The organism is Pseudomonas sp. PB3P13 (assembly GCF_054897735.1).
Map to the genome: position 1 here is coordinate 453533 of NZ_CM142702.1, position 115343 is coordinate 568875.

Here is a 115343-nt window from a genome sequence, read left to right on the forward strand (position 1 = left end):
CGCCGGCCAGTTTGGAGGCGACCTGGCCCATGCGTTCGTTGTCGAGGCGGCACGCCTTGGCGCCGAGTTCCAGTGGCCCGCGGCAGCGTAGCGGCCATTCGATGCCGACGAATTTCTCGTTAACCTGGCAGGCCGGATCGGGCATGTCGCTTTTGTCGCCCTCGACGATAATGCCCACGCGGTAATCCATGCCCAGCACACGCAGATCGACGTCGCCGTCACCCTTTACGGTCATGCCGGGGATACGAACCCGCAAATCCGGATTGCTGGCGACGCCGTTATGGAAAGTCAGGTTCCCGTTGAGCTCCTGGAACGGTGTGTCCTTGCCGCGTGGCTCGCCGCTCAGGATTTTGCGGTTGAGCGTGGCGATGCCTTTGCAAAGTTGCTGTTCGAGGTTGGCGTTGAGCAGCACGCCGTTGTTGATGACGAAGCTGGCATTGCCATTGAGGCTTTCGATCAGCGCCTTCTGGCTATTACCGCTGCCGGTCAGATTGCTGTTGAGGGTGATCAAACCCTGGACCGGCGGGTTTTTACCCTGGCTTTCGAGGATTTTTTCCACCGGGACTTTGCTGATATTCGTCTGCATGCTCAACGCGGGTACCGGTTGACGCACGTCCAGGGTGCCCTTGGCTTCAAAGTTGCCGTTGTACAGATCGCCGCGCAAATTCTCGAGGGTCAGCAAACCGCCCTGGCCGGTGGCCTTGAGCGCGGCATTCTGAATCGGCAATTTGTCCAGGGTCAGCAGGCCGAAAGTCAGGTCGGCGTCGACGTCGAGCTTGCTCAGGCGCTCCACCGGCAGCAAACGCTCGGTGCTCCAGGCGCCTGTGGTGGGTTTTGCCGGCAGCGGCGTGCTACCCGCACCGGCCATGGCGTCGGCTTCGGTGCTGGCCACTTCGGCCTGACGCACTTGCGTTGCACTGCTGGCTTCGGCGGACTTCGGTGGCAAATAGCGGTCGACGTTAAAGGTGTCGGCTTTGAGGATGGCGCGCAGCGATTGCTTGGCGAAATCCTCAATGGCAATGCGGCCACTGAAGCTGCTGTCGTCGACTGTCAGATTGATGTTGTCCAGCGAGAGGCTTTTCGGGGTGCCTGACACGCGGCTGACCAGTTCGACCTTACTCAGGCTGCCTTCGGCCATTGCTGGAAGCTTCTGGCCGATGCTGTCGACAAATTTCGCCAAATCGAACTGGGCGATCGAAATACCGCCAGTGATCTGCGGCGTTTTGTCGAGGTCGTTGACCTTCAGCTCACCGAGTGCGCGCAATTGGTTGGCGGAGATCTTAATACCGGTCCATTCGGCGACGTTCGCTGCTTTATCCAGCAGGAGCTGACCTTGCGCGGCGAAGGTCAAGGTCTTGCCCTGCAACGGCTCGCCAGACACTTCTGCGGACAATTTCATGTCTTCGAGTTTGTAGCGCTGCAACGCGCGTTCGAAGCGCAACTCGCCGTTAAGCTCGGTACGCACGCGTAGCACGGGCTGGTTGCTGCCCAGGAATGCCGTGAGTTTTACCGGGATATTGGTCGAATCATGTACCGGGCCGGTACTCAGCTGGATGCTTTCAGCACTGAACAGCTTGCCGGTTTTTTCGTCGGTGTATTCAACGCGAGCGTTGTTGACGGTCAGGCTGTCGATGTCGAGCCGGATCGGCTGCGCCGGTTTTTCCGCCTTGGCGGTGGTGTCAGGTGCGGCTTCACCGGCAGTCGGCGCGGTGGCGGGATCGGACGGCGCCTTGCCAATGTCTTCCCAGTTGCCGTGACCATCCTTGTCGCGGTTCAGGCGCAGGTTCAGGCCTTCTACGCGGACATCGCTCATCTGCACTTCGCGGCGCAGCAGTGGCAATACCCGAACCGACAAGCCGAGCATTTGCAGATCGGCGAAGGGCTCGGTGGGCTTGTTCAGGGTTGCGACACTGGCTTCATGCAGCTCCAGGCCCAGCCATGGGAACAGGCTCCAGCCGATATCGCCATTGAGCGTCAGCTCGATGTGAGCCTTATCGCGGGCTATCTGGCGAATCTCGTCTTTATAGTCGTTGGGATCGAAGAGGTGGGTCAGGGCAAAGCCCAGCGCCACAATGATCAGCAACAGCCCGAGAAGTACCAGACCCAGGATTTTGCCGAACGCTTTCATGGGCGAGTCCTTGTAGTTAGTCGAATTCAAATTTAGCCGGGGAGTATAGCGCTCCAAATCACATGACCGGTCAGCGATCACCTCGGCAGTGCATCTGGCGCGACGATGATCGGCCTGGCGGTTCCTTGGGGCAGCTCCAGCACCCGGCCAGTCGCATGGCTTGCAAAAAGTGATATCAGATTGGTTTTTCTGTCACGTTCAGATGGTAACCTCTGCCGGTTCGTCCGTCCTTCTGCGGCATGCTGTCGCACCAAATTGGAGCTTCAACCAATAAAACAGTCATGCGTGTGCATAAGGCTGGGTTGAGCAGTGGCTGGCGAACCCTATTAATAATTGGGGGATACACAATGAGCACGAGTACCACGGCGGACGGCTTCAGCGCCGACCAGCCAGCGTTCCTGTCCAAGGAGCGCATTATCGCCAAGCCCGGTTTCAACCGATGGCTGGTACCACCGGCCGCGCTGGCCATCCACCTTTGCATCGGCATGGCCTACGGCTTTTCGGTGTTCTGGTTGCCACTGTCCAAAGCCTTGGGCGTGACCAAGGCAGTAGCCTGCGCGCCGGAAATGGGTTTCATCGAACAAGTGTTTTCGTCGCAATGTGACTGGCCGATTTCCATGCTCGGCTGGATCTACACCCTGTTCTTCATCTTTCTCGGCTGTTCGGCTGCGATCTGGGGCGGCTGGCTGGAACACGCCGGGCCGCGCAAGGCCGGTGTTGTCTCGGCGTTGTGCTGGTGTGGCGGCCTGCTGATTTCAGCGCTCGGCGTCTACACGCATCAGATCTGGTTGATGTGGATCGGCTCCGGCGTCATTGGCGGTATCGGCCTGGGCCTGGGCTACATCTCGCCGGTCTCGACCCTGATCAAGTGGTTCCCGGACAAACGCGGCATGGCGACCGGCATGGCGATCATGGGGTTCGGCGGTGGTGCGATGGTCGGTGCTCCACTGGCTGCATCCCTGATGAGCCACTTCGCCTCGCCAACCAGCGTCGGCGTATGGCAGAGCTTCCTGGTGATGGCCGCGATCTATTTCGTGTTCATGATCGGCGGCGCGCTGTCCTACCGCGTGCCGCCAACCGGCTGGAAGCCTGAAGGCTGGACCGCCCCGGCGAAAAAAGCCGCGAACGCGATGATCACCCATCGTCACGTGCACGTGAATGTGGCGTGGAAAACACCGCAATTCCGTCTGGTCTGGCTGGTGCTGTGCCTGAACGTATCTGCGGGTATTGGCATCCTCGGCATGGCTTCGCCGCTGTTGCAGGAAGTGTTTGGCGGCAAATTGCTGGGCACTGATCAGGCGTTTGGTCAGCTGGACGCCGGCCAACTTGCATCGATCGCTGCGATTGCTGCCGGCTTCACCGGTTTGCTGAGCCTGTTCAACATCGGCGGGCGGTTCTTCTGGGCATCGTTCTCGGATTACCTGGGCCGAAAAAACACCTATTTTGTGTTCTTCGCATTGGGCTTCGCCCTGTATGCACTGATCCCGAACCTGGGGCACCTGGGCAACGTTGCGCTGTTCGTGGCGGCGTTCTGCATCATTCTGTCGATGTATGGCGGCGGTTTCGCAACCGTTCCGGCTTACCTGGCCGATTTGTTCGGTACGCAAATGGTCGGCGCGATTCACGGTCGTCTGTTGACGGCGTGGGCGGCGGCGGGCGTGTTGGGTCCGGTGCTGGTGAACTACCTGCGTGAATATCAATTGAGCATCGGCGTCGAACGCGCGGCAGCTTACGACATCACCCTGTACATCCTCGCGGGCCTGCTGGTGCTGGGTTTCATCTGCAACCTGCTGGTGCGTCCGGTGGCGGACAAGTACTTCATGACCGACGCTGAACTGGCTGCCGAACAGGCGCTGGGTCACGACAAGGGCGCCGATGCCAGCACCGTGCTGGAGTGGAAAGCGGCGCCGGGCACCAAGCCGCTGGCGATTGCTGCGTGGCTGGTGGTGGGCATTCCGTTGGCCTGGGGTGTCTGGGTGACGCTGCAGAAGACGGCGGTGCTGTTCAACTAAGCTACCTGCTTGACGCATGACCTGTGGGAGCGAGCTTGCTCGCGATAGCGGCCTTACAGTCGACAGAAATGTTGAATGTGATGGCCTCATCGCGAGCAAGCTCGCTCCCACAGTCGTTTTGTAACCCGCCTGATCTGCTTGTATGGACATGTCTACCCGCCACACCCCGGAATTCACTCCGTCAGCGATATCACCTCCCGTGTTTCTGTTTCCCGCCCGCGCCCCTATAATGGCTGCCTTTTTCGCCCAATGATTTGCGGAGCTGGTGATGGCCGAACGTATGGCGTCAGTCGAGCGCGACACTCTGGAAACCCAGATTAAAGCCTCGATCAACCTGGATGGCACCGGAAAGGCCCGGTTTGATATCGGTGTGCCTTTTCTTGAGCACATGCTGGACCAGATCGCCCGTCACGGGCTGATCGACCTTGATATCGTCAGCAAGGGCGACCTGCATATCGACGACCACCACACCGTGGAAGACGTCGGTATCACCCTCGGTCAAGCGTTCACCAAAGCCATCGGCGACAAAAAAGGCATCCGTCGCTACGGTCACGCTTACGTGCCGCTCGATGAAGCGCTGTCGCGCGTGGTGATCGATTTCTCCGGCCGTCCCGGTCTGCAAATGCATGTTCCCTACACCCGCGCCACCGTCGGCGGTTTCGACGTTGACCTGTTCCAGGAGTTCTTCCAGGGCTTCGTCAACCACGCCAACGTGACCCTGCACATCGACAATCTGCGTGGACACAACACCCACCACCAGATCGAAACCGTGTTCAAGGCTTTCGGCCGCGCACTGCGCATGGCCGTCGAGCTGGATGACCGCATGGCCGGTCAGATGCCGTCGACCAAAGGCGTTCTGTAATGCAGACGGTCGCGGTAATCGATTACGGCATGGGCAACCTGCACTCGGTGGCCAAGGCCCTCGAGCACGTCGGTGCCGGGAAGGTCCTGATCACCAGCGATGCCAATGTGATTCGCGAAGCCGACCGGGTAGTGTTTCCCGGCGTCGGCGCGATTCGCGACTGCATGGCGGAGATCCGTCGCCTGGGATTTGATTCTCTGGTGCGTGAAGTCAGCAAGGATCGTCCGTTCCTTGGCATCTGCGTCGGCATGCAAGCCCTGCTCGACAGCAGTGAAGAGAACGATGGCGTCGACTGCATCGGCCTGTTTCCGGGCGCAGTGAAGTTCTTTGGCAAAGACCTGCACGAAGACGGCGAGCATTTGAAAGTCCCGCACATGGGCTGGAACCAGGTGAAGCAGACGGTCAGTCACCCGCTGTGGCACGACATTCCGGACCTGGCGCGTTTCTACTTCGTGCACAGCTATTACATCGCGGCCGGCAACGCGCGGCAGGTGGTGGGCGGCGGTCACTACGGTGTCGATTTCGCCGCAGCGCTGGCTGAGGGCTCGCGTTTCGCCGTGCAGTTTCACCCGGAGAAAAGCCATACCCATGGCCTGCAACTGCTGCAGAACTTCGCCGCGTGGGACGGTCGCTGGTAAATGGCCGTCAAGAAGTCGAAGCCGCCGATCCTGACCCTCACTCCCGAGCAGGAGAGCGACGCCAATCACAAGATCAAGCGCTTCATGGAGGAGCGCTTCGAACTGGATCTGGGTTCGTTCGAAGCGGCCGAAATCCTTGAGCTGTTTACCCGTAAAATTGCTCCGCACTATTACAACAGGGCGATTTTCGATGTGCAGACGCACCTCAAAGAGAGGTTCGAAAGCATTGAAAGCGACCTGTGGGCGCTCGAAAAGAATTAGGGCAGCGGCAAGCTTCAAGCTTCAAGCTGCAAGAAGTATCCACGCGTGCGCGCTTGCAGCTTATGGCTTGCAGCTTGCAGCTCTTTGACGAAGGAAAAGCATGCTAATTATTCCCGCTATCGATCTCAAGGACGGTGCCTGTGTTCGTCTGCGCCAGGGCCGCATGGAAGATTCCACAGTGTTCTCCGATGATCCGGTGAGCATGGCTGCCAAGTGGGTGGAGGGCGGTTGCCGCCGTCTGCATCTGGTCGACCTCAACGGCGCCTTCGAGGGCCAGCCGGTAAACGGCGAAGTGGTCACCGCCATCGCCAAACGCTACCCGCACCTGCCGATTCAGATCGGCGGCGGCATTCGCTCCCTGGAAACCATCGAGCACTATGTGAAAGCGGGCGTGAGCTACGTGATCATCGGCACCAAGGCCGTGAAAGATCCGGCCTTCGTTGCTGAAGCCTGTCGCGCGTTCCCGGGAAAAGTCATCGTCGGTCTGGACGCCAAGGACGGTTTCGTCGCCACCGATGGCTGGGCTGAAATCAGCACGGTTCAGGTCATTGATCTGGCCAGGCAATTCGAGGCTGACGGCGTGTCTGCGATCGTTTATACCGACATCGCCAAAGACGGCATGATGCAGGGCTGCAACGTACCGTTCACCGCCGCCCTGGCCGCTGCCACGAAAATCCCGGTGATCGCCTCCGGTGGCATCCACAACCTCGGCGACATCAAGTCGCTGCTCGATGCGAAGGCGCCGGGCATCATCGGCGCAATTACAGGTCGCGCGATTTATGAAGGCACGCTGGATGTGGCGCAAGCACAGGCTTTTTGTGACAGCTACGCGACCGGCTCCAAGCTGTAAGCTGCAAGTTAGAAGCGCGACCGCGATCCGCTCTTTCTTGCAGCTTGTAGCTTGAAGCTTGCAACTCTTAATCGGAGATTAAGCATGGCTCTGGCCAAACGCATCATCCCTTGCCTGGACGTGGATAACGGCCGGGTTGTCAAAGGTGTGAAGTTCGAGAATATTCGCGACGCCGGTGACCCGGTGGAAATCGCCCGTCGCTATGACGAGCAGGGCGCGGACGAGATTACCTTTCTCGACATCACCGCCAGCGTCGACGGCCGCGATACTACGCTGCACACCGTGGAGCGCATGGCCAGCCAGGTCTTCATCCCGCTGACCGTGGGCGGTGGCGTGCGTACCGTGCAGGACATTCGCAACCTGCTCAATGCCGGCGCGGACAAGGTGTCGATCAACACCGCTGCCGTGTTCAATCCTGAATTCGTCGGGGAAGCGGCGCAGCATTTCGGTTCGCAATGCATCGTCGTCGCCATCGATGCAAAGAAGGTCTCGGGACCTGCCGAAACCCCGCGCTGGGAAATCTTCACCCATGGCGGTCGCAAACCCACCGGTCTCGATGCCGTTGAGTGGGCGAAGAAAATGGAAGCGCTGGGCGCTGGCGAAATCCTCCTGACCAGCATGGATCAGGACGGCATGAAAAACGGCTTCGACCTGGGCGTAACCCGCGCCATCAGCGATGCGCTGGGCATTCCGGTGATTGCTTCGGGCGGCGTTGGCAACCTGCAACATCTCGCCGACGGCATCATCGAAGGCCATGCCAGTGCGGTACTGGCGGCGAGTATTTTCCACTTTGGCGAATACACCGTGCAGGAAGCCAAAGCTTACATGGCTCATCGGGGCATCGTGATGCGCTAAACATTCCGTACAGGCCAGTGGACATCATGGCGGGCTCAAGGCACTCTTGGGTACGCCATGGATTTCGGTAGCCAGACATGCTCAAACGCCTTCTTCTCGCTCTCACCAGTGCTGCTGTGTTGCTCGTCAATGGCGTGCACGCTGCAGAAAACCCCGACACCGACCTGGTGTTGCTGACCGAAAATTTCCCGCCTTACAACATGGCGAAAAACGGCAAGAACTTCGCTCAGGACGAGAACATCAACGGCATCGCCGTGGACGTCGTTCGTGAGATGTTCAAACGTGCCGGCATGACTTACAGCCTGACGCTGCGTTTCCCCTGGGAGCGGATTTACAAACTCGCCCTGGAGAAACCCGGTTACGGCGTGTTCGTGATGGCGCGCTTGCCGGACCGCGAGAAGCTGTTCAAATGGGTCGGCCCGATTGGTCCGGATGACTGGATCATGCTGGCCAACGCGGACAGCAAGATCAGCCTGGCAAGCCTGGATGACGCACGCAAGTTCAAGATCGGCGCGTACAAGGGCGACGCGATTGCCGAAACGCTGACCAAGCAGGGGCTCAAGCCCATCGTCGTCCTGCGCGATCAGGATAATGCGAAGAAACTGGTGAGCGGTCAGATTGATCTGTGGGCCACCGGAGATCCGGCCGGTCGTTACCTTGCGCGCCAGGACGGCGTGACCGGGCTCAAGACCGTACTGCGTTTCAACAGCGCCGAGTTGTACCTGGCCCTGAACAAAGACGTGCCGGACGAAACCGTTGCCAGGTTGCAAGCGGCCCTCGATCAGCTGCGCAAGGAAGGCGTGGTCGAGCAGATCATGGCGCGGTATCTCTGACACCCGGCCATCAAGTGTGGGAGCGAGCTTGCTCGCGATGGGGGCGTGTCAGTCGACATCAATATTGCCTGACATATCGCAATCGCGAGCAAGCTCACTCCCACAGTGTCTTGTGGAGTAGCGAATTACCGGTACACCCCATCCTTCCCATGCCCGGCCATTGCGCGATTGCCACGCACGCTGACCATCATTTTGATGTCGATCCAGTCGATTCCCTGAGCCTTCAACTTCGGCAGTTCACGTTCCAGCACAGCCAATGTCTGCGGATACGGATGCCCGATCATCACCGCTGAACCCTGCCGCCGTGCCAGGCTGATCGCCGTTTGCAGCTGAGTGAAAATGGCTTCTTCCGTGCGCTCGTCATCCAGAAACACATCCCGCGACACACTCGCCAGGCCGATCTTCTGCGCCTCGGCGGCGGCCACGGTTTGCGCACTGGTGCGGCTGTCGACAAAGATCTTGTGTCGGCGCTGCAAGTCCGCCATCAGCCACGCCATGGCCGCCGGTTGCGCGGTCATGCGGCTGCCCATGTGATTATTGATGCCTGCAGTGCAGGGCACGACCTTGAGCGCGGCATTCAGACGCTTCTCAAGTTCCGCGATGGGCAGCTCGGGGTGCCAGGCGAACGGGCCGGTGGCTGGGTCCATCGGCATGTGCAGGATCACAATCTTGCCGGCGCGATGGGCTTCGCGGGCAAATTCGGTGGCGTGGGGTGTGTCGGGCATGACCGCCGCCGTTACCGGGCCGGGCAGGGCCAGCACGCGGCGATCCCGAGGCAGATTTTGCCCCAGGTCGTCGATGATCAAACTCAGATAGGCTTTTTGCGGGGCGGGGGATGCATGCGCAACACCCGCCAGACAGCACAGCAGACCGAGGACTAACCGCCAGCGCATCTCAGCGGCCGGACGTAATGCTCAGCCCTTTGAGCAGGCTCAGGGCCTGGGCCAGCTGGTAATCGTCGTCCTGCGGCATCGCCTTGGCTTTGGCACCGGAACCCGTCGGTTTGTCGGCGCCGCCGTTGCCATTGCCCAGGTGGCCTTGCAGATCGGCTTCCTTGAAGTATTCGCTGTCCTGCTCGCTGGTGATCCTGGCCTTGCGCACTTCGATGTCCGGGACGATGCCCTGCGCCTGAATCGAGCGACCGTTTGGCGTGTAATACAGCGCCGTGGTGATCTTCAATGCGCGTTCGTTGTTCAGCGGCAATACCGTTTGCACAGAGCCTTTGCCGAAACTGTTGGTGCCCATGACCACTGCGCGTTTCTGGTCCTGCAAAGCGCCGGCGACGATCTCCGAAGCCGAAGCGCTGCCACCGTTGATCAACGCCACCATTGGAACGGCTTCGCTTTCATCCTTGCCGGTGGCGGAGAAGCGCAGCTCGGAATTGGCGATACGGCCCTTGGTGTAAACGATCAGGCCTTTGGTGATGAAGTGATCGACCACTTCCACCGCTGCTTGCAGCACGCCGCCCGGGTTGTTGCGCAGGTCGAGGATGATGCCGTTGAGCTTCTTGCCGTTGTCCTTGCGCAATTTCGCCAGCGCCTTGGAGACTTCATCGCCGGTCTTGACCTGAAATTGGGTAATACGGATGTAGCCGTAGCCCGACTCCAGCAACTGCGCCTTGACGCTTTTCACTTGAATGATTGCGCGGGCCAGGGTCACGTCGAACGGTGTGCCGCCGTCGCGCACCAACGTGAGGGTGATTTTCTCACCGATTTTGCCGCGCATCTTGTCCACGGCTTCGGTCATGCTTTGGCCGCGCGTCGGCTGGCCGTTGATCTTGACGATGAAATCACCGGACTGAATGCCAGCCTTGGAGGCGGGGGTGTCATCGATGGGTGAAACCACTTTGATGAACCCGTCTTCGGCGCCGACTTCGATCCCCAAGCCGCCAAACTCACCGCTGGTGCTCTCCTGCAATTCGGCGAAATCTTCCGGGCCCAGGTAAGCGGAGTGCGGATCAAGGTTGCTGAGCATGCCTTTGATCGCGTTCTCCAGCAGCGTCTTGTCGTCGACCGGTTCGACATACGCCGCCTTGATCCGGTCCATGACCTCGGCAAACGTGCGCAACTCTTCCAGCGGCAACGGGGACTTGGTGGTTGCAGCGGTGCCCGCAGGCGCGACTGCCGGAGCCGGCTGGGCAGCGAACGCCAGAGGCGCGCCGATCACCAGGGCGATCGTCAGGGCCAGCGAGGTAAGGCGGGACAAATGCAGCATGTCGAACGAACTCCTAATGTTGGTGACTCAACGCCTATCCTTGCGCGCGGCACCATTGCGCCGGATCACTCGGGTGACCCTGCTGACGAATAGCGAAATACAGTGCTGGCGTGTCCTGCCCGCCACTGCTACCCACAGTGGAGATGGACTCGCCTGCTTTAACCACGTCACCCGCAGACTTGAGCAGCGTCTGGTTGTGGCCGTACAGACTCAAAAAACCGTTGCCATGGTCCAGAATCACCAGCAGCCCGGCACCGCGCAACCAGTCGGCAAACACCACGCGACCGCCATGCACCGCGTGAACCTGGCTGCCCGCGGAGGCGCTGATCATCACACCGTCCCACTTGGTGCGGGTATCGTCGCCACGGGACTCACCGAAACGCGCAAGCAGTCGACCATCAACCGGCCATGGAAGTTTGCCCCGGCTTGACGCAAAAGGGCCGCCAAAGGTTTCGCCGGCGCTGGAAACCAAAACGCCGGGGGTTGATTTGACGGGTTTGCGTGGGGCATCAGTGGCGCCAGCATCTGCTGCAGCCTGAGCCTCACGTAAACGCTTTTTTTCGGCTTCCTGCTGGGCGATCAGCGCTTTTTGCCGCGCCTCTTCTGCCTCACGAGCCTGACGGGCCAGGGTTTCTTCGATGGTTTTAAGGACTTTCGACAGGTCTGCCTGGTCCTGCTCTCGCGCGGCGAGCTTTTGATCGCGAGCCTTTACGTCGACATTGAGCTTGGCCAATACCTGCTGGCGCTCCTTGCGGACTTTATCGAGTTCTTCGCGCTGGCTGTCGAGGCTGCTTTTCTGCACCAGCAACTGCGCCTGTTGCAGGGCGATGTCTTTTTCGACGTTGGCCAGCTGGCGCAAGGTTTCGTTGAAATTCTTCAACTGCTCCAGGCGGGCCTGGCTCAGATAGTCGTAATAGGTAAGGGTGCGGGCGAATTTTTCCGGATTCTGCTGGTTGAGCAGCAACTTCAAGTACTCCTGACGGCCGTTTTGGTAGGCCGCGCGGGCCTGAATGGCGATCAGTCGCTGCTGTTCAATGCGCGCGCTCTGGAGTTTTTTTTTCTCGGTGTCGAGACGGTCCAGCTCGGATTCGCTTTTCTTCAGCTCTTTCTGCAGGGCTTCGACCTGCTTTTCGAGCTTGCCCATCTCGGTCTCGGTGCCCTTGAGGTCTTTCTGCACCCCCGATTTCTCTTCCTGCAACTTGCCCAGCAGTTTTTTCAGCTCGGCAATGTCCTGACGCGTGGCGTCCAACTGTTGTTGGGTTTGCGCACGCTCGTCGGCGAAGGCCGGTTGGAGCAGGCAGGTCAAGGCAAGGGCAATCAGGACGCGGAGCATAGAGGCGGGCGACACCAGGGAAAGGGACGGCCTAGTATGCCCGCCAAGCGCTGCAAAAAAAACGCCCAATTGGGGCTGTGTGATAACTGGCCGGAAAAACACTGAAAACCAATGCGGGACAGAGCTTGTGTGGCGAAGGGGCTTGCGCCCGTTGGGTCGCGAAGCGGACCCAAAATCTGCAATCGCGGTGTATCAGGTACACCGCATGCAATGGTTTTACGACTGCCACGCAGCCGAACGGGGGCAAGCCCCCTCGCCACACAGGCTTCCACAGGGTTTGGCGGTGTCTGAAGAGACTGCTTACACCAGTATCGAAGTCCCGGTCATCTCCGCCGGTTTTTCAAGCCCCAGCAACATCAGCATGGTCGGCGCGACATCCGCCAGCACGCCGCCATCACGCACCTTGAGGTCACGCTTGCCGACATATATGAACGGCACCGGCTCGGTGGTATGCGCGGTGTGGGCCTGACCGGTGGACTCGTCGGACATTTGCTCGACGTTGCCGTGGTCCGCGGTGATCAACGCTTCGCCGCCGACCTTGTCCAGCGCCTCGACAATGCGGCCAACGCACAGGTCCAGGCATTCCACCGCTTTGACGGCAGCGGCGAATACGCCGCTGTGGCCGACCATGTCGCCGTTGGCGTAATTGACGACGATCACGTCGTAGCGCTGGTTTTCAATGGCATCGACGATGCGGTCGGTCACCTGCGGCGCGCTCATTTCCGGCTGCAAATCATAGGTGGCGACTTTCGGCGACGGGATAAGAATGCGTTCTTCGCCTGGAAACGGTTCTTCGCGGCCGCCGGAGAAGAAGAAGGTGACGTGCGCGTACTTTTCGGTTTCGGCGATGCGCAGTTGCGTCTTGCCGTTCTTCGCCAGGTAGTCGCCCAGCACGTTGTCCAGGCTGCCGGCAGCGAATGCCGATGGCGCGGGGATGCTGGCGGCGTATTGAGTGAGCATGACGAAGCCGGCGAGGCTCGGCTGACGCGCGCGCTCGAATTCCTTGAAGTCGTCTTCCACGAATACGCGGGTCAGTTCGCGAGCGCGGTCGGCACGGAAATTCATGAAGACGACGGCATCGCCGTCCTCGACTTTTACCGGCTCACCAATGGAGGTGGCTTTGACGAACTCGTCACTCTCGCCACGGGCATACGCAGCATCAAGGCCTTCCTGCGCGGTGGCGGCATTGAATTGGCCATTGCCGTCAACGATCAGGTTGTACGCCTGGGACACGCGGTCCCAACGGTTGTCGCGGTCCATGGCGAAGTAGCGGCCGATGATGCTGGCGATCCGACCCTTGCCCAGCGCCTGAAACGCTGCGTCGAGCAATTCGATGGACGATTGCGCACTTTTCGGCGGCGTGTCGCGGCCGTCGAGGAAGGCGTGCAGGTAAATTTTTTCGGCACCGCGCTTGTAAGCCAGTTCGGCCATGGCGACCAGGTGGTCCTGGTGGCTGTGAACGCCGCCGTCGGACAGCAGGCCCATGAAGTGCACTGCTTTGCCGGCGGCAACGGCCTTGTCGACGGCAGCGACGATGGTCGGGTTCTCGAAAAACTCGCCGTCGCGGATCGACTTGGTCACCCGCGTAAAGTCCTGATACACAACGCGGCCAGCACCGAGGTTCATGTGGCCCACTTCGGAATTGCCCATCTGGCCATCCGGCAGACCGACATCCATGCCGCTTCCAGAGATCAGGCCGTTCGGAACGGTGGCACACAGGCGGTCCAGCACGGGCTTCCTGGCAGCAAGGACAGCGTTGGATTCCGGGCTCTCACTGTGACCGAAGCCGTCGAGAATAATCAGGACCAAAGGTTTAGGCGTGGTAGTCATGGATTCCACTCGTGGCTGAGTTAAAAGAGGGCAACGGAAAAAGGGAGTCGCAGTTTAAAGCTAAGTTCCGACGCCGTCACCGCCGGACGGGGTTTGGCCCACCATAGTGGCTGTGTATACTGGCCGACATTTTAACGCCCTGGAACCTCCTTCGATGGTTGCTAACCTGATTCAATTCGCCACTAACCACTATCTGCTCGTCGGTATTTTCGTCGTACTGCTGGCGTTGTTGATCGCTTACCAGATGCAAGGCGGCGGTCGCAGCCTCAGCACCGGTGAACTGACCGGGCTGGTCAATAAGGACGCCGGCGTGGTGATCGATATTCGTCCGGTCAAGGATTTCGCCGCGGGTCACATCGTCGGCGCGTTGAACATCCCTCACGACAAGCTGACCGCTCGCGTTGGCGAACTGGAAAAGCACAAGTCCAAGACCATTATTCTGGTCGACGCCATGGGCCAGACCGCTGGCACGCATGCCCGCGAACTGATGAAGTCCGGCTTCACCGCCGCCAAGCTTTCCGGCGGTATTTCCAGCTGGAAAGGCGACAACCTGCCCTTGGTGAAGTGATATGAGCAACGTCGTCGTCTACTCCAGCGATTACTGCCCTTACTGCTCGCGAGCCAAGTACCTGCTCGAGAACAAAGGCGTGGCTTTCGAAGAGATAAAGGTCGATGGCAAGCCGCAGGTGCGCGCTGCGATGGCCCAGAGAGCGGGGCGCACATCCGTGCCGCAAATCTGGATCGGCGAGCGCCACGTCGGCGGCTGTGATGATTTGTTTGCCCTGGAGCGCGCCGGCAAGCTCGACGCGCTGCTCAAGGCCTGAACGCCTTCCCTATAAGACCCCGAGATCAGAAAGGATCCGAGATGACTGACCAACAGAACACTGCAGCCAGCGAAGAAGAAACCGCACCGCAATTTTCCTTGCAGCGCATCTACGTGCGTGACTTGTCCTTCGAAGCCCCGAAAAGCCCGGCGATCTTCCGCCAGCAATGGGAGCCAAGCGTCGGTCTGGATCTGAACACCCGTCAAAAGGCATTGGAAGGTGACTTCCACGAAGTCGTGCTGACCTTGTCGGTTACCGTGAAGAACGGTGAAGAAGTGGCTTTCATTGCTGAAGTGCAACAAGCCGGCATCTTCCTGATCAAGAACCTCGACGACGCATCGATGAGCCACACGCTTGGCGCGTTCTGCCCGAACATCCTGTTCCCGTATGCCCGCGAAACCCTGGACAGCCTGGTCACCCGCGGCTCGTTCCCGGCCCTGATGCTGGCTCCGGTGAACTTCGACGCGCTGTACGCGCAAGAACTGCAGCGCATGCAGGCGGCTGGCGAGACTCCGACCGTTCAATAAGCTGCGCAGCGACACCCGTGTGGGAGTGAGCCTGCTCGCGATTAAGGAGTGTCAGACGACATTTAAGTCAGCTGACACACCGCTATCGCGAGCAGGCTCACTCCCACATTTGTTATGCGGTGTTACTTGAATCCGAGCTGACGCCAACCTTCGTATACCGCAACCGCCACGGTGTTCGACAGGTTCAGGCTGCGGCAGCCTTCACGCATCGGCAGGCGCAAACGTTGCTCGCCGGGCAAGGCATCCAGCACTTCGGCCGGCAGCCCCCGGCTTTCCGGGCCGAACAGAAACGCGTCACCCTCGGCGAAACTGGCATCGTGGAACAGCCTCGAGCCTTTGGTGGTGAAGGCGAACAGCCGAGGATGGCCGAGGCTTTCGAGGCAGCTGGCAAGGTCCGCATGACGTTGCAGGGTGGCATACTCGTGGTAATCGAGACCGGCCCGACGCAGACGCTTGTCGTCCATCTCGAAACCCAGCGGCTCGATCAAATGCAGGTGGCAGCCACTGTTGGCGCACAACCTGATAACGTTGCCGGTATTCGGCGGAATTTCTGGTTGGAAAAGGATGACGTGAAACATGCACGGCTCCGAAGATAAAGATGAGCGGCATTCTACGCCGCCTGTGGGTGATCGATCGAAACTATTGCCACGGGTCATGGGTTCGCTGGTGATTGTCGGCGTGATGACCGGGCTGATGATCGGTCGCCTGACCACACCCGACCCCAGCCAATTGCAGCAGGTCGAGGTGACCAGTGACGGCTTGGTGGTGTGGTTCAACAACGAGCCCAAATCCCACGGCGAATTTGTCGACGGCAGCCTGGCGTTGCTGTTCGAGGCTGAAGGCAAGGCGCAGAAAGGCCAGCTGAAGCTCAACGACAAGAGCGCGAACTGGCGAGTGCGTTTGAGTGATGGAGGGCTGTTGCTGTCGGTCGTGGCCGCCCGGCCGCTGCAGGGCGAATGGTCCGGCAGTGAGGTCGATGACCGTTGGCGGCTGGAGATCCATCTCCGAGAGAAATAAAGAGGGAATCCCCGGCCTGCCTGTACCAAGGTTCCCGAAACGGGAGGGCTCGCGTATTTCGTCGTGAGCCGGTGTAAAGAAGGAACCCCTGACCTGCCTGTATCAAGGGCCCCAAAACGGCAGGACTCGGTGCCATGTGTGGTGCGAGTCCGATGTAAAGAGGGGAATCCCCGGCCTGCCTGTACCAAGGTCCCCGAAACCGGGTAGTGAACCAAATCACTGAATGGACCATTGCAGGGGGCGTGCCAGCTTTTAACAATTCGAAACAGGAACCGCTGCAAAACGGCGAAAACCCCGTATTGCGGGGCTTTCGTGTTTTTTCGATCGGGTTTGATTGTGCATAGGGGCGGGGTGTCGAATCAGTGGTTGTGCGCGATTGCGGTTCACGATGCATTCAGTCGGTGCGCCGTGCCCCAAAAGCATCGCGAGCAAGCTCGCTCCCACAGGGTTCAGGGGCGTTCACGTATGCGCGAAAACACTGAAATCGACTGTAGGAGCGAGCTTGCTCGCGATGGGCTGTAACAGTCAGCGAAGATCTACACGCCGCTTAACCCTCTTCCCCCTCATCCTCATCCCCACCATCGACCTTCATTCCCAGTTCCTTGATCTTGCGCGTCAGGGTATTACGTCCCCAGCCCAACAAAACCGCCGCATCACGACGCCGCCCGGCCGTATGTTTCAATGCTGTCTCGATCATGATCCGCTCGAACGTCGGCACCGCGCTATCGAGCAGACTCGACTGGCCACGCGCCAGTGCCTGATCGGCCCACTGACGCAACGCTTGCTCCCAGTTGGTCACAGGTGCCGAATCTTGCGGCAGGTTCAGCAGCTCCGGCGGCAGGTCGCCGATGTGCACCTCTCGACCCGATGCCATCACCGTGATCCAGCGGCAGGTGTTTTCCAGCTGACGCACGTTGCCGCCCCACGGCAGGTTCTTGAGGTATTCCTCGGTCTCGCTTTTCAGCAGTTTCGGCTCGACCGCCATCTCTTGCGCCGCGCGGCTGAGGAAATGCCTGGCCAGGGTCGGAATATCTTCGCGACGATCCGATAATCGTGGGATATGAATGCGGATAACGTTGAGACGATGAAACAAGTCCTCACGGAATTTGCCGGCCTGCACCAGGGTTTCCAGGTTCTGGTGAGTGGCGGCGATGATCCGTACATCGACTTTAACCGGCATGTGACCGCCAACGCGGTAGAACTCGCCATCGGCCAAAACGCGCAGCAATCGAGTCTGCGTATCCGCTGGCATGTCGCCGATTTCATCGAGAAACAGCGTGCCGCCGTCAGCCTGTTCAAAACGACCGCGACGCAGGTTGGCCGCGCCGGTGAACGCGCCTTTTTCGTGGCCGAACAGCTCGGATTCCATCAAATCTTTCGGAATCGCCGCCATGTTCAAAGCAATGAACGGCGATGCTGCTCGCGGGCTGTGACGGTGCAAAGCGTGGGCCACCAGCTCTTTACCGGTACCGGATTCGCCGTTGATCAGCACGGTGATGTTGGAGTGGCTCAAGCGGCCGATGGCGCGAAACACTTCCTGCATCGCAGGCGCTTCGCCGATGATTTCCGGTGTACGGGTCAGCGCGACAGGTACTTCCAGGCCTTGCTGCTCTTGTGCGTGCTGGTTGGCGCGCTTGACCAGCGACACCGCCTCGTCGACATCGAACGGTTTTGGCAGGTATTCAAAGGCGCCGCCCTGATAGGACGCAACCGCGCTGTCCAGGTCCGAGTGCGCCGTCATGATGATCACAGGCAGCCGAGGGTGTTGCTCGCGAATCCGCGCCAGCAGGTCCAGACCGCTGGCGCCGGGCATGCGGATGTCGGAAATGATCACGTCCGGTTGCTGGCGCGCCAGTCGGCTCATCACGCCATCGGCGCTGTCGAAGCTCTGCGTGGTCATGCCTTCCTGCTGCAAGGCTTTTTCCAGGACCCAACGGATTGATCGGTCGTCATCGACGATCCACACGGTTTCACTACGGCTCATGTCGATGTGGCTCCTTGTTCCAGTGGCAGAAAGATCGAGAACGTGGTCTGGCCTGCGTGGCTGTCGCACTCGATCAGGCCATGGTGCTGGCTGATGATGTTCTGGGTAATGGCCAGGCCCAGCCCGGTACCGTCCGGACGACCGCTTACCATAGGGAAGAAAATGGTTTCCTGCAGCTCGGCAGGGATGCCGGGACCGTTATCGATGATCTCGATCTTGGTGACCAGGCGATGGCGCACGTGGCCGATGGTGAACTGGCGCATGGCGCGGGTGCGCAGAGTGATGCGGCCCAGGCGTAATTCGTTCTGGCTGCTAATGGCCTGCATCGCGTTGCGCACGATGTTCAAGACGGCCTGAATCATTTGTTCGCGGTCGATCGTTACGTCAGGGATGCTCGGGTCGTAGTCGCGGGCCAGAGTGATGCAGCCTTGGCTTTCCGCCTCAACCAGGTGCGAGACCCTTTCCAGCACCTCATGAATGTTGCACATGGCCAGCGACGGCAGTTTGTTCGAGCCGAGCATGCGATCGACCAGATTACGCAGGCGATCGGCTTCTTCAATAATGACGTTGGTGTAGTCGCGCAGGCTCTCTTCCGGTAGTTCGCGGGCCAGCAGTTGTGCGGCGCCGCGAATTCCGCCTAGCGGGTTCTTGATCTCGTGAGCGAGCCCGCGAACCAGCATCTTGCTGGTTTCCTGCTTCGACAACTGCGCCTCTTCCTTGGTGATCCGCAACAAACGATCGCGCGGGTGCACTTCCAGTAACAACTTGGTGGCGGCATTGGCCAGGATCGGCGTTACCGCGTAATCGACCGTCAGTGTCTGACCGGTCAGGGCAGTGAGCATCGCTTCGCGTTTTGTAAAAGGGTGCGCGTGCTCAACGGCCTGACGCAGGGAGTTGAGTGCCTCGGGAGATTCGGTAAACAGTTCGCTGATGAATTGCCCATGACTTCGCTGGCCGCTGATGGCCAAAAGCATTTCCGCCGCCGGGTTCATGTATTCCAGATGCAGCTCGGCATCCAGCAGGATGGTGGCGGTGGTCAGGTTGTCTAGCAACAGTCGGTGCAGTGCGTCGCTTATGGTCATCAGGACCTCTTTTGGAGCAGGGCATGCGCAGGAATAACGCGCCGATGCAGGGAAAATGCAAAAAACAAACCAAGGCTCCGAAAAGAAGCGGTGAAACCCTGAAACGGGTGTTTAACGCTCGTTTGCGTGGCGTTCTGCCAGCTCTCGCGGCTATTTCCGAACCAAAATGGGTGGCGATGAGGTTCCGTCAAACCGTATCGCACCAATATAGTGCGGGAGCTGCATCGAGGTTAGAAGAAACGCAAAAAGGGATTTTTTTCTTCTTCAGGTTTGTCTTTCAGCGGGCATTCTGGCCGTTGGCCGTAATCCGCGAGGGCGCAGGGTTTGACCTGACGTTTCTGCGCGAGGGAAATGCGCAACATGTGGAAGGGTTGATTGGCGGTGCGCTCCACGGTGCGTCCCTGCTCGTCAACAATCTCGACGGACAGGTTGTGCGTGCCACGATCAATATCGGTGAGCGCGAAAACCGGACTGGCGCCGGGCTCGCCGGTGGGTTGGCCGTCCAGTAGCAATCGATAACGATGGCCGCGTTGCAGGCCGGGTTCGCTGGTGGCGCTGACGATGAGTTCGCCGGCAGTACTGCGGACCGTGGCGTCGGGCTCGGGAATCAGCAGCCGGAGCATGTTGTAGTGAAAGGACGGTTTGGCCGTGGGCTTCTGCTCGGCAACCGCTGGCGCGGCGCTGGTCGGGTTGGCTGACATGCGATTGCTCGGCGCCAACGGCACGCGTTTGGCGTTGCCCGACCCCGGCTGATCGGTGAAAACCCGATTGCCCTGGGCGTCGATGTAAGTGAATACCTGCGCCGATGCCGGTAGCGCAATCAGGCAAGCGATCAGCAGCCACAACCTCATGGCGTATGCACTCGTTGAAGGGTGAAGGTCACGGATGGACTCTGTTGGACAACCGCTTCGCCGCTGATGACCTGGACCGCGAGACTGTGTGTGCCGCGATCGATGTTGACCAGTTGCAGAATCGGCACGTTGCTCGGCTGGCCGTAGGGTTGATCGTCCAGCACCAGTCTGAACAGGTGTGGACCTTGCAGGCGCGGCTTTATCAGTACATTCACGGTAAACGTGCCGTTGTTGGCGCGCAGCGCTTCAGTGGTGGGCAGGTTGGTCAGCTCGAGTATCTCGTAGGCACTCCGCGGTTGCTCGCGGCTGTTGGCTTCGGTGGCAGGCACAGGGGCAGTCGGCTGTTGTGACTCAACACTGTTGAGTGGCGGCAATTCGACCGCTTCGGCCCTCACGCCGTCGGGCGGCTGATTGCTGTAGGCGGTGTTGCCGTCGGCGTCGGTGTATTTGTAAATCTGAGCTGCGGCGGGCAGGGCGATCAGCAGCAGGACAAATAGAAAACCACGACCCATAACATTAACCCGATCTCAAAGCGTTGGCTTGCAGCATAGGCCACGGTCGGCAGTTGGCCCAAGCTGTAAACATCCGGGCATGAATTTTTGCTATTCGTCAGACGGCGCAGTTTCCTGTGGGAGCGAGCCTGCTCGCGATTCGGTCGTACATTTTACATGGGTGCTGACTGACACAGCGCTATCGCGAGCAAGCTCGCAGGGGGGTATCGCCGGGCTGTAAAACGCAGCCACAAAAAAGACCTCCCGAAGGAGGCCTCTCTCTTCACGCCGCTCGCGCAGGCGCTACCGGATCAGCAGCTGTAGTACAGCTCATATTCCAGTGGGTGTACGAAGGTGCGGACCTTGATTTCTTCTTCGCTTTTCAGAGCGATGTAAGCGTCGATGAAATCGTCGGAGAACACGCCGCCTTTGGTCAGGAACGCACGACCCTTGTCCAGTTCTTCCAGGGCTTCTTTCAGGCTGCCGCACACTTGTGGGATCTCTTTCGCCTCTTCAGGCGGCAGGTCGTACAGGTTTTTGTCGGCAGCGTCGCCAGGGTGGATCTTGTTCTGGATGCCGTCCAGGCCAGCCATCAGCAGCGCTGCGAAAGCCAGGTACGGGTTGGCAGCCGGATCCGGGAAACGTGCCTCGATACGACGGCCTTTAGGGCTGTTGACGTATGGAATACGGATCGAGGCGGAACGGTTGCGCGCCGAGTAGGCCAGCATTACCGGAGCTTCGAAGCCTGGCACCAGACGCTTGTAGGAGTTGGTAGCCGGGTTGGTGAAGCCGTTCAGGGCCTTGCCGTGCTTGATGATGCCGCCGATGAAGTACAGAGCGGTTTCCGACAGGCCGGCATAGCCTTCGCCAGCGAAGGTGTTCTTGCCATCTTTGGAGATGGACATGTGCACGTGCATACCCGAACCGTTGTCGCCGTACAGCGGCTTGGGCATGAAGGTAGCGGTGCGGCCGTAAGCGTCGGCAACGTTGTGCACAACATATTTCAGCGTCTGAACTTCGTCAGCTTTCTTCACCAGGGTGTTGAACTTGACACCGATTTCGTTCTGACCGGCAGTTGCCACCTCGTGGTGGTGAACTTCAACGACCTGACCCATTTCTTCCAGCGCGTTGCACATCGAGGTGCGGATTTCATGGTCGTGGTCGAACGGCGGAACCGGGAAGTAGCCGCCTTTCACGCCTGGACGGTGGCCACGGTTGCCGCCTTCCACGTCCTGGTCGGACATCCACGAGCCTTGCTCGGAGAAGATTTTGAACATGGAGCCGGAGATGTCGGACTTGAACTTCACTTCGTCGAAGATGAAAAACTCTGGCTCAGGACCGCAGAATACGGTGTCACCGATACCGGTGGTTTTCAGGTATTCCTCGGCGCGGTGGGCGATGGCACGCGGATCGCGATCGTAACCTTGCATGGTCGAAGGTTCGATGATGTCGCAGACCAGGATCAGGGTCGGCTCTTCAGTGAAAGGATCGAGAACGGCAGAATCGTCATCCGGCAGCAGGATCATGTCGGAGGCTTCGATGCCTTTCCAGCCAGCGATGGAGGAACCGTCGAACATCTTGCCAACTTCGAAGAAGTCGTCTTCCAGCGCATCGCGAGCCGGCATGGTCACGTGGTGCTGAGTGCCTTTGGTGTCCGTGAAGCGCAGATCAATCCACTTGACGTCATGATCTTTGATGAGTTGAACCGACTTCGACATAGTGTCCTCCGGGTGAATTAGGGCGGGTAGTGGATGCCCTTAATAGTGGTGATGCCGGCGCGAATACTCTGCCAAGGCAACCTGCCTCACAAGGGAGCAAATTGCATGCCAGTGCCCCAGCATGGGTTTTTTGCCCCAATATCACGCTTATTAAGGCCATTAATGCGTCGAGGCTAAATTAATCGCCCTGTTATGTCGCGCTTTAATCTGCAAACGACCCGTTTTGGTGCACGGAAAACCTTCTGCACATTAACTGGTTAAACCTTGAGCAATTTCCGCTATAATCCGCGCCCCCCTTTTTCGGCTGGCCCAGCGCGCGCTGTTTTCATGAAACTAATCGTAAAAGTCTTCCCCGAGATCACCATCAAAAGCCGCCCGGTACGGATGCGTTTCATCCGCCAGTTGGCCAAAAATATCCGCACCGTGCTCCGTGACCTGGACCCGGCGGTGGTGGTGAACGGTGTGTGGGACAATCTCGAGCTGGAAACCCGTGTCACCGAGGCCAAAGCGCTGAAAGAGATGACCGAGCGGCTGAGCTGCATGCCCGGTATCGCGCATTTCCTGCAGGTTGACGAATACCCGTTGGGTGACTTCGACGACATCGTCGCCAAGTGCAAACTGCACTTCGGTGATGCATTGGCCGGCAAGATTTTTTCGGTGCGCTGCAAGCGTGCCGGCAAGCATGAATTCACTTCGATGGACGTCGAGAAATACGTCGGCAGCCAACTGCGTCGTCAGTGTGGCGCTGCCGGAATTTCGCTGAAAGCGCCGGAAATCGAAGTTCGCATCGAAATTCGCGACAAACGGTTGTTCGTTATCCACAACCAGCACAACAGCATCGGTGGTTACCCGCTGGGTGCCCTGGAACAGACGCTTGTGCTGATGTCCGGCGGGTTCGATTCCACTGTCGCGGCTTACCAGATCATGCGTCGCGGCCTGATGAGTCATTTTTGTTTCTTCAATCTGGGCGGGCGGGCCCATGAACTGGGCGTCATGGAAGTCGCGCACTTCATCTGGAAGAAGTACGGCAGCTCCCAACGCGTGTTATTTGTCAGTGTGCCGTTTGAGGAAGTCCTGGGAGAAATTCTGGGGAAAGTCGATAACAGTCATATGGGTGTAGTTTTGAAGCGTATGATGTTGCGCGCTGCTTCCCGTATTGCCGATCGGCTGGAGATCGAAGCGCTGGTCACCGGTGAAGCGATTTCCCAGGTGTCGAGCCAGACATTGCCAAACCTGTCCGTGATCGACTGCGTGACCGACAAGCTGGTCTTGCGTCCGCTGATCGCCAGTCACAAGCAGGACATCATCGACCTGGCCAACGAAATCGGGACTGCCGATTTCGCCAAGCACATGCCGGAATACTGTGGGGTCATCTCGGTGAACCCCAAGACCCACGCCAAGCGTCCTCGCGTGGAGCATGAAGAGAAAGAATTCGACATGGCAGTCCTTGAGCGGGCGCTCGAGAACGCCAAACTGGTGCCGATCGATCGCGTGATCGACGAATTGGGCCAGGACTTGCAGATCGAAGAAGTCAGCGAAGCACTCGCGGGCCAGATCATCATCGACATCCGCCATCAGGATGCCGCTGAAGACGAGCCGCTGGAGCTCGCTGGCGTTGAGGTACAAGCGATGCCGTTTTATGCATTGAACGCTCGTTTCAAGGAACTGGACCCTACTCGCCAGTACCTGCTGTATTGCGACAAAGGCGTGATGAGTCGCCTGCATGCCCACCATTTGCTCAGTGAGGGGCATGCCAATGTGCGCGTTTATCGACCGAGCTAAGAGCCCGGGGCTGTTTGCCTGTGGCCTGCGTCACCGGCCCCCCGACTCTGCCGTCAAGCTGTAACGGCAAGGCCTGACTCTACTGTTAATCGCTGCCAAGACTTGTCAGCACACCGAATCCTCTGATCGAGATACACAAGTGATCGAAAATCTACGCAACATCGCCATCATTGCTCACGTTGACCACGGTAAAACCACCCTGGTAGACAAACTCTTGCGTCAATCCGGCACCCTGGAGCGCAACGAGCTCAACGACGAGCGCGTGATGGACTCCAACGACCAGGAGAAAGAGCGCGGTATTACCATTCTGGCGAAAAACACCGCCATCAACTGGAACGGCTACCACATCAACATCGTGGACACCCCGGGCCACGCCGACTTCGGCGGCGAAGTTGAACGCGTGATGTCGATGGTTGACTCCGTTCTGCTGCTGGTTGACGCTCAAGACGGCCCTATGCCGCAAACCCGTTTCGTGACCAAGAAGGCTTTCGAAGCCGGCCTGCGTCCAATCGTGGTGATCAACAAGGTTGACCGTCCAGGCGCGCGTCCGGACTGGGTTCTGGACCAGATCTTCGACCTGTTCGACAACCTCGGTGCCACCGAAGAACAGCTGGACTTCAAAGTCGTCTACGCCTCGGCCCTGAACGGCATTGCCGGTCTGGAACACACCGACATGGCTGAAGACATGACCCCGCTGTACCAGTCGATCGTCGACAACGTACCTGCGCCGCAAGTTGACCGTGACGGTCCGTTCCAGATGCAAATCTCGGCTCTGGACTACAACAGCTTCCTGGGTGTTATCGGCGTTGGCCGTATCGCTCGTGGCCGCATCAAGCCGAACACTCCGGTTATCGCCATCGACGCCGACGGCAAGAAGCGTAACGGTCGTATCCTGAAGCTGATGGGGCACCACGGTCTGCACCGTATCGACGTTGACGAAGCAGCTGCCGGCGACATCGTCTGCATCAGCGGTTTCGATCAGCTGTTCATCTCGGACACTCTGTGCGACCCGTTGAACGTTGAAGCGATGAAGCCGCTGACCGTTGACGAGCCGACCGTTTCCATGACCTTCCAGGTAAACGACTCGCCTTTCTGCGGTAAAGAAGGCAAGTTCGTGACGTCCCGTAACATCAAGGAACGTCTGGACAAGGAACTGCTCTACAACGTGGCTCTGCGCGTTGAAGAAGGCGACACCGCCGACAAGTTCAAAGTCTCCGGCCGTGGTGAGCTGCACCTCTCGGTACTGATCGAAACCATGCGTCGCGAAGGCTTCGAAATGGGTGTGGGTCGTCCGGAAGTGATCATCCGTATGGTTGACGGCGTCAAGCACGAACCGTACGAAAACGTGACCATCGACCTGCCGGAAGAATCGCAAGGTTCGATCATGGAACAGATCGGTATCCGAAAGGGCGACCTGACCAACATGGTTCCGGATGGCAAGGGCCGTGTGCGCCTTGAGTACAACATCCCGGCGCGTGGCCTGATCGGTTTCCGTAACGAGTTCCTGACCCTGACCTCCGGTGCAGGCATCCTGACCTCGATCTTCGACCGTTACGACGTGATGAAATCCGGCGACATGTCCGGTCGTCAGAACGGCGTGCTGGTTTCGGTTGCCACCGGTAAGGCTCTGACTTACTCGCTGGAAACCCTGCAGGCTCGCGGCAAACTGTTCCTGGGTCACGGTGAAGACGTGTACGAAGGTCAAATCGTCGGCATCAACAGCCGCGACAACGACCTGGGCGTCAACCCAACCAAAGGCAAGAAGCTCGACAACATGCGTGCTTCGGGTAAAGACGAAACCATCGCACTGGTTCCGCCTATCCGCTTCACCCTGGAGCAGGCTCTGGAATTCGTTCAAGAAGACGAATTGTGCGAAGTCACTCCCAAGTCCATCCGTCTTCGCAAGAAGATCCTGGGCGAAAGCGAGCGTACCCGCGCTGCCAAGAAAAGCGGCAACTGAGTTTCGACTTAGTTAGCGCTTGAAAAAACGCCCCCGATCGCGAGATCGGGGGCGTTTTTGTTTGTCTGGGGTTTGTGTGTTCAATGGGCTGGCCCCATCGCGAGCAGGCTCACTCCTACAGTGAAGTGTGGTGTTCACAAAACCTGTGGACACCGCCGAACTCTGTGGGAGTGAGCCTGCTCGCGATGAGGCCCGGTCAGACGGCGAAATGTTGGATCAAAACTTCTCGAGGGTACGGCGGGAGCTGCTGGTCTCGCGCGCCACTTCTTTGGGCTTGTAAGCGCAATACCCCGGCCGCGGGCCGATCTTCGGGTGATTGCGGCAAGTATCCGGCCGCTTTTCATAAATAGTGCACAGACGGCTTTTACGATCCAGGTACAGGCAATCGTTATTGCTCATGCGCTGCAACGTGAAGATTTCCGATTTCTGGTTGTAGCGCTCGACAATCCCTTCCTTCTGCAAACGCTTGGCGATGTTCTTCGCCGGTTCGCCGCGCTCGAATTCATCGACGATGCCAATGCGGATCAGATCCTTGATCTTGACCTCGACCGGCAGCGTGCAGCAGCTGGATACGCAAGAGCCGCACATCGGCGCAGAATACTTGGCCCAGGTATCGAGGCGATCGATCTCGGCGGCAGCGATCAGGTTGGACTTCATCATCGGTTGTTACCAGCGTGTGCATCAGGGCGCGCGATCATACCGGGACCGGTGGATTTTTGAACAACCTTTCGCCGGATTTTTCCCCGGGCGGTGCGAAAACTCGGGTTTTTCGGCACGCCCCCTGCATTGATTCAGGCACCTGCCAATGTAATGGCGACAGATTTCGCACTATCAGGGAAAACTGCCGAACAAGCGCGTCGGCTGCCTGTCAGAGCGTCTAGGCTCAGAAACTTCACGCTCGCTCGAGGTCCTATCGATGACTCAAGAACCACTTGTTCGCGAAGCAGAGGTGGCCGCATTTCGCGATGCCGTCTTGACCAAACTCACCTACGCGGTGGGCAAAGACCCGGATCACGCCTTCGACCACGACTGGTTCGAAGCCATTGCACTGGCAGCGCGCGACCACATGGTCGAGCACTGGATGGACCACACCCGGCAGATCTACCGCAAAGGTCAGAAACGGGTTTACTACCTTTCCCTCGAATTCCTCATCGGCCGGTTGCTCTACGACAGCTTGAGCAACCTCGGCCTGCTCGACGTTGCCCGCGAAGCCATGACCGAGCTCGGCGTCGACATTGAACGCATCCGCTTGCTCGAACCTGATGCCGCGCTGGGCAACGGCGGCCTCGGGCGTCTGGCCGCGTGCTTCATGGAAAGCATGTCCACCCTCGGCATTGCCGGGCACGGCTATGGCATTCGTTACGAACACGGTTTGTTCCGCCAGGCCATCGTCGATGGCTGGCAGCAGGAGCAGACCGAGCACTGGCTGGATTTCGGCAACCCGTGGGAATTCGAGCGACCAGAAGTGGTGTATCCGATCGGTTTCGGCGGCAGTGTCGAAACGGTCACCGAAGAGTCGGGCAAAACCAAACAAGTCTGGACCCCGGCGGAAACCGTGCGGGCCATCGCGTACGACACGCCGGTGGTCGGCTGGCGCGGTGCGAGCGTGAACACCTTGCGCCTGTGGCGCGCCCGCGCCGTGGAAGACCTGCACCTGGAACGCTTCAACGCCGGTGACCATTTGGGCGCCGTGGCGGAAGTTGCCCGGGCCGAAAGTATTTCCCGCGTGCTTTACCCGGCGGACAGCACCGAGGCTGGCCAGGAACTGCGGCTGCGTCAGGAATATTTCTTTGTCGCAGCGTCGTTGCAAGACTTGCTGCGGCGTCATCGCAACATGCACGCATCCGTCCTGACGTTGGGCGATCACGCAGCGATTCAGCTCAACGACACTCACCCCTCGATTGCGGTGGCCGAGCTGATGCGTCAGCTGGTCGACGTGTATGGCGTGGCGTGGGATGCGGCATGGCAGGTTACGGTGGATACGCTCTCGTACACCAACCACACGCTGTTGCCCGAAGCGCTGGAAACCTGGCCGGTCGGTCTGATGGAACGCATGCTGCCGCGGCACATGCAGATCATTTATCTGATCAACGCTCAGCACATCGATTCGCTGCGCAGCAAAGGCATTCACGACTTTGACGTGCTGCGCGCCGTGTCGTTGATCGAAGAAGACAACGGTCGCCGCGTGCGCATGGGGAACCTGGCGTTCCTCGGCTCGCACAGCGTCAACGGCGTGTCCGGGCTGCACACACAATTGATGCGCAAAACCGTGTTCTCCGAGCTGCACAAACTTTACCCGGAGCGAATCAACAACAAGACCAACGGCATCACCTTCCGCCGCTGGCTGTATCAAGCCAACCCGGAACTGACCTCGATGATGGTCGATGCACTCGGGCCGCAGTTGCTGGATAACCCGGAAGAACGCTTGCTCGATCTGGAGCCGTTCGCCGAGCAACCGGCATTTCGCAAAGCTTTCGCCGAACAGCGTCTGCACAGCAAGAAAGCCCTGGCTTACATTATTCACGAGCGGCTCGGCGTGGCGGTTAACCCGGCGGCGATGTTCGACGTGCAGGTCAAGCGCATCCACGAATACAAACGGCAGTTGCTCAACCTGCTGCACACCGTTGCGCTTTATCAGGCGATTCGTGCCGAGCCGGAAATCGACTGGGTGCCGCGCGTGAAGATCTTCGCCGGCAAGGCCGCCGCCAGTTATCACCAGGCCAAGCTGATCATCAAGCTGACCAACGACATCGCTCGCGTGGTCAACAATGACCCGACCGTGCGCGGCTTGCTCAAAGTGGTGTTCCTGCCCAATTACAACGTCAGCCTGGCCGAAAGCATTATTCCGGCGGCGGATTTGTCGGAGCAGATTTCCACCGCAGGTTTCGAGGCCTCGGGCACCAGCAACATGAAATTCGGCCTGAACGGTGCCTTGACCATCGGCACGCTGGATGGTGCGAACGTGGAAATGTGCGAGCGCATCGGTGCCGAGCACATGTTCATTTTCGGCCTGAGCGCGCAGCAAGTGGAGGCGCGCAAGCAGAATCACGAGTTCAACGCGACGCCGGACATTGCCGCATCGCATCGCTTGAATGACGTGCTGCAAGCGATCCGCGGCGGGGTGTTCTCGCCGGATGATCCGTCGCGTTATGCCGGGCTCATCGATTCGTTGATCGACTACGACCGGTTCTTGGTCTGTGCCGATTTCGATTCCTACTGGGAGGCGCAGATGCGTGTCGAAGCGCATTGGCATGATTCGCAGGCGTGGTGGCGTTCGGCAGTATTGAACACCTCGCGCATGGGCTGGTTCTCGTCCGACCGGACCATCCGCGAGTACGCTACGGATATCTGGAAAGCGTTGGAGTAAACCCGCTACTGCTCAAAATGCTGGCGCGCCGGACAAGATCGCAGCCTTTGGCAGTCATTCTTCACCCTCCAGGGTGAACGTTGACTGTCGCAGGCTGCGATCTGCTGTACGCCTGCGCGGCCAGTGCGCCTGGGGATATCGGCAACACCTGCCCGCGCAGTCGGGCTTCCAGGCGAAGATTCTCTCGAAAAATTGCCATCAATCCTCAGTCCACGGCATCCGTTTCCAACTACGCTAAACCCGACGCATGAACTCTCTTGGGCGGAGCACGTCTGATAGGAGCCAATGCACCCCGACTCGCGCTAAACTGCGCGGGTTTTCAGCCCCCCATTCCACGGAGCCTTCCATGTCCCGCGTTACCCTGAGTCGCTATCTGATTGAGCAGACCCGTAGCAACAACACGCCTGCCGATCTGCGTTTCCTGATCGAAGTGGTGGCGCGCGCCTGTAAAGAAATCAGCCACGCCGTGTCCAAAGGCGCCCTGGGTGGTGTTCTGGGCAGCATGGGCACTGAAAACGTCCAAGGCGAAGTGCAGAAGAAACTCGACGTGATTTCCAACGAGATTCTGCTCGAAGCCAACGAATGGGGCGGTCACCTGGCCGGCATGGCGTCCGAAGAAATGGACAATGCCTACCAGATTCCGGGCAAATACCCGAAAGGCGCGTACCTGTTGGTGTTCGACCCACTGGACGGTTCGTCGAACATCGACATCAACGCCCCGGTCGGCACCATTTTCTCGGTACTGCGTTGCCCGAGCGAGTACCTCAGCCAGAACGAAGCCCTGAATGAAAAAGCGTTCCTGCAACCAGGCACCGAACAAGTAGCGGCCGGCTATGCCATCTACGGCCCGCAGACCATGCTCGTACTCACCCTGGGCGACGGCGTCAAAGGCTTCACGCTGGACCGTGAAATGGGCAGCTTCGTACTGACCCACGAAGACATTACCATTCCTGAGACCACCCAGGAATTCGCCATCAACTCGTCCAACCAGCGTCACTGGGAAGCGCCGGTACAACGTTATGTCGACGAACTGCTGGCGGGTGATGAAGGCCCGTTGAAAAAGAACTACAACATGCGCTGGGTCGCCGCGATGGTTGCCGATGTGCACCGTATCCTGACGCGTGGCGGTCTGTTCATGTACCCACGCGACAGCCGCGAGCCGTCCAAGCCGGGCAAATTGCGCCTGATGTACGAAGCCAACCCTATGTCATTTCTGGTCGAGCAAGCGGGCGGTGCGTCCACCGACGGCCATCAGCGCATCCTCGACATTCAGCCCGAAGGCCTGCACCAGCGCGTAGCGGTGTTCCTCGGATCGAAAGAAGAAGTCGCACGCGTCACGGCTTACCACAAGGAATAAACATGACCGCGCCCTGGCAGCCATTGCTCGAATGGTGGTTCGGTTCCGCCGAATCACCGCAAGAGACAGTGGCTGACAAGGGCAGGTTGTGGTTCGGCAAACGCGACAGCCAGGACCTCGAAGCGCAGACGCGTTTCGGAGGCCGGGTCGAGCAGGCGCTGGCCGGCGAATTGACCGAGTGGGCGCAACGCCCCGAGGGTTGGCTGGCACTGGTGCTGTTGCTCGATCAATTGCCGCGCATGATCTATCGCGATTCTCCTCAATCCTTTTCAGGTGACCACCGGGCTCAAGCACTGGTGGCTCAAGGCATTGCCGCGGATTTTGATAGGCGGTTGCAGCCGATACAGCGTGTGTTCATCTACCTGGTGTTCGAACATTGCGAAAACCTGGCCGTGCAAAACGAAGCCGTCTCGCGCTACATCGATCTGCTCGCGCAGCAGCCGGAGGCCGATCGGGCATTGTTTGCCGATTACCTGGACTTTGCCGAGAAGCATCAAAAGGTCATTGCGCGGTTTGGACGGTTTCCGCACAGGAATGCGGTGCTGGGGCGGGAGTCGACGGCTGAGGAGTTGGCGTTTCTTGCGCAGCCTGGTTCCAGATTCTAATGCTTCGTTGTTGCTGATGCCGCCATCGCCAGCAGGGTGGCTCCCACATTTGGTTTGTGTCGGTCACAAATCCCCTCTGGGAGCCAGCCTGCGGGCGATGAGGCCAGTGAAAGCGCCTTAAATCCTGAAACTACCCACCAACTGCTTCAACCGCGCCGCCTGCTGCTCCAGGTCCGAGCAGGCTCGCAACGTTGAATGCAAATTCTCCACACCTTCCTGATTCAGCATGTTGATCTCGGTGATGTCGACATTGATCGACTCCACCACCGCCGTTTGCTCTTCGGTTGCGGTAGCTACGGACTGGTTCATGCCGTCGATTTCGCCGATACGCTGGGTCACGCTGCCCAGACGCTCGCCCGCCTGATTGGCAATGCCGACACTGCTTTCGCTTTGACGCTGACTGTCGGTCATGGTGATGACCGCTTCGCGGGCGCCGACTTGCAGTTCCTCGATCATCTTCTGCACCTGCTGGGCCGAATCCTGCGTGCGGTGAGCGAGGTTGCGAACTTCATCGGCGACCACCGCAAAACCGCGTCCCGCTTCGCCGGCGCGGGCGGCCTCGATGGCGGCGTTCAAGGCCAGCAGGTTGGTCTGCTGCGAGATGCTGGTGATCACTTCCAGAATCTGCCCGATGTTGACGGTGTTGCTGTTGAGCGTTTCGATATTGCCGCATGAATCGCTGATCTTCGCCGAGAGCTGCTGCATTGCCGTGATGGTTTTATCCACCACGTGTTGGCCGTCTTCAGCCAGTGCGCGCGCGTCGCTGGAATGCTGAGAGGCGAGGGCGGCGTTCTGGGCGATTTCCTGAGCGGCGGCGCCGAGCTGGTTGATCGCGGCGGCGACACTGCTGGTGCGCGAGGCTTGCTGGTCGGAGTTGAACATCGATGAATTCGACGCGGCAACCACGCGCAGGGCGACTTCGTTGACCTGGCCGGTGGCCGAAGACACTTCACGAATCGAGGTATGAATACGTTCCACAAACCGGTTGAACGAGGTGCCCAGCGCGCCGAATTCATCCTGGCCATGAATGGTCAGGCGTTTGGTCAGGTCACCTTCACCTTCGGCAATGTCATGCATCGCGCGGCCCATGGTCAGCAGCGGCTGCATCAGGAAACTGATCAGCATGCCCAGCAGCGCAATGATGATCACCACCGCGATGACCATGGCGATGATCGCCGACGTCCGGAATTCGCTGAGCATTGCGAACGCGGTGTCCTGGTCCAGCACCAGCGCGACATACCAGTCCGCCGACGGCACGCCGTTGACGTGGGTGAAAGAGATGAACTGGCGCTGGCCGTCGATCTCGACTTCTTTCATGCCCGGGCTGACCTGCGGCGCGCCGTTCGGGTAAGCCTCGGCCAGATTCTTCAGCACCAGTTTGCTGTCCGGGTGAATCAGGATCTTGCCGTCGGCGCCGACAATAAAGGCATGACCGTGGCCACCGAAGTTCAGCAAGTTGATGATTGCACTGACGCTGGACAGGTCGATGTCCGCACCGGCGACGCCGATCATCTGGCCTTCACGTTTCACGGGTGTGGCAACCGTGATCACCAGTTTGCCGGAAGACGCCGCTATGTAGGGTTCGGTGACGATGGTCTGCTGTGCACTGTTGGCCGCTTTGTACCAGCCGCGCGCGCGTGGGTCGTAGTCGGCGGCGCGATTACCGGCCGGGATGGAGAACATCACGCCGTCGGTGCCGCCAAAGTAGCTCAACTGAAAATTGCTGGTGTATGCCGGCAGGTCGATGGCGCGTTTGAGATCGGCCGGCGCACTGCCGTCTACGGCGATCTGCTGAGACAACGACTGCAGCAACTGGATGCGGCTTTCAAGCCAGGTTTGAATATTGCTGGTGGTCAGGCTGCCAAGCTCCTGCATCGACGTTTCGGTGCTGCTGCGCAGAGTCTGGCGCTGCCGGTAGTCGTTGAACATTATGAAACAAGCGAATGCAACGGCCACCACGAGGGCGGCAGCCAGCAGGATCTTGTGGCTGAATTTCATGTTTCTGGTCATGGGTTGAGCTACCGCGGAGGGGGCTGGTGTTGGGGCGAATCTGTCTCTACATAATGTGTCGACTGCGAAGCGTCAAAGATTAGGCACCTTTCGGTATTTGCGACGAAATGCTCAATACCCGAGAAAAGTTCCTGATATTTAAGAAATGCCGGACGAGCGGCCTTACAAATAGCCCCACGGTCGGGGAACCAGACAGGGGATTTCTCTTCTAAGGTTTGCCTGGCAGCCTGCCAGCCCCCTTCGCTCCAGGAGTTCACCATGTCGCTGCGATCCATCGCCTTGTTGTCGTTCTGCGTGCTGCTGACCGCTTGCAGCAAGGTCAATCAGGAAAATTATTCCAAGCTGGAGGCCGGTATGCCCAAGTCAGAGGTGGAAACCTTGCTGGGCAAAGCCACGGATTGCTCGGGCGCGCTCGGCATGTCCAGTTGCACCTGGGGCGACAAAAACAGCTTTATCAGCGTGCAGTATGCCGGTGACAAAGTGCTGATGTTTTCCGGCCAAGGTCTGAAGTAAACCGGGGCTGACGCCCACGGGAGAAAAACAATGAAGCGGTTATTGATCCTGTTTTTTGCCGGCCTGGTTTTGGCCGGCTGCGCCACTTCTGGCGAAGATACACTGGCGCCGAAAACCGTCGACAGCGTCAACCTGAAGAAGTACCAAGGGACCTGGTACGAACTGGCCCGGCTACCGATGTATTTCCAGCGCAACTGCGCGCAATCCGAAGCCCATTACACCCTCAAACCGGATGGCAACGTATTGGTATTGAACCGCTGCCTGACTGAAAACTGGCAGTGGGAAGAGGCTAAAGGCACGGCGTACCCGCAGGTGCCGGGCAAGACCGACAAGCTGTGGGTCGAGTTTGATACCTGGTTCTCGCGTTTATTACCCGGCGTGGCGAAGGGGCAATATTGGGTGCTGTACGTCAGTGATGATTACAAGACCGCCATCGTCGGCGACCCCAGTCGCAAGTATCTATGGCTACTGTCGCGGTCACCATCGGTCAGCGGCGTAGTGCGCGAAGACCTGCTGAGCAAGGCGCGCCAGCAGGGTTACGACACCACGCGACTGATCTGGCGCGCGTCGGAGACGCAGATGGCCAAGACGTCGCACTGACGACCGGCAAAGATCCATTGTGGGAGTGAGCCTGCTCGCGATAGCGGACTGTCAGCCAGCATTGATGTTGAGGCTGATGGCGCTATCGCGAGCAGGCTCACTCCCACAATTTTTTGATGTCAGCCCAAAAGTTCGCGCAGGACCTGAGTAAAGGCGCGGGTGCTCTCCTCTTCGCCGGCATGGCGCCCGTCCCGCACGACCCACTGTCCATTGACCACTACGTCCCGCACCTGGCGATCGCCGCCAGCGAACAACCAGCGATTCAGAATCCCGTCGCCTGTGGCTGTCGCCAGGTACGGATCGTTGCCATCGAGCACCAGCCAATCTGCCCGCTTGCCAACTTCCAGCGCCCCAATCGGTTGCCCCAGCGCCTGAGTGCCACCTTCCAGTGCCGCGTCGTATAACGTTCGGCCAACCATCGGCTGGTCCGCGCCGTACAAACGGTTACGCCGCTGATCGCGCAGGCGCTGGCCATATTCCAGCCAACGCAACTCTTCCACCACACTCAATGACACATGGCTGTCGGAGCCGATGCCCATGCGTCCACCTTGGCCGAGAAAGTCCACAGCCGGGAAAATACCGTCGCCCAGATTGGCCTCGGTGGTCAGGCACAAACCGGCGATGGCGCGACTGTTGGCCATCAGCGTCACCTCTTCCGGGTTGGCGTGGGTGGCGTGAACCAGGCACCAGCGCTGATCGACCTCGGCGTTTTCGTAGAGCCATTGCAACGGACGGCGACCACTCCAGCTCAGGCAGTCGTCGACTTCCTTCTGCTGTTCGGCGATGTGAATGTGCACCGGGCACTGCTTGTCGCTGGCCGCCAGGACTTCACTGATTTGTTGTGGCGTGACTGCACGCAATGAGTGGAAACACAAACCCAGCGATTGCGCCGGTTGCTTTGCCAGAATCGGCTGCAAATGCGCTTGCAGCTTCAAATAGTTTTCGGTGCTGTTGATAAACCGGCGCTGACCGTCGTTCGGGGCCTGGCCGCCGAAACCGGAATGGCTGTAGAGCACCGGCAGCAGGGTCAGGCCGATGCCCGCAGACCGCGCGGCCTGGCTGATTTGCAGCGCCAGCTCGGCCGGATCGGTGTAAGGCTGACCGCTGGCGTCGTGATGAACGTAATGGAATTCCGCAACCGAAGTGTAACCGGCCTTGAGCATTTCGATGTACAGCTGACGGGCGATGACACCGAGCTGATCCGGGCTGATTTTTCCGACGAGCCGATACATCAGATCGCGCCAGGTCCAGAAACTGTCGTTCGGGTTGCCCGCCACTTCCGCCAGCCCGGCCATCGCTCGCTGGAACGCGTGTGAGTGCAGATTCGGCATCCCCGGCAGCAGCGGACCGTTCAACCGTTCGGCGCCATGTGCGTGGGAATCGGCCTGGATACGGGTTATAACGCCATCGCCGCTGACCTCAACGCGTACGTTATTGGCCCATCCATCAGGCAGCAGTGCGCGTTCGGCAAAGAAGGCGGACATGTTCAGCACCCCATCGTGTGTTATTTGTATATACATATACAGACGTTTGCCTGCCCGGTAAACTCCGGCAAGCTAGCAACCATTCTCAGATGACCAAGGATTTACCGTGCCGACTCCGCCTCCAGTGTCACCGTTGGCCGCGAACATGGGCGACAGTCCGGCGCCCTTGTACGCGCGCGTAAAACAGATGATCACCCAGCAGATCGACAGTGGAAACTGGCCGCCGCATTACCGCGTTCCGTCGGAAAGCGAGCTGGTCAGTCAGCTGGGTTTCAGCCGCATGACCATCAACCGCGCCCTGCGTGAAATGACTGCCGACGGTCTGCTGGTGCGCATGCAAGGCGTCGGCACTTTCGTCGCCGAGCCGAAAAGTCAGTCGGCCCTGTTTGAAGTGCACAACATCGCCGACGAGATCGCCTCACGCGGTCATCGCCATACCTGCAAAGTCATCACCCTCGAAGAAGAGGCCGCGGGCTCCGAGCGTGCGCTGGCACTGGACATGCGCGAAGGGCAGAAAGTCTTTCACTCGCTGATCGTGCATTTCGAAAACGATATTGCGGTGCAAATCGAAGATCGTTTCGTCAACGCGCTGGTGGCGCCGGATTACCTCAAGCAGGACTTCACCCTGCAAACCCCTTACGCCTACCTGAACCAGGTCGCGCCGCTGACCGAGGGCGAGCATGTGGTCGAGGCGATTCTGGCCGAGGCGTCCGAATGCAAGTTGCTGCAGATTGAAAAGGGCGAGCCCTGCCTGCTGATTCGTCGCCGCACCTGGTCGGGCCGTCAGCCAGTGACCGCCGCCCGTTTGATCCACCCGGGTTCCCGTCATCGTCTGGAAGGGCGGTTCCATAAATAAAGAGCCAGAAATGAGCGAATTGAAGGTTTGGCGCGCGGTCGACTATCCACGTATGCCGTGGAAAAACGGCGGCGGCAGCACAGAAGAAATCACCCGCGATGCGGGAACGGGTCTCGATGGGTTTGGCTGGCGCTTGTCGATTGCCGACATCGGCGAATCGGGCGACTTTTCCACGTTTGCCGGCTACCAGCGGGTGATAACCGTGCTGGAAGGCGAAGGCATGAACTTGCGGGTTGATGGTCACGACACTCGGCCGTTGTTACCGCTGGACCCGTTTGCCTTCGGTGGCGAAAGCCAGGTGTCCTGCACATTGCTCGGCGGGCCTATCCGTGATTTCAACCTGATTTACGCGCCGGAGCGTTACAGCGCGCGTTTGCAGTGGCTGAAAGGTGAGCAGCGGTTTTTCAGTTCGGCGGGGACTGTGTTGGTGTTCAGCGTGACCGATGCGCTGGAAGTCAAAGTTGGTAACAGCGCCTCACAACTGCGTCGCCATGATTGCCTGCAATACGACGGTAACACTGGCCTGCTGGAAGTCTCCAGTACCGGTGCCTGCTGCGTAATCGAGCTGACTGCACGCTGATCAACTGCTGAACAAATCCACTGTGGCGAGGGGATTGACTGTGGCGAGGGGGCTTGGCGACGCTTCGCCAAGCCCCCTCGCCACAAAACCGATTTTTTACCTGTTTCCCATCACGCACCATCTTGTTACCGAACGCCCCAGCGTGGCGCAAAGCTACGGTTGGAAATCAACAGCGACCCCTCTGCTAAATCCCCCTCCAAAAAATTTCATCTTCGCCAGAACCCTTGGTTCAGGCGCTCTCCAGCCCTGCGCCGGTTTTCTCAAAAGATCGTTTCATAAAGTTGGCCGCTCGATTGCATATGCTTGTATGTACAAGTAAAGACGTATGCGTATGAGTCGAACCAGATTCTCCGCAGCGTCCACTGATTCGCTTGCGACGCAACAAGGCGCGCAGGCTGCTTGCCCACTGCCAGGGCTGGTTTGAATTGATCGCTGAGGAGTCTTTTTCGTGACTGACAATAAATCTACGACCGCATCTTTCACCAGGCGCCGTGACGTTGAAATCCGTGCCGCCCGCGGTAACACGCTGACCGCCAAGAGCTGGCTGACCGAAGCGCCGCTGCGCATGTTGATGAACAACCTCGACCCGGAAGTCGCCGAGAACCCTAAAGAACTGGTGGTTTACGGCGGTATCGGGCGTGCGGCGCGTAACTGGGAATGCTACGACAAGATCGTCGAGAGTCTGACCAACCTGAATGACGACGAGACCCTGCTGGTGCAATCGGGCAAACCGGTCGGCGTGTTCAAAACGCACAGCAATGCGCCACGCGTGCTGATTGCCAACTCCAACCTCGTTCCGCATTGGGCGAGCTGGGAGCACTTCAACGAGCTCGATGCCAAAGGCCTGGCCATGTATGGCCAGATGACTGCCGGCAGCTGGATCTATATCGGCAGCCAGGGCATCGTCCAGGGCACTTACGAAACCTTCGTTGAAGCCGGTCGCCAACATTACAACGACGATCTGGAAGGTCGCTGGGTGCTGACCGCAGGCCTTGGCGGCATGGGCGGCGCTCAACCACTGGCCGCGACTTTGGCCGGCGCCTGCTCGCTGACCATCGAATGCCAGCAGGTCAGCATCGATTTCCGTTTGAACAGCCGCTATGTCGACGAGCAAGCCACCGACCTCGACGACGCGCTGGCGCGCATCGACAAGTACACCAAGGAAGGCAAAGCGATTTCCATCGCGCTGCTGGGTAACGCCGCTGAAATTCTGCCGGAGCTGGTCAAACGCGGCGTGCGTCCGGACATGGTCACCGACCAGACCAGCGCCCACGACCCGCTCAACGGTTACCTGCCGGCCGGCTGGACCTGGGAAGAGTATCGCGCTCGCGCCAAGACCGAGCCCGCCGCCGTGGTCAAAGCCGCCAAGCAATCGATGGCCGTGCACGTGAAAGCGATGCTGGAATTCCAGAAGATGGGCATTCCGACCTTCGACTACGGCAACAACATCCGTCAGATGGCGCAGGAAGAAGGGGTGGAAAACGCCTTCGACTTCCCGGGCTTCGTACCGGCTTACATCCGTCCGCTGTTCTGCCGTGGCATTGGCCCGTTCCGTTGGGCGGCACTGTCGGGTAACGCCGAGGACATCTACAAGACCGACGCCAAAGTCAAAGAGCTGATCCCGGACGATGCGCACTTGCATAACTGGCTGGACATGGCCCGCGAGCGCATCAGCTTCCAGGGTTTGCCGGCACGTATCTGCTGGGTGGGTCTGGGCCTGCGCGCCAGGCTCGGCCTGGCGTTCAACGAAATGGTGCGCAGCGGTGAATTGTCCGCACCTATCGTAATCGGTCGCGACCACCTGGACTCCGGTTCGGTGGCCAGCCCGAACCGCGAAACCGAATCGATGCAGGACGGTTCCGATGCCGTGTCTGACTGGCCGTTGCTCAACGCTCTGCTGAATACGGCGAGCGGTGCGACCTGGGTTTCCCTGCATCATGGCGGCGGCGTCGGCATGGGTTTCTCGCAGCACTCGGGCATGGTGATCGTCTGCGACGGTACGGATGAAGCCGCCGAGCGAATTGCGCGCGTGCTGCACAACGATCCGGCGACCGGTGTCATGCGCCACGCCGATGCGGGTTACCAGATCGCGATCGATTGCGCCAAGGAGCAGGGTCTGAACCTGCCGATGATTACCGGCAAGTAATACAAATCTGGAGAAGTGCTTAATGTGGGAGCGAGCCTGCTCGCGAAAGCGGTGGGTCAATCAGCATCAATGTTAGATGTGCTGGCGCCTTCGCGAGCAGGCTCGCTCCCACAGGAAAAGCAAAACGAGTCGAATTCCAGGAACAATCCACAGAGGTTGAATCATGGCTGTTAACAACGATCGTGCAGGCAGTAAATCGTTGATCGAAAGGCGTTCGATCGACTACATCCCGGAGGCGGAAAGACACGGTCGTCTGATGAGTCAGTTCACCCTGTGGCTGGGCGCCAACCTGCAAATCACCGCGATTGTCACCGGTGCCCTGGCCGTGGTGCTGGGCGGCGATGTTTTCTGGTCGTTGATCGGTTTGCTGATCGGCCAACTGATCGGCGGCGGGGTAATGGCCTTGCACGCGGCACAAGGGCCGAAGCTTGGCCTGCCGCAGATGATTTCCAGCCGGGTACAGTTTGGCGTGTATGGCGCGGCCATCCCCATCGTGTTGGTCTGTTTGATGTACCTGGGCTTCACCGCAACGGGCACCGTGCTTTCCGGGCAGGCGCTGGGCCAGTTGTTCGGGGTCAGCGACAGCGTCGGCATCCTCATTTTCGCCAGTGTGATCGTGTTGGTCACGGTGCTCGGCTATCGGGTGATTCACTTCATCGGCCGGGTCGCCAGCGTCATTGGCGTAATTGCCTTTATCTACCTGTTCTACCGTCTGATGAGCCAAACGGACGTGGGCGCACTCCTGCAAATCCGCCATTTCAGCTGGAGCAGCTTTCTGCTGTCCGTGTCGCTCGCGGCGTCCTGGCAGATCGCCTTCGGCCCCTACGTGGCGGACTATTCACGCTACCTGCCGAGCAATATTTCCTCGGTGAAAACCTTTTTCGCCGCCGGTGCCGGCTCGGTCATTGGCGCCCAGGTGGCGATGATCCTCGGTGTATTTGCCGCCGCGTCGGCCAACGGTCAATTCGCCGGGCACGAAGTCGCCTACATCGTTGGTCTGGGCGGCACCGGTGCAACCGCGGCGCTGCTGTACTTCAGCATTGCGTTTGGCAAGGTCACCATTTCCACGCTGAACTCCTACGGCAGCTTCATGTGCATTGCGACGATCATCAGCGGGTTTCGTGGTCACCTGCACGTCACGCGCTTGCAGCGTCTGGTCTTCGTGCTGGTTATCGTGGGCACTGCGACCTTGGTCGCGTTGCTCGGTCAGCATTCGTTCCTGGGCGCGTTCAAGTCTTTCATTCTGTTCCTGCTGGCGTTCTTCACACCCTGGAGCGCAATCAACCTGGTGGACTACTACTGCATCACTCGCGAGCGCTATGACGTGCCGGCGCTGGCCGATCCGAACGGTCGCTATGGCCGCTGGAACGCCCTGGGTATCAGCGTGTATGTCTTCGGTGTATTGGTGCAATTGCCTTTCATTGCGACCAAGTTCTATACCGGTCCGTTGGTCGAAACGCTGGGTGGCGTGGATATCTCCTGGATCATCGGTCTGGTGCTACCCGCAGCCCTGTATTACCTGTGTGCGAAACGATGGCACGGTACGGTGCCCGATCATCTGATTCTGCCGGTCGAGCAGGACAGTGGTGCACAACCTGAAACAAAAGTGGTCGGTCGCGCTGCAGCGCAGGCCTGATTGGGACGTGGACAGGGCTGGATGCCTCTTGACTGCCGTAAGCCAATTCATGATTAGGAGCGTCACGACAATGAAATCCAACAAGACCCTGCTGACCGCATTGCTTGCCATGGGCCTGCTGACCGGTGCCGGCGCCACTCAGGCGGCGGGCTGGTGCGAATCGGGCAAACCGGTGAAGTTCGCCGGCCTGAACTGGGAAAGCGGCATGCTGCTGACCGACGTGCTGCAAATCGTTCTGGAGAAAGGCTACGACTGCAAGACCGACAGTTTGCCGGGCAACTCCATCACCATGGAAAACGCCCTGAGCAGCAATGACATTCAGGTGTTCGCCGAAGAATGGGTCGGCCGCAGCGAAGTGTGGAACAAGGCGGAAAAGGCCGGCAAGGTCGTTGGTGTCGGCGCTCCGGTCACTGGCGCCATCGAAGGCTGGTACGTGCCGCGCTACGTGATCGAAGGCGATGCCAGCCGCAAGCTGGAAGCCAAGGCACCCGACCTGAAAAACATTGCCGACCTGGCCAAATACGCAGCCGTTTTCAAGGATCAGGAAGAACCGTCCAAAGGCCGGTTCTACAACTGCCCGGCCGGCTGGACCTGTGAGCTGGACAACAGCGAAATGCTCAAGAGCTACGGTCTGGAAAGCACCTACACCAACTTCCGCCCCGGTACCGGTCCGGCGCTGGATGCAGCGGTATTGTCGAGCTACAAGCGTGGCGAGCCGATCCTGTTCTACTACTGGTCGCCGACGCCGCTGATGGGCCAGGTCGACCTGGTCAAACTCGAAGAACAACCTGGCGTGGACAAGAGCGTGACCATCAAGGTCGGCCTGTCCAGAACTTTCCACGACGAAGCCCCGGAACTGGTGGCCGTGCTGGAAAAGGTCCACTTGCCGATCGACCTGCTCAACCAGAACTTGGGGCGCATGGCCAAGGAGCGGATCACTTCGCCGAAACTGGCGAAAATCTTCCTCAAGGAACATCCTGAAGTCTGGCATGCATGGGTGAGCGAAGACGCAGCCAAAAAGATCGACGCGGCCTTGTAGGTCGAGCGCTTCGACTGCCGGCAGCGGCAGTCGAATGCTTGATCGCAACCCCTTGATTGAGAGTCTCCTATGTTTCCCGAACGCTTTACCTTTTCCATCGCCGACTGGGTCAACAGTTGGGTCGATTCGCTGGTCACCAATTACGGCGACGTGTTCCGCAGCATCTCTGATACGTTGCTCTGGGCCATCGTCAATCTGGAAGGCCTGCTGCGAGCGGCGCCCTGGTGGCTGATGCTCGCTATTGTTGCCGGTGTTGCCTGGCACGCCACGCGCAAAGTGGTGACCACTGCCGTCATCGTCGGTTTGCTGTTTCTGGTGGGCGCGGTCGGCCTCTGGGACAAGCTGATGCAGACGCTGGCGCTGATGATGGTGGCGACGGTCATTTCGGTGCTGATCGGCATCCCGCTGGGCATTCTCTCGGCGCGCAGCAATCGCCTGCGTTCGGTGCTGATGCCCCTGCTGGACATCATGCAGACCATGCCGAGCTTCGTGTACCTGATCCCGGTGCTGATGCTGTTCGGTCTGGGCAAGGTCCCGGCGATTTTCGCGACGGTGATCTACGCCGCACCGCCGCTGATCCGCCTGACCGATCTGGGTATTCGTCAGGTCGACGGCGAAGTGATGGAAGCGATCAATGCGTTCGGTGCCAACCGTTGGCAGCAGCTGTTTGGTGTGCAATTGCCGCTGGCGCTGCCGAGCATCATGGCGGGGATCAATCAGACCACCATGATGGCCCTGTCGATGGTGGTGATTGCCTCGATGATCGGTGCCCGTGGTTTGGGCGAAGACGTGCTGGTGGGGATTCAGACCCTCAACGTTGGACGCGGTCTTGAAGCCGGTCTGGCGATCGTGATTCTGGCAGTGGTCATCGACCGCATTACTCAGGCGTATGGTCGGCCACGGCATGAGGTGAGCAAATGAGCAGCGAAGCCATCAGCAAGATCGAAGTCAAAAACGTCTTCAAGATTTTCGGCAATCGTTCCAGGGAAGCGCTGGCCATGGTCGGGCAGGGCAAAACCAAGGATCAGGTGCTCGCCGACACCGGGTGCGTAGTCGGCGTGAACGACTTGTCGTTAAGCATCGGCACCGGTGAGATTTTTGTGATCATGGGCCTGTCCGGTTCGGGCAAATCCACTCTGGTGCGCCACTTCAATCGCCTGATCGACCCCACCAGCGGCGCGATCCTGGTGGACGGCGTGGACATCCTGCAATACGACATGGAAGCCCTGCGCGAATTTCGCCGGCACAAGATCAGCATGGTGTTCCAGAGCTTCGGATTGCTGCCGCACAAAACCGTGCTGGATAACGTCGGATACGGCCTGAAAGTGCGCGGCGAGAGCAAGCAGATGTGCAGCGAACGCGCGTTGCACTGGATCAACACAGTGGGACTCAAGGGCTACGAAAACAAATACCCGCATCAGCTCTCCGGTGGCATGCGCCAGCGTGTCGGCCTGGCCCGCGCCCTGGCGGCGGACACCGACATCATTCTGATGGACGAAGCGTTCAGCGCCCTCGACCCGTTGATTCGCGCCGAAATGCAGGACCAGTTGCTGGAACTGCAAAAGACCCTGCACAAGACCATCGTCTTCATCACTCACGACCTCGACGAAGCGGTGCGGATTGGTAACCGCATCGCGATCCTCAAGGATGGGCGCCTGATTCAGGTGGGCACACCGCGCGAGATTCTGCATTCGCCGGCGGATGAGTATGTGGACCGGTTTGTTCAGCGGCGGGCTGCGGTCGTCTGAACCTGGACTGCTTCTGTGGCGAGGGGATTTATCCCCGTTGGGTGGCGAAGCCGCCCCAAAACCAGCCACCACAGGATTTCATGCATCAACAGAATTGGTATGAGGCTTGCGATGTCCCAGGCTGAAAAAATCGTTATCGACAACGCCACGTTGCGTTGGCAGGATGTGGTCGCCGTAGCTCGTCACGGCGCGCCGCTCGATCTGTCCGCAGACGCCTGGGCGCGCATTGAAAACGCTCAGGCCATCGTCCAGCGCATTGTCGCCAGTGGCGAGCGCGCCTACGGGGTCAACACCGGCCTGGGCGCGCTGTGCAATGTCTCGCTCAAGGGCGAACAACTCAGCCAACTGTCGCGCAACACGCTGCTCAGCCACGCCTGCGGTGTAGGCCCTGCGCTGACCGACGAACAGACCCGCGCGATCATGTGCGCGGCGATCATCAACTTCAGCCAGGGCAAATCCGGCCTGCACCGCCAAGTGGTGGAAGCCTTGCTGGCGCTGCTCAATCGCGGCATCACCCCGCAAGTGCCGTCGCAAGGTTCAGTGGGCTACCTGACCCACATGGCCCATATCGGCATCGCGCTGCTGGGTGTCGGCGACGTCAGCTATCGCGGGCAGATTGTGCCGGCGCAACAGGCGTTGGCTGAAGAAGATTTGCAGCCGGTTCCGCTCGGCGCCAAAGACGGTTTGTGCCTGGTCAACGGTACGCCGTGCATGACCGGCCTGAGCTGCCTGGCGATCGCCGATGCGACGCGGCTACTGCAGTGGGCCGACGTGATCGGTGCGATGAGTTTCGAAGCGCAACGCGGGCAGATTGCCGCGTTCGATGCCGAGATCATTGCACTCAAGCCGCATCCGGGCATGCAACAGGTCGGCATCAACCTGCGATCGTTGCTGGCGGGCAGTGAAGTGATCGCCTCGAGCGAGGGCATTCGCACCCAGGATGCGTTGAGCATCCGCTCGATTCCGCAGGTTCACGGCGCTGCCCGCGATCAGCTTGAGCACGCTACAAAACAGATCGAAATCGAGCTCAATGGCTGCACCGACAACCCGCTGTTGCTGGGCACGCCGCAGGCCTATCGGGTGATGTCCCAAGCCAACCCGCATGGCCAATCGGTCGCGCTGGCGGCGGATTTGCTGGCGATTGCGATGGCCGAAACCGGCTCCATCGCCGAACGTCGTCTCGACCGTTTGATCAACCCGCACGTTAGCGGTTTGCCGGCATTTCTGGTCGCTAATCCGGGGGTGAATTCGGGAATGATGATTGTGCAATACGTCGCCGCGTCACTGTGTGCGCAAAACCGCCAATTGGCGCAACCCGCGGTGCTCGACAATTTCGTCACCTCGGGCCTGCAGGAAGATCACCTGAGCATGGGCACCAACGCGGCGCTGAAGCTGCATCGCACCCTGGAGAACTGCACGCAGATCCTCGCCATCGAATACTTGCTGGCAGCCCAGGCCTTCGAATTTCTCAAGGAACAACGCTTCGGCGCCGGCACCGATATCGCGTGGCGACTGCTGCGCGAACAGGTGCCGGCCTACGATCAGGACCGTTGGCTGGCGCCGGATATTGCCGCCGCTGCCAGCGTTCTGAAAGACCCCGACCGGCTACGCAACGCGCTGCCTGGTTTGCACTGACCACATCCATACCAGCGTGCCAAGGCGCGGATCGTCCAAGCGACGGGAGGCGACGGATAACGGAATGCTCCGGAGCGACTGGTCGTTAATAACACACTCTTGAAGGAGCATTTGAATGACTGCGCTTAACCTGATTCCCGGCCAACTGAGCCTTGCCCAACTGCGTGACATTTATCAGCAACCGGTGCGGATCACCCTCGACGACAGCGCCTCGGCGCAAATCGAAGCCAGCGTTGCCTGCGTGGAGCAGATCCTGGCCGAAAACCGCACCGCCTACGGCATCAACACCGGTTTCGGCCTGCTCGCCTCGACGCGCATTGCCAGCGAAGACCTGGAAAACCTCCAGCGCTCACTGGTGTTGTCGCATGCCGCCGGTGTCGGCGAACCGATCAGCGATGCCTTGGTGCGGCTGGTCATGGTGCTCAAGGTCAACAGCCTGAGCCGGGGTTTTTCCGGGATTCGCCGGGTGGTGATCGATGCGCTGATCGCACTGATCAACGCCGAGGTGTACCCGCACATCCCGCTGAAGGGTTCGGTGGGTGCTTCCGGCGACCTCGCACCGTTGGCGCACATGTCGCTGGTGCTGTTGGGCGAGGGCAAGGCGCGCTACCAGGGCGAATGGCTGGACGCGACCGAAGCGCTGAAAGTCGCCGGTCTCACGCCGTTGACATTAGCGGCGAAAGAAGGTCTGGCACTGCTCAATGGCACGCAGGTGTCCACCGCTTATGCATTGCGCGGTTTGTTTGAAGGTGAAGATCTGTTTGCCGGCGCCGTCGCGCTGGGCGCCCTCACGGTTGAAGCGGTGTTGGGCTCACGCTCGCCATTCGATGCACGCATCCATGCCGCCCGTGGCCAGAAAGGCCAGATCGACGCCGCAGCCGCCTATCGAGATTTGCTCGGCGAGCGCAGTGAAGTGTCCGATTCGCACCACAATTGCGACAAGGTTCAGGACCCGTATTCCCTGCGTTGTCAGCCGCAGGTCATGGGCGCCTGCCTGACCCAGTTCCGTCAGGCGGCCGAAGTGCTCGCGGTCGAAGCCAACGCAGTGTCCGACAACCCGTTGGTGTTCGCCGCTGAAGGCGACGTGATCTCTGGCGGTAACTTCCACGCCGAGCCCGTGGCGATGGCAGCGGACAACATGGCGCTGGCGATTGCCGAGATCGCCTCGCTGAGCGAGCGCCGCATTTCGTTGATGATGGACAAGCACATGTCGCAACTGCCGCCGTTTCTGGTGGCCAATGGCGGCGTCAATTCCGGTTTCATGATCGCCCAGGTCACGGCGGCGGCGCTGGCCAGCGAAAACAAGGCGTTGTCGCATCCGCATTCGGTAGACAGCCTGCCGACTTCGGCCAACCAGGAAGACCACGTGTCCATGGCCCCGGCGGCCGGCAAGCGGTTGTGGGAAATGGCGGAAAACACTCGCGGCGTGCTGGCGGTGGAATGGCTGGCGGCGTGTCAGGGTCTGGATTTGCGTGAGGGTCTGAAGACCTCGGCGAAGCTGGAAAAGGCCCGTGCGATTTTGCGGGCAGAAGTGCCGTTTTATGAGAAAGACCGGTTTTTTGCGCCGGATATCAATGCGGCCACCGAGCTGTTGGCGACGCGTTGCCTGAACGAGCTGATCACGACGAACATTTTGCCCAGCCTGTGATGGCCCCATCGCCAGCAGGCTGGCTCCCACAGGGATGTGCGATCACTGAAGTTCCATTCAGGCCGGTGCCCACAGAGATCGGTTGAGCACTGGAGATTCATTGTGGGAGCGAGCTTGCTCGCGATTCGATTTTGAATTTGATGGAGATTTGGGATGAAAACCCTCTGGCACAACTGCCACGTCGCGACCATGGCGCAAGGCGTCTACTCGATCATCGAGGATGCCGCCATCGTGACCTCCGGTGCGCACATCGAGTGGATCGGCCCCCACGCTGAACTGCCGCCGGGTGACTATTCGGCGGTTCGCGATTTGAACGGCGCCTGGGTCACCCCGGGCCTGATCGACTGTCACACGCACACGGTGTTCGGCGGTAACCGCAGCGGTGAATTCGAGCAGCGTCTGCAAGGCGTCAACTATGCCGACATCGCAGCCGCCGGCGGCGGCATTGCCAGCTCCGTGCGCGCTACCCGTGCCGCAACTGAGGACGAACTGTTCGCCAGCGCCGCCAAGCGCTTGAAAAGCCTGATGCGCGACGGCGTGACCACTGTCGAAATGAAATCCGGCTATGGCCTCGACCTGGCCAGTGAGCGAAAAATCCTGCGGGTGATACGTCGTCTCGGCGCGGAACTGCCGGTCAGCGTGCGCAGCACCTGCCTGGCCGCCCACGCCATGCCGCCGGAATACACGGATCGCGCCGACGACTACATCGACCACATCTGCACGCAGATGCTTCCGGCGCTCGCCGCTGAAGGTCTGGTGGATGCCGTCGATGCGTTCTGCGAACACCTGGCGTTTACGCCCGCGCAGGTTGAGCGAGTGTTCATCGCCGCGAAACAGCTGGGCTTGCCGGTGAAGTTGCACGCCGAGCAATTGTCGTCGCTCAACGGCTCAAGTCTGGCGGCGAAATATCACGCCTTGTCGGCCGATCATCTGGAATTCATGACCGAAGCCGACGCCATCGCCATGGCGGCCTCTGGCACGGTCGCCGTGTTGCTCCCCGGCGCGTTCTACTTCCTGCGTGAAACTCAATTGCCGCCCATGGACGCGCTGCGCAAGCACGGGGTGAAAATCGCCATCGCCAGCGACCTCAATCCCGGCACATCGCCGGCACTGTCTTTACGCCTGATGCTGAACATGGCGTGCACCTGTTTGCGCATGACCCCGGAAGAAGCGCTGGCCGGCGCGACGATTCATGCCGCCGCAGCGCTGGGAATGGCCGACACTCACGGCTCGCTGGAAAACGGCAAAGTGGCGGATTTCGTTGCCTGGCAAATCGATCGTCCTGCCGACCTGTCGTACTGGTTGGGCGGCGATCTGGAAAAACGCGTCGTGCGTCACGGCGTCGAAACGAATCTGTAGGAGAGCAGTTGTGGACAAGGTTCTGAACTTCAAACAAGGCCGTGTGCCGCTGCTGATCAGCATGCCCCACGCCGGATTGCGCCTGACGCCGGCGGTAGAGGCCGGGCTGATCGGCGATGCGAAAAGCCTGCCGGACACCGACTGGCATATCCCCACGCTGTATGAATTCGCCGACACATTGGGCGCCAGTACGCTGGCCGCCGAATATTCGCGATTCGTCATCGACCTGAACCGGCCGTCTGACGACAAGCCTTTATATGCCGGCGCCACCACCGGCTTATACCCGGCAACGTTATTCGATGGCATTCCATTGTTTCGCGACGGCTTGGAACCGTCGGCAGCGGAGCGCGCGAGTTATCTGCAGAAGATCTGGACGCCGTACCACAGCACGTTGCACAACGAGCTGGCGCGACTGAAAGCCGAGTTCGGTTATGCGTTGCTGTTCGATGCGCACTCGATCCGCTCGATCATCCCGCACCTGTTCGACGGCAAACTACCGGACTTCAACCTGGGCACCTTCAATGGCGCCAGTTGCGACCCGCAGTTGGCAACGCAATTGGAATCGATCTGCGCGCAGCATGCCGAATACAGCCATGTGCTCAATGGGCGCTTCAAAGGCGGTCACATCACCCGGCATTACGGCAACCCGGCCGAAAATATCCATGCTGTGCAGCTGGAGTTGTGCCAGTCCACCTATATGGAAGAATTCGTACCGTTCCGGTATCGCCCTGATCTGGCAGAGCCAACGCAGGTGGTACTCCGGGAATTGTTGCAAGGGTTATTGGCCTGGGGCGAACAACGCTACAAGCGCTAAATGAAGTGCGCCCCAGAAGTTGGACATCCAATCCAATCTCTGGGGTGTTTTCATGAGTCAGTACACATCGCAATTCAAGTTGTCTGCTATCACCGCTTTTCTCGAGCGAGGCAGAGGTTTTCGCTTCATAGCTGCCCAATTCCAGATGGACCCTACCTTGCTTCGCCGCTGGGTGGAGGCCTACCGGTTGCATGGTGATGCCAGCCTGAAGGTTCGCAGCAGGGTCTACAGCCCTGAGTTCAAACTCGGCGTTCTACAGCGCATGTGGCGAGACAAGCTGTCTTTACGTCGCGTCGCGGCCCTTTTCAATCTTGGCAACTCAAGCCAGGTGGGCAGATGGCAGCAGCGGTATTACAGTGGCGGCTTCGAAGCCCTGTCTGCAGGGAAAGGATTGAACACCGCCATGACCCTGCCACCTGACAAGATTCCTGACCCGACATCGCCAAGTGATGATGACCTTTCGCACGCAGAGTTGCTGATCAAGCTTCGCAAGCTCCAGGTGGAGAATGCCTGGCTAAAAAAGCTCAAAGAGTTCAGGGAGGAGAAGAAAAGGCAGGAGCAGGCGAAAGCCGTCGGCAAAAAACCACGCTAGTTACTGAGTTGCGAGAGCATTTTGCGCTCGATGAGCTGCTTGAAGCCGCCGACCTGCCACGCAGCACTTACTACTATCAAGCCAAGGCAATGGCGAGTGGAGATCGGTTCGCCTCACTGAAAGCCGCTATCCAGAGCATCCAGGCCACTCATAAGGGGCGTTATGGCTATCGTCGGATGACTGCTGCGCTACGTAACATCGGCCAGATGGTTAACAGTAAAACGGTGCGAAGGCTGATGGACGAATTGGGTCTCAAGTGCACGGTGCGCCCGAAGAAATACCGCTCATACCGCGGGCTGATGGGCGAAGCCTCGCCCAACACGCTGGCTCGCGATTTCGAGGCCGGGCAGCCGAATCAGAAATGGGTCACGGATGTCACCGAGTTCAAAGTGGCGGGTGAAAAGTTGTACTTGTCTCCGGTGCTGGATCTCTACAACGGCGAAATTGTCGCTTATCAGACCGCCACCCGGCCTCGCTATACCTTGGTGGGTGACATGCTGGAGAAGGCTCTGGAGCGGCTACCTGAGACTGCCAAGCCCCTGCTGCACTCCGATCAAGGCTGGCACTACCGCTACCCGGATTACCGGGAACGCCTGGAAAAAGCGGGCCTGGAACAAAGCATGTCGCGCAAGGGAAACTGCCTGGACAACGCGACGATGGAGAGCTTTTTTGGCACATTGAAGTCTGAATATTTCTACCGCGAGCGCTTCGACAGCGTGGCCCAGTTGCAAGCCGGGCTGGATGAATACATCCGTTACTACAACCATGATCGAATCAAGATGAAACTGGGCGGACTGAGCCCTGTAGCGTACAGGGCGCAGTTCGCGATAGCTTAGCCAACCGGTGTCCAGGTTTTGGGGCGCACTTCAAAACCCTGTGGGAGCGAGCCTGCTCGCGAAAAATCAGAAGGCGCCATGGGGTGTCGGATTGACGCGTGATCATTTAAGACCATCGCGAGCAGGCTCACTCCCACAGGGATCGTGCTCATTCTCGTAAATCGGGTTTATGATGCCGAACGGCAGAATTCCAGAAGTCCCCCCAGGGATGACCTCGACCCCTTACGGAGCGCGCAATGCAGACTTTGTACCCGCAGATCAAACCCCACGCCCGGCATGATCTGGCTGTCGATGAAACCCACACCCTGTACGTAGACGAAAGCGGCTCACCGGAAGGTTTGCCGGTGGTGTTCATCCACGGCGGCCCCGGTGCCGGATGTGATGCGCAAAGCCGCTGCTATTTCGATCCCAATCTGTATCGCATTGTCACCTTCGACCAGCGCGGCTGCGGTCGTTCGACGCCCCACGCCAGCCTGGAAAACAACACCACCTGGGACCTGGTCGCCGACCTTGAGCGAATTCGCCTGCACCTGGGCATCGACAAATGGGTGCTGTTTGGCGGCTCGTGGGGCTCGACTCTGGCACTGGCCTACGCGCAAACCCATCCGGAGCGTGTGCACGGCCTGATTCTGCGCGGGATTTTTCTCTGCCGCCCGCAGGAAATCGAATGGTTCTACCAAGCGGGCGCCAGTCGCCTGTTCCCCGATTACTGGCAGGACTACATCGCACCGATCCCGCTGGATGAGCGCGATGACTTGCTCTCGGCGTTCCATCGACGTCTGGTCGGCAATGACCAGATCGCCCAGATGCACGCGGCGAAGGCCTGGTCCATGTGGGAAGGTCGCACGGCCACCCTGCGCCCGAACCCGTTGGTGGTTGACCGCTTCTCCGAGCCGCAGCGCGCGTTGTCCATCGCCCGCATCGAATGTCATTACTTCAGCAACAACGCGTTCCTCGAACCGGACCAGCTGATTCGCGACATGGGCAAGATCGCGCATCTGCCGGGTGTGATTGTCCATGGCCGCTACGACGTGATCTGCCCGCTCGACAATGCTTGGGAGCTGCATCAGAACTGGCCGAACAGCGAGCTGCAGGTCATCCGCGATGCTGGCCATGCTGCCTCGGAACCGGGCATTACCGACGCATTGGTGCGTGCTGCCAATCAGATGGCGCGGCGCCTGCTCGACCTGTCTCCCGACGAAGCATGAAAGGCCTCCTGCAACGCGTGAGTGGCGCACGAGTCGAGGTGGCGGGCGAGGTGGTCGGTGCTGTTGGTCAGGGTTTGCTGGTGTTGGTCGCGGTGGAGCCCGATGACACTCGCGCCAGTGCCGACAAACTTTTGCACAAGCTGCTTAACTATCGTGTATTCAGTGACGCCGAGGGCAAGATGAACTTGTCCCTGGCTGATGTCGGTGGCGGTTTGCTGCTGGTTTCTCAGTTCACCCTGGCCGCCGACACCAGAAGCGGGCTGCGTCCGGGTTTTTCGACGGCTGCCCCTCCGGCCTTGGGCGAGGAATTGTTCGACTATTTGTCAGACAGAGCTAAACAGGTGCATGGCACTGTGGCATCAGGTAGATTCGGCGCCGATATGCAGGTCCACCTGGTCAATGATGGCCCGGTGACATTTCTGTTACAGACCTAAAAGCGTTCGAAACAACTTTTTAAGCGTTTTTAGCCTGTAAACCGGGCTTTTTCGCGAAAAATACTTGGTGAGGCCTGATGCGTTGTAACGCGGCCTGCTAGATAATCGCGCGCTGCGGGGATCGGCGTTCGTTGGTCCGTTTTTGACTTGGGTAGAGACTTGTCCTGGGCCCGTTGGGGAATCATTTTGCCCCATGGGAGTCGGAACAATGCTCGCCAACTTGGCAAGAGTCGCTGGCAAGGTCGGTTTTTTTACCGCACTGCGTGCTGGCACTTTAACTGGCCGTTGGTTTTTTGATCTGTTTTCGGCGAGGGTTGCTCGTGATTGTTAGTCCCTGTAATGCACCAAAATTGACTGCCAAACGGTTCCGAAGCGCTCTGGTAGCGGGCTCTGCACTGCTCTGCCTGCTTGGCACCGGCCAGCTTTGGGCATTCAATCTGGAGGATGTGTCGGTCAAGGCGAAAGAGCTGGCCGGGCAGAAGTACGAAGCCCCGCGCAGTAATCTGCCGAACGAATTCCGCGAAATGAAATTCGCGGACTATCAGAAAATTCGTTTCCGCACCGAAAAAGCTGAATGGGCCGAGCAGAAAACCCCGTTCAAGCTGTCGTTCTATCACCAGGGTATGCATTTCGATACGCCGGTGAAGATCAACGAAATCACGGCCAACACCGTCCAGGAAATCAAATACGACCCGACTCGTTTTGATTTCGGCGACGTGCAGTTTGATCCGAAAGCCACCGAGCAACTGGGTTATGCCGGTTTCCGTGTGCTCTACCCGGTCAACAAGGCCGACAAGCAAGACGAAATCATGACCATGCTTGGCGCGAGTTACTTCCGCGTTGTCGGCAAGGGGCACACCTATGGTCTGTCCGCTCGCGGTATGGCGATCGATACCGCTCTGCCGTCCGGCGAAGAATTTCCGCGTTTCACCGAGTTCTGGATTCAACAGCCGAAGCCGGGCGACAAGCATCTGGTGATTTTCGCGCTGCTGGACTCGCCGCGCGCCACCGGTGCCTATCGCCTGACCCTGCGTCCTGGCAGCGACACCGTGGTCGACGTCAAGGCTCGCATGTTCCTGCGTGACAAGGTCACAAAGCTTGGCGTCGCGCCGCTGACCAGCATGTTCCTGTTCGGCGCCAATCAGCCGTCCAAGGTGCTCAACTATCGTCGCGAGCTACACGACTCCAGCGGTCTGTCGATCCATGCCGGCAACGGCGAGTGGATCTGGCGTCCACTGAACAACCCTAAACACCTGTCCGTCAGCAACTTCTCGATCGAGAACCCGCGTGGTTTCGGCTTGCTGCAACGGGGCCGTGAATTCAGTCACTACGAAGACCTCGACGATCGCTACGACAAGCGCCCAAGTGCCTGGATCGAACCGAAAGGCGATTGGGGCAAGGGTTCTGTAGACCTGGTGGAAATCCCGACAGCCGACGAAACCAACGACAACATCGTTGCCTTCTGGAGCCCGGAAAAACTGCCCGAGCCAGGCCAGCCGCTGGACGTTGCCTATCGCATGCACTGGACCATCGACGAAGCCGCGCTGCACGCACCTGACAGCGCCTGGGTCAAACAGACCCTGCGTTCCACCGGCGACGTCAAACAGTCCAACCTGATCCGTCAACCGGATGGCAGCGTTGCTTATCTGGTCGACTTCGAAGGCCCGTCGTTGCTGGCACTGCCGGACGACACCGATGTTCGCAGTCAGGTCAGCGTCGGCGACAATGCCGAACTGGTCGAGAACAGCGTTCGTTACAATCCGGACACCAAAGGCTGGCGCCTGACCCTGCGCATGAAGATCAAGGACCCGAGCAAGGCCACCGAGATGCGTGCTGCACTAGTCAAAAACATTGTCACGGCCGATCTGGCCAAGACACTGCCGACCTCCAATTCCTCCGTTGCCAAGGCCGATAAGGTCGCTGCGAAGCAGCAGGAGAAAGAGGACAAGGAAGCCAAGCTGACCGAGGCCAAGCTAGCCGACGCCAAACAGGCCGAAGCCAAGCCAGTCTCCCCGACCAAGGAACAGGACAACAAAGACGCCAAGCAGCCAGTCGCTGCCGAAGCGGCCCCAGTCACACCGGAATCGGCACCGACTGAAGAAGTCCTGACCGAGACCTGGAGCTACCAGTTGCCTGCCGATGAGTAATTCTCAAGTCCAGCCCGAGACGCTTGCCGAGTATCTGGCGCATCTACCGATGAACGACGAGCAGCGCGCGGAACTCGCGGGCTGCCAGTCGTTCAGTGAACTGCACCAGCGTCTGTCGTCCTCCACCTTCGACGCTCCGGCCGAGGCTGCCCAAGCTTCGGTCGGCAAACGTCTGACTTTGAACAGTGCTGCAGAACTCGAAGAAGCGGAAATGCTGGCGATGGATGCCAGCGGTCGGGTGGTTCTCAAGGCCACACCGCCGATTCGTCGGACCAAAGTCGTGCCGGAGCCGTGGCGTACCAATATTCTGGTGCGCGGCTGGCGCCGCCTGACCGGTCGCACCAATCCGCCGCCGTTACCCAAGGATGCGAACGTGTTGCCGGCGGCCCGCTGGCGCACGGTCGGCTCGATCCGTCGCTATATCCTGCTGGTACTGATGCTGGGCCAGACCATTGTCGCCGGCTGGTACATGAAAGGCATCATGCCGTATCAGGGCTGGTCGTTCGTCAGCCTTGACGAAATCCTGCACCAGCCGTTCCTGCAAACGGTTACCCAGGTCCTGCCGTATGCACTGCAAACCAGCATCCTGATTCTGTTCGGGATTCTGTTTTGCTGGGTATCGGCCGGTTTCTGGACGGCATTGATGGGCTTCCTCGAGTTGCTCACCGGCCATGACAAATACCGTATTTCCGGCAAAAGCGCTGGCAACGAGCCGATTCCCATGGATGCGCGCACCGCTCTGGTGATGCCGATCTGCAACGAAGACGTGCCTCGGGTGTTCGCCGGTTTGCGGGCGACGTTTGAGTCTGTTGCGGCCTCGGGCAACCTGGATCGCTTCGACTTTTTTGTCCTCAGTGACAGTAACGATGCCGACATCTGCGTTGCCGAACAGCAGGCGTGGCTGGATGTCTGCCGCGAGGCCAAAGGCTTCGGCAAGATCTTCTATCGTCGCCGGCGTCGTCGCGTCAAACGCAAAAGCGGTAACCTCGACGACTTCTGCCGCCGCTGGGGCGGCGACTACAAGTACATGGTTGTGCTCGACGCCGACTCGGTGATGAGCGGCGATTGCCTGTCCAGTCTGGTGCGCTTGATGGAAGCCACGCCGGACGCCGGGATTATCCAGACCGCGCCGCGTGCGTCGGGCATGGACACGCTGTACGCGCGCATGCAGCAATTCGCAACCCGTGTATACGGCCCACTCTTTACCGCCGGTCTGCACTTCTGGCAGTTGGGCGAATCGCACTATTGGGGCCACAACGCGATCATCCGCATGAAGCCGTTCATCGAGCACTGCGCCTTGGCGCCGTTGCCGGGTAAAGGTGCGTTTGCCGGTGCGATTCTGTCCCACGACTTCGTCGAAGCTGCGCTGATGCGTCGTGCCGGTTGGGGCGTGTGGATTGCCTACGATTTGCCGGGCAGCTACGAAGAACTGCCGCCCAACCTTCTGGACGAACTCAAGCGTGACCGTCGCTGGTGCCACGGCAACCTGATGAACTTCCGCCTGTTTTTGGTCAAGGGCATGCACCCGGTGCACCGTGCGGTATTCCTGACCGGCGTGATGTCCTACCTGTCGGCACCTTTGTGGTTCTTCTTTCTGGTGCTGTCGACGGCGCTGCTGGCGGTCAACACGCTGATGGAACCGCAGTACTTCCTGGAGCCGCGTCAGCTGTATCCGTTGTGGCCACAATGGCAACCCGACAAAGCCATCGCGCTATTCTCCACGACCATCGTGCTGCTGTTCCTGCCGAAGTTGTTGAGCATCATCCTGATCTGGGCCAAGGGCGCTAAAGAGTTCGGCGGCAAGTTCAAGGTGACGCTGTCGATGCTGCTGGAGATGCTGTTTTCGGTACTGCTGGCACCGGTGCGCATGATCTTCCACACCCGTTTTGTCCTCGCCGCGTTCCTCGGCTGGGCGGCGACCTGGAACTCGCCACAGCGTGATGACGACTCAACGCCATGGAGCGAGGCAGTCAAGCGCCACGGTCCGCAAACGCTGCTGGGTTTCTTCTGGGCGCTGCTGGTGATCTGGCTGAACCCGAGCTTTCTGTGGTGGCTGGTGCCAATCGTCGGTTCGCTGATGTTGTCGATTCCGGTGTCGGTGATCTCCAGCCGGGTTGGCCTGGGCCTCAAGTCCCGGGACGAGAGCCTGTTCCTGATTCCCGAGGAATACAATCCGCCACAGGCGCTGCTCGACACTGACAAGTACACGCACGAAAACCGCTATCACGCTTTGAACGACGGCTTCATCCGCTCGGTTGTCGACCCGCAGCAGAACGCTCTGGCGTGCTCGCTGGCGACCTCCCGTCACGGTCAGGCCGAGCCAATTGAATGGTTGCGTATCGAGCGTGTCCGTCATGCACTGAAGGTGGGTCCTTCAGGATTGACCAACAATGAGCGTGTGCACTTGCTGAGCGATCCGGTAGCGCTGGGTCGTCTGCATGAGCAGGTCTGGAACGAAGGCCACCCGGAATGGCTGCAAGCCTGGCGTCAATCGGTGAAAGCCGACCCTCATGCGCCGCTTCTGCCGCTCAAACCGCTAAGTGCGCAGCCTCAGCTGGCTTGACGCTAATGAAAAACCCCGCGAAAGCGGGGTTTTTTTTGCGCTAAGGCAACTGCCGGATGCGCGTGCTGGAAGCAGGTTGTGTTGCAACCAGCGGTTTATGTCTGAAAGCACCCGCTTCGAATTTACGCCGCATGTCGAACTGTTGCAGATTCGTATTCGAGGCGGAGCGTGGGTTGTTGCTCCCGAAGTCGTGACCAATATCAGGTTGCGACTGTGATCGTGCCAGGCGTGCGCCTGACGGATGTACGGTAGACGGTGCACGAGAAAAAGTACTCGCCGATCGACCAATATTGGGGGCGGACATGGCTCGATCCAATCGTTGCGGAGTCTTTGGCCCCCGTCGTGCGAGTTTGTGCAGGGTATAACCTGCTCCCGAAAGAGTGCCGAATGTGCTGGCGGTCAAAAACGCATAGAACAGAGGGTCGTTCGCCGGGGAGTCGGGAAGGGCAGCCTCAATGCGGTTCATGGCCAGATAAAGTACAGACGCTCCTAACCCTCCTACTGACGCCATGGCTGAAGTAGCACCACCGAAAGCCTTACCCTTGAACCCCGAAACCAGCGATTTTGGGGTGAACCGAACAAGATATTCCCCCGCAAAGCCTACCGCTGAATTCAGAAACCAGGCCCACCCATACCATGACCGTCCCGTGGGGTCGGAGCGATTGACAGGATCTCCCGAGCAATACGCATAGCAATTCAAGCCGCCGTCCCCGAATGGGCTCAAGCTGTCGGAGCTATTGAAGCGCATGAGTGACGGATTGAAAGCCCGGTGCCCATTCCCTAGCAAGTAATGCCCGGTGTGCGGGTCTGGACATTCGCCGTTGTAACCGAAGAGAGCAGGCAACCCGGATTGGACTGTGCGGTGACCATATGGCGTGTACCTGAACTGGCTGTAGGCACTCTGCATGACAGAGCGTTGCTTATCGGTCATCAGCAACAAAATGCGTCGAATACCCTCCATGTGCAGTTCTGCCAGCACCGCTTCCTGGCATTGAAAAATCCGGTGCTGAACAGCCCCCTGAATATCCGTCACCATCTGGTCTTTCTGATAGAAACGATCCTGCTTTTGCTGCCCGGCGGGCAGACGACTGACCAAGCGATCGATTGCATCATATTGGTAGCGAACAGATGGTCGTACAGGAGGGTGACGCATGGATCATTACCATTGGCAAGAAAGGGACAGCTTCTACTGCATTGAACATGAGGTCTACTGGTAGAACTGCCAGGTTTGGCGAGCTATCTCCCTGGTTGAACAGCTGATAGACGCGTGAACTTTATAAGTAGTCGCTGACGTGTGGCTTTGCAGAAAATCGTCATGCAAATTGTTTCTTGTGAAATGCAACACAATAAGACAGGCGCTCAAAGACCAGGAATCACCCTGAAACTAATCGCGCGGAATATATTCGATATGAGCCGAACGATTGGCGCTGGTTAAAAGGATGAAGTAACAGACATTTGCTTTGTTCGTTTTATCGTGTAACTAGTCGAACAAATAACAGGTGCGCAGTAATGATTGATTACATCGGCATGGTGTAATCAAAAAAGTTTGAAATATTTGGACAGATAGATCCGGCCTGCTCGAACTTTACAGTTAGATTTTTGATTATTAGGATTCAACGGCTGGATCTGGTTAATTAATTACTAAACCCAAACAGTCTAGTGGGGCTAATATGCCAATGAAGATGTCGCCCAGTCATGAACATAGTAATTTGACCGAACTTGAAGTTTTTGGCTTGTCGGCGCAATACAATCTTGCGGACGGGCACAGCTATATCTCGGCGGAAAAGCATTTTAATTCAGTATTGTCGGAACTGCCCACTCTGTGGCAATCAGCTATTGAAGTTCCCATTCCAGAAATGGAGAAAATTTTCAAGAACAAATTTGCGGAGTATTTTGGTCTTGAGGGATTAAAACGACACGAAATTTTTTCAATATGTCCCACTGCTTCCAATAGCATCGACATTATCGGTGCCTGGGCGCGATGCATGAGCTACAAGGTGGGATTGGTGGAACCGACGTTTGACAATCTAGCGCAGTTGTTACGTCGCAGAGAAGTAGAGCTTGAGGCCATTGCTGAAGACCTACTTGCCAATCTGATTTTGCTGGAAGAATTTATACACGAAAAAAATCTGGATGTATTATTTCTGGTTAATCCAAATAATCCGACAGGCGTGGTGATCGACTCTACCGCGATGTCGGGTATTGTCGAACTATGCAGTCGGCTCGAGGTGGTATTAGTACTTGATACTTCATTTCGTTTCTGTCACAAAACCAGCATTGACGAGTATGAGCTACTTTTGAAAAAGGGCTGTTCCTTTATCATTCTGGAGGACACTGGCAAGCAGTGGCCGACACTGGATGCCAAAGCCAGTCTGCTTTCATATAGCGCTGATTTGGCACATACCATTCGTAACATTTATGAAGAAATATATTTGTGCTGTTCCAACTTCGCATTGAGAGTGATCATCGCATTTATCGATGAGACCCTCCAGAGAGGGGGGCTATCGTATATGCAATCCATCATTTCCAGACATATCCAGATAGCCACGGCAGCGCTTGAGAATTCACTGGCGACTATCGTGGCGGTCGAGCCTCTCTCCACCATGACAGTCATGTGGCTTGACATAGAAAAAACTGGATTGTCCGATCTTGAATTAACCGGATATCTTGCAAAACACAGCGTTGCCGTCTTGCCCGGAAGATATTTTTACTGGAATAGCCATCAAGTTGCGGGAAACCATCGGATCAGAATTGCACTTTTCAAACCTGAAGACCAATTCGGGCCCTCGATGTTGCGTTTAAAAGACGCGCTCGCAGGGCTTAAGGGATGCAATAACCCGGAAAATAAAATGTTAGCGGAGGTTATATGTTGAGAAAGGTATTGATAACAGGAGATTTTCCTGTTTCGGCAAGTCTATTTCCAACAGGATTTGAGCTAATCCATATTTCTCGTCCGACTGATGAGCAGCAAATTCTGAATGTCTTGCCTGAGGTGACCGATTATATTTTGGGTGGCCCGGAGTATTTATCCCCCGAGTTTATTGACCGCGCACCCAAGCTGGAAAATCTGGTGGTGATGGGAACCGGCACTGCAAGTTTCGTTGACATGGAGTACGCAGCGCTAAAAGGGATACGCATCGCCAATACTCCGAATATGAATGTCCATGCGGTGGTTGAGTTCACGTTGGCCATGGTGACGGCGTGCATGGCAAACGTATTTGACAGCGTCGAACGCGTAAAAGATGGTTCACAATGGGTTCAAACACCTTGGCGTTCTTTGCCGAATCTGAGCTTCGGTTTTGTAGGCATGGGTGGCATCGGCACCGAGATGGTCAATCAGCTTCATCTACTGGGCTGCAAAAACATGAGCTACTGGTCCAGAAGCCAAAAGCCTGAGCTGGAGGAGTCGTCAGGCCTGCGATTTGAATCATTAAATGAAATGGTAAGTTCCGTTGATGTGTTATGCATTCTTGTCACGAGTTGTTCTGAGACCTGTCACCTCATTGATGACACGGTGTTAGATAATGCATCGACTACGCTGAAAATATTTAATCTTTCTGATTCAAATGTCATTTGCCCCGTCGCATTGAAGAGGTACCTCTTAGGCAATTCCGAAGCCTTTTGTTTTATGGACGGCTATTACAATGAGTGGGTCGCGAATCACGGTCAATATAATGACCCTTACGGTCTGCTCGGATTGCCTGGCAAGAGTTTGGTCGTAACGTCGCATTTGGCGGCGCAGGAAAAAGACACCATCGATAAGATGTTTATTCAGGCTGCGTCGCGGATTGTAGAATTTGCACGCAATCGTCCGCGGTAATAATACGTTGATTGACCGATTTTTGAAGCCCGGTAACGTCCAGGCCTCAGAAATCGGCAGAATAAAAATACCGAGAGTTAGGTGAGTGAGTTTAAGAATCACAGCTCATCGCGCGGCACCGGTCTGGAACCCAACGCTTGTGCAAATCGGAGCAAATAGCCGTCCGGATCCAGTACAAGAAAATTACTTTCGCCAAGGAGAGATTTATTCTCCCTATACCAGCATGTTTCTACGGGCTTATGGAGTGGATAACCGGATACGGTCGCTATTCTTGCCAGCGCGGCTACATCCGGACAGTCGATGGAGAGGTTCATCCCTCTCCCATAGGGGTGTTCTAAAGGTTCTATTCGCCATGGTGAAGCCTCGGCGTTGTCTTGGTCCAGCATCAGTTGGCTGCCGTTATACGATATGAACGCAAACCCGACTTCCGGCCTTTCGTACTCGATCTTGAATCCGAGTGCTTTGCAATAGAATTTCAAACTTGCTTTTATGTCTGAAACGATCAGCTCTGGAACCAGCTTGTTGAAGTTCGTCATGGCTATGTCTTCATCCTTGAAGAAATGAGTATTAGTTATGAAGCATCATCACTATTGGCGATTTACATACAAGCGTCCAGTTAATATTTTTGATGTGTGATTTCCACGAATGAACGCTGGATATATCAAAGCTCCAAATAATAAGGTTCTGGCGTAACAGCCAGGTGTTTATAAAGCACGGGAATATTCTAATGGGCGATTTCCACGCATCGGAACCGATCTATGGTTCACAGGCGCACACGGGCAATTTGAGGAAAATCCAGGCGTTAGCGGCGCAAGCATTCAAGCTGGCTACTGATAATCATGAACTTCAGGGGCAAGCGCTCCGGCGCTGGTCGACGAGCATGGGCGCCATGCAGGACTTTTTACGGCAGTCTCAATCCGACATAAGGGCCTGGCAGTTATCAAGGATTCAAACCCTGGTTGATAATGCGTATAGAAATGTTCCCTTTTACAGAGAGTTTTACGGCGCGTGTGGATACGTTGAGGGCTGTATATCGAGCTTCGCCGATTTTGAGCGCCTGCCAATCGTTTCCAAGGCGCATCTCAGTAGTTTCGATGATAGCGCACGAGCCAATTCACGAGGCGACACGAACAGTGCGCGAACCGCCAGGACTTCCGGCTCAAGTGGAAAACCTTTTACAATCTACAGAGATGATGACTATGTCGTAACGGATTATCTGCATGCGCTGCGTTTCTATAGTTCATGCCTGCAGCGTCCATTACATGAGCATGACTGGATCTATTTGATCCACCACTCCGGGTTGGCTGTGTCATCACTTCATGGAAAATACAGAACATTCCAGCTCCCGGATATACTTGCGGATACTCCACTGGGCGAACACTTGCTGTTACTGCGACCTCGTCTGGTAGTCACCTTGCCTAGCTACTTGCCGATTATACTTCAGCATAAAAACGAACTTAAAAGGAGCGGCGTAGAAGCAATCCTGACAAATTCTGAAACCAGTACGCAGCTAGAACGATCCTATTATTCGGAAGCGTTAGGTGTGCCCATTTTTGATGAATACAGTTCTGAAGAAATTGGCATGATAGCGACGCAGTGCAAGCACGGGCGATATCATGTAGCCGAAGACAGCGCCTACCTTGAAATTGTGCATAGGGACGATCAAGGTTTTGGAAATGTGATCTGTACGGGGTTAACTAATGAGTTGATGCCACTGATTCGATATGATCACGGTGATGTAGCGAAGGGGATGGCGGATTGCACACCTTGTGCCTGTGGTAGTTTTTGTGCATCGCTTGAAGAAATAAACGGCCGGCGCGATGATGCTTTTCGTACTCGCGAACACAGACTCGTGCCTAGCGCCTCAATTCTTGCGGCAGTGGACGATATATTGCTCGCCGGTGACAGAACATTGGCAGAATTCCGGCTCATACAAAAAGGCCCAGACACAATAGAGTTGCTTACTTGCTATATGGGCGCGCCACAAAAAGATATTACGCAAGTCTTATACGACCTGCGTGCCCGTCTATCAACTTTGTTCGGTTACACAATTCAGCTTCTACACCTGGAAGTTAAGGCTCTACCCGAGCAAAAATCCTACAAGCGCAGAAGCATCGTTCGAGAATGGGAAGTGCGTTAAGTTGGCCCTCTCGTTCAACGGTAGAGCGCTTTGTTTGTTGACTGGAAGCTTGACGCACTAAAAAAATGTTTGATTGCTCCGGTACTCGTTTGAAATTGGGGTCGCTATGGAAAACTTAATTGATGTGACGACGGTTGATAAGAATTATTATTTGGTTAAAGAATCCAGCAGTATCATGCAATGGTTCAAGCACTTGGTAAAACCCAGCTATACATCGTTCAAGGCATTGAATGCTGTGAATTTTACAGTTGCCCAAGGCGCGGCGGTCGGGTTTATTGGTCCGAACGGGGCGGGCAAATCAAGTTTGATCAAGATTTTGTGCGGCATACAAAAACCCACTTCAGGGCTTGTGAGAGTTCTCGGGCATGATCCTGCTATTCGGGAAAAGGAGTTTCTTCGGCAAATAGGCGTCGTATTTGGACACAAGACATCTTTGTGGTGGGATCTTCCGGTAAAAACCAGTTTCGATACGTATAAAGAGATTTACCGGATACGAGATGATGACTACAAAAACAGGCTTGCCGAACTGGCGGAAGCGCTCAACCTGGAGAAGGTTCTTTTCAAACCTGTGCGAAATCTTAGCTTGGGTGAGCGGGTCAAATGTGAGTTGACGTTAAATTTATTGCATTCGCCCAAACTTATCTTTCTCGATGAGCCGACCGTTGGACTGGATGTGACATCCAAATATGAGATACGCAAGTATTTGAATTATAAGCGGCGCCATAGCAATCTTTCCATTTTTCTCACGAGTCACGATTTGGGCGATATAGAGTCGTGTTGCGACGATGCCATCATCGTTGATAAAGGACGCGTTCGTTTTGATGGGTCAATGCGTGAATTAAGCACGAGTTTCAATATGAACACGAAGTTGACTGTCACAACACGTGAAGCGGAATCAGGCGCGGCAAGTCTCATGCTCTTCAAGACGATTATGGGTGAGTATCCCGGTATAAAAATCCTCAATGATGGTCAGGATCAATTGACCTACTTTGTACCGAGAGCGTCATTAGGCGCGGTTTTTGACAGGTTCAAAGACACCTCGTACGATTTCGATGTCTCAGCAATGGATTTTGAGAGTAACGTCATTAACCTCTTCAAGACATGGTCGAGTGAGTAGCTTGTGAATAGTGCAGCTTATTTGAAACTCGTACAGACAGGTCTACTTTCCATCTACAGGGATCGGTCCATGTTGATCACCGATCTCGTGATCGCCACCGGGGTCCCGTTTTTTATTCAATTTGCAATTTGGCGCTTCGTTTATGCTGAATCGTCCACATTGCCCAACTACAGTCTGGAGGAAACGTACCTTTATTATGTGGCGGTATTGGCGCTTAATCGATTGAATAATGCGTATGATCTTATTCTCCGGGTGTCTAGCCATGTGCACGAGGGTTTATTGGAAGGTTTCTTTATCAAGCCGATCAATTACTTTCGGTTCAATCTATTCATTTTTGTGGGTGCCAGCCTTCTCTATTACATTCCTGTCTTGTTGATTGCCGTGGGCGTGACTATTTGGTGGGGAGCGGGAGTGGGTGTTCTGGGATTCGTCGCATTCAGCGTCATTAACTTGTTTTTCTGTTACTTGTTAGGTTTCTTGATGTCACTATCGGCGTTCTGGCTAACCAGGCCTGATATGACACTGAGCTTTCAGGTGGTTTTAGCCAGTGTCATCGGCGGAACGTTGTTGCCGATTGACTACTGGCCGGCCTATCTGGAACCATTAATGCGATACAACCCATTTCGTCTCATTATCAGTGGTCCTGCCGAATTTCTGTTACGTCCTAGCAGCCATTTGTTAACCGAACTCTTATGCCTGTACGTCGTTTGGTCTTTGATTTTGCTTTGCGCCTGTAAAGTTACGTTCAGGCGCGCGAGTAACAAATATTCTGGTGTAGGGGGTTAAATGCATATACTTACGTTGGTTTTGAACGCGGTAAAGGAAGAGGCCAGATATAAAATAAATCTGGTGGGTGCGGTCTTGGCACTGTTGACGCTCTATAGCCTGCAATTCATCTTCTTCGATGTCATCAGTTCATTAGTCGACAGTGATAAAAATCATACCAACTGGCTGCTGATTTTTTTTATGTCGTACGCTTTGGGTGGATTGATCATTAGTTTCTTCAGCTCGGCAATCACGGGTTTTTTTCGACAATTGACTTTGGGTCGGGTCGATACGCTGCTGGTCAGGCCGGTCAACGTCCTCGTGTTGATTTTGTTCAGGTGGTCTGAAGTTCATTATTTGCTGGTCGCGCTGCTGCTGACGGCACTCTGCATTCTTTCGAATAAAATTGATTTTTTTCCCTTCGCTGTCAGTGCGTTTAACACGAGCCTGTATGTAGTTGCACTGCTGGCCGGCGTAGTGGCGGGTATTACGTTTTTGTTAGGTCTGAGTTCGTTTTCGTTCATCACCCAGCGTGAATTGCCTGTTGACTATATCCACGCCTCGGTATTCACATTTGCGTTACTGCCCGAGAATTTTTATTCGAAAGCGCTTTTGTATTTTTTAGTCGCGGCGCTGCCGATGATTGTGTTCGCGTCCGTGGCCCTGGACGCCTTATATAACGGTCTCACTGCGTTCGTTTCAATATTTTTGTGTGCGGTAGTTGTCACATCTGGCTTGGTGCTGAACGTTGTTTATCGCTTGTTTAATCGGTTCGACAGCGTCGGAGGTTGACCCTGCCGGGGACCGCAGAGGGTCCCCATCTGCGGTCCTGTGCAGGTCAGATCCTGAACTTGCCCACCAACATCTGAAGATGCGTCCCCAACCGCGCCAGCTCAACGCTGGAGGCCGCTGTCTCTTCGCTCGCTGCAGAGGTCTGCTCCGAGACGTCGCGCACGTTCAACACGCTACGGTTGATCTCCTCAGCCACCGCACTTTGCTGCTCCGCTGCCGCGGCGATCTGCTGGTTCATCGACTGAATGGCCGACACGGTGCGGGTAATGCTTTCCAGTGAGCCGCCGGCACGACGGGTCAGCTCCACGCTGCTGTCGGTGAGGCTGCGGCTGTTGTCCATGATGGTCGCCACTTGCTGCGTGCCGGTTTGCAGGCCAATGATGAGTTCTTCGATTTCTTCCGTGGATTTCTGCGTGCGCTGGGCGAGGCTGCGGACTTCGTCGGCGACCACCGCAAAACCGCGCCCGGCCTCACCGGCTCGGGCCGCTTCGATGGCAGCGTTGAGCGCCAGCAGGTTGGTTTGCTGGGCGACGGATTTGATCACGTCGAGCACGCTGCCAATCTTGTCGCTCTCGCGCTTGAGATGCCCCATGGCTTCGGTTGAGTTGCCGACTTCGAGCGCCAGGCGCTCGATCTGCGCAATGGCCTCGCCGACCACTTTGTCACCCTCGCGGGCTTGCTGGTCGGCAGCCACGGCAGCTTCGGAAGCTTCTTCGGCGTTGCGTGCGACTTCCTGCACGGTGGCGGTCATTTCGTTCATGGCGGTCGCCACCTGATCGGTCTCGATCTTCTGGCTATTGACCCCGGCGCTGGTCTGCTCGGTGACGGCCGACAACTCTTCGGCAGCGCTGGCGATCTGGGTGACGCCCTCGCCGATACCGCTGATCAGCACGCGCAGGCCTTCCGTCATGCTCTGGATTGCGCGCTGCAATTGGCCGAGTTCATCACGGCGTTGGGAGGTCAGGTTGTGCGTCAAATCGCCGGCCGCGATACGCTCGGCGACCTTGAGCGTTTCGTTCAGCGGCGTGACGATCTGGCGAGTGATGAACCATGCCGCGAACAGACTGATCACCAGCGCCAGGGCAGTGGCCAACCACAACATGTTTTTGGCGCGGGCCGCGTCGGTATCCCGGACGACGGTCTGTGAAACCGTGAGTTTCATGCTGGCATCAATCAGAATATCGCCTTGCGCGCTCATGCTTTTGAGGGCGACAGCATTGGCTGTTTGTGAGTCGCGGAACTGGCTGACGGCGGCGCGATAGGTCTTCAACGATTCGCCGGCCTGTTGCAGGTTGGCAGCGTACTGCTCGGGAAGACTGGTGGTCAGGCTGCCGAGGGTTTTCAGCGCAGCGTCGATAGCGTCCAGTGCCGGTTGTTCAGCATCGGCCCTGGCGCTATAGGTGTAGCCGCGCACTTGATAGCGCGCTTGCTGCAGCTGCTTGCTCAGATCGACCACGCTATTGAACTGCGCAATGCTGTCGCCTTGCAGCATGGACTGCTCGACATTGGCGACTTTGGTCACCGCATTATCGGCGTTCGCCCCGAGTTTGCTGCGGGCGTCTTCGCGCTGTGCGCTGGCCTGGATCATCGTGCCGAATGCACGTTTGTATTCGGCGACGGCAGCCAGTTGCTGGTCGATCAACGCGACGTCGGACGGTTGCTCGATGAGCGTGCGCGCGGTCTTCAGTCCGCTGTCGAGTTTGCCCAGCAGCTCGTTGACGGCCTCCGGGCCTTGTTCGCCACGATGCATCTCGTAAGCCTGACGGGCAATGCGCAGTTCTTTGCTGAGGTCATTGAGGCTGGAAATAAAACCCAACTTGTCCCCGCGCTTCATCACCTCGCTCAGACCGGTCCAGCCGGTGAAGGTGATCAATAACGTCAGAAGCAGCACCAGACCGAAGCCGATACCCAGTTTGCGATTAACGCTGACGTTTCCCAGTTTCTCGGCTAGCCATCCGTACATGCTGCAACTCCCACAGACCACAAGTTGGTGTTTATGGAGGCTGTATCGGCCGGCGGAGGGCAATCTGTAGACACCCCCCAATGGGTGGGCAATACCGAAACCTGTGGGAGCGAGCTTGCTCGCGATAGCGCCGGGCCAGTCAGCAACTGAGTTATCTGGCAGTCCGCTATCGCGAGCAAGCTCGCTCCCACAGGGCTTTGGGTCTATATCAAGGTCGGGTCAGAACAGGCGGGCGAGCAGTGCAGTCACGGCGGTCTCGACGCGCAGGATGCGCTCGCCCAATTGCACCGGTTGCAGACCGGACCTGGCCAGCAGGTCGATCTCGTAAGGAATCCAGCCACCTTCCGGGCCGATGGCCAGGGTGACGGGCTCGTCCAGGCCGCGCGGGCAGGGCGGGTAATTGCCGGGATGGCCGACCAGCCCGAGCGTGCCTTCGGCAATCCCCGGCAGACGATCCTCAACAAATGGCTTGAAACGCTTCTCGATGACGATTTCCGGCAGGACGCTGTCGCGCGCCTGTTCCAGACCCAGTATCAGCTGCTCGCGAACGGCCTCGGGCTCGAGAAACGGCGTCTGCCAAAAGCTCTTCTCGACGCGATAGCTGTTCACCAGCACGATGCGCGGCACGCCCATGGCGGCCACGGTCTGAAACACTCTGCGCAACATTTTCGGGCGTGGCAGGGCCAGGATCAACGTCAATGGCAGCTTGGCCGGAGGCGATTGATCAAGCGTGACGCGCAGTTCGGCTTCATCGGCGGCCAGGCGCAGCACTTCGGCCGAGCCCATCATGCCGCCGATGCGTCCGACCCGCATGCTGTCACCTACTTCGCAGCGATGGACGTCCTGCATGTGGGTCAGACGACGATCACGCAGGATCACCCGGTCGGCCGCAATGAAATCGGCGTCTTCGAGCAGCAGCAGGTTCACGCTTGAGTCGCTGGTGGCTGGTCGTTGTGATCGTCAACCGGCTGATCGTCAGGATGGTCACCGCGCTTGCTGATCAGACTGCCGAACAGAATGCCGATTTCGAACAGCAGCCACATCGGCACCGCCAGCAGCGTCTGCGAGAAAATGTCCGGCGGCGTCAGGATCATGCCGACCACAAAGCAGCCGATGATCACATACGGACGGATCTTCTTCAGATAGGCAACGTTGACCACGCCAATCCATACCAGCAAGACCACGGCCACCGGAATTTCAAAGGCCACACCGAACGCGAAGAACAGCGTCATGACGAAATCGAGGTAGCTGGCGATGTCGGTCATCATTTCCACGCCGGCCGGAGTGGCGGCGGCGAAGAACTGGAAGATCAACGGGAACACGAGGAAATAGGCGAACGCCATGCCGGTGTAGAACAGCAGAATGCTGGACACCAGCAGCGGCACCGCAATGCGCTTTTCATGCTTGTACAGGCCTGGCGCGATGAAGCCCCAGATCTGATGCAGGATCACCGGGATCGCCAGGAACAGCGAAACCATCATGGTCAGCTTCAACGGCGTCAGAAAGGGTGACGATACGTCGGTGGCAATCATTGTCGCGCCGGTTGGCAGGTACTGACGCAGCGGCGTGGAAACAAAGGTGTAGATCTGCTGGGTGAAGGCGAACAGCCCTGCAAAAATGATGAAGATCGCCGCTACGCAGCGCAGCAGACGGCTACGCAGCTCGGTAAGGTGCGACACCAGCGGCATGTGCTGGTCGTTTTCAGGAAGATCGCTCATGAGGCTCGCGGCGGCAAAGGGGGATCGTGAGGCGCCGGGGTGACGGGCGCGGCGGATGGCGCTGTCGGCGCGGGTTCAACGGTGGTCGCTGGCGGGGCGGTCACGGGCGCAGCGTCTACCTTTGGCGCGTGAATGGTCTGCGGTGCAACGGGCTCGACCGGCGGAACCGGCGTTGGCTCCTGCTGAGTCGGCGTGAAAATCTTCCGCGCCTCCTGCTCCAGCGACAGAATGTGTTCGTTGTGCAATTGCCGACGGATCTCGTCGGCACCGATTTCACGCTCAACTTCCTGCTTGATCGCGTTGAAACTGCGTTTCAGCCGGCCGACCCACAGGCCGGCAGTGCGCGCGGCCCCCGGCAGACGCTCGGGGCCCAGCACCAACAGCGCAACGAGGCCGACGAGCAGCAATTCAGAGAAGCTGATACCAAACATTAGTCAGTGCTCACACGTCTTTACGGGTTGGCTCTTCGACTTTCTGCGCCTGCACGTCGATGGTGTGCGGCGGGTTCACCGGCTGGGCCGCCTGTGGATGCACAGGCTGAGCAGGCGGAACCGGTTGCGCCGGGGTGACGGTTGGATCGGCTGGTTTTTCATCGTCGTTCATGGCTTTGCGAAAGCCCTTGATCGACTCGCCGACGTCAGTGCCGAGGTTTTTCAGCTTTTTGGTGCCGAACACCAGCACCACCACTACCAGGATGACGATCCAGTGTTTCCAGTCAAAAATGCCCATGGTGTTGCTCCTCTCAAATAGATGTTCAGGCGGACGGGCGCGAGGCTTTCTCGGCGTGTCCGGACAGACCGAATCGACGGTCAAGCTCATCGAGTACAGCCTGCGGATGCTGCCCCAGCTGGGCGAGCATGACCATGCTGTGGAACCACAAATCGGCGGTCTCGTAGATCACATCGCTGCAGTCGCCACTGATGGCAGCGTCCTTGGCGGCAAGGATGGTTTCGACCGACTCTTCGCCGACTTTCTCCAGAATCTTGTTCAAACCCTTGTGATAAAGGCTGGCGACATACGAGCTGTCAGCGGCGGCGCCTTTGCGCTCTTCCAGCACTTCGGCCAGACGGGTCAACGTGTCACTCATGGGAGGTGTCATCAGTCATGTCCTGCGCAATAGATGGCGTGCGGGTCTTTGAGCACCGGGTCGACGGTTTTCCACTCGCCGTTTTCGAAGACGCGATAGAAGCAGCTCTGGCGGCCGGTGTGGCAGGCGATGTCGCCGATCTGCTCGACCATCAGGACGATCACGTCGGCATCGCAGTCCAGGCGCATCTCATGCAGGACCTGCACGTGGCCGGACTCTTCGCCCTTGCGCCACAGCCTGGCACGGGAACGTGACCAGTAAATGGCGCGGTTTTCATCCGCCGTCAATTGCAGGGCTTCACGATTCATCCAGGCCATCATGAGGACGCGCCCGGTCTTGTGATCCTGAGCGATTGCCGGCACCAGGCCGTCAGCGTCCCACTTGATCTCGTCCAGCCAGTTTTTCATCTTCAGTTCCTGAAGCAGCCTCAAGCTCTAAGCTTCAAGCTGCAAGTAAAAAACAATCTGCGTCGTGTGGCCAAAGTGCTTGAAGCTTGAAGCTTGAAGCTTGAAGCTTGAAGCTTATCGCTTGCAGCTGATTCGTGCTATCGACGCACGACCAGATACAAACCCACGGCCATCATGAGTGCAGCCGGCCAGTAAGCCAGTCCGTTCAACGGTCCGCCGATCGCGAGTACCGCGCCACCGGCCAGATGCGCGGTGCCGAGCAGGCGCAGGAACCAGTCATCACGGCGCCGGTGCCACGGGGGCGGCGGGTCGTAGGCGTGTGGTTGCGACATGCGTTCGAGCAGGTCACGCGCCATGTTGGCCAGGTGCGGCAGTTGCTCGAACTGGCTCTGCACGTTGCCGAGCACGGCTTTCGGGCTGACCCGCTCGCGCATCCAGCGTTCAAGGAAAGGCTGCGCGGTGTTCCACAGGTCCAGATCGGGGTACAGCTGACGGCCCAGCCCTTCGATGTTCAACAGGGTTTTCTGCAACAGCACCAGCTGCGGCTGCACTTCCATGTTGAAGCGTCGTGCGGTCTGGAACAGGCGCATCAGCACCTGGCCGAAGGAAATATCTTTTAACGGTTTTTCGAAGATCGGCTCGCAGACCGTGCGGATCGCCGCTTCGAACTCGTTGAGTTTGGTCTCAGCCGGCACCCAGCCGGAGTCGATGTGCAATTGCGCGACGCGACGGTAGTCGCGCTTGAAAAATGCAAACAGATTGCGCGCCAGGTAATCCTGATCTTCCGGCGTCAGGCTGCCGACGATGCCGCAGTCGATGGCAATGTACTGCGGACTCCAGGGGTTTACCGTGCTGACGAAAATGTTGCCGGGGTGCATGTCGGCATGGAAGAAGCTGTCGCGGAACACTTGGGTGAAGAAGATCTCCACGCCGCGCTCGGCGAGCATTTTCATGTCGGTGCGTTGATCGGCCAGTGTCGCGAGGTCGGTTACCTGAATGCCATAGATGCGCTCCATCACCAGCACTTTCGGCCGGCACCAGTCCCAATAGACTTGCGGCACGTACAGCAGCGGCGAACCTTCGAAGTTGCGCTTCAATTGGCTGGCGTTGGCCGCCTCGCGCAGCAGGTCGAGTTCGTCGTAGATGGTTTTCTCGTAGTCCTGCACCACGTCCACCGGGTGCAGCAGGCGTGCGTCGGCAGAGAGCTTTTCGGCGGCGCGGGCAAGAATGAACAGCCACGCCAGGTCCTGCGCAATGATCGGTTTCAGGCCCGGTCGTATCACCTTGACCACGACTTCTTCACCGGTTTTCAACTGCGCCGCGTGCACCTGTGCCACCGAGGCCGAGGCCAGCGGTGCAACGTCGAAACGGCTGAACACTTCGCTGATTTTTTTGCCGAGCTGTTCTTCGATCAGCCTGATGGACACTTGCGAGTCGAACGGCGGTACGCGGTCCTGCAACATCATCAGTTCATCGGCGATGTCTTCGGGCAGCAGGTCGCGACGGGTGGACAGAATCTGCCCGAACTTGATGAAAATCGGCCCGAGGTCCTGCAACGCCAGACGCAAACGCGCCCCGCGGCTGAGCTCCAGCGTCTTGCGCGGAAACCAGCGCCACGGCAGTGCATAGCGCAACGCCAACAGAAACCACGGCAGCGGCAACGCGAACAGCAAGTCATCGAGGCGGTAGCGAATCACAACGCGCTGGATGCGCAACAAACGGCGGACGGCAAGCAGCTTCATGCGTTATCGCTTGGGTCGAGGGATCGGGAAAGGCGCTGGAAACGCGCCTCGAGACGTTCCAGATCGAGCTTGATCTGGTCGAGTTCACTGAAACGGGCTTCGGCTTCGCGCTGACCCACGAGGGTGCGCGACTCTTCGGCCAGGTATTCGCCGATGTTCTGGCCAAGGGCGGTAAAACCCTGCTGATACCAGCGAGCGCGGTTGCGCAGGTGACCGCCCACCAGGGGCGTGGCGATCGGGCCGAGCCAGCGCGAGAGTTCGTACTCCCAGTCCAGCTCGAGGTCCTGAAGAATCGCCACCAGCTCCAGCAACACGCCGCTGTCGCCGTCGAGTTCGACTTCCGGGCCGTGCAGGACGGCGGTCTTGTCCTTGCTCATCGCCAGTTGCAACAGGCTTGAGGCCGGCGCGCGCAATGTGCAATCGGCGCCGGACTCCCACTGCGACGCGAGCATCAGGCCTTCATCACTCGGCAGGATAAACACGCTGAGCGCCGGGCTGCGGCATTCGACGGCAATCACTTTGCCGCTCAAATGCGCCAGACGCGGCAGCGCGGTGCTGTCGAGACGCAACACCCGGTTTACACCGAGTTCCACGCTGGCGAGCAGCCCGGCCAGCAACATCAGGGCTTGATGCCGCGGTGCAAGGCGACAATGCCTGCGGTCATGTTGTGATAGGTCACGCGGTCGAAACCGGCCTCGACCATCATCGACTTCAGGGTTTCCTGATTCGGGTGCATGCGGATCGATTCGGCCAGGTAGCGATAGCTTTCCGAGTCGTTGGTGATCAGCTTGCCCATCAACGGCATGAACGCGAACGAGTAGGCGTCGTAGGCTTTGGACATCAGCGCGTTGGTCGGTTTGGAGAATTCCAGCACCAACAGACGGCCGCCCGGCTTGAGTACGCGCAGCATGGAGCGCAGGGCATCTTCCTTGTGCGTCACGTTGCGCAGACCGAACGCGATGGTCACGCAGTCGAAATGGTTGTCCGGGAACGGCAGCTTTTCAGCGTCGGCCTGAACGAATTCGACGTTGCCGGCCACGCCCAGGTCCAGCAGACGGTCGCGACCGACCTTGAGCATGGACTCGTTGATGTCGGCCAATACCACCTGGCCGGTCGGGCCGACGAGATGCGAGAATTTTTTGGTCAGATCGCCGGTGCCGCCGGCGATGTCGAGCACGCGGTTGCCACTGCGAACGCCCGACAGTTCGATTGCGAAACGCTTCCACAGACGGTGCATGCCGCCTGACAGGAGGTCGTTCATCAAGTCGTATTTGGCGGCTACGGAGTGGAACACCTCAGCGACTTTTTCCGCTTTCTGGCTTTCCGGAACGTTTTTGAAGCCGAAGTGAGTGGTGGGTTCGGCATCGCTGCCTTTGCGCTGATCAGTCATATCGCTGTCACCAAAAGAGAATGCGGGACATTCTAATCCCGGTGGCCTGCTTTGTCTTGGCAAGGCTGAAGCTAAGATAGGCAACCACCGGGACGTTTTGCCGCAGAGACGGTCAAGATGCTCGGGAAGTATTTATTTAACAGGAGTCATGCAATGGCCCGTATCAGTGTTGAACGTACCCACGACCTGGGCAAGGAAGGCGCCCGCGAGAAGGCGGACAAGTTGGCGCAGAAACTCTCCGATCAATACGGCCTGGAGCCGCAGTGGTCCGGCGACACGCTAAATCTCAAGCGCTCCGGCGTGAAAGGTGCAGTGCATGTCAGCGATGACTTGATCAGGGTCGATGTTGAACTCGGCCTGTTGATGTCGGCCATGAGCGGCACGATCAAAGCCGAGATCGAGAAGGCCCTCGACAAAGCGTTGGTCTAATCCCGGTTTGACTTTGTGGATGCAGAAACAGTGGGAGCGAGCTTGCTCGCGATGAGGGCGTGTCAGGCGACCAAATGTGGCTTGACACACTGCCATCGCGAGCAAGCTCGCTCCCACAGTTGTTCTGCGGTGTGCATAAGATTTCATGTCAGTTGTTAGGGTGCCGTTTCTAATTATTCCCCCTACTTTGTGCCTGAGCCCGACACTTTCACGGGCAGTTCCTCAATCCTTCTGCGCGTGAGGTGCACCATGGCCAAAGTTATTTTTAAGAAAAAAATCGACGCACCGGCTCCAGCTCGAAGCGACGTCAAATCCTATGCCCGCAAGATCTGGCTGGCAGGCCTGGGCGCTTACACCAAGGTCGGCCAAGAGAGCAGCGAGTACTTCCAGGAGTTGATCAACGCTGGTCAAATTGTTGAAAAGGAAGGCAAAAAAGTAGTGGCTGAAAAACTGGAAGCCGCTAACGCCGAGATCGATGACGCGAAGAGTGAAGTGAGTACTTTCAAAGGCAAGGTCGAAGTCCAACTCGACAGGGTCGAGAAAGCTTTTGACTCGCGCGTTGCAAGTGCCTTGAATCGTATTGGCATTCCGTCTAAACATGACGTTGAGACACTCTCTGCTAAGCTCGATGAACTGACGGCATTGCTCGAACGCGTCGCGCGTAAATCTTAAGGAGAACGGGATGGCTGGTAAAAAGAACACCGATAAAGACGGCAGCTCGTGGATTGGGAAAGTCGAAGATTACTCCCGCAAAATCTGGCTGGCTGGTTTAGGCGTGTACTCGAAGATCGACACTGACGGCAGCAAACTCTTCGATACTTTGGTTAAAGACGGCGAGAAGGCCGAGAAACTGGCCAAGAATGCAGTCGGCGATAAAGTCGATTCCGCCCGTGACTCCGCTACAACGGCAAAGTCGCGCATCAGTGGCGTGAAGGACCGCGCACTGGGCAAGTGGGATGAGCTCGAAGGTGCATTCGACAAACGGCTGAACAGCGCCATTTCGCGTCTGGGCGTACCGAGTCGCAACGAAGTCAAAGCGCTGCACAGCAAGGTCGATACCCTGACCCGGCAGATCGAGAAACTCACCGGTGCCAAGGTCGCGCCTGTAGCGTCGAAAACCGCTGCCGCCAAACCTGCAACCAAGTCCGCTGCCAAGCCATTGGCCAAGACTGTCGCCAAACCGGTTGCCAAGACGGCTGGCAAAGCAGCCTCTGCGGCGAAGACTGCGACCAGGACTGTTGCTTCCAAAACCGCCGCAGCGAAACCGGCAGCCAAATCCGCAGCCAAGTCGATTGCAGCAAAAGCGGCACCCAAGCCAGCCACGAAAGCTGCTGCCAAACCAGCCACTGCCAAACCTGCTGCTAAAACCGCAGCGGCAAAACCGGCGACCAAGCCTGCAGCAAAACCTGCAGCAGCGAAGAAGCCCGCGGTGAAAAAACCGGCAGCGCCGAAAGCTGCCGCGCCAAAACCGGCCGCGGCGACTTCGGCCAGCACTACCAACTCCGCTGCTGCGCCAACCACGACTGCAGCCCCGACTGCTGCTCAGACTCCGTCGACGTCAACCAGTCAGTCCTGACTCCAGGCCCCAAGAAAACGCCCGGCCTGCAAAGGTCGGGCGTTGTTGTGTGCATCGCAAAAGATCAATGTTCTTGCAGATACTGCAACGCCAACTGCTCAGTCGTCGCCTTCACCGCCGGCAACAGGTGCGGCGCGACCAGCATCATGATCTGATATACCACCAATCCGACTTCGCCCTGGCGACCCAGAATGCGCTGATAGTCCAACGAGAACAGCAGCGTCATGGTGATGTGCTCCACCAGTTGCCCCAGCGCCTGGGTGTCGCTGACCAATTGCCCTCGGGCCTGTAACCGCGCCAGCAATGAAGCCAGCGTACGCTTCAGCGCATTGAGCAGGTTGCGAATCCCTTTCGCCAGTTTCGGCAAACGGCCCGCCAGGTTCGACAGGTCCTGAAACAGGAAACGGTACTGAGCCAGCCGTTCCACGATCAGATGCAAAAACAGCCAGTAGTCTTCCGGCGCCAGTTCCACCTCCGGGGGCGGATCCAGCAGCGGCGCCAGTTCGGCCTGGAATCGCTCGAACAGACCGAGGATCAGCGGTTCCTTGCCATGAAAGTGGTAATACAGGTTGCCCGGGCTGATGCCCATTTCGTTGGCAACTTCCATGGTGGAGACGTTCGGTTCGCCTTTTTGATTGAACAGCTGCAAAGCACATTCGAGAATCCGGTCGCGGGTTTTCATCCAGTCTTCTTAAGGGTTCGTTGCACGTCAGCGGACCCGCACGTACGTACCGGGCGCCGCCTCCATCGGTGGATAATTCTGGTTTCCAAGCGTCATGTGCGTCGGCTTTTGTGCGCCCGAACGCTCTTGAATCCAGCTCAACCATTGCGGCCACCAACTGCCCTCGACGGGTTTGGCGTCGAAGTACCAGGCGCGCGGGTCACTGCTCAGTTTTGCGCCTTCGATGTACGTGGCTTTCGCGTTTGACGGCGGGTTGAGAATGCTCTGCACGTGGCCGCTGTTGGACAGCACGAAGCGCCGCTCGCCGCCCAGCAACAACATGGAGCGATACACCGCATCCCACGGCGTGATGTGATCGTTGATTCCGGCGACGCTGAAACTGTCCACCGTGACTTTCTGCAAGTCGATCGAGGTGCCGCACACTTCGAGGCCGCCCGGATGGCTCAGCGGGTTGTGCTTGAAAAAGTCCAGCAGGTCGCCATGCAGGGCGGCCGGCAAGCGCGTGTTGTCGTTATTCCAGTAAAGGATGTCGAACGCCGGCGGCTCCTTGCCCAACAAGTAATTATTGATGAAATAACTCCAGATCAAATCGTTGGGGCGCATCCAGGCGAACACCTTGGCCATGTCACGACCGTCGAGCACGCCCTTCTGATAGGAGCGACGCTTGGCCGCCTCCAGCGTTTGCTCATCGGCGAACAGACTCGCCGGCGTGTCCATCTGGCTATCGAGCAGGCTCACCAGGTACGTCGCGCTGGACACTCGTCGTTGCTGGCGCTTTGCATGCAGATGTCCTTGCAGTGCGGCGATGGTCAAGCCACCGGCGCAAGCGCCCATCAGGTTGACCTCGCGGGCGCCGGTAATCGCCCGGCACACATTCATCGCTTCTTGCGCAGCTTCGACGTAAGTCGACAGTCCCCATTCACGGTGGCGGATATCCGGATTGCGCCAGCTGATCACGAAGGTTTGCAGACCGTTTTTCAGGGCGTACTGCACGAAACTGTTGTGCGGGCTCAAATCGAAAATGTAGTACTTGTTGATTTGCGGCGGCACGATCAACAAGGGTTTGGAATACTGCTTTTCGCTCATCGGCTTGTACTGGATCAGCTCGAGCATTTCATTGCGAAACACCACCGAGCCCGGCGTAGTAGCCACTGTTCTGCCGACTTCAAAGGCCTGCCTGGTGACCTGCCGTGGCAGGCCGTCGTTGTGCAGGAAATCGTCCAGCAGGTGGCTGATGCCGCGCACCAGGCTGTTGCCCCCGGAGTTGAAGATCTCTTTGACCGCCAACGGATTGAGCAGGGTGTTGGACGGCGCCATAGCGTCGTTGAACAAGGAGAAAGCAAAATGCGCGCGGGCGCGATCCTCCGGGTTCATGGCGCTTTCGTCGATCCAGTTTTTAACCTGCTTTTGCCAAGCCAGGTAGGCCTGCAGGCTGCGACGATAAAACGGGTTGAGGCTCCATGCCGGATCGGCAAAGCGAGCGTCTTGCGGATTGGTCGGGTACAGGGTTTCACCGAGCAGCACACGACCCAATTGACCCCCCAGTTTCAAGGCGTGGCGGGCGGTGTGCAGCGGGTGTTGCAAACCATGGGCGGCGACGCTGCGCAGCGTCGACATCATGTCCCGACCGCGCACACCAGTGATTGCAGTCTGAGCATTGATATACGTGGCGGGCGTCGTTAGAGGCGCCCTTGCGGGTCTGTCGCGCATGACTCAACACTCCTTCGTCTTCAGGCCAAAAACAAACACACCGAACCAGAACACCATAGACGCTGTAACGGGTTGTTGCGCAGTGCGACTTCCTGCCGAACCGATCCGGGATGATTAATTGCCCAGTGGCGCCGGTTGCGGATGCATCACGGCACGCTGCCGTTCTTCCTGAAGGAATCGCATGATGATCGGCGCCACCGCTTCGGCGCGGGTGATCAAAAACAGATGCCCGTCATCGATGACGTGCAGCTCGGCGTTGGGAATTCGCCAGGCCAGCACGCGCATGTTGATCAACGGTATCAGCGGATCGTCGTCGCCGGCCAGCACCAGCGTCGGCTGATTGATCTTGTGCAACCAGTGAATGCTGGTCCAGCCAAGACCGGCGAACAGTTGCCAGTAATAGCCGAGCTTGCCTGCCGAGCGGACCTTCGCAGCGTGCCGGGCAGCGAGGGTCGGATCGCGCCGAAACGCGCCGCCGTAGATCATCGGGGCAATGCGGATCACGTGGGAAGGCTGGATGTAACGCCGCGGGCTGGCCATCATCCACAAGACTTTCGGCTTGCCCGGCACCATCACCGCTCCCGCCGCGGTGGCCGCCAGCACCAGCTTCTTGCACCGCTCGGGATAGTCGTAGGCAAATTGCTGGGCAAGGGCGCCGCCCCACGAAACGCCGATCACGTTGACCTGGCCGTAATCGAGGTAATCGAGCATCCGCGCCGTGAGTTTGGCCAGGCCCGGAAAGCGATAGGGCCGGTTTGGCGTCGACGAGCCACCCACCCCGGGAACGTCGAAGGCGATCACTTCGAGGTCCGGGTCCAGCGCCGCGACGAATGGGAACACCAGCTCCAGGTTGGCGCCGATGCCATTGAACACCAGCAAGGGCGTCAAGTGAGGCTTGCCGGGGCGTACCGCCGTGCGGAGCGTCTGGCCATCCAGGTCGACAGTACGAAAAATGAACGGTTGCGGCATGTTTCAAACCCTGCGGGTTAGCGAGGAGCAGCTGCACGCTGCAAGCTGCAAGCGAAACGTGCGTCGCTTGCTGCTTGTGGCTTACGGCTTGCCGCTATCTTTCATGTACATAGGTGCCCGGCGCGGCTGCGCCGGCCGTGTAATTCTTGTTGCCCAGTCTGGTCGGCGCCTTTTTCAGGCTGCCCGACCGTTCGGCTTGCCATGCCTGCCAGTGCAGCCACCAGGAATCGGTGTGCTTGGTCGAATTCTCCTGCCACTCTTCAGCCTTGTCCGGCATTTCGCTGCTGGTCATATACCGTGACTTCGGGTTACCGGGCGGGTTCAGAATGCTTTGGATATGTCCGCTGCTGGACAGCACGAACTCGACGTTGCCGCCAAACAATTGCGCAGACTTGTAGCAGGATTTCCACGGCGTGATGTGGTCGTTGGTGCCGGCCAGGCAGAAAATGTCCGCAGTGACCTGCTTCAAATCGATCGCCGTGCCGCACACTTCCAGTGCATGGGGGCGGATCAGCGGGTTGTTTTTGAACATCTCGATCAGGTCGCCATGAAACGCCGCAGGCAACCGGGTGGTGTCGTTGTTCCAGAACAGGATGTCGAACACCGGCGGCTCATTGCCAAGCAGGTAGTTGTTGACCCAGTAATTCCAGATCAGATCGTTGGGGCGCATCCAGGCAAACACCTTCGCCATGTCCCGTCCTTCCAGCACGCCCGCCTGATAGGAATGGCGCTTGGCGGCCTCCAGAGTCTGCTCATCGACGAACAGCGCTACGTCGCTGTCCAGTGTGGTGTCGAGCACGCTCACCAGCAGCGTTAGAGCGTTGACTTTGTTCTCGCCGATTGCCGCGTAATGGCCGAGCAGGGCGGTGCAGGTGATGCCACCCGAGCACGCGCCGAGCATGTTCACGTCTTTGCTGCCGGTAATCGCGGTGACCACATCGACGGCTTCCTTGAGCGCTTCAATGTACGTAGAAAGTCCCCATTCACGCTGCTCCTTGGTCGGGTTGCGCCAGCTGACAATGAAGGTCTGCACGTTGTTACGCAGGCAGAAGCGCGTCAGGCTCTTGTCCGGGCTTAGATCGAATACGTAGAACTTGTTGATTTGCGGTGGTACCACCAGCAAGGGCCGCTCATGCACTTGCTCGGTGATCGGGCGGTACTGGATCAGCTCCAGCACGTCGTTGCGAAACACCACCGCACCTTCGGTAACACCCAGACTCTTGCCAACTTCGAACGCGCCCATGTTGACCTGGCTGGGCATGCCGCCGTTGTGCACCAGGTCTTTGGCGAGGTGCGAAAGGCCGTCGAGCAGGCTCTTGCCGCCCGTATCGAAGAAACGTTTGAGCGCTGCCGGGTTGGCCGCGCTGTTGGTCGGGGCCATGGCTTCGGTCATGAGGTTGATCACGAAGTGCCCGCGCGCGACATCCTTGGGCGGCAAGTTACTGTCGTCGACCCATTCGTGAAGCTCCTTGCGCCACGCCAGATACGTTTGCAGATAACGTTTGTAAAGGGGGTTCTGGCTCCACGCCGGATCGGCAAAGCGTCGATCGTCGCTGGCCGGTTGCAGTTCGGATTTGCCGAACAGCACGTTCTTCAATTCCAGGCCAAAATGCGCAACATGTTTGGCGCTGTGAATCGGTTGTTTGATGGCTTGCCTGAGCACCATTCGAGCAGAAGCCAGTAGATCCTTTCCACGTAGCCCAACGACAGGATTCAGCCCGAGAGTGTTTTCCGAGGCCTGATACTTCAAGTCATCGTTATTCTGTTTACTCATCTACGACGCTCCATTGTCCTGAGGCGAGTGCCAGGTCCTGCTGTGTAGTCACACAGCTGATGCCAGGCACCACTGCTCGGGGTGACCGTTGATTCTGCCGCTGCTTTTCAATTCAGAGAGCACTGCAGGGAACTTGCCAGCTCCATTGGTTACCCGAGTTTAATTTTTTTCGCAAGCAGGCCAATGACTGCCCTCGCGGCCAGGCATTCAAGCAAATGGAGTTAGAAAATACCCCCTAAAGAGCAAGAGGCTCGGACTAGAGCATCAGCTTGACGACAGACTCGTTCGGATCGCGGGTTTTCCCGGCGGCTTTCAATTCACCAAGATAATCGTTCCACAGATCATCCTGGCGCACACCCAGCTGATAGAGGTATTCCCAGGTGAACAGGCCGCTGTCATGACCGTCGTCGAAAGTCAGTTTAAGCGCGTACTGACCGGCCGGTTCGACCTTGGTCAGGCCGACGCCGATCTTGCCAAATTGCAGGACAGGTTTGCCGTGGCCCTGGACCTCGGCGGAAGGAGAGTGCACGCGCAGGAATTCGGCGGGCAGGTGAAATTCCTCGCCGGACGCGTACTTGAGCGAAAGGGTTTTCGATGCTGTATGCAGTTTGATGTCGGTGGGAATCATAGGAACGGCCTCGGGCGGCAAGCTACAAGCTGCAAGCTTAACTTGATCGGCTTGCAGCTTGTAGCTGGCGCCTTGCAGCTCTACAGAATGTAGCGCGACAGGTCTTCGTTCTGGGCCAATTCACCCAGGTGGCTGTTGACGTATTCGGCGTCGATCATGATCGCTTTTTCGTCATGCGCGCTGGCCAGATCCCCAGCGCTGAACGACACCTCTTCGAGCAGACGCTCGAGCAGGGTGTGCAGGCGACGGGCACCGATGTTCTCGGTCTTCTCGTTGACCTGCCAGGCAATCTCGGCGATCCGTTTGATGCCATCCGGCTTGAATTCGATGATCAAGCCTTCAGTTTTCAGCAGCGCGCAGTATTGCTCCGTGAGCGAGGCGTGCGGCTCGCTGAGAATGCGTTCGAAATCGCCCGGCGTCAGCGCCTTGAGTTCCACACGGATCGGCAGACGGCCTTGCAGTTCGGGCACCAGATCGCTCGGCTTGCTCAAATGGAAGGCGCCGGAGGCGATGAACAGAATGTGGTCGGTCTTCACCATGCCCAGTTTGGTGTTGACCGTGCAGCCTTCGATCAGCGGCAGCAGATCACGTTGCACGCCTTCGCGGGAGACATCGGCGCCGCCAACATTGCCGCGCTTGGCCACTTTGTCGATTTCGTCGATGAACACGATGCCGTGCTGCTCGACCGCTTCCAGCGCCCTGGCCTTCAACTCTTCTTCATTGACCAGGCGCCCGGCTTCTTCCTCGCGCACCAGTTTCAGCGCTTCCTTGACCTTGAGCTTGCGGCTCTTGCGTTTGCCTTTGCCCATGTTGGCGAACAGGCTTTGCAATTGGTTGGTCATCTCTTCCATGCCTGGCGGCGCGGAGATATCGACACCGGCCATTTCGGCGACTTCGATTTCTATTTCCTTGTCATCCAGCTGCCCTTCGCGCAGGCGCTTGCGGAACAGTTGGCGGGTGTTGGAATCAGCCGGCGACCCGGCGTCTGCGTTGTTGAAGCCCATGCGGGCAGGTGGCAGCAACGCATCGAGGATGCGCTCTTCAGCGGCGTCTTCGGCGCGGTGGCGAACCTTGGTGATTTCCTGTTCGCGAAACAGTTTGATGGCCGCGTCGGCCAGGTCACGAATGATCGATTCGACGTCGCGCCCGACATAGCCGACTTCGGTGAATTTGGTTGCTTCGACCTTGATGAACGGCGCGTTGGCCAGTCTCGCCAACCGACGGGCGATTTCGGTTTTACCGACACCGGTCGGGCCGATCATCAGAATGTTCTTCGGCGTGACTTCAACGCGCAATTCTTCCGGCAGTTGCATCCGGCGCCAGCGATTACGCAGGGCGATGGCGACGGCGCGCTTGGCATCGTCCTGGCCGATGATATGGCGATTGAGTTCGTGGACGATTTCACGGGGAGTCATGGACATAATATTTGCGGTCCTCCAGCAAAAGTGAGCCGTGGCGTTAACGCCGAATCAGGCTTCTTCTGCGAGGTCCTGCTCCTCAATGGTAAAGGTATGGTTGGTGAAAACGCAGATGTCGCCGGCAATGCCGAGCGCCGTTTCAACGATATCCCGGGCCGATAAATCGGTACGCTTGAGCAGGGCGCTTGCAGCCGCTTGAGCGTAGCCGCCGCCGGAACCCATGGCGATCAGGCCTTCTTCAGGCTCAACGACATCGCCGTTACCGGTGATGATCAGCGACGCATCCTTGTTGGCGACCGCGAGCATGGCTTCGAGGCGGCTGAGGGAGCGGTCGGTTCGCCATTCTTTGGCGAGCTCGACGGCGGCGCGCACGAGGTGGCCCTGATGTTTTTCGAGCTGGCCTTCAAATCGTTCAAAAAGGGTGAAGGCGTCTGCGGTAGCCCCGGCAAAACCGGCAATGACTTGCCCGTGGTACAGGCGACGAACTTTTTTCGCATTGCCTTTCATCACGGTATTGCCGAGAGAAACCTGGCCGTCGCCGCCCATGACGACTTTGCCGTGGCGGCGAACTGAAACGATGGTGGTCAAGGGAGAGTCTCCACGCAGCGGGGCGAAAATGCCTTATGCCAACTCATATGGGGGTGGTGGAGAGGATTTCAACCGACGAGAGCGCAGAGAGACGAGCGGCGAGTGATGACTGTGGTGAGGGAATTTATCCCCGTTGGGTCGCGAAGCGGCCCTGGAAGCTGCGGTCGCGGCGTATCAGATACACCGCGAACAACAGTTTTGCGACTGCCTCGCAGCCGAACGGGGATAAATCCCCTCACCACAGGGTTGTGGCTCACCTCAAATTTGGGTGGCCAGCAATATCAGTCAGCGGTTCTGGCGTTGTTGTAGCAAAAGGTTGCTAAAACCCGCGCCGGCCAGTTGTTTCTGTGCCGTGGTCAATTGCTCACGGTTGCTGAACGGCCCGACCAGAACCCGATACCAGGTCTCGTCTTTGACGGTTCCGGATTCAACCGCTACCGCCTGACCGAGCAGGATAATCTGCGCACGTACCTTGTCGGCATCAGCCTCTTTGCGGAACGAACCGGCCTGCAGGAAAAACCTGGTCACCGGTGCCGCTTTCGCTACAGGCGGGGCCGGCGGCGGGGTGATGCCGGCCAGTGCAGCCTGTGCACGCGCGGTGTCGATTTTCGCCGCTTCCGCAGGCGTGACCGGCGTAGTCGGTACGGCCGGCATCGGCGGGGTTTTCTCCGGCACGGCATCCGGCGGGACGATGACTTCGGACTCCGGCAACAAGGTGTAGAAGTCGTACTTCGGCTTCACCGGTTGCGTCGGGCTCGGTGGAGTCTTGTTCGCCTCGGCAATCTTGCTCGCTTTCTGCTGCTCGATCTTCTCGCGCTTGACGCTTTCGCTGCCCTTGCCCGGCTCCAGCTTCATCAGGAATACGAGGAACGCGCCGACCGTGAGGCCGATCGCCATCCACAGCCAACCCGGAATCGGTTGCTTCGCAGGAGCTTGGTAACGGCTGGCGCCACGCTTGGGTGCAGGTTTTTTCTTGGCAGCCAACTTACATACGCTCCAGTGTTTCCAGACCCAAGAGTTCCAGGCCTTGCTTGAGGGTGCGGCCGGTCAGCGCGGCAAGGCGCAGACGGCTTTGCATTTGCTCCGGGGTTTCAGCGCTGAGGATCGGGCAGTTCTCGTAGAAGCTGGAGAACAGGCCGGCGACATCGTACAGGTAGGTGCACAGAATGTGCGGCGTGCCTTTGTCGCAGACGTTGTTGAGCACCTCGCCCAATTGCGCCAGTTTGGCGGCCAGTTCGTGTTCGTGCGTCGCTTCGAGGACGATCTGCCCTTCGACTTCGCTGAAATCCTTGCCGAGTTTGCGGAATACGCCGGCCACGCGGGTGTAGGCATACAGCAGGTACGGCGCGGTGTTGCCTTCGAAATTCAGCATCAGGTCGAAGTTGAAGCTGTAGTCGCTGGTGCGGTGCTTGGACAGGTCAGCGTACTTCACCGCGCCAATGCCCACGACTTTGGCGATGTTGCGCAGTTCGGCTTCGGCCAGTTCGGGGTTTTTATCCTTTACCAGGGCGTAAGCGCGTTCCTGGGCTTCGGTCAGCAGGTCGATCAGCTTCACGGTGCCGCCGTCGCGGGTTTTGAAAGGGCGGCCATCAGCGCCGTTCATGGTGCCGAAGCCCATGTGTTCCATTTCCATGGGATGGGTCACGAAGCCGGCCTTGCGGGCCAGGGCGAACACTTGCTGGAAGTGCAGCGCCTGACGCTGATCGACGAAATACAGCGCGCGATCCGCCTTCAGCTTGCCGCTGCGGTAGCGCACGGCTGCCAGGTCAGTGGTGGCGTACAGGTAGCCGCCATCAGCCTTGACGATGATCACCGGCAGCGGATCGCCATCGGCGTTCTTGAACTCGTCGAGGAACACGCACTGCGCGCCGTTGCTTTCGACCAGCATGCCGGCAGCCTTGAGGTCGTTCACCACATTGACCAGGTCGTCGTTGTAAGCGCTTTCGCCCATCACGTCGGCCATGGTCAGTTTGACGTTGAGCAGTTCGTAGATTTTCTGGCAGTGCGACAGCGAGATATCTTTGAATTTGCTCCACAAGGCCAGGCAATCGGCATCGCCGGCTTGCAGCTTGACCACCAGACCACGGGCGCGGTCGGCAAATTCGGTGGATTCGTCGAAGCGTTGCTTGGCGGCGCGGTAAAAGTTTTCCAGGTCCGCCAGCTCGTCGCTGGTGATTGGATTGTCCTGCAGGTACGCCATCAGCATGCCGAACTGGGTGCCCCAGTCCCCCACGTGGTTCTGCCGGATCACTTCGTCGCCCAAAAACTCGAGAACGCGGGCAACTCCGTCGCCAATGATGGTCGAGCGCAGATGGCCGACGTGCATTTCTTTGGCCAGGTTGGGTGCGGACAGATCGACCACGGTGCGTTGTGCCGGACCGGCCTTGCGCACGCCAATGTGCCCGTCAGCCAGTGCGGCGTCGAGACGGCTGGCAAGAGCCTGAGTGTTCTGGAAGAAATTGAGGAAGCCCGGACCGGCGATTTCGGCTTTGGCGACGTTTTCGTCGGCCGGCAGCGCGGCAATGATTTTCTCGGCCAGATCGCGAGGTTTCATGCCCGCCGGTTTAGCCAGCATCATGGCGATGTTGCTGGCGAAATCGCCGTTTTTCTTGTCGCGGGAGTTTTCCACCTGGATCGCCGGCGACAGGCCTTCAGGCAACACACCTTCGTTGACGAGTTGGGTGATGGCTTGTTGGATCAGCTGGCGAATGGTGTCTTTCATGGTCTTCTCTTTCGACCGCAAGCGCGGCGGCGCTTCAATGCGCTGGTGGAAAAACTGGGCATTATCCGTTGCGAACGCGGGCTTGCCAACTATAGCGGGCAGGTTGTGGATATGTGGTGACAAACCGGGTCCCATCGCGAGCAGGCTCGCTCCCACAGGGGATAGGCGTCAATCACAAAACCAATGAACACCACAGACCCATTGTGGGAGCGAGCCTGCTCGCGATGGCGATGTTGAAATCAATACAAATCCACAGGGTCGACATCCAGCGACCAGCGCACCGCGCGCCCGCTCGGCATTTGCTCCAGCGCCAGCAGCCAACTGGCGAGCAATCGATGCAGCGGCGCCCGGGCTGTGGCTTGCAGCAACAACTGTGCACGATATCGCCCGGCTCGGCGCTCCATCGGCGCCGGCACTGGCCCCAGCAACTCGATACCGGTCAGATTCTGCTCGGCCAGCAAGCGCTCGGCCTCGCTGCACGCCTCATCGAGAAAGCTTTCAGCCTGCCCGGGTTTGTGCGCCTCTGCGCGAAGCAGTGCCAGGTGCGAAAACGGCGGCAGGCCGGCCGAACGGCGCTCGCTGAGCGCTTGTTCGGCGAAGGCGAAATAGCCTTGTTCGGTCAACTGCACCAGCAACGGATGGTCGGCCAGATGCGTCTGAATGATCACTCTGCCCGGTTCTTCAGCGCGTCCTGCACGGCCCGCGACCTGCACAATCAGTTGCGCCATGCGTTCACTGGCGCGAAAGTCGCCGGAGAACAATCCACCGTCGGCGTCGAGAATCGACACCAGCGTCACCCGTGGAAAATGGTGGCCTTTGGCGAGCATTTGCGTGCCGACCAATATGCACGGATGGCCTTTTTGAATGGTCGCGAACAGCTGATTCATCGCGTCCTTGCGCGAGGTGCTGTCGCGATCGACCCGCAATACAGGAAAGTCCGGAAACAGAATGGCCAATCGTTCTTCAGCGCGCTCCGTGCCAGCGCCAACCGGGCGCAGATCCACTTTGTTGCATTTCGGACAATGACGGGGCACGCGTTCGACGTAGCCGCAATGGTGGCAACGCAGTTCAGCGGAGCGCTGGTGCACGGTCATGCGCGCATCGCAACGTTGGCATTCGGACATCCAGCCGCAGTCGTGGCACAACAACGTCGGGGCAAAACCGCGGCGGTTGAGGAACACCAGAACCTGCTGGCCTGCGGCGAGCGTCTGACCGATAGCTTGCTGCATCGGTCCGGAGATGCCGCTGTCGAGCGGACGACTTTTCACATCCAGACGCAGGAACCGCGGTTGCTTGGCACCGCCCGCGCGCTCGTTCAGGCGTAGCAATCCGTACCGGCCAGTGTAGGCGTTATGCAGGCTTTCCAGCGAAGGCGTGGCAGAACCGAGCACAATCGGGATGTTTTCCTGCCGGGCGCGGACCAGGGCCAGATCACGAGCGTGATAGCGCAGGCCTTCCTGCTGTTTATAGGAGCCGTCATGCTCTTCATCGATGATGATAAGGCCGGGATTTTTCATTGGCGTGAACAGTGCGGAGCGGGTGCCGATAATGATATCGGCATCGCCATCGCGGGCGGCGAGCCAGGCGTCCAGGCGTTCGCGATCGTTGACCGCCGAGTGGATCAGCGCAATGCGCGCGTTGAAGCGTTGTTCGAAACGCGCCAGTGTCTGTGGGCCGAGGTTGATTTCCGGGATCAACACCAAGGCTTGTTTGCCCGCTTCAAGGGTCTCGCGAATCAGCTGCAAATAGACTTCGGTCTTGCCGCTGCCGGTGACGCCGGCCAGCAGAAACGCGTGATAACTGTCGAATCCGGCGCGAATCGCTTCATAAGCGGCGCGCTGTTCCGGGTTGAGGGGCAGCTCCGGCTGGGCCAGCCAGTGTTCGTGCCGGGCGCCGGGGGCATGTTTTCGGATTTCCACCTGTACCAGCCCTTTGGCCAGCAACAGATCAAGGCTGTCCTTGCTCAGCATCAGTTTGCTGAGCAACTGATGGGCGACGCCATGGGGGTGCTGCGCCAGCGTACCCAAGGCTTCACGCTGGCGCGGTGCGCGGGCGATACGCGGGTCATCGAGGCTGGCGCCGGGGGCGGCAGACCAGAAGCGTTCCTGCCGGGCTTCGGCCAGTTCGCCCTGGCGCAGCAATACCGGCAGCGCCCAACTCAACGTGTCGCCCAGGCTGTGCTGATAATACTGGGACGTCCACAAACAGAGCTTGAACAGCGCCGCTGGCAGCGGCGGGGTGGCGTCGAGCAGCGCCAGCGCGGGCTTGAGCTTTTGCGCCGGGACCTCGCTGGTGTCGGCGACCTCCACCAGAATCCCGATCATCTCGCGCCGGCCGAACGGCACCCGCAAGCGCATGCCGGGGTGCAACTGGTCGCGCAGGACTCCGGCCGGGGCGCGGTAATCGAACAGGCGGCGCAGCGGCGAAGGCAAGGCAAGGCGCAAAATGGCGTCGGGCACGCGGGGGGATCTCTATAAACGGACAGTAATGGAAGTCGAATGCAGATTGATTGTGGCAGCGGGTATCAGGTCGGGAGCCTAGCAGACGGTCGGTAGAAGCGACAGCTTGCGCGAACAGCATTGTCTGGTAGAATCCGCGGCCTAATTACGTGCGGTATTCAACAATAGTGTTGAGTGGCGGCACGCTAGCCTGAGGAATACACCATGAAAGCCGATATCCATCCAGCGTACGAAACCATCGAAGTCACTTGCAGCTGCGGTAACAAGTTCGAAACTCGTTCGAACCTGTGCAAGCCACTGGGTACTGACGTATGCAACGAGTGCCACCCGTTCTACACCGGTAAGCAGAAAACTCTGGATACTGGCGGCCGTGTACAGCGCTTCGCAGACCGTTTCGGTGCTTTTGGCAAAGCCAAAGCTCCTGCTGCTGCAGAGTAAGGTTGAAAGGCCCGGTGGGCTTTTCCTTGCTGTTGAAAAAGGCGTCCCTCGCGGGCGCCTTTTTTGTGTCCGCGATTTGGCTTTCCAACGCCCAGGCCTTCTGCCCGACCCCGACCGGCCTGGTGCCTGTGACGGTGCAGCGCGTGGTGGATGGTGACACGGTGCGTCTGAGCGATGGTCGCAGCGTGCGCATGATCGGTTTGAATACGCCCGAGCTCGGCAAGAAGGGCCGTTCCGACGAGCCGTTCGCCGTCGTGGCGCGCAAACGTCTGGAAGCCCTGGTGGCCGCCAGCGATGGGCGGCTCGGTCTGCTTGCGGGTAAAGAAAGCAAGGACCATTACGGTCGAACCCTGGCCCATCTCTACGGTTCCGATGGCAACAATCTGGAAGCGCAGATGCTCGCCGAAGGCTTGGGCTTTCAAGTGGCCGTGGCACCGAATGTCGACCTGGTCGCCTGTCAGCAAGCGGCGGAACGCACTGCGCGTCAGGCCGGGCTCGGTGTCTGGCGGCAGTCGCCGGTGGTGAAATCCGGGCAGATCAGCGCTTCAGGTTTCGCCGTGCTCAGCGGTCGGGTGAGCAGTATTCAACGCAATCGGGGCGGTATCTGGATCGAGTTGCAGGACTCGGTTGTATTGCGCGTGGCACCCAATGTGTCAGGGAAGTTCGACATGGCCGCGCTTGAGCGACTCAAAGGCAGGCAAGTCGAGGCGCGTGGATGGATTGTCGATCGTTCGCGACGCGGCGGATTAAAACCCGGGCAAGCGCGGTGGCTGCTGCCATTGACGGATCCGGCGATGATTGATGGCGAGCAGAAATAAAAATTGTAGACATTTTTATCTCTGATTGTGAACAGTCCAGCCCTTGTGTTTCGTGGCTCTTGGCCCAAAGTCTGAAGGGCGGGCGCTTGACAGGGGTGACTGGCCAGTCTTGTGGGGACTTTGCGAGGCGCGTATCCTCGCTGACCAGTCTGTCCAACAGTAAAAGCGGAATGCCCACATGTCTGATTTGAAAACTGCCGCTCTCGAATATCACGCCCATCCTCGTCCAGGTAAGCTGAGTGTCGAGCTCACCAAGGCCACCGCTACCGCCCGCGACCTGTCGCTGGCTTACAGCCCCGGCGTAGCCGAACCAGTACGCGAAATCGCCCGCGATCCTGAACTGGCCTACAAATACACCGGCAAGGGCAACCTGGTTGCAGTCATTTCCGATGGCACCGCGATTCTGGGCCTGGGTAACCTCGGTCCATTGGCCTCCAAGCCAGTCATGGAAGGTAAAGGCGTGCTGTTCAAGCGCTTTGCCGGCATCGACGTTTTCGACATCGAAGTCGATTCCGAAAGCCCGCAAGCCTTCATCGACACCGTCAAACGTATTTCCATCACCTTCGGTGGTATCAATCTGGAAGACATCAAGGCACCTGAGTGCTTTGAGATCGAGCGCGCTCTGATCGAGCAGTGCGACATCCCGGTATTCCACGATGACCAGCACGGCACCGCGATCGTCACCGCGGCCGGCATGATCAACGCCCTGGAAATCGCCGGCAAAACCCTCGCTGAAGCCAAAATCGTTTGCCTGGGCGCTGGTGCAGCTGCCATCTCCTGCATGAAACTGCTGGTGAGCATGGGTGCCAACATCGAAAACATCTACATGGTTGACCGTACCGGTGTGATTCACTCCGGCCGTGATGACCTGAACCAGTACAAAGCTGTTTTCGCCCACGCGACCGAGAAGCGCACCCTGGCTGACGCACTTGCCGGTGCTGACGTGTTCGTTGGCCTGTCCGGGCCGAACCTGCTCAGCCCCGAAGGCCTGAAATCCATGGCGGCCAACCCGATCGTGTTCGCCTGCTCGAACCCGGATCCGGAAATCTCCCCGGAGCTGGCTCACGCTACCCGTAGCGACGTGATCATGGCGACCGGCCGTTCGGACTACCCGAACCAGGTCAACAACGTATTGGGCTTCCCGTTCATCTTCCGTGGTGCTCTGGACGTTCGCGCCAAGCGCATCAACGAAGAAATGAAAGTGGCAGCGGCCAACGCCCTGCGTGAACTGGCCAAACTGCCAGTCCCTCAGGAAGTCTGCGACGCCTACGGCGGCATCAAGCTGGAATTCGGTCGTGAGTACATCATTCCCAAGCCAATGGATGCCCGTCTGATCACCCTGATCTCCGATGCCGTGGCCAAAGCCGCAATCGAGACCGGGGTGGCGACCCTGCCGTATCCGAAGAATTACCCGCTGAAAAGCGTGGATGACGTGTTCAACGGATAAAAGCAGCGCGCATAAAAAACCCAGCCTGGTGCTGGGTTTTTTTATGGGAGGGGGCTGCAGCTGCAAGATTCAAGATTCAAGCTTCAAGCTTCAAGCTAAAAGCTAAAAGCTAAGTGTTCAGCTTCTGCTTGCCGCTTGCCGCTGCTTCCCTAAAACAAATCGATCGGCGCCACTTCATCCGCCGGCAACGGGCTGCCCGGCACGCTTCCGCTGCCCAGCTCACTGGCCGACGGCGGCGTGTCTTCAGCCTTGAACAGCTCAAAATACGCCCCCGGTGTGCCAGGCGTCGCGGCGCGGCCGCTGACCGGATCAACCCGCAGACTTAACAAGCCCTCCGGCTCTGCCAGCGTGTGTGGCGGCTTGTCCTTGAGCGCGGCAGCCATGTAGTTCATCCAGATCGGCAGTGCCACGGTGCCGCCGAACTCACGACGACCCAGGCTTTCAGGCTGATCGAAGCCGGTCCAGACCGTGGTCACGTAATCGGCGTTGTAACCCGAGAACCAGGCGTCTTTGGACTCGTTGGTCGTACCGGTCTTGCCCGCGATGTCGCTGCGACCCAGCGCCAGTGCGCGGCGGCCGGTACCGAGTTTGATCACGTCTTCGAGCATGCTGTTGAGGATGTATGTGGTGCGGCCATCGACAATGCGCTCGGCCACGACAGGCGCTGGCGCCGCCGGTGCACCCGGTGTGGCATCAGACGCTGCATTGACCGTAAAGGCGTCGGCTGCCGGCGCGGCAATGCCATCTGCAGCAACCTCGCCTTTCGGCACGCTTGGCGGATTGGCCACGAACAAGGTGTCGCCGTTGCGGCTGTCGATCTTGTCGATGATATAGGGAGTGATTTTGTAACCGCCGTTGGCAAAAGTGCTCCAGCCAGTGGCGATTTCCATCGGTGTCAGGGTTGCAGTACCCAGCGCCAGCGACAGGTTGCGCGGCAAGTCCTGTTTGTTGAAACCGAACTTGCTGATGTAGTCGATGGTGCGATCGATGCCCAGCGCCTGTACCAGACGGATCGAAACCAGGTTGCGCGACTTGTACAGCCCTTCGCGCAGGCGGATCGGGCCAAGGAACGTGTTGGTATCATTCTTCGGGCGCCAGACCTTGTCGAGGTATTCGTCGACGAACACGATCGGCGCATCGTTTACCAGGCTGGCCGCCGTGTAGCCATTGTCCAGCGCCGCGCTGTAAACGAATGGCTTGAAACTCGAGCCCGGCTGACGCTTTGCCTGCAGCGCACGGTTGTAGTTGCTCTGCTCGAAAGCGAAACCGCCGACCAGCGAACGAATGGCGCCGTTTTGCGGATCAAGCGACACCAGCGCACCTTGCGCTTGCGGAATCTGGCTGAACTTGAGCGAGTTGTCCGGCTGACGCTGTACGCGAACCAGGTCGCCGACCTGCGCGACATCAGCAGGCTGCTTCGGGTTGGGGCCCATGCTGTTGGTGTTGAGGAACGGCCGCGCCCATTTCATGGTGTCCCAGCTGACGTGTTGCTCGCCGGTGCGGGTCAACACTTGCAGGCCGTTCTTTTCAACCTGGAGCACGATGGCCGGCTCGAGGCTGCTGATCGTGCGTTGCTTGGTCAGCTCGGCCGCCCAGGCTTCACGGGTTTTGCCCGGCAGGCGCGATTCGGGGCCGCGATAACCGTGGCGCTGATCGTAAGTCATCAGCCCTTCGTGGAGTGCGGTATTGGCCATTTCCTGAAGGTTGCTCGGCACGGTGGTGGTGACGCGGAAACCCTCGGTATAGGCATCGCTCCCATAGCGACCGACCATTTCGGCGCGAGCCATTTCAGCGATGTAGGGCGCGTTCACTTCCGGCGTCGGTACGTGATAACTGGCGTTTAGTGGCTCATTGATAGCGGTGGTGTAGTCGGCTTCGGTGATCTTGCCAAGCTTGTACATGCGCCCCAGAATCCAGTCGCGACGCTCCTTGCTGCGTGCCGGGTTGGCCAGCGGGTTGAAGCGCGACGGGGCCTTGGGCAGGCCGGCGATCATCGCCATCTGCGCCAGGCTGACATCGCGAATCGATTTGCCGTAATACACCTGCGCCGCCGCTTCGATGCCGTAGGCCCGGTTGCCCAGATAGATCTTGTTGACGTACAACTCGAGGATTTCGTCCTTGGTCAGCTGCCGTTCGATCTGCAGCGCCAGGAGGATTTCAGTCGTCTTGCGTGAGAAGCTGCGCTCGCTGGTGAGGAAGAAATTCTTCGCCACTTGCATGGTGATGGTGCTACCGCCCGACTGAATGTGTCCGCTTTTTACCAATTGTGTCGCCGCACGCATCAAACTGCCTGGATCGACACCGTAGTGATTGGCAAAGTTGTCGTCTTCAGCACTTAGTAACGCATTAATGAAATTGGGGGGAATGTCGGCGAACCGGATCGGAGTGCGGCGCATTTCGCCAAATTCTGCGATTAACTTGTCGTCGCTGCTGTACACGCGCAGCGGGATCTGCAACTGAATGCTTCTCAGTGTCTCCACTGACGGCAATCCAGGGCTAAGGTAAAGAAACGCGCCGCTTAGACCAAGGAGCAGTCCGCAGAATACGGCGACGATGGACCAACCGAAAAACTTCAGCAGACGAATCAAGGCTTTGAGATATCCAGGGTGAAAAATGAGTGTGGCATCAGGCGTTCAGGTAAAAAGAAGAACGGCCCGCGCTCGTAATAAAAAGCGGAAAAAATCGCTGGGCATTATAAGCAGTTTTTCCAGCGCGAGCGTCATTTGCGCTGATGTCAAGACGGGCGGATTGAACACAATGGGCGATTCAGAGTCCGTAACTCACGGAAAGTCATAGGGAATTGGTAGTGCTAGGACTCTTCAATAAAAAGGCCAATACGCTTCTGGGTATCGACATCAGTTCCACGTCGGTGAAGCTTCTGGAGTTGAGCCGCCACGGCGACCGTTACCGGGTCGAGGCCTATGCCGTGGAGCCGTTGCCCGCCAGCGCCGTCGTCGAGAAGAACATTGCCGAACTCGACGGAGTGGGGCAGGCATTGGCGCGCGTGTTGCTCAAGGCCAAGACCAGTCTCAAGAACGTCGCCGTTGCGGTCGCAGGGTCTGCTGTCATCACCAAAACCATCGAGATGGACGCAGGTCTTTCCGACGATGAAATGGAAAACCAGCTGAAGATCGAGGCGGATCAATACATTCCTTATCCGCTGGACGAAGTCGCCATCGACTTCGAAGTCCAGGGGCCTTCTGCGCGCAATCCGGAGCGGGTCAACGTGCTGCTGGCCGCGTGCCGCAAAGAGAACGTCGAAGTCCGCGAAGCCGCGCTGGCGCTGGCCGGGCTGACCGCTCGTGTGGTGGATGTCGAGGCTTACGCGCTGGAGCGTTCTTTTGGTTTGTTCGCCGGTCACCTGGGCGCTGCCCAGACGCTCCTGACGGTTGCCATAGTCGATATCGGCGCCACCATGACCACCCTCAGCGTGTTGCACAACGGTCGAATCATCTACACCCGCGAACAGCTGTTCGGGGGGCGCCAATTGACGGAAGAGATCCAGCGGCGTTACGGCCTGACCGTCGAGCAGGCAGGGCTCGCAAAGAAGCAGGGTGGCTTGCCGGACGATTACGTCAGCGAAGTGTTGCAGCCGTTTCGTGACGCGGTGGTGCAGCAAGTGTCGCGCTCGTTGCAGTTTTTCTTTGCCTCCGGGCAGTACAATGCGGTCGATCACATTTTGCTGGCGGGCGGCACTGCGTCCGTCCCCGGTCTGGATCGGATGATCGAACAGCGTTTGGGCACACCGACTCAAGTGGCCAACCCGTTTGCCGATATGACACTTGGCAGCAAAGTCAACGCGGGGGCCCTGGCCAGCGACGCTCCGGCATTGATGATCGCCTGCGGACTTGCGCTGAGGAGTTTCGACTGATGGCGCGGATCAATCTTTTACCCTGGCGCGACGAACTGCGCGAAGAGCGCCGTAAACGCTTTTTACTGGCACTCGCCGGTGTATTGGTGGGCGCGGTCGGGGCGATACTGATCGCGGACAGGGCCATCAGCGATGCCATTGACCGGCAGATTGCCCGAAACGATTACATTGGCAAACAAATCACCGTGGTCGATGAACGTATCAAACAGATCAGCGAACTGAAGGCTCGGCGCCAGCAACTGGTCGAGCGCATGCGCATCATCCAGGATCTTCAGGGTAACCGGCCGATCAGTGGGCGAATCTTCGACCAGTTGGCGCGGACCTTGCCGGACGGCGTGTATTTCACCGAAGTGAAAATGGACGGCAAAACCCTTTCTGTCACAGGCGCGGCAGAGTCCAACAATCGCGTTTCCGACCTGATGCGCAATCTCGACGCATCGGACTGGTTCGATGCTCCCACCCTCACCGAGGTCAAGGCGACCACCGCCGGGCAACTGGACCAGGCGAACGTCTTTCAATTGACAGTGCGTCAGACCCAGCCCGCCGCCGTGGAGGCTGCTCAATGAGTCTGGCCCAATGGTTCGAAGGGCTGCGCAAGATCGACATCAACGATCTGGACACCAACAACATGGGCTCCTGGCCGCCTGCCATCAAAGCGCTGGCGTGTATTGGGCTGGCGGTTCTGGTGTTGGCGCTGGGCTACAACTTTTCCGTCAGCGACCTTGAAACCCAGCTTGATCTCAAACGCGAAGAAGAGTCGACGCTTCGAATGCAATTCGCCAACAAAGCGCACATGGCGGCGAATCTGGAGCGGTATGTCCAGCAGATGAAAGAAATGGAGAACTCATTTGGTGTGCTGTTGCGGCAATTGCCCAGCGACACCGAAGTGCCCGGTTTGCTTGAGGACATCACCCGCACGGGGTTGGGCAGTGGCCTGGAATTCGAAGAGATCAAATTGCTGCCGGAGGTCACTCAGCAGTTCTACATCGAATTGCCGATCCAGATCACCGTCACAGGCGCCTATCACGACCTGGCCACTTTCGTCAGTGGTGTGGCCGGGTTGCCGCGGATCGTCACGTTGCATGATTTCGACATCGCAGCCGCCAATCCCGAAGGTGGCTCGAAACTGCGCATGAGCATCCTCGCCAAGACCTATCGCTACAACGACAAAGGGCTGCAAGAATGAGCCCGATTCGAGCCTTGACGTTGATCTTCTTGGTGCTGAGTCTCGCCGGTTGTGACGGCGGCAGTGACTTCAACGACCTTGACGCGTACATGAACGAGGTGCGGCTGCGCGCCCCGGGCAAGATCGAACCCACACCTGTCTTTCAGTCCTACCCGACGTTCACCTACAGCGCTTCAAACCTGCGCAGCCCGTTTTCCCGTCAGGTGCGGGTGGACATCGCCGGTCGGAAGGCAGGCTCGCGAAACGTCAAACCCGATCCCGATCGGGCCAGGCAATACCTCGAAGGTTTTAACATCGAGCAGTTTGAAATGGTCGGTACGATCTCCAATGCCGCTGGCTCCTTTGCGTTGTTGCGCGGGGCAGGGGGTGTGCATCGGTTGAAAGTTGGCGACTATCTGGGTCGCAATGATGGGCGCATCGTCGCCATCAGCGGCTCGCAAGTCGATGTGGTAGAAATCGTTCCGGATGGCGAAGGCGCCTGGCTGGAACGGCCGCGAACCATCCCTTTGAAAGAGCACTCATAGTGGAACTCGAATAATGATCAGGATTTTCACCGCCCTCGGGGTTTCGCTATGGATAGCGTTGCAGTCACCGATGGCACAAGCGGCCAACCTCAAAGCGCTGGACGTCGCCGCGCTGCCGGGGGATCGCGTCGAGTTGAAGTTGTCGTTCGATAGTGCGCCACCGGCACCGCACGGCTACACGACTGAACAACCCGCACGTATCGCCCTTGATCTGCCCGGCGTGGTCAGTCAACTGGTCAGCAAGACTCGCGACCTCGGTGCCGGCAATGCTCGTAGCGCCACGGTCGTGGAGGCCAAGGATCGCACGCGGTTGATCATCAACCTCACGCAACCGGCGCCCTACACCTCGCGTGTCGAGGGCAATAATCTGTTTGTGGTCATCGGGCGGGGTGCCGGTACCACGGCCGCCCGGCCTGCCGCCACATCGGCGGTGTCGCGCGCGGCTACCCTCGTCGCCGTCCCGGCCAGAACGTATGCACCGGTGGCCAAGGCCATTCGTGGTGTCGATTTTCAACGCGGCACCCAAGGTGAAGGGAACGTGGTCATTGACCTGTCCGACCCGTCCATTGCCCCGGATATTCAAGAGCGCGATGGCAAGATCGTCCTCGGTTTCACCCGTACGCAATTGCCCGAGCCGCTGCGGGTGCGCCTGGACGTGAAGGACTTCGCGACTCCGGTGCAGTTCGTCAATGCCAGCGCCACGGGTGACCGCGCCACGATCACCATCGAACCCAGTGGTGCCTTCGACTACTCCACTTATCAAACCGACAACAAGCTGACCGTCAGCATTCGCCCGATGACCGTCGACGACTTGCAGAAGCGTAACACCGAGCGGTTTGCCTATACGGGCGAAAAGCTTTCGCTGAACTTCCAGGACATTGATGTACGTTCCGTGCTGCAGCTGATCGCCGATTTCACCAATCTCAATCTGGTGGCCAGCGACACAGTGCAGGGCGGCATTACGCTGCGCTTGCAGAATGTGCCATGGGATCAGGCGCTGGACCTGGTGCTGAAAACCAAGGGTCTGGATAAACGCAAGATTGGCAATGTTCTGCTCGTTGCGCCGGCAGAGGAAATCGCGGCCCGTGAGCGTCAGGAGCTGGAATCACAGAAACAGATCGCCGACCTGGCGCCGCTGCGCCGTGAACTGCTGCAGGTCAATTACGCCAAGGCAGCCGATATCGCCAAGTTGTTCCAGTCAGTGACCAGTGCCGAAGCGAAGGTTGACGAGCGCGGTTCGATTACCGTGGATGAGCGCACCAACAACATCATTGCCTACCAGACCCAGGATCGCCTGGACGAGCTGCGCCGCATCGTCGCGCAACTGGATATTCCGGTGCGGCAGGTGATGATCGAAGCGCGGATCGTCGAAGCGAACGTTGATTACGACAAGAGCCTGGGCGTGCGCTGGGGTGGTTCGGTGCAAAAAGGCAACTGGAACGGTTCCGGAGTCGATGGCTCTTCCACCACTATTGGCACGCCGGGCAGCACCGGCACGAACACGCCGTTCGTTGACCTGGGGACCTCGGGCAGTACCTCGGGGATCGGCATTGCCTTCATCACGGACAATGTACTGCTCGACCTGGAGCTGACGGCGATGGAAAAGACCGGCAACGGCGAAATCGTCTCGCAACCCAAGGTAGTCACGTCCGACAAGGAAACCGCGAAAATCCTCAAGGGCACGGAGATTCCGTATCAGGAAGCCAGCTCCAGCGGCGCCACTTCGGTGTCGTTCAAGGAAGCATCCCTGTCTTTGGAGGTGACGCCGCAAATCACCCCGGATAACCGCATCATCATGGAGGTCAAGGTCACCAAGGATGAGCCGGATTATCTGAACAAGGTGCAGGACGTGCCGCCCATCAAGAAAAACGAAGTCAACGCCAAGGTTCTTGTGAATGATGGCGAGACCATCGTGATTGGCGGTGTTTTCTCCAATACTCAGAGCAAGGTTGTAGATAAGGTGCCATTTCTCGGTGATGTGCCGTATCTTGGCCGCCTTTTCCGGCGTGACGTGGTTTCGGAGAAAAAATCCGAGCTGCTGGTATTTCTCACTCCGCGTATCATGAACAATCAGGCGATTGCTGTGAGTCATTGATTCTGTGCGAAATTTGATTCTTGTTGGACCGATGGGGGCTGGAAAAAGCACCATCGGCCGGTTGTTGGCCAAAGAGCTGCGCCTGCCGTTCAAAGATTCCGATAAGGAAATTGAATTGCGCACGGGCGCCAATATCCCGTGGATCTTCGATAAGGAAGGCGAACCGGGCTTTCGCGATCGCGAGCAGGCAATGATTGCCGAGCTGTGCACGTGTGATGGCGTGGTCCTGGCGACCGGTGGCGGTGCCGTGATGCGTGAGGCCAATCGCCGGGCGCTGCATGCCGGTGGTCGAGTGGTTTATCTGCATGCCTCAGTCGAACAGCAAGTCGGGCGGACTGCCCGTGACCGTAACCGGCCGTTGCTGCGTACAGCCGATCCCGCCAAAACCCTCAGAGATCTGCTGGAGCTTCGCGACCCGCTTTATCGGGAAATCGCCGACCTGGTGGTGGAAACCGATGAGCGGCCGCCGAGAATGGTAGTGCTTGATATTCTAGACCGCCTGCAGCAACTGCCGCCGCGTTAAAGCGCAGCGTGAAATGCGCTATTCTCGGCGTCCCGCCAGGCCGGTTCGACGTTTTGGCGGTGGGCTGACAACGGCGTGGCACCGGCAGATGCCGTAGACATTCGATTTTCCGGGCAGGACACGCCTGATTCCATCTTCACTGTGGGGACACATGCAGACACTCAAGGTCGATCTAGGCGAGCGCAGCTACCCGATTCATATTGGCGAAGGTCTGTTGGATCAGCCTGAGCTACTGGCTCCGCATATTCGCGGGCGGCAAGTGGCGATCATCTCCAACGAAACCGTAGCGCCGTTGTACCTCGAGCGTCTGACCCGCAGCCTTGAGCAGTTTTCGGTGGTTTGCGTAGTGCTGCCCGACGGCGAATCATTCAAGACCTGGGAAACCCTGCAACTGATATTCGACGGCTTGCTGACCGCACGGCACGATCGTCGTACCACGGTGATTGCCCTCGGTGGCGGCGTCATCGGCGACATGGCAGGTTTTGCCGCTGCGTGCTATCAGCGCGGCGTCGATTTCATTCAGGTCCCGACCACACTGTTGTCACAGGTCGATTCGTCGGTGGGTGGCAAAACCGGCATCAATCATCCGCTGGGCAAGAACATGGTCGGCGCGTTCTATCAGCCGAACGTTGTGCTGATCGACACCGCCACACTCAACACCTTGCCTGCTCGCGAACTGTCGGCCGGGCTGGCGGAAGTCATCAAATACGGCTTGATATGCGATGAGCCTTTCCTGACCTGGCTCGAAGAGAATGTTGATCGCCTGCGAGCTTTGGATCAGGTTGCTCTGACCCATGCCATCGAGCGTTCTTGCGCGGCCAAGGCTGAAGTGGTCGGTGCCGACGAGAAGGAAACCGGTGTACGGGCTACGTTGAATCTGGGCCATACCTTCGGGCACGCCATCGAGACGCACATGGGCTATGGTGTGTGGCTGCATGGTGAGGCGGTGGCTGCTGGCACCGTCATGGCGCTGGAAATGTCGACGCGCCTGGGCTGGATCAGCGAGCAAGAGCGTGATCGCGGCATCCGTCTGTTTCAACGTGCCGGTCTGCCCGTGGTTCCGCCTGAAGAAATGACCCCAGCCGATTTCCTCGAACACATGGCAATTGACAAGAAAGTGATCGACGGTCGTTTGCGCCTGGTGCTGCTGCGCCACATGGGCGAAGCGGTGGTGACCGACGATTATCCGAAAGAAGTTTTACAGGCCACGCTGGAAGCGGATTACCGCGCTCTGGCTCAGCTTAAAGGTTAATAGATCCCGATGACTAGTTTGCATGCCGACGAGGCTTTCCTCGGCCATTTCCAGTTGAGTCACGACCCTTTCGCTCCACGGGTGCCTGGCTTCAAGTTTTTCCCGGCCCAGCGTAAACCGGTGCTCGGGCAGCTGCATCACCTGGCTCGTTACAGCCAGCTATTGCTGGTGGTGACCGGTCCGCATGGCAGCGGCAAGACTCTGCTGCGTCAGGCGCTTGTGGCCAGTACCAACAAGCAATCGGTGCAAAGCGTGGTGGTCTCCGCCCGTGGCGCCGGTGATGCGGCTGGCGTGCTGCGCCAGGTGGCGCAGGCGTTGAACGTCGCTCAGGCAGAGATCGGCCCTATCCTCTCTCAGGTGGTTCAGCTGGCCTTGACGGGGCAGGAAGTCTATCTGCTGGTGGACGACGCCGAGCAACTCGACGAATCCGCGCTCGAAGCGTTGATGGAACTGGCCGCAGGTGCGCCGGAAGGTCGCCCGCATGTGTTCCTGTTCGGCGAGTCGTCGCTGATCGCTCAGCTGGAGGCGCTGAGCCTTGAAGAAGAGCGCTTCCACATTATCGAACTGCAGCCGTACACCGAAGAAGAAACCCGTGAGTACCTGGATCAGCGCCTCGAAGGTGCCGGTCGGGGTATCGAACTTTTCACCGCAGATCAGATCTCTGATATTCACGAAAGCTCCGACGGCTGGCCGGGCAACATCAACCAGGTCGCTCGCGATGCACTGATCGAAGTCATGATTGCCAGCCGCTCAGCGGTCAAGCGTCCAAGTATGGGGTTCAACATGCCGAAGAAACACGTATTGGCGATTTCCGCCGTAGTCGTGGTCGCGGTAGCCGCCGCCTGGTTGATGCCGGGTCGCAGCAAAGCACCGACCACTGGCGCTCCTGCCAATGAACAGGCGCAGCTGCCGCTGGGTCAGGGCACGCCACAACAAAACGACGGCGGTGCTCCCGCTGTCGAATTTGCCGGTAACTCGCAACCGATGCCATTGCCGTTGGTTGGCAACTCGCAGCCAGTCATGCGTGGTCCGCTGGCCGAAGCGGCGGGTGGCATCACCGAAGGCGACGACGGTGTACCGGTGGAAGGCTCAAGCGACACGCCGCCAACCGTGACCACCACCGCTCCGCCTGCCGGCATTCCGGCCGGCCCTGCGCCAACTGCACCTGCCGCCAAGCCGACACCGGCACCGACCCCGGCGCCAACGCAAATTGCGACGGCCAAGCCAGCGCCAATCCCGGCGCCTGCCGCCAAGCCCGCTCCGGCACCCGCCGCCGCTGCCAAACCTGCCGAGAAGCCGACCACTGTGGCCAAGGCTGCCGGCGGCACCTGGTACGCGGGCCAGCCAACCAGCAACTACGTGGTGCAGATCCTCGGCACCAGCTCCGAAGCCTCTGCGCAAAACTTCGTGAAAGAGCAGGGCGGCGAGTACCGTTATTTCAAGAAAGTGCTCAACGGCAAACCGCTTTACGTCATCACCTACGGCAGCTTCGGCAGCCGCGATGCAGCCCTCAGCGCCATCAAGGCCTTGCCAGCGAAGGTTCAGGCTGGTAAACCTTGGCCTCGCACTGTCGCCAGCGTCCAACAGGAACTGGCAACAACTCGCTGAAGATTCGGCGGCCTTACCCAGGCCGCCTCTCCCGGCACCTCAAAATTTCTGCAATGCATGCGACTCTCGGGCCGCGTGCGTTGTGGTGTCTGCGTCACAGTAGTCTTTGAGTCGTTGCGGTCAGAACTAAAAAAGTTTTGACTAGCACAGCAGATCGCTTTAAACCTTTCACAAATGCGACATGGATTTGCGACAGTTCGTCGTCAAATTTGTGAGCGTCTGTGTCGCTGTGTACAATGACCACCCTTTTGCCCCCGCTAAGCCGGCGTACGTTCGGCGCGGATTGCAAGTGGTTGAATTGAAAAGAAATTTGCCTCGAAAAGAGGCAGCCTGGTGAGAAAGTGTCTATGAAAGCAGGTCTGTACCAACCAGATGAATTCAAGGATAACTGTGGTTTCGGCCTGATTGCCCATATGCAGGGCGAGCCTAGTCATACCCTTTTGCAAACGGCCATCGAGGCCCTGACCTGCATGACCCACCGCGGTGGGATCAACGCCGACGGCAAGACCGGTGACGGTTGCGGTCTGCTGATTCAAAAGCCGGATGTGTTTTTGCGAGCCATCGCCCAGGAAACCTTCGGTGCAGAACTGCCCAGGCAATACGCCGTGGGCATGGTCTTTTTCAATCAGGATCCGGTCAAAGCCGAGGCCGCTCGCGAGAACATGAACCGCGAGATTCTGGCCGAAGGCCTGACGCTGTTCGGCTGGCGCAAAGTGCCGATCGATACCAGCGTCCTCGGTCGACTGGCTCACGAGCGCCTGCCGCTGATCGAACAGGTGTTCATCGGCGGTGAAGGCCTGAGTGATCAGGACATGGCGATCAAGTTGTTCAGCGCCCGTCGTCGTTCGTCCGTGGCCAATGCCGCCGACGTCGATCACTACATCTGCAGCTTTTCTCACAAGACCATCATTTATAAGGGTCTGATGATGCCGGCGGACCTGACCGCCTTCTATCCAGACCTCAGCGATCAGCGCCTGCAAACCTCGATTTGCGTATTCCACCAGCGCTTTTCCACCAATACGCTGCCGAAATGGCCGCTGGCTCAGCCATTCCGCTTCCTCGCCCACAACGGCGAAATCAACACCATCACCGGCAACCGCAACTGGGCTCAAGCCCGTCGCACCAAGTTCACCAACGATCTGATGGATCTGGAAGAACTCGGCCCGCTGGTGAACCGCGTCGGTTCCGACTCATCGAGCATGGACAACATGCTCGAGTTGATGGTCACCGGTGGCATCGACCTGTTCCGCGGCGTGCGGATGATCATTCCGCCTGCGTGGCAGAACGTCGAAACCATGGACCCGGACCTGCGTGCGTTTTACGAATACAACTCGATGCACATGGAGCCGTGGGACGGTCCTGCCGGCGTGGTAATGACCGATGGTCGCTACGCGGTGTGCCTGCTCGACCGTAACGGTCTGCGCCCGGCGCGTTGGGTGACCACCAAAAACGGTTTCATCACGCTCGCCTCGGAAATCGGTGTCTGGAATTACCAGCCTGAAGACGTGATTGCCAAAGGCCGTGTCGGACCGGGCCAGATCTTTGCCGTGGACACCGAAACCGGTCAGATCCTCGACACTGATGCTATCGACAACCGCCTGAAGTCGCGTCATCCGTACAAACAATGGCTGCGCAAGAATGCCCTGCGTATTCAGGCGACCATGGAAGACAACGACCACGGTTCGGCTTTCTACGATGTCGACCGGCTCAAGCAGTACATGAAGATGTATCAGGTCACGTTCGAGGAGCGCGACCAGGTGCTGCGTCCGCTCGGCGAGCAAGGCTACGAAGCCGTCGGTTCGATGGGCGACGACACGCCGATGGCCGTGCTGTCCCAGCGCGTGCGCACGCCATACGATTACTTCCGTCAGCAGTTCGCGCAGGTGACCAACCCGCCGATTGACCCGTTGCGTGAAGCCATCGTCATGTCGCTGGAAATCTGCCTCGGTGCCGAGCGCAACATTTTCCAGGAGTCGCCGGAACACGCCTCGCGCGTGATCCTCAGCTCGCCGGTCATTTCCCCGGCCAAGTGGCGCTCGCTGATGAACCTTGATCGTCCGGGCTTCGAGCGTCAGGTCATCGACCTCAACTACGACGAAAGCGTCGGCCTTGAAGCGGCGGTGCGCAATGTCGCCGATCAGGCTGAAGAAGCCGTGCGCGCCGGTCGCACCCAGATTGTGCTGAGCGACCGTCACATCGCCCCGGGCAAGTTGCCGATTCACGCTTCCCTGGCCACCGGCGCGGTGCATCACCGTTTAACCGAAAAAGGCCTGCGTTGCGATTCCAATATCCTTGTGGAAACCGCCACTGCCCGCGATCCGCATCATTTCGCGGTATTGATCGGCTTCGGCGCCTCGGCGGTTTATCCGTTCCTGGCGTACGAAGTGCTGGGCGACCTGATCCGCACCGGCGAAGTGCTGGGCGACCTCTATGAAGTGTTCAAGAACTACCGCAAAGGCATTACCAAAGGCCTGCTGAAGATCCTGTCGAAGATGGGTATTTCCACCATCGCTTCGTACCGGGGTGCTCAGCTGTTCGAAGCCATCGGCCTGTCTGAAGAGGTTTGCGACCTGAGCTTTCGTGGCGTGCCGAGCCGCATCAAAGGCGCGCGTTTCGTCGACATCGAAGCCGAGCAGAAAGCGCTGGCCACCGAAGCCTGGAGCCCGCGCAAGCCGATCCAGCAGGGCGGATTGCTGAAGTTCGTCCACGGTGGCGAATATCACGCCTACAACCCGGACGTGGTCAACACCCTGCAAGCTGCTGTGCAGCAAGGCGACTACAGCAAGTTCAAGGAATACACAGCGCTGGTGGACAACCGCCCGGTGTCGATGATCCGCGACCTGTTCAAGGTCAAAACCCTCGACACCGCGCTGGACATCAGCGAGATCGAACCGCTGGAGTCGGTACTCAAGCGCTTCGACTCGGCCGGCATCTCGTTGGGAGCGCTGTCGCCGGAAGCTCACGAAGCCCTGGCTGAAGCGATGAACCGCCTCGGCGCGCGCTCCAACTCCGGCGAAGGCGGCGAAGACCCGGCGCGCTACGGCACCATCAAGAGCTCGAAAATCAAGCAAGTTGCCACCGGCCGTTTCGGGGTGACCCCGGAATACCTGGTCAACGCTGAAGTGCTGCAGATCAAGGTCGCTCAAGGCGCCAAGCCTGGCGAGGGCGGTCAATTGCCGGGCGGCAAGGTCAACGGCCTGATCGCCAAGCTGCGTTATGCGGTGCCGGGCGTGACTCTGATTTCGCCACCGCCGCACCACGACATCTATTCGATTGAAGACTTGTCGCAGCTGATTTTCGACTTGAAACAAGTCAATCCGCAGGCGCTGGTTTCGGTGAAACTGGTCGCGGAAGCGGGCGTCGGTACCATCGCGGCCGGTGTGGCCAAGGCCTACGCGGACTTGATCACCATCTCCGGTTACGACGGCGGCACCGGTGCATCGCCGCTGACTTCGATCAAATATGCCGGCGCGCCGTGGGAACTCGGTTTGGCCGAAACTCACCAGACCCTGCGTGGCAACGACCTGCGCGGCAAAGTCCGGGTGCAAACCGACGGCGGTTTGAAAACCGGCCTCGACGTGATCAAGGCGGCCATCCTCGGCGCTGAAAGCTTCGGCTTCGGCACTGCGCCGATGATCGCGCTGGGCTGCAAATACCTGCGCATCTGCCACCTGAACAACTGCGCCACGGGCGTTGCGACCCAGAACGAGAAGCTGCGCAAGGACCACTACATCGGCACCGTCGACATGGTGGTGAATTTCTTCACCTACGTCGCCGAAGAGACCCGTGAGTGGCTGGCGAAACTGGGTGTGCGCTCCCTCGAAGAGTTGATCGGGCGTACCGATCTGCTGGAAATCCTCGAAGGCCAGACCGCCAAGCAGAATCATCTGGACCTGACGCCGTTGCTCGGCAGCGATCACATCCCGGCGGACAAACCACAGTTCTGCCAGGTCGAGCGCAACCCGCCGTTCGACAAGGGCTTGCTGGCCGAGAAGATGGTCGGCTTGGCGACCTCGGCGATCAACGACATGTGCGGCGCCGATTTTGCCCTGGATATCTGCAACTGCGACCGTTCCATCGGCGCGCGGATCTCCGGGGAAATCGCGCGCAAGCATGGCAACCAGGGCATGGCCAACGCACCGATCACGTTCCGCTTCAAAGGCACCGCGGGCCAGAGCTTCGGTGTATGGAACGCCGGCGGCCTGCACATGTACCTGGAAGGCGACGCCAATGACTACGTTGGCAAGGGCATGACCGGCGGCAAACTGGTCATCGTTCCGCCGAAGGGCAGCATCTACAAGACTCAGGACAGCGCCATCATCGGCAACACCTGCCTCTACGGCGCCACCGGCGGCAAGCTGTTCGCCGCGGGCACCGCGGGCGAGCGTTTCGCAGTCCGTAACTCCGGTGCTCACACCGTGGTGGAAGGCACCGGCGATCACTGCTGCGAATACATGACCGGTGGTTTCGTCTGCGTGCTGGGCAAGACCGGTTACAACTTCGGCTCAGGCATGACCGGCGGTTTCGCCTACGTGCTCGATCAGGACAACACTTTCGTTGACCGGGTCAACCACGAACTGGTGGAAATCCAGCGGATCAGTGGCGAAGCGATGGAAGCCTATCGCAGCCACCTGCAACGCGTGCTGGACGAATACGTCGAGGAAACCGACAGCGAGTGGGGTCGTAACCTCGCTGAAAACCTCGATGATTATTTGCGTCGTTTCTGGCTCGTCAAACCTAAGGCGGCGAGTTTGAAAACGTTGCTCTCCAGTACTCGTGCCAGTCCGCAGTAAACGACGCAGCTGCAGACGGCAAGCTTCAAGCCGCAAGCTAACAGCAGTGCGCGATGTGCCTGCAAAGTGATTTTATTGCAGCTTCAAGCTTGTAGCTTGAAGCTGCTGCCAGGAGTTTTTGAAGAATGACCGACCGTCTTAGCAACGACTTCCAATTCCTCGACGTCGGGCGCAAAGATCCGAAGAAGAAACTGTTGCGTCAACGCAAGAAAGAGTTCGTGGAAATCTACGAACCCTTTAAACCACAGCACTCGGCCGATCAGGCTCACCGCTGCCTGGGTTGCGGAAACCCGTATTGCGAATGGAAGTGCCCGGTGCACAACTTCATTCCTAACTGGCTCAAACTGGTGGCCGAGGGCAACATTCTTCAGGCCGCCGAGTTGTCGCATCAGACCAACACGCTGCCGGAGGTTTGTGGGCGCGTGTGCCCGCAGGATCGTCTGTGTGAAGGTGCCTGCACCCTCAACGACGGTTTCGGCGCGGTGACCATCGGCTCGGTCGAGAAGTACATCACCGACACGGCGTTCGCCATGGGCTGGCGCCCAGACATGTCCAAGGTCGTACCGACCGGCAAGCGTGTTGCGATCATCGGTGCGGGCCCCGCTGGCCTGGGTTGTGCCGACGTGCTGGTGCGCGGCGGGGTGACCCCGGTGGTGTTCGACAAGAACCCGGAAATCGGCGGTCTGCTGACCTTCGGCATCCCCGAGTTCAAGCTGGAAAAGACCGTGCTGAGCAATCGCCGCGAAGTCTTCACCGGCATGGGCATCGAGTTCCGCCTGAACACTGAGGTGGGCAAGGACGTGACCATTGAGCAACTGCTCGCCGAGTACGATGCCGTGTTCATGGGCATGGGTACTTATACCTACATGAAAGGCGGCTTCGCTGGTGAAGATTTGCCCGGCGTGCACGACGCGCTGGATTTCCTGATTGCCAACGTCAACCGAAACCTGGGCTTTGAAAAGTCGCCGGAAGATTTCGTCGACATGAAAGGCAAAAGGGTTGTGGTCTTGGGCGGCGGCGACACAGCGATGGACTGCAACCGTACGTCGATTCGTCAGGGCGCCAAATCAGTGACCTGCGCCTATCGTCGTGACGAAGCAAACATGCCGGGTTCGCGCAAAGAGGTGAAGAACGCCAAGGAAGAAGGCGTGAGGTTCCTCTACAACCGCCAGCCGATCGCCATCGTTGGTGAGGATCATGTCGAAGGCGTCAAAGTGGTCGAGACCCGTCTCGGCGAACCGGACGCCCGTGGCCGCCGCAGCCCCGAGCCGATCCCGGGTTCCGAAGAGATTATCCCGGCCGACGCTGTGGTGATCGCTTTCGGTTTCCGCCCGAGCCCGGCTTCCTGGTTCGAGCAGTACAGCATCCAGACCGACAGCCAGGGCCGTGTCGTGGCGCCGGAGCAAGGTCAGTACAAGCACCAGACCAGCAACCCGAAAATCTTCGCCGGCGGGGACATGGTTCGTGGTTCTGACCTGGTGGTGACGGCGATCTTCGAAGGCCGCAATGCGGCTGAAGGGATACTGGATTATCTGGGCGTCTGACGACGCCAGCTTCGAGCTATAAGCTGCAAGCGGCAAGTTGAAGCAACCGCGCTTTTAACTTGCCGCTAGTCACTGTCTTTCTCCGTCTCGCTCTGAGAAAATGCCCGCACTTTTTTTCCGGATGCCGACATGACTGCCCTGAAGAACGACCGTTTCCTTCGTGCCCTGCTCAAGCAACCCGTAGACGTCACGCCTGTCTGGATGATGCGTCAGGCTGGCCGCTACCTCCCGGAATACCGCGCCAGTCGCGCCAAGGCCGGTGACTTCATGAGCCTGTGCATGAACCCGGAGTTCGCTTGCGAAGTCACCATGCAACCGCTCGACCGCTATCCGCAGCTGGACGCGGCGATCCTCTTCTCGGACATCCTGACCATCCCCGACGCGATGGGCCAGGGCCTGTACTTCGAAACCGGTGAAGGTCCGCGCTTCAAGAAAGTCGTCAGCACGATGGCCGACATCGAAGCCCTGCCGATTCCTGATCCGCACAAAGACCTCGGCTACGTCATGGACGCGGTCAGCACCATTCGCCGCGAACTGAACGGCCGTGTGCCGCTGATCGGTTTCTCCGGCAGCCCGTGGACTCTCGCTACTTACATGGTCGAAGGCGGTTCGTCGAAAGACTTCCGCAAGACCAAGGCCATGCTCTACGACAACCCGCAAGCCATGCACCTGCTGCTGGACAAGCTCGCACAATCGGTCACCAGCTACCTCAACGGCCAAATCAAGGCTGGCGCTCAAGCGGTGCAGATCTTCGACACCTGGGGCGGCAACCTCTCGGCGGCGGCGTACCAGGAGTTCTCCCTGGCCTACATGCGTAAAATCGTCAGCGGCCTGATCCGTGAACACGAAGGCCGTAAAGTGCCGGTTATCCTGTTCACCAAGAACGGCGGCCTGTGGCTGGAAAGCATTGCCGACGCCGGTGCCGACGCACTGGGCCTGGACTGGACGTGCGACATCGGCAACGCCCGTGCGCGCGTCGGCGAAAAAGTTGCCTTGCAAGGCAACATGGACCCGACCGTGCTGTACGCCAAACCGGAGGCCATTCGTACGGAAGTGGGGCGGATTCTCGCCAGCTACGGCAAAGGCAGCGGCCATGTGTTCAACCTCGGCCATGGCATCACCCCGGAAGTCGATCCGGAGCACGCCGGCGCGTTCTTGCGCGCAGTGCATGAGTTGTCGGCGCCGTATCACGAGTAACTGATTCTGCAGTATCTGACGCCTGTCCGGACGAGTGCCGGGCAGGCTTTTTTATGCGCGCAAGGAAAAACTCGTAGATAAAACATCACTGGTTGAAGGAGTGTTTTCACTCTGCCTCAGATGGCCGCACAGGTAGCTGTTTCCTGCCGCATGCCGCGACGTTTCTCGTCATGTCTTGAGATTATTCCTACATCGGGATCAAAAGTATTTCCGTAACGTTCCGGCCCGTAGCTCGGTGCCCTCCGCACCCGGCTATATCGCAAAAATTGGCGCCTCAGGCGCCTTACCTTCGATAAGCAGTCTGGAATACGTCATGAATAATAATTTCAAGAAGAGCAGTGCATTCACCACCTGCACCTCTTCAGTGATCCTGATATCGGCAATGCTCGCTTCGCAATCTGTTTCTGCTCACGGCTATCTGGACGTACCGCCTTCGCGGGCATTGCTTTGCCAAAAAGGCGTTAACACCGACTGCGGTGGCGCTCAATACGAGCCGCAAGCTGTCGGTGAAACGTTCAAGGGCTTCCCGGCAGGCGTCGGCGGTGCTCCGTTGCAGGGGCCGGTCGATGGCAAAATCGCCAGTGGCGGCACTCCGAGGTTCTCAGCCATGGACGCCCAGTCCGCCGCCCGGTGGCAGCTGACTGAAATCAAGGAACGCAACATCGACTTCCAGTGGCAATACACCGCTGCTCATCGAACGACCAAACACGAGTATTTCATTACCCGCAATGGCTGGAACCCGAACGAATCGCTGAAACGTGCCTCCTTTGAAAGCACGCCGTTCTGCACCATTGACGGCGGCGACCAGTTGCCGGTCTCCGGCACGAAACACAACTGCACCGTGCCTGAAGACAAATCGGGCCACCATGTCATCCTGGCCATCTGGACAGTTGGTGACACCGACGCGGCGTTCTACAACGCGACCGATGTCAATATCCTTGCTGAACCTTCGCTGCCTGGCGGTTGGTCTGCTGTAGGGGGCATCTCCCCTTCGACAGGGCTATTGGTCGGTGACAAGGTCAAGGCACGGGCCTTCACAGCCGACGGGGAAAGCACGCAATACAGCGTCGAAACCTCCATCGACACCGCCGAGCAAGGCCTGCCTGACAACTGGTCTTTCAAACTGGCCGAAAAAATCAACGCGACCCACACCCTTGTACGCGCCGGTGTACGTGATGAAAACGGCAACATCGAGCCGGTGAAAGGCAACAACAGCCTGTACGCGCAAAAAGAAAGCGGCGTGACCCGCTACGAAGTGCAGCTGGACATGAAGGAAGACGCGGCAGCCCGCATGTCGATCGCTTCTCAGCAAACTGAATACGTTCTGGACAAGGGCCGAGTCAAAGTCGATTTCAGCATGATCGCCAATCGCAAGATGAACGTCGAAGCGACCTTGTTCGATGAGAGCAACAAGCCTGTCGGCACGACCTCGGCCCAAGTGGACAGCGGCACTGCCCAATTGGTCATGGACGTTCGCAGCAACCCCGGCAAACACACCCTGACACTGATTGGCACCACTCTTGACGGGCGCACCACTCGCCAGGATACCCAGCCAACCACCCTCACCGGTGAGGGTGCCGGTGCCGACTATGACTTCGTTTTCCCCGAAGGCGTCAGTGGGTACACCGCGGGTACCAAAGTATTGCAGCCCAAGACCAATGAAGTCTTCGAGTGCAAGCCATTCCCTGAGTCCGGCTACTGCAAGCAGTACACCCCGACCGCCAACGGTTTTGAACCAGGCGTCGGTGCGCACTGGCAAATGGCGTGGGACAAACTCTAAGCCCACCTCGTAACACTTCTGGCGATCCGCGACGGATCGCCAGAAGGACTTTTCTTCTGATATACCGAGCTGAAAATGATCACATTGGATTATTCCACCCTGCGAGTCTGGTTGCACCGGCTGCCGGCGGCGGTCATTGGCTGGACGCTGGCCTGCACATTTTGTGGAGCCAGCTTCGAGTCCCCGAGCCTCAATCGTCAAAGTGAACACCTTGGTTGATCCAGTCGCGAAACATAGGACGTGGACAATCGAGCGTCTCGGCATTTACCTGCGAAACAGCTGCCTTCTGGTTCTGCCCATTGGCTACGTGGTGTTTTTGTTTTGGCAGGAGATGCGCTTTCGCGAAAGCATGACATTGGCGATACCAGGCATCGCTCCGGCGTCGCTGGTGCCTGCCCCTGCACCTTTGAATACGACGGCTATCGCTACATTGCTCGGCCTGACGGCTGAAGCATCGCCGTTGCCCAGCGCGGAGCCGCTGACTTTGCATGCCAGTTTCATTCAGAGCAACGGCCTCTCCAAAGCGCTGTTGGCAGACGCGCAAGGCCCGCGCCTCTATCAGGTGGGTGAGCAATTGCCGGGCGGCAGTGTCCTGCGTCGGGTCGAGGTCACTCAGGTTGTGCTGTGGAACAAGGGGCGCGAAGAACTGTTGGCGCTGCAGCCAGCCACCGCACCTTTTCTGCGTCCGTTCGAAGCGCCAAAACAGACATCGGCGCCCGCCGTTTCAACGCGTTTTTTACGCCCGCTTTCCGGGCAGTCAGAGTGATCAATCCCATGAACAGCTTCACCGGCGCGCAGATGCTGCGCTCCCTGTTTTTATTTGGCATTTTTACGTTGGCGAGCGTTCCCGGCCTGCTGCGGGCGGAGGAACAAAAGTGGCAGCTGGCGATGAACAATGCCGAACTGCGCGATATCGTCGAAGAGTTCTCGACCATTCTCGGCACAACGGTAGTGCTCGACCCCAGAGTGAGCGGGCGCATCACTGTCATGTCTCAAAAAGCCCTCGACCGCGAAGGCGTTCGCCGGTTGTTCTATTCGGTGCTGGATGCCCACAACTTCACGGTCATTGATGAAGGCGACCGAATCCTGATCACGCCGGTCACCGAAGCCAAGAGCCGAGCGGGCCAAGGCATGACGACGAATGCCACGCCATCGCAGTTCATCACTCAGGTCATCGAACTCGACACCAGCAGCGCGTCGGACATTGCCGGTCTGGTGCGGCCGCTGGTCTCGGTCAACGGCTATGTCGGCCCGTCCGTTTCGGCGAACGCGCTGGTCGTCACCGATACTGCCGCCAATGTCGGCCGTATCGCCAAGGTCGTGGCTCAGCTCGATTCCGGTCAGAACAACCTGCATGCCGTGGTGCAATTACGTCACGCCCAAGCCGCGGATGTGGCGACCATCATCGAATCCTCGCTGGGCAAGCGCAACGCTGATACGGCGATCCAGGTGCTGGCCGACAGCCGTACCAATCGGCTGATTCTCATTGGCCCAACCGCCGTTCGGCAGCGCCTGCTCGACCTTGCTCGCGGTCTTGATACCCCGGCGACCGCGAACCTCGACAATGCCCGCGTTATTCGTTTGCGCCACAGCGATGCCAAGCAATTGGCCGAGGTGCTGGAAACCATGGGGCAGGTCAGAAAACAGGCATCCGCCATCAGTGGTGCCAAGGATAATTCTCCCAGCGCGACGTTCATGATCAAGGCTGACGAAAGTCAGAATGCCCTGGTGCTGATCGCCGAGCCTGCACAGATTCGCACCATCGAAAACATCGTCCGCCAGTTGGACCAGCCGCGAGCCCAGGTGCTGATCCATGCCGCCATCGTCGAAATTTCCGGCGACATCGCTGAAGCCGTGGGTGTCCAGTGGGGCTTGAATACCGGCAGTGCCAAAGGCTTCATCAATTTTCCCGGCACTGATATTCCGATCGTGGGTGGCCTGAACTTTGACGAAACAAAATCTGCACCGGAAGGCGCGGTCCTGCAGCTGGGCGGCGACCGCTTCGGAGCATTGATATCGGCGCTGGCCAGCAACACGCGCAGCAACCTGCTATCCACGCCAAGCCTGCTGACGCTGGACAATCAGCAAGCCGAAATCATCGTCGGCCAAAATGTCCCGTTCAAGACAGGCTCTTACACCACCGGCAGTGACGGCGCGGATAATCCGTTCACCACCGTCGAGCGCAAGGACGTTGGCATCAGTCTGAAGATAAAGCCGTATATCAACGAAGGATCAACGTTACGTCTGGAGGTGGAGCAAGAGGCTTCGGACATTGCGCCCTCGGTTTCCGGCATCGATTCTTCCGATTTGATCACCAACAAACGCGCGCTCAAGAGCACCATCCTCGCGGACGATGGCGAGATCATCGTGATCGGCGGTTTGATTCGCGACAGTGTGCGCACCCAGCGCAGCGGTGTGCCGTTACTACGGGACATTCCTTATCTGGGCGCACTGTTTCGCTGGAGCCGGGATACGCAAACCAAAAGTAATCTGATGGTGTTCCTGCGACCGACCATCGTGCGCAGCAGAGAAGACCTGGCGGATGTGAGCCAGCAGCGCTACAACGCGCTGCGCGACTTGAGCCAGCCGGGTGCGCAGGGCAACAATTCCTTGCTGCTGCCCGCAGAATCGCGCCACTTGTTCGACCCGGTCAGCGATGCACCCGTGTTCGATTTGCGCAAACAAACGCCGGTGGCTCCATGAACGAAACGGGTGGCAGCCCTACGCAATTACCGTTCGGCTTCGCCCGGCGTTTTGGCGTGTTGCTGGAGCGCGAAGGACCTGAACCGATCCTCGCATTACGTGCCGATACGCCGCTGACCGCAGTGGCTGAAGCGCGCAGGGTGTGCGGCCGGGATCTGCCTCTGAGAATGCTCGAAGCTGAAGAATTCGCCAAGCGTCTGGCCGTCGCTTACCGCGAAGGACAGAGCGCGGCGGAGCAGGTTGCGCAAGGGCTGGACGACGAACTCGACTTGCTCAGCCTGGTCGATCAAGTGCCGCAGACCGCCGACTTGCTGGAGCAGCAAGGCGATGCGCCGATCATCCGCTTGATCAACGCCCTGCTCAGCGAAGCGGTGCGCGAGCAAGCTTCGGACGTGCACCTGGAAACCTTCGAGCAGTACCTCTCGGTGCGGATGCGGAT

At 58.6% G+C, this 115343-nt stretch carries 98 protein-coding genes (2 of these 98 running past the window's edge); 61 read left to right on the forward strand and 37 right to left on the reverse strand.

All coding sequences use genetic code 11. The annotated features are described in order from the left end of the window. A protein-coding gene (locus tag ACYZT1_RS02145) for an AsmA family protein (RefSeq protein ID WP_462017453.1) crosses the window boundary here: on the reverse strand, positions 1–2128 show its 5' portion. 89 nt of this gene lie to the left of the window's left edge; 2128 of the gene's 2217 nt are visible here — the first part of the coding sequence; its start codon is at positions 2126–2128; its stop codon lies off the left edge, out of view. A gap of 347 nt (positions 2129–2475) precedes the next feature. Here ACYZT1_RS02145 and ACYZT1_RS02150 point away from each other — a divergent pair, with 347 nt between their 5' ends. From ACYZT1_RS02150 to ACYZT1_RS02180, 7 genes are all read left to right on the forward strand, one after another. Next, complete coding sequence (locus tag ACYZT1_RS02150; RefSeq protein WP_462017454.1) at positions 2476–4140, forward strand: OFA family MFS transporter; 1665 nt, start codon at positions 2476–2478, stop codon at positions 4138–4140. 268 nt (positions 4141–4408) lie between these two features. Then, positions 4409–5002: an imidazoleglycerol-phosphate dehydratase HisB gene (gene hisB, locus ACYZT1_RS02155; RefSeq protein ID WP_007939452.1), complete on the forward strand. Its 594-nt coding sequence runs from the start codon at positions 4409–4411 to the stop codon at positions 5000–5002. Beyond that, positions 5002–5640 (forward strand): imidazole glycerol phosphate synthase subunit HisH, encoded by a 639-nt coding sequence (hisH, locus tag ACYZT1_RS02160; RefSeq protein ID WP_462017455.1) that lies wholly within the window; start codon positions 5002–5004, stop codon positions 5638–5640. The genes hisB and hisH overlap by 1 nt, the downstream gene beginning before the upstream one ends. Continuing rightward, positions 5641–5901, forward strand: coding sequence for a DUF2164 domain-containing protein (locus ACYZT1_RS02165; RefSeq protein ID WP_462017456.1), 261 nt, complete (start codon positions 5641–5643; stop codon positions 5899–5901). It begins immediately after the preceding gene. A 100-nt stretch (positions 5902–6001) separates the two neighbouring features. Continuing rightward, a complete protein-coding gene (gene hisA, locus ACYZT1_RS02170) occupies positions 6002–6751 on the forward strand; it encodes a 1-(5-phosphoribosyl)-5-[(5-phosphoribosylamino)methylideneamino]imidazole-4-carboxamide isomerase (RefSeq protein WP_462017457.1) in 750 nt (249 codons plus the stop codon). A gap of 84 nt (positions 6752–6835) precedes the next feature. Continuing rightward, positions 6836–7606, forward strand: coding sequence for an imidazole glycerol phosphate synthase subunit HisF (gene hisF, locus ACYZT1_RS02175; RefSeq protein WP_462017458.1), 771 nt, complete (start codon positions 6836–6838; stop codon positions 7604–7606). Between the two features lie 77 nt (positions 7607–7683). Then, positions 7684–8439, forward strand: a complete 756-nt coding sequence (locus ACYZT1_RS02180; RefSeq protein WP_462017459.1) for a substrate-binding periplasmic protein — start codon at positions 7684–7686, stop codon at positions 8437–8439. Positions 8440–8564: 125 nt separating this feature from the next. On the opposite strand, the gene ACYZT1_RS02185 is transcribed toward ACYZT1_RS02180, so the two are convergent. The 4 genes from ACYZT1_RS02185 to gpmI form a co-directional block, all read right to left on the reverse strand. After that, complete coding sequence (locus ACYZT1_RS02185; RefSeq protein WP_462017460.1) at positions 8565–9332, reverse strand: divergent polysaccharide deacetylase family protein; 768 nt, start codon at positions 9330–9332, stop codon at positions 8565–8567. A 1-nt stretch (position 9333) separates the two neighbouring features. Next, positions 9334–10653, reverse strand: coding sequence for a S41 family peptidase (locus ACYZT1_RS02190; protein WP_462017461.1), 1320 nt, complete (start codon positions 10651–10653; stop codon positions 9334–9336). 34 nt (positions 10654–10687) lie between these two features. Next, the gene (locus ACYZT1_RS02195) at positions 10688–11986 is read right to left on the reverse strand and encodes a murein hydrolase activator EnvC family protein (protein ID WP_462017462.1); all 1299 of its coding nucleotides are present in this window, start codon (positions 11984–11986) and stop codon (positions 10688–10690) included. Between the two features lie 300 nt (positions 11987–12286). After that, on the reverse strand, positions 12287–13816 hold the full coding sequence (gene gpmI / locus ACYZT1_RS02200) for a 2,3-bisphosphoglycerate-independent phosphoglycerate mutase (protein WP_462017463.1): 1530 nt from the start codon (positions 13814–13816) through the stop codon (positions 12287–12289). Between the two features lie 154 nt (positions 13817–13970). Here gpmI and ACYZT1_RS02205 point away from each other — a divergent pair, with 154 nt between their 5' ends. The 3 genes from ACYZT1_RS02205 to secB are packed head-to-tail and all read left to right on the forward strand — an operon-like array spanning position 13971 to position 15167. Then, positions 13971–14384 carry a rhodanese-like domain-containing protein gene (locus ACYZT1_RS02205; protein WP_028620944.1) on the forward strand — a complete coding sequence of 138 codons (414 nt, stop codon included), beginning with the start codon at positions 13971–13973 and terminating at the stop codon, positions 14382–14384. A gap of 1 nt (position 14385) precedes the next feature. Beyond that, on the forward strand, positions 14386–14640 hold the full coding sequence (gene grxC, locus ACYZT1_RS02210; RefSeq protein WP_462017464.1) for a glutaredoxin 3: 255 nt from the start codon (positions 14386–14388) through the stop codon (positions 14638–14640). A 41-nt stretch (positions 14641–14681) separates the two neighbouring features. Then, on the forward strand, positions 14682–15167 hold the full coding sequence (gene secB / locus ACYZT1_RS02215) for a protein-export chaperone SecB (RefSeq protein ID WP_007897410.1): 486 nt from the start codon (positions 14682–14684) through the stop codon (positions 15165–15167). Positions 15168–15289: 122 nt separating this feature from the next. On the opposite strand, the gene ACYZT1_RS02220 is transcribed toward secB, so the two are convergent. Further along, on the reverse strand, positions 15290–15745 hold the full coding sequence (locus tag ACYZT1_RS02220; RefSeq protein ID WP_462017465.1) for a tRNA (cytidine(34)-2'-O)-methyltransferase: 456 nt from the start codon (positions 15743–15745) through the stop codon (positions 15290–15292). Between ACYZT1_RS02220 and ACYZT1_RS02225 the strand changes: the two genes are divergently transcribed. Next, positions 15744–16184 carry a hypothetical protein gene (locus tag ACYZT1_RS02225; RefSeq protein ID WP_462017466.1) on the forward strand — a complete coding sequence of 147 codons (441 nt, stop codon included), beginning with the start codon at positions 15744–15746 and terminating at the stop codon, positions 16182–16184. The genes ACYZT1_RS02220 and ACYZT1_RS02225 overlap by 2 nt on opposite strands. A 547-nt stretch (positions 16185–16731) precedes the next feature. Here the strand turns inward: ACYZT1_RS02225 and ntrC are convergent. The 5 genes from ntrC to glnA form a co-directional block, all read right to left on the reverse strand. Next, on the reverse strand, positions 16732–18168 hold the full coding sequence (gene ntrC, locus ACYZT1_RS02230) for a nitrogen regulation protein NR(I) (protein ID WP_462017467.1): 1437 nt from the start codon (positions 18166–18168) through the stop codon (positions 16732–16734). Then, positions 18165–19250, reverse strand: coding sequence for a nitrogen regulation protein NR(II) (gene glnL / locus ACYZT1_RS02235; RefSeq protein ID WP_462017468.1), 1086 nt, complete (start codon positions 19248–19250; stop codon positions 18165–18167). The genes ntrC and glnL overlap by 4 nt, the downstream gene beginning before the upstream one ends. 230 nt (positions 19251–19480) lie before the next feature. Continuing rightward, positions 19481–20101 (reverse strand): DUF4124 domain-containing protein, encoded by a 621-nt coding sequence (locus ACYZT1_RS02240; RefSeq protein ID WP_462017469.1) that lies wholly within the window; start codon positions 20099–20101, stop codon positions 19481–19483. After that, complete coding sequence (locus tag ACYZT1_RS02245; RefSeq protein ID WP_462017470.1) at positions 20098–20613, reverse strand: DUF4124 domain-containing protein; 516 nt, start codon at positions 20611–20613, stop codon at positions 20098–20100. Before ACYZT1_RS02245 ends, ACYZT1_RS02240 begins: the two co-directional genes overlap by 4 nt. A 290-nt stretch (positions 20614–20903) precedes the next feature. Beyond that, positions 20904–22310 (reverse strand): glutamate--ammonia ligase, encoded by a 1407-nt coding sequence (gene glnA, locus ACYZT1_RS02250; protein ID WP_420646845.1) that lies wholly within the window; start codon positions 22308–22310, stop codon positions 20904–20906. Between the two features lie 327 nt (positions 22311–22637). On the opposite strand from glnA, the gene thiI reads away from it, so the two are divergent. Both thiI and typA read left to right on the forward strand, forming a co-directional pair. Then, positions 22638–24092: a tRNA uracil 4-sulfurtransferase ThiI gene (gene thiI, locus ACYZT1_RS02255; RefSeq protein ID WP_462017471.1), complete on the forward strand. Its 1455-nt coding sequence runs from the start codon at positions 22638–22640 to the stop codon at positions 24090–24092. 139 nt (positions 24093–24231) lie between these two features. Beyond that, a complete protein-coding gene (gene typA, locus ACYZT1_RS02260; protein WP_462017472.1) occupies positions 24232–26052 on the forward strand; it encodes a translational GTPase TypA in 1821 nt (606 codons plus the stop codon). Positions 26053–26268: 216 nt separating this feature from the next. Here typA and ACYZT1_RS02265 read toward each other — a convergent pair whose 3' ends face one another. Next, positions 26269–26709 (reverse strand): YkgJ family cysteine cluster protein, encoded by a 441-nt coding sequence (locus tag ACYZT1_RS02265; RefSeq protein WP_149416955.1) that lies wholly within the window; start codon positions 26707–26709, stop codon positions 26269–26271. Positions 26710–26968: 259 nt separating this feature from the next. On the opposite strand from ACYZT1_RS02265, the gene ACYZT1_RS02270 reads away from it, so the two are divergent. From ACYZT1_RS02270 to ACYZT1_RS02280, 3 genes are all read left to right on the forward strand, one after another. Continuing rightward, entirely contained in the window at positions 26969–29419 is a 2451-nt protein-coding gene (locus tag ACYZT1_RS02270; RefSeq protein ID WP_462017473.1) for a glycogen/starch/alpha-glucan phosphorylase, read from the forward strand. Between the two features lie 346 nt (positions 29420–29765). Continuing rightward, positions 29766–30776, forward strand: coding sequence for a class 1 fructose-bisphosphatase (locus tag ACYZT1_RS02275; protein ID WP_462017474.1), 1011 nt, complete (start codon positions 29766–29768; stop codon positions 30774–30776). A gap of 2 nt (positions 30777–30778) precedes the next feature. Then, positions 30779–31381 (forward strand): DUF924 family protein, encoded by a 603-nt coding sequence (locus tag ACYZT1_RS02280; RefSeq protein ID WP_462017475.1) that lies wholly within the window; start codon positions 30779–30781, stop codon positions 31379–31381. A gap of 117 nt (positions 31382–31498) precedes the next feature. On the opposite strand, the gene ACYZT1_RS02285 is transcribed toward ACYZT1_RS02280, so the two are convergent. After that, the gene (locus ACYZT1_RS02285) at positions 31499–33391 is read right to left on the reverse strand and encodes a methyl-accepting chemotaxis protein (protein WP_462017476.1); all 1893 of its coding nucleotides are present in this window, start codon (positions 33389–33391) and stop codon (positions 31499–31501) included. A 258-nt stretch (positions 33392–33649) separates the two neighbouring features. Between ACYZT1_RS02285 and ACYZT1_RS02290 the strand changes: the two genes are divergently transcribed. Next, complete coding sequence (locus ACYZT1_RS02290; RefSeq protein ID WP_462017477.1) at positions 33650–33904, forward strand: hypothetical protein; 255 nt, start codon at positions 33650–33652, stop codon at positions 33902–33904. 30 nt (positions 33905–33934) lie between these two features. Next, positions 33935–34504: a lipocalin family protein gene (locus tag ACYZT1_RS02295; RefSeq protein ID WP_462017478.1), complete on the forward strand. Its 570-nt coding sequence runs from the start codon at positions 33935–33937 to the stop codon at positions 34502–34504. Between the two features lie 119 nt (positions 34505–34623). Here ACYZT1_RS02295 and ACYZT1_RS02300 read toward each other — a convergent pair whose 3' ends face one another. Next, positions 34624–35988 (reverse strand): formimidoylglutamate deiminase, encoded by a 1365-nt coding sequence (locus tag ACYZT1_RS02300; protein WP_462017479.1) that lies wholly within the window; start codon positions 35986–35988, stop codon positions 34624–34626. A gap of 145 nt (positions 35989–36133) precedes the next feature. Here ACYZT1_RS02300 and hutC point away from each other — a divergent pair, with 145 nt between their 5' ends. The 16 genes from hutC (at position 36134) to mdoH (ending at position 57229) form a co-directional block, all read left to right on the forward strand. Continuing rightward, complete coding sequence (hutC, locus tag ACYZT1_RS02305; protein WP_462019172.1) at positions 36134–36844, forward strand: histidine utilization repressor; 711 nt, start codon at positions 36134–36136, stop codon at positions 36842–36844. A 10-nt stretch (positions 36845–36854) separates the two neighbouring features. Beyond that, entirely contained in the window at positions 36855–37424 is a 570-nt protein-coding gene (locus tag ACYZT1_RS02310; RefSeq protein ID WP_462017480.1) for a HutD/Ves family protein, read from the forward strand. A 448-nt stretch (positions 37425–37872) separates the two neighbouring features. Then, complete coding sequence (hutU, locus tag ACYZT1_RS02315; protein ID WP_462017481.1) at positions 37873–39570, forward strand: urocanate hydratase; 1698 nt, start codon at positions 37873–37875, stop codon at positions 39568–39570. Between the two features lie 163 nt (positions 39571–39733). After that, positions 39734–41206 carry a purine-cytosine permease family protein gene (locus ACYZT1_RS02320; RefSeq protein WP_462017482.1) on the forward strand — a complete coding sequence of 491 codons (1473 nt, stop codon included), beginning with the start codon at positions 39734–39736 and terminating at the stop codon, positions 41204–41206. Positions 41207–41276: 70 nt separating this feature from the next. Then, a complete protein-coding gene (locus ACYZT1_RS02325; protein ID WP_462017483.1) occupies positions 41277–42245 on the forward strand; it encodes an ABC transporter substrate-binding protein in 969 nt (322 codons plus the stop codon). A gap of 69 nt (positions 42246–42314) precedes the next feature. Then, on the forward strand, positions 42315–43166 hold the full coding sequence (locus ACYZT1_RS02330) for an ABC transporter permease (RefSeq protein ID WP_462017484.1): 852 nt from the start codon (positions 42315–42317) through the stop codon (positions 43164–43166). Beyond that, on the forward strand, positions 43163–43993 hold the full coding sequence (locus ACYZT1_RS02335) for a quaternary amine ABC transporter ATP-binding protein (protein ID WP_462017485.1): 831 nt from the start codon (positions 43163–43165) through the stop codon (positions 43991–43993). Before ACYZT1_RS02330 ends, ACYZT1_RS02335 begins: the two co-directional genes overlap by 4 nt. 111 nt (positions 43994–44104) lie before the next feature. Next, entirely contained in the window at positions 44105–45628 is a 1524-nt protein-coding gene (hutH, locus tag ACYZT1_RS02340) for a histidine ammonia-lyase (protein ID WP_462017486.1), read from the forward strand. Positions 45629–45743: 115 nt separating this feature from the next. Then, complete coding sequence (gene hutH, locus ACYZT1_RS02345) at positions 45744–47276, forward strand: histidine ammonia-lyase (protein WP_462017487.1); 1533 nt, start codon at positions 45744–45746, stop codon at positions 47274–47276. Between the two features lie 153 nt (positions 47277–47429). After that, complete coding sequence (hutI, locus tag ACYZT1_RS02350) at positions 47430–48635, forward strand: imidazolonepropionase (protein ID WP_462017488.1); 1206 nt, start codon at positions 47430–47432, stop codon at positions 48633–48635. A 10-nt stretch (positions 48636–48645) separates the two neighbouring features. Beyond that, entirely contained in the window at positions 48646–49449 is an 804-nt protein-coding gene (gene hutG / locus ACYZT1_RS02355; RefSeq protein ID WP_462017489.1) for an N-formylglutamate deformylase, read from the forward strand. Between the two features lie 52 nt (positions 49450–49501). Continuing rightward, positions 49502–50877 (forward strand): IS3 family transposase gene (locus tag ACYZT1_RS02360; RefSeq protein WP_462017490.1). Its coding sequence is split into 2 segments (ribosomal slippage): positions 49502–49972 and positions 49975–50877, totalling 1374 coding nucleotides; the frame shifts between segments, so codons are not numbered across the junction. A 236-nt stretch (positions 50878–51113) separates the two neighbouring features. Then, entirely contained in the window at positions 51114–52085 is a 972-nt protein-coding gene (pip, locus tag ACYZT1_RS02365; protein ID WP_462017491.1) for a prolyl aminopeptidase, read from the forward strand. Next, entirely contained in the window at positions 52082–52519 is a 438-nt protein-coding gene (gene dtd, locus ACYZT1_RS02370) for a D-aminoacyl-tRNA deacylase (RefSeq protein ID WP_462017492.1), read from the forward strand. The genes pip and dtd overlap by 4 nt, the downstream gene beginning before the upstream one ends. Positions 52520–52839: 320 nt before the next feature. Then, positions 52840–54666, forward strand: a complete 1827-nt coding sequence (locus tag ACYZT1_RS02375) for a glucan biosynthesis protein G (protein WP_462017493.1) — start codon at positions 52840–52842, stop codon at positions 54664–54666. Continuing rightward, positions 54659–57229 (forward strand): glucans biosynthesis glucosyltransferase MdoH, encoded by a 2571-nt coding sequence (gene mdoH / locus ACYZT1_RS02380; protein ID WP_462017494.1) that lies wholly within the window; start codon positions 54659–54661, stop codon positions 57227–57229. Before ACYZT1_RS02375 ends, mdoH begins: the two co-directional genes overlap by 8 nt. A gap of 40 nt (positions 57230–57269) precedes the next feature. Here mdoH and ACYZT1_RS02385 read toward each other — a convergent pair whose 3' ends face one another. After that, entirely contained in the window at positions 57270–58382 is a 1113-nt protein-coding gene (locus ACYZT1_RS02385) for an RHS repeat-associated core domain-containing protein (protein WP_462017495.1), read from the reverse strand. A 556-nt stretch (positions 58383–58938) separates the two neighbouring features. Here ACYZT1_RS02385 and ACYZT1_RS02390 point away from each other — a divergent pair. Both ACYZT1_RS02390 and ACYZT1_RS02395 read left to right on the forward strand, forming a co-directional pair. Then, positions 58939–60102: an aminotransferase class I/II-fold pyridoxal phosphate-dependent enzyme gene (locus ACYZT1_RS02390; protein WP_462017496.1), complete on the forward strand. Its 1164-nt coding sequence runs from the start codon at positions 58939–58941 to the stop codon at positions 60100–60102. After that, positions 60096–61049, forward strand: a complete 954-nt coding sequence (locus tag ACYZT1_RS02395; RefSeq protein WP_462017497.1) for an NAD(P)-dependent oxidoreductase — start codon at positions 60096–60098, stop codon at positions 61047–61049. Before ACYZT1_RS02390 ends, ACYZT1_RS02395 begins: the two co-directional genes overlap by 7 nt. 98 nt (positions 61050–61147) lie before the next feature. Here the strand turns inward: ACYZT1_RS02395 and ACYZT1_RS02400 are convergent, their stop codons facing one another. Next, a complete protein-coding gene (locus ACYZT1_RS02400; RefSeq protein ID WP_462017498.1) occupies positions 61148–61585 on the reverse strand; it encodes a bleomycin resistance protein in 438 nt (145 codons plus the stop codon). 191 nt (positions 61586–61776) lie between these two features. On the opposite strand from ACYZT1_RS02400, the gene ACYZT1_RS02405 reads away from it, so the two are divergent. The 4 genes from ACYZT1_RS02405 (at position 61777) to ACYZT1_RS02420 (ending at position 65863) form a co-directional block, all read left to right on the forward strand. Further along, positions 61777–63189: a phenylacetate--CoA ligase family protein gene (locus ACYZT1_RS02405; protein ID WP_462017499.1), complete on the forward strand. Its 1413-nt coding sequence runs from the start codon at positions 61777–61779 to the stop codon at positions 63187–63189. 106 nt (positions 63190–63295) lie between these two features. Then, a complete protein-coding gene (locus ACYZT1_RS02410; RefSeq protein ID WP_462017500.1) occupies positions 63296–64306 on the forward strand; it encodes an ABC transporter ATP-binding protein in 1011 nt (336 codons plus the stop codon). 69 nt (positions 64307–64375) lie between these two features. Next, complete coding sequence (locus ACYZT1_RS02415; protein WP_462017501.1) at positions 64376–65092, forward strand: ABC-2 family transporter protein; 717 nt, start codon at positions 64376–64378, stop codon at positions 65090–65092. Then, complete coding sequence (locus ACYZT1_RS02420; RefSeq protein ID WP_462017502.1) at positions 65093–65863, forward strand: ABC-2 family transporter protein; 771 nt, start codon at positions 65093–65095, stop codon at positions 65861–65863. A gap of 46 nt (positions 65864–65909) precedes the next feature. On the opposite strand, the gene ACYZT1_RS02425 is transcribed toward ACYZT1_RS02420, so the two are convergent. From ACYZT1_RS02425 to ubiE, 10 genes are all read right to left on the reverse strand, one after another. Continuing rightward, positions 65910–67826, reverse strand: coding sequence for a methyl-accepting chemotaxis protein (locus ACYZT1_RS02425; protein ID WP_462017503.1), 1917 nt, complete (start codon positions 67824–67826; stop codon positions 65910–65912). Positions 67827–68045: 219 nt separating this feature from the next. Then, positions 68046–68753 (reverse strand): 16S rRNA (uracil(1498)-N(3))-methyltransferase, encoded by a 708-nt coding sequence (locus ACYZT1_RS02430; RefSeq protein ID WP_462017504.1) that lies wholly within the window; start codon positions 68751–68753, stop codon positions 68046–68048. After that, positions 68750–69544 carry a twin-arginine translocase subunit TatC gene (gene tatC / locus ACYZT1_RS02435; protein ID WP_462017505.1) on the reverse strand — a complete coding sequence of 265 codons (795 nt, stop codon included), beginning with the start codon at positions 69542–69544 and terminating at the stop codon, positions 68750–68752. The genes ACYZT1_RS02430 and tatC overlap by 4 nt, the downstream gene beginning before the upstream one ends. Next, entirely contained in the window at positions 69541–69975 is a 435-nt protein-coding gene (gene tatB / locus ACYZT1_RS02440) for a Sec-independent protein translocase protein TatB (RefSeq protein ID WP_462017506.1), read from the reverse strand. Before tatB ends, tatC begins: the two co-directional genes overlap by 4 nt. A gap of 10 nt (positions 69976–69985) precedes the next feature. Further along, positions 69986–70273: a twin-arginine translocase TatA/TatE family subunit gene (locus tag ACYZT1_RS02445; protein ID WP_028621770.1), complete on the reverse strand. Its 288-nt coding sequence runs from the start codon at positions 70271–70273 to the stop codon at positions 69986–69988. 25 nt (positions 70274–70298) lie between these two features. Then, positions 70299–70631 (reverse strand): phosphoribosyl-ATP diphosphatase, encoded by a 333-nt coding sequence (locus ACYZT1_RS02450; RefSeq protein WP_462017507.1) that lies wholly within the window; start codon positions 70629–70631, stop codon positions 70299–70301. Between the two features lie 11 nt (positions 70632–70642). Next, positions 70643–71038 (reverse strand): phosphoribosyl-AMP cyclohydrolase, encoded by a 396-nt coding sequence (gene hisI / locus ACYZT1_RS02455; RefSeq protein ID WP_462017508.1) that lies wholly within the window; start codon positions 71036–71038, stop codon positions 70643–70645. Positions 71039–71175: 137 nt separating this feature from the next. Then, a complete protein-coding gene (gene ubiB, locus ACYZT1_RS02460; protein WP_462017509.1) occupies positions 71176–72780 on the reverse strand; it encodes a ubiquinone biosynthesis regulatory protein kinase UbiB in 1605 nt (534 codons plus the stop codon). Then, the gene (locus ACYZT1_RS02465; protein ID WP_462017510.1) at positions 72777–73400 is read right to left on the reverse strand and encodes a ubiquinone biosynthesis accessory factor UbiJ; all 624 of its coding nucleotides are present in this window, start codon (positions 73398–73400) and stop codon (positions 72777–72779) included. Before ACYZT1_RS02465 ends, ubiB begins: the two co-directional genes overlap by 4 nt. Further along, positions 73400–74170, reverse strand: a complete 771-nt coding sequence (gene ubiE / locus ACYZT1_RS02470) for a bifunctional demethylmenaquinone methyltransferase/2-methoxy-6-polyprenyl-1,4-benzoquinol methylase UbiE (RefSeq protein ID WP_060542605.1) — start codon at positions 74168–74170, stop codon at positions 73400–73402. Before ubiE ends, ACYZT1_RS02465 begins: the two co-directional genes overlap by 1 nt. 153 nt (positions 74171–74323) lie before the next feature. Here ubiE and ACYZT1_RS02475 point away from each other — a divergent pair, with 153 nt between their 5' ends. The 3 genes from ACYZT1_RS02475 (at position 74324) to ACYZT1_RS02485 (ending at position 76175) form a co-directional block, all read left to right on the forward strand. Then, a complete protein-coding gene (locus ACYZT1_RS02475) occupies positions 74324–74599 on the forward strand; it encodes a polyhydroxyalkanoic acid system family protein (protein ID WP_462017511.1) in 276 nt (91 codons plus the stop codon). Between the two features lie 249 nt (positions 74600–74848). Continuing rightward, positions 74849–75271 carry a phasin family protein gene (locus ACYZT1_RS02480; RefSeq protein WP_462017512.1) on the forward strand — a complete coding sequence of 141 codons (423 nt, stop codon included), beginning with the start codon at positions 74849–74851 and terminating at the stop codon, positions 75269–75271. Between the two features lie 10 nt (positions 75272–75281). Continuing rightward, a complete protein-coding gene (locus ACYZT1_RS02485) occupies positions 75282–76175 on the forward strand; it encodes a phasin family protein (protein ID WP_462017513.1) in 894 nt (297 codons plus the stop codon). Positions 76176–76239: 64 nt separating this feature from the next. Here ACYZT1_RS02485 and ACYZT1_RS02490 read toward each other — a convergent pair whose 3' ends face one another. From ACYZT1_RS02490 to ACYZT1_RS02535, 10 genes are all read right to left on the reverse strand, one after another. Beyond that, on the reverse strand, positions 76240–76857 hold the full coding sequence (locus tag ACYZT1_RS02490) for a TetR/AcrR family transcriptional regulator (protein WP_462017514.1): 618 nt from the start codon (positions 76855–76857) through the stop codon (positions 76240–76242). Positions 76858–76884: 27 nt separating this feature from the next. Next, positions 76885–78567, reverse strand: a complete 1683-nt coding sequence (gene phaC, locus ACYZT1_RS02495) for a class II poly(R)-hydroxyalkanoic acid synthase (RefSeq protein WP_462017515.1) — start codon at positions 78565–78567, stop codon at positions 76885–76887. 114 nt (positions 78568–78681) lie between these two features. Next, positions 78682–79536 carry a poly(3-hydroxyalkanoate) depolymerase gene (gene phaZ / locus ACYZT1_RS02500; RefSeq protein ID WP_462017516.1) on the reverse strand — a complete coding sequence of 285 codons (855 nt, stop codon included), beginning with the start codon at positions 79534–79536 and terminating at the stop codon, positions 78682–78684. 94 nt (positions 79537–79630) lie between these two features. Continuing rightward, positions 79631–81310 carry a class II poly(R)-hydroxyalkanoic acid synthase gene (phaC, locus tag ACYZT1_RS02505; RefSeq protein WP_462017517.1) on the reverse strand — a complete coding sequence of 560 codons (1680 nt, stop codon included), beginning with the start codon at positions 81308–81310 and terminating at the stop codon, positions 79631–79633. A 256-nt stretch (positions 81311–81566) separates the two neighbouring features. After that, the gene (locus ACYZT1_RS02510) at positions 81567–81938 is read right to left on the reverse strand and encodes a gamma-butyrobetaine hydroxylase family protein (RefSeq protein WP_462017518.1); all 372 of its coding nucleotides are present in this window, start codon (positions 81936–81938) and stop codon (positions 81567–81569) included. An 80-nt stretch (positions 81939–82018) separates the two neighbouring features. Beyond that, on the reverse strand, positions 82019–83359 hold the full coding sequence (hslU, locus tag ACYZT1_RS02515) for an ATP-dependent protease ATPase subunit HslU (protein WP_462017519.1): 1341 nt from the start codon (positions 83357–83359) through the stop codon (positions 82019–82021). A 48-nt stretch (positions 83360–83407) separates the two neighbouring features. Beyond that, positions 83408–83944: an ATP-dependent protease subunit HslV gene (gene hslV, locus ACYZT1_RS02520; protein ID WP_461994629.1), complete on the reverse strand. Its 537-nt coding sequence runs from the start codon at positions 83942–83944 to the stop codon at positions 83408–83410. 285 nt (positions 83945–84229) lie between these two features. Beyond that, complete coding sequence (locus ACYZT1_RS02525) at positions 84230–84928, reverse strand: SPOR domain-containing protein (RefSeq protein WP_462017520.1); 699 nt, start codon at positions 84926–84928, stop codon at positions 84230–84232. Position 84929: 1 nt separating this feature from the next. Further along, positions 84930–86666 (reverse strand): arginine--tRNA ligase, encoded by a 1737-nt coding sequence (gene argS, locus ACYZT1_RS02530; protein WP_462017521.1) that lies wholly within the window; start codon positions 86664–86666, stop codon positions 84930–84932. Positions 86667–86905: 239 nt separating this feature from the next. Beyond that, a complete protein-coding gene (locus tag ACYZT1_RS02535; RefSeq protein WP_462017522.1) occupies positions 86906–89125 on the reverse strand; it encodes a primosomal protein N' in 2220 nt (739 codons plus the stop codon). A gap of 204 nt (positions 89126–89329) precedes the next feature. On the opposite strand from ACYZT1_RS02535, the gene rpmE reads away from it, so the two are divergent. The 3 genes from rpmE (at position 89330) to ACYZT1_RS02550 (ending at position 91828) form a co-directional block, all read left to right on the forward strand. Then, on the forward strand, positions 89330–89563 hold the full coding sequence (gene rpmE, locus ACYZT1_RS02540) for a 50S ribosomal protein L31 (protein ID WP_028621753.1): 234 nt from the start codon (positions 89330–89332) through the stop codon (positions 89561–89563). Between the two features lie 26 nt (positions 89564–89589). Then, positions 89590–90381 carry a thermonuclease family protein gene (locus ACYZT1_RS02545; protein ID WP_462019173.1) on the forward strand — a complete coding sequence of 264 codons (792 nt, stop codon included), beginning with the start codon at positions 89590–89592 and terminating at the stop codon, positions 90379–90381. A gap of 178 nt (positions 90382–90559) precedes the next feature. Beyond that, a complete protein-coding gene (locus ACYZT1_RS02550; RefSeq protein WP_028621751.1) occupies positions 90560–91828 on the forward strand; it encodes a malic enzyme-like NAD(P)-binding protein in 1269 nt (422 codons plus the stop codon). 149 nt (positions 91829–91977) lie between these two features. Here the strand turns inward: ACYZT1_RS02550 and ACYZT1_RS02555 are convergent, their stop codons facing one another. Further along, the gene (locus ACYZT1_RS02555) at positions 91978–94413 is read right to left on the reverse strand and encodes a penicillin-binding protein 1A (protein ID WP_462019174.1); all 2436 of its coding nucleotides are present in this window, start codon (positions 94411–94413) and stop codon (positions 91978–91980) included. A gap of 221 nt (positions 94414–94634) precedes the next feature. Here ACYZT1_RS02555 and ACYZT1_RS02560 point away from each other — a divergent pair, with 221 nt between their 5' ends. From ACYZT1_RS02560 to gspE, 15 genes are all read left to right on the forward strand, one after another. Then, on the forward strand, positions 94635–95699 hold the full coding sequence (locus tag ACYZT1_RS02560) for a pilus assembly protein PilM (RefSeq protein ID WP_462017523.1): 1065 nt from the start codon (positions 94635–94637) through the stop codon (positions 95697–95699). After that, a complete protein-coding gene (locus tag ACYZT1_RS02565) occupies positions 95699–96265 on the forward strand; it encodes a PilN domain-containing protein (protein ID WP_462017524.1) in 567 nt (188 codons plus the stop codon). Before ACYZT1_RS02560 ends, ACYZT1_RS02565 begins: the two co-directional genes overlap by 1 nt. Next, a complete protein-coding gene (gene pilO, locus ACYZT1_RS02570) occupies positions 96262–96885 on the forward strand; it encodes a type 4a pilus biogenesis protein PilO (protein WP_462017525.1) in 624 nt (207 codons plus the stop codon). Before ACYZT1_RS02565 ends, pilO begins: the two co-directional genes overlap by 4 nt. Further along, positions 96882–97409 carry a pilus assembly protein PilP gene (locus ACYZT1_RS02575; RefSeq protein WP_462017526.1) on the forward strand — a complete coding sequence of 176 codons (528 nt, stop codon included), beginning with the start codon at positions 96882–96884 and terminating at the stop codon, positions 97407–97409. The genes pilO and ACYZT1_RS02575 overlap by 4 nt, the downstream gene beginning before the upstream one ends. A gap of 13 nt (positions 97410–97422) precedes the next feature. Beyond that, a complete protein-coding gene (gene pilQ / locus ACYZT1_RS02580; RefSeq protein ID WP_462017527.1) occupies positions 97423–99504 on the forward strand; it encodes a type IV pilus secretin PilQ in 2082 nt (693 codons plus the stop codon). A 4-nt stretch (positions 99505–99508) separates the two neighbouring features. Further along, positions 99509–100027, forward strand: coding sequence for a shikimate kinase AroK (gene aroK / locus ACYZT1_RS02585; RefSeq protein ID WP_028621744.1), 519 nt, complete (start codon positions 99509–99511; stop codon positions 100025–100027). A gap of 151 nt (positions 100028–100178) precedes the next feature. Next, positions 100179–101279: a 3-dehydroquinate synthase gene (gene aroB, locus ACYZT1_RS02590; protein ID WP_462017528.1), complete on the forward strand. Its 1101-nt coding sequence runs from the start codon at positions 100179–100181 to the stop codon at positions 101277–101279. A gap of 9 nt (positions 101280–101288) precedes the next feature. Then, positions 101289–102887 (forward strand): AAA family ATPase, encoded by a 1599-nt coding sequence (locus ACYZT1_RS02595; RefSeq protein ID WP_462017529.1) that lies wholly within the window; start codon positions 101289–101291, stop codon positions 102885–102887. A gap of 347 nt (positions 102888–103234) precedes the next feature. Next, complete coding sequence (gltB, locus tag ACYZT1_RS02600; RefSeq protein ID WP_462017530.1) at positions 103235–107680, forward strand: glutamate synthase large subunit; 4446 nt, start codon at positions 103235–103237, stop codon at positions 107678–107680. Between the two features lie 125 nt (positions 107681–107805). After that, positions 107806–109224 (forward strand): FAD-dependent oxidoreductase, encoded by a 1419-nt coding sequence (locus ACYZT1_RS02605; protein WP_462017531.1) that lies wholly within the window; start codon positions 107806–107808, stop codon positions 109222–109224. Between the two features lie 129 nt (positions 109225–109353). After that, on the forward strand, positions 109354–110421 hold the full coding sequence (hemE, locus tag ACYZT1_RS02610) for a uroporphyrinogen decarboxylase (protein WP_462017532.1): 1068 nt from the start codon (positions 109354–109356) through the stop codon (positions 110419–110421). A gap of 313 nt (positions 110422–110734) precedes the next feature. After that, positions 110735–112201 carry an N-acetylglucosamine-binding protein GbpA gene (gene gbpA, locus ACYZT1_RS02615; RefSeq protein WP_462017533.1) on the forward strand — a complete coding sequence of 489 codons (1467 nt, stop codon included), beginning with the start codon at positions 110735–110737 and terminating at the stop codon, positions 112199–112201. 331 nt (positions 112202–112532) lie between these two features. After that, entirely contained in the window at positions 112533–112967 is a 435-nt protein-coding gene (locus ACYZT1_RS02620; protein ID WP_462017534.1) for a type II secretion system protein N, read from the forward strand. A gap of 8 nt (positions 112968–112975) precedes the next feature. Next, positions 112976–114904 carry a type II secretion system secretin GspD gene (gspD, locus tag ACYZT1_RS02625; RefSeq protein ID WP_462017535.1) on the forward strand — a complete coding sequence of 643 codons (1929 nt, stop codon included), beginning with the start codon at positions 112976–112978 and terminating at the stop codon, positions 114902–114904. Beyond that, a protein-coding gene (gene gspE / locus ACYZT1_RS02630; protein WP_462017536.1) for a type II secretion system ATPase GspE crosses the window boundary here: on the forward strand, positions 114901–115343 show its 5' end (the start). Its footprint extends 1036 nt past the window's final position; only the first 443 of its 1479 coding nucleotides appear in the window; it begins with the start codon at positions 114901–114903; the stop codon falls past the right edge of the window. Before gspD ends, gspE begins: the two co-directional genes overlap by 4 nt.

What these genes read in the sequence shown, in the direction of transcription:
- ACYZT1_RS02550 (WP_028621751.1), top strand. Translation starts at nt 90,560, where the DNA reads ATGTCTGATTTGAAAACTGCCGCTCTCGAATATCACGCCCATCCTCGT.
- hutC (WP_462019172.1), top strand. Translation starts at nt 36,134, where the DNA reads ATGGGCGACAGTCCGGCGCCCTTGTACGCGCGCGTAAAACAGATGATC.
- ACYZT1_RS02490 (WP_462017514.1), bottom strand. Translation starts at nt 76,857, where the DNA reads ATGAAAACCCGCGACCGGATTCTCGAATGTGCTTTGCAGCTGTTCAAT.
- phaZ (WP_462017516.1), bottom strand. Translation starts at nt 79,536, where the DNA reads ATGCCGCAACCGTTCATTTTTCGTACTGTCGACCTGGATGGCCAGACG.
- ACYZT1_RS02320 (WP_462017482.1), top strand. Translation starts at nt 39,734, where the DNA reads ATGGCTGTTAACAACGATCGTGCAGGCAGTAAATCGTTGATCGAAAGG.
- ACYZT1_RS02325 (WP_462017483.1), top strand. Translation starts at nt 41,277, where the DNA reads ATGAAATCCAACAAGACCCTGCTGACCGCATTGCTTGCCATGGGCCTG.
- ACYZT1_RS02410 (WP_462017500.1), top strand. Translation starts at nt 63,296, where the DNA reads ATGGAAAACTTAATTGATGTGACGACGGTTGATAAGAATTATTATTTG.
- ACYZT1_RS02295 (WP_462017478.1), top strand. Translation starts at nt 33,935, where the DNA reads ATGAAGCGGTTATTGATCCTGTTTTTTGCCGGCCTGGTTTTGGCCGGC.
- tatB (WP_462017506.1), bottom strand. Translation starts at nt 69,975, where the DNA reads ATGTTTGGTATCAGCTTCTCTGAATTGCTGCTCGTCGGCCTCGTTGCG.
- ACYZT1_RS02270 (WP_462017473.1), top strand. Translation starts at nt 26,969, where the DNA reads ATGACTCAAGAACCACTTGTTCGCGAAGCAGAGGTGGCCGCATTTCGC.
- ACYZT1_RS02400 (WP_462017498.1), bottom strand. Translation starts at nt 61,585, where the DNA reads ATGACGAACTTCAACAAGCTGGTTCCAGAGCTGATCGTTTCAGACATA.
- tatC (WP_462017505.1), bottom strand. Translation starts at nt 69,544, where the DNA reads ATGAGCGATCTTCCTGAAAACGACCAGCACATGCCGCTGGTGTCGCAC.
- aroB (WP_462017528.1), top strand. Translation starts at nt 100,179, where the DNA reads ATGCAGACACTCAAGGTCGATCTAGGCGAGCGCAGCTACCCGATTCAT.
- hisH (WP_462017455.1), top strand. Translation starts at nt 5,002, where the DNA reads ATGCAGACGGTCGCGGTAATCGATTACGGCATGGGCAACCTGCACTCG.
- ACYZT1_RS02290 (WP_462017477.1), top strand. Translation starts at nt 33,650, where the DNA reads ATGTCGCTGCGATCCATCGCCTTGTTGTCGTTCTGCGTGCTGCTGACC.
- ACYZT1_RS02575 (WP_462017526.1), top strand. Translation starts at nt 96,882, where the DNA reads ATGAGCCCGATTCGAGCCTTGACGTTGATCTTCTTGGTGCTGAGTCTC.
- hisA (WP_462017457.1), top strand. Translation starts at nt 6,002, where the DNA reads ATGCTAATTATTCCCGCTATCGATCTCAAGGACGGTGCCTGTGTTCGT.
- ACYZT1_RS02330 (WP_462017484.1), top strand. Translation starts at nt 42,315, where the DNA reads ATGTTTCCCGAACGCTTTACCTTTTCCATCGCCGACTGGGTCAACAGT.
- ACYZT1_RS02225 (WP_462017466.1), top strand. Translation starts at nt 15,744, where the DNA reads ATGCACGGCTCCGAAGATAAAGATGAGCGGCATTCTACGCCGCCTGTG.
- ACYZT1_RS02195 (WP_462017462.1), bottom strand. Translation starts at nt 11,986, where the DNA reads ATGCTCCGCGTCCTGATTGCCCTTGCCTTGACCTGCCTGCTCCAACCG.
- hslU (WP_462017519.1), bottom strand. Translation starts at nt 83,359, where the DNA reads ATGTCCATGACTCCCCGTGAAATCGTCCACGAACTCAATCGCCATATC.
- ubiE (WP_060542605.1), bottom strand. Translation starts at nt 74,170, where the DNA reads ATGACTGATCAGCGCAAAGGCAGCGATGCCGAACCCACCACTCACTTC.
- glnA (WP_420646845.1), bottom strand. Translation starts at nt 22,310, where the DNA reads ATGTCGAAGTCGGTTCAACTCATCAAAGATCATGACGTCAAGTGGATT.
- ntrC (WP_462017467.1), bottom strand. Translation starts at nt 18,168, where the DNA reads ATGAGCCGTAGTGAAACCGTGTGGATCGTCGATGACGACCGATCAATC.
- ACYZT1_RS02445 (WP_028621770.1), bottom strand. Translation starts at nt 70,273, where the DNA reads ATGGGCATTTTTGACTGGAAACACTGGATCGTCATCCTGGTAGTGGTG.
- ACYZT1_RS02275 (WP_462017474.1), top strand. Translation starts at nt 29,766, where the DNA reads ATGTCCCGCGTTACCCTGAGTCGCTATCTGATTGAGCAGACCCGTAGC.
- hutH (WP_462017486.1), top strand. Translation starts at nt 44,105, where the DNA reads ATGTCCCAGGCTGAAAAAATCGTTATCGACAACGCCACGTTGCGTTGG.
- ACYZT1_RS02420 (WP_462017502.1), top strand. Translation starts at nt 65,093, where the DNA reads ATGCATATACTTACGTTGGTTTTGAACGCGGTAAAGGAAGAGGCCAGA.
- ubiB (WP_462017509.1), bottom strand. Translation starts at nt 72,780, where the DNA reads ATGAAGCTGCTTGCCGTCCGCCGTTTGTTGCGCATCCAGCGCGTTGTG.
- ACYZT1_RS02465 (WP_462017510.1), bottom strand. Translation starts at nt 73,400, where the DNA reads ATGTTGCTGGCCGGGCTGCTCGCCAGCGTGGAACTCGGTGTAAACCGG.
- ACYZT1_RS02280 (WP_462017475.1), top strand. Translation starts at nt 30,779, where the DNA reads ATGACCGCGCCCTGGCAGCCATTGCTCGAATGGTGGTTCGGTTCCGCC.
- hisB (WP_007939452.1), top strand. Translation starts at nt 4,409, where the DNA reads ATGGCCGAACGTATGGCGTCAGTCGAGCGCGACACTCTGGAAACCCAG.
- ACYZT1_RS02485 (WP_462017513.1), top strand. Translation starts at nt 75,282, where the DNA reads ATGGCTGGTAAAAAGAACACCGATAAAGACGGCAGCTCGTGGATTGGG.
- dtd (WP_462017492.1), top strand. Translation starts at nt 52,082, where the DNA reads ATGAAAGGCCTCCTGCAACGCGTGAGTGGCGCACGAGTCGAGGTGGCG.
- ACYZT1_RS02565 (WP_462017524.1), top strand. Translation starts at nt 95,699, where the DNA reads ATGGCGCGGATCAATCTTTTACCCTGGCGCGACGAACTGCGCGAAGAG.
- ACYZT1_RS02425 (WP_462017503.1), bottom strand. Translation starts at nt 67,826, where the DNA reads ATGTACGGATGGCTAGCCGAGAAACTGGGAAACGTCAGCGTTAATCGC.
- ACYZT1_RS02310 (WP_462017480.1), top strand. Translation starts at nt 36,855, where the DNA reads ATGAGCGAATTGAAGGTTTGGCGCGCGGTCGACTATCCACGTATGCCG.
- rpmE (WP_028621753.1), top strand. Translation starts at nt 89,330, where the DNA reads ATGAAAGCCGATATCCATCCAGCGTACGAAACCATCGAAGTCACTTGC.
- grxC (WP_462017464.1), top strand. Translation starts at nt 14,386, where the DNA reads ATGAGCAACGTCGTCGTCTACTCCAGCGATTACTGCCCTTACTGCTCG.
- secB (WP_007897410.1), top strand. Translation starts at nt 14,682, where the DNA reads ATGACTGACCAACAGAACACTGCAGCCAGCGAAGAAGAAACCGCACCG.
- pip (WP_462017491.1), top strand. Translation starts at nt 51,114, where the DNA reads ATGCAGACTTTGTACCCGCAGATCAAACCCCACGCCCGGCATGATCTG.
- ACYZT1_RS02475 (WP_462017511.1), top strand. Translation starts at nt 74,324, where the DNA reads ATGGCCCGTATCAGTGTTGAACGTACCCACGACCTGGGCAAGGAAGGC.
- ACYZT1_RS02415 (WP_462017501.1), top strand. Translation starts at nt 64,376, where the DNA reads ATGTTGATCACCGATCTCGTGATCGCCACCGGGGTCCCGTTTTTTATT.
- glnL (WP_462017468.1), bottom strand. Translation starts at nt 19,250, where the DNA reads ATGACCATAAGCGACGCACTGCACCGACTGTTGCTAGACAACCTGACC.
- ACYZT1_RS02150 (WP_462017454.1), top strand. Translation starts at nt 2,476, where the DNA reads ATGAGCACGAGTACCACGGCGGACGGCTTCAGCGCCGACCAGCCAGCG.
- thiI (WP_462017471.1), top strand. Translation starts at nt 22,638, where the DNA reads ATGAAACTAATCGTAAAAGTCTTCCCCGAGATCACCATCAAAAGCCGC.
- ACYZT1_RS02190 (WP_462017461.1), bottom strand. Translation starts at nt 10,653, where the DNA reads ATGCTGCATTTGTCCCGCCTTACCTCGCTGGCCCTGACGATCGCCCTG.
- ACYZT1_RS02265 (WP_149416955.1), bottom strand. Translation starts at nt 26,709, where the DNA reads ATGAAGTCCAACCTGATCGCTGCCGCCGAGATCGATCGCCTCGATACC.
- ACYZT1_RS02245 (WP_462017470.1), bottom strand. Translation starts at nt 20,613, where the DNA reads ATGGGTCGTGGTTTTCTATTTGTCCTGCTGCTGATCGCCCTGCCCGCC.
- ACYZT1_RS02335 (WP_462017485.1), top strand. Translation starts at nt 43,163, where the DNA reads ATGAGCAGCGAAGCCATCAGCAAGATCGAAGTCAAAAACGTCTTCAAG.
- pilQ (WP_462017527.1), top strand. Translation starts at nt 97,423, where the DNA reads ATGATCAGGATTTTCACCGCCCTCGGGGTTTCGCTATGGATAGCGTTG.
- ACYZT1_RS02450 (WP_462017507.1), bottom strand. Translation starts at nt 70,631, where the DNA reads ATGAGTGACACGTTGACCCGTCTGGCCGAAGTGCTGGAAGAGCGCAAA.
- ACYZT1_RS02300 (WP_462017479.1), bottom strand. Translation starts at nt 35,988, where the DNA reads ATGTCCGCCTTCTTTGCCGAACGCGCACTGCTGCCTGATGGATGGGCC.
- hutH (WP_462017487.1), top strand. Translation starts at nt 45,744, where the DNA reads ATGACTGCGCTTAACCTGATTCCCGGCCAACTGAGCCTTGCCCAACTG.
- phaC (WP_462017517.1), bottom strand. Translation starts at nt 81,310, where the DNA reads ATGAGTAAACAGAATAACGATGACTTGAAGTATCAGGCCTCGGAAAAC.
- ACYZT1_RS02405 (WP_462017499.1), top strand. Translation starts at nt 61,777, where the DNA reads ATGGGCGATTTCCACGCATCGGAACCGATCTATGGTTCACAGGCGCAC.
- ACYZT1_RS02510 (WP_462017518.1), bottom strand. Translation starts at nt 81,938, where the DNA reads ATGATTCCCACCGACATCAAACTGCATACAGCATCGAAAACCCTTTCG.
- phaC (WP_462017515.1), bottom strand. Translation starts at nt 78,567, where the DNA reads ATGCGCGACAGACCCGCAAGGGCGCCTCTAACGACGCCCGCCACGTAT.
- gspD (WP_462017535.1), top strand. Translation starts at nt 112,976, where the DNA reads ATGAACAGCTTCACCGGCGCGCAGATGCTGCGCTCCCTGTTTTTATTT.
- ACYZT1_RS02220 (WP_462017465.1), bottom strand. Translation starts at nt 15,745, where the DNA reads ATGTTTCACGTCATCCTTTTCCAACCAGAAATTCCGCCGAATACCGGC.
- ACYZT1_RS02285 (WP_462017476.1), bottom strand. Translation starts at nt 33,391, where the DNA reads ATGACCAGAAACATGAAATTCAGCCACAAGATCCTGCTGGCTGCCGCC.
- ACYZT1_RS02605 (WP_462017531.1), top strand. Translation starts at nt 107,806, where the DNA reads ATGACCGACCGTCTTAGCAACGACTTCCAATTCCTCGACGTCGGGCGC.
- hisF (WP_462017458.1), top strand. Translation starts at nt 6,836, where the DNA reads ATGGCTCTGGCCAAACGCATCATCCCTTGCCTGGACGTGGATAACGGC.
- ACYZT1_RS02395 (WP_462017497.1), top strand. Translation starts at nt 60,096, where the DNA reads ATGTTGAGAAAGGTATTGATAACAGGAGATTTTCCTGTTTCGGCAAGT.
- ACYZT1_RS02620 (WP_462017534.1), top strand. Translation starts at nt 112,533, where the DNA reads ATGCGCTTTCGCGAAAGCATGACATTGGCGATACCAGGCATCGCTCCG.
- gltB (WP_462017530.1), top strand. Translation starts at nt 103,235, where the DNA reads ATGAAAGCAGGTCTGTACCAACCAGATGAATTCAAGGATAACTGTGGT.
- hutI (WP_462017488.1), top strand. Translation starts at nt 47,430, where the DNA reads ATGAAAACCCTCTGGCACAACTGCCACGTCGCGACCATGGCGCAAGGC.
- ACYZT1_RS02480 (WP_462017512.1), top strand. Translation starts at nt 74,849, where the DNA reads ATGGCCAAAGTTATTTTTAAGAAAAAAATCGACGCACCGGCTCCAGCT.
- ACYZT1_RS02240 (WP_462017469.1), bottom strand. Translation starts at nt 20,101, where the DNA reads ATGAGGTTGTGGCTGCTGATCGCTTGCCTGATTGCGCTACCGGCATCG.
- gbpA (WP_462017533.1), top strand. Translation starts at nt 110,735, where the DNA reads ATGAATAATAATTTCAAGAAGAGCAGTGCATTCACCACCTGCACCTCT.
- argS (WP_462017521.1), bottom strand. Translation starts at nt 86,666, where the DNA reads ATGAAAGACACCATTCGCCAGCTGATCCAACAAGCCATCACCCAACTC.
- ACYZT1_RS02385 (WP_462017495.1), bottom strand. Translation starts at nt 58,382, where the DNA reads ATGCGTCACCCTCCTGTACGACCATCTGTTCGCTACCAATATGATGCA.
- ACYZT1_RS02595 (WP_462017529.1), top strand. Translation starts at nt 101,289, where the DNA reads ATGACTAGTTTGCATGCCGACGAGGCTTTCCTCGGCCATTTCCAGTTG.
- hemE (WP_462017532.1), top strand. Translation starts at nt 109,354, where the DNA reads ATGACTGCCCTGAAGAACGACCGTTTCCTTCGTGCCCTGCTCAAGCAA.
- gpmI (WP_462017463.1), bottom strand. Translation starts at nt 13,816, where the DNA reads ATGACTACCACGCCTAAACCTTTGGTCCTGATTATTCTCGACGGCTTC.
- ACYZT1_RS02165 (WP_462017456.1), top strand. Translation starts at nt 5,641, where the DNA reads ATGGCCGTCAAGAAGTCGAAGCCGCCGATCCTGACCCTCACTCCCGAG.
- hisI (WP_462017508.1), bottom strand. Translation starts at nt 71,038, where the DNA reads ATGAAAAACTGGCTGGACGAGATCAAGTGGGACGCTGACGGCCTGGTG.
- mdoH (WP_462017494.1), top strand. Translation starts at nt 54,659, where the DNA reads ATGAGTAATTCTCAAGTCCAGCCCGAGACGCTTGCCGAGTATCTGGCG.
- pilO (WP_462017525.1), top strand. Translation starts at nt 96,262, where the DNA reads ATGAGTCTGGCCCAATGGTTCGAAGGGCTGCGCAAGATCGACATCAAC.
- ACYZT1_RS02205 (WP_028620944.1), top strand. Translation starts at nt 13,971, where the DNA reads ATGGTTGCTAACCTGATTCAATTCGCCACTAACCACTATCTGCTCGTC.
- ACYZT1_RS02185 (WP_462017460.1), bottom strand. Translation starts at nt 9,332, where the DNA reads ATGCGCTGGCGGTTAGTCCTCGGTCTGCTGTGCTGTCTGGCGGGTGTT.
- ACYZT1_RS02180 (WP_462017459.1), top strand. Translation starts at nt 7,684, where the DNA reads ATGCTCAAACGCCTTCTTCTCGCTCTCACCAGTGCTGCTGTGTTGCTC.